The organism is Streptosporangium sp. LJ11 (assembly GCF_051918945.1).
GTDB lineage: Bacteria > Actinomycetota > Actinomycetes > Streptosporangiales > Streptosporangiaceae > Streptosporangium.
In genome coordinates this window covers 1-113,870 of record NZ_JBPXMB010000017.1, presented here as the reverse complement: position 1 = coordinate 113,870, position 113,870 = coordinate 1, and the positions used below count along the sequence as shown (strand labels likewise).

Below are 113,870 nucleotides of genomic sequence, written 5' to 3'. Positions count from 1 at the left end.
TGAACCTGAAAAGCAGGCATTCACGTCCTGCATGTTCCGGTGCTGGACGATCGCGGGATGTAATCGTCCATGGGTGTGGGTCACCGCGGATTGTGGCGGGAATCAGGCAGGCGTGGGATCGGGCAGGCGTGGGATCGGGCGGCATCCAGGCGCGGCCGGAATGATCGAGGTCAAACGCTGAAGGCGGCGCGTGGCCTCGGACTGCCGAAACCGCCGCCCGGCCTGGCCGCGTGGCGTCAGGCCGGTCGTGCGGTGTTGCCCGCGGTGGCCCGGCCGGTGGTGACACTGTGCTCGGCGCACACCCGGCACATGCCGGACTTCCTGACGCCGCAGCCCGCTGCCGGCTCGATGTCGTTCGAGGATGAACTCCACGCGGCGCTCGACGACCCATCCGTGCCGGTGCAGCAGGACATGGCCGCGTTCGCCAGCGTACTGGAGAGCGTTCCGGTGGTCGTCGACACGCTGCACCATCCCGACCGCGGTCGGCGAATGTTGAGACACGCTTTCACGGCGTTCCACCGAGCGGTGCTGGCCGCCGGTTGGCCACGGCTGCACGCCCAACTGGCGGCGGACTTGACCTATCGCGCACGGCTCGCGGCGCAGTCCCGGAATCACACCGGGTTCCCTCTTACGACTCCCGACACCAACACAACGCCGGGAGAACCAACCGCGCCACGAGCATATGCCAGACACGCCCCCCTCCAGCAGACCGGCCGGGCGGCAAAGGGACCTGCCCAGTCCACGGACGCGGACGACGCTCCCTCACGACTTCGCAGGGACGCATTCCAGTGATCCGGAAGTCGCGTTCACCCTTCCGCACCGGATTCGGAAAGGCGATCCAGGCCTGGCCGCATGACCGGCCACCTTCGGCGTCTTGCCGCCATTCTCGGGTTCTGACATTTTGTTCGTCGTGTCCACCGACCTACCGGACGAAACACCGAGCGCGTTCCGGGAACCTCCGCGGCCCCTCCCGCCCTTTCCGTCAGTTCCCGTCCAGTCGCGCCGAGCGGCCGGTCGCGTGTCCCGGACCGGCGGCTACATCCTTGCCTCGGTCGTCCACCTTCTGGCACCGGTCTTCCTGGTCACCGGCGTGTACCTGGTCACCCGCCTGACGATGGTCGGCATCCTGTTCGGCCTCGTGGCCCTGGACCTCGCCTGGCTGCTGCGTCCCCGCCCCGCCCCCTTCCCCGCCACGGCCATACCCCTCACCCGCTCGGATGCTCCCCACCTGTACGCCCTCGTCGACCGCATCGGCGAGGAGTTGCGGGCTCCCCGAGCGGACCTGATCGCCATCAGCGGTGCGGTCAACGCCTCGTTCCGTACCTACGGCTGGCGACGCAGCCGTCTGGTGGAGATCGGTTACCCGCTCTGGCTGATCCTCACCCCGCAGGAACGTGTCGCCCTCCTGGCCCACGAAATGGCCCATTCCAGGAACGGCGACGCCAGACACGGTCTCGTCGTCGGCAGTGCCCTGTACTCGCTCCACGAATTTCGCATCGTCACCGGCTTCGGGTGGCAACCCGGTGACGGCGTGTCCGCTCTCATCACCCAGTGCCTCCTCGCGATCCTGGGCGTTCCCGTCCGCGTCTTGATCTTCCTAATGGAACTCCTGCTGAACCGCTTTTCTCAACACGCCGAATACCGTGCCGACGAGATGCAGGCCCAGGTCGCCGGCTCCGCGGCCGCTGCCTCGCTTCTGGACGTCTTGATCACCCGGACGCAGCCGGTCGGCGGCTTCCTCGCATCCAGCGCGGTGGCCGTCGGAACCGGGAACCTGTGGACGGCTCTCCGGTCCCATGTGAACGCCGTTGCCGAAACCGAGCTCGAACGACACCGCGAGTTCGCCCGCGTCGAGAAGACAGGGGCCGACACGACCCATCCGCCGACGTACCTGCGCATGCAACGCGTGCTGGCACTGCCGTACCTGGCACCCATGGTGTCAGCCGCAAGCTCGGAGCAGATCGAGGCGGAACTCGACAAGGCCGCTGGGCGCGTGGCGCGGCGTCTGAGGGAGGATGCCCAGTCCGCCCGCTATCGGTAGGCCTGACGGATGGGAATCCACCGACCGTCGTCACGCGACCCCGAAGGTGGTGTCCGGCTTCACCTCCACAGCGCGCCCCCTCGTCGACGGCGAGACAGAGGCGGCGTCGGAAATTCCCGGCGGGGATCGCAACACCATTCACGTTCTGCTTCGCGCTCGGCGGACCGCGCCGCACTCGTGCCGACTAGATGATCCTCGGCCTGCTCGCCCCTGCCGAAGAGAGCACGCTCACCTTCTCCGAGTGGCGCTGCGCCGGCAGCGGCCACCGACACGGCGAACCCTTCCGGGCCGAGGTGGCTGGGCAACGCGTCGTGACTGCCCGCGAGATCGCCAAAGAACGTACTCATCGTGAAATGGAGTGATCTTATAAGGATGCGTTCCAGCCGTCCGAAAGCGTCTTCACTCTTCTGTGCCGGATCCGGGGAGTGATCTAGGCTTAGCCGCATGACTGACCACCTTCAGGTTTCCACCACAGTGGACAGCCGGGATGCGACGATGAATCTTCTCAGATCTGCCGTCCGTGCGGTTCCCGGAGAAACGTAGATCACTTTCCGTCAGGCCAGGAACGCAGCGAATTTACAAGCAGGGCGATCCCTCCGGCATCCATGGCGGCCGACGGACTTTTCTTGGAAAGCTGCCCTCACCTCCTGATACACCTCGCGTCGAAGGCAGCCCGTGAACGGCTCAGCCCACCTCCGGCGCAACGTCAATAATGCGCACCGAATGAACCTTTGGATTCTTTGTCAACGACTTGATCACTCCCGGATAGTTCATAATGGTGAACCCGTACACACGACCTTTGCCGGCATAGTCGCGAAGCTCCGCCAGGTCGAGCCCAAGCTCATCCAGTACAGGTTCGTCCTCCGGCCGAAGCAGAGACACCCAGCGTTGAAATTCACGAACCCTCGACACGCTTTTTTGCCCTGCATATGTGTCGAACCCACCGATCACACCCGGGTAGGGAAACGACCAGCCAATAGGTTTGCCTCCTTTCCCTGGCGAGAGAATGACAACCTCACCAATTCCAATGTCGTGCACTTTTCTGGCCTCTTCCTCGCTCAGCGGCTCCCGTAACTCAACCAGGGCATGAACGATATGCTTCAGTGGGCGCAAACCCTTGACAAGGTCGATCGTCTGACGATTTTCGGTGCCCGGGTCCCCACCGCCGAAGAAATTGAGAAGTTCCGTCAAGTACCACGATCCGGGGTGCGGTGTGCGGATTTCTCCCGATGGTTCCTGTCGAAACTCGATATCCATTCCAGGAAAATCGGAAGGCCAACCGCTCACAACTCGAGGACCCACCTTCACCATCAGGGAACCACTGAACGACGGCGGCTTGTTATCAGGTGGCGAGTCGCGCCTGCACTCATCAGCAGGCGTCAATTTGTATTCCATACGGTAGTCAGGGTTCGCAACAGAAAAACCCATCAATACGACACGACTGAAGTGCACACAGTCCATTGCCTCGATATCGGACCCCGGCGACTTCTCTCCTGCTGTGCAGGACGCCACAAGCAGCATCGCGCAGGCGGCGATTCCAGCAATTACCAGTCTTTTCAAGGCCATCCCCACCCCAATCATCGACCAATCATCTTGATCGACCCTTCAGTACGTGGTCCACACCTCCATATCTTCTACGGGCTAATGTCACGATTTCGTGACCTATCCCAGTCGTGAGATCACCATCCACCCACAGTTCTCTGCAGGGTGGTCATTTTCTCGTCGAGCAGACTCCGCCATGCTGGACCGGATGTCCGACGACACGGCGAACCCTTCCGGGCCGAGGTGGCTCGGCATCGCATCACCACCGCTCACAGGATTACGAAAGAACGGGCGGCGCCATGAGACCCGTGGTCATGTGGCAGGACCGCGAGGCAGTGGTCGGTGGAAGCACTGGTGTCCGGCACGGCGGTCGGATCAAGGAAAGTGGTCAGGATCGGCCGGGTTGTGAGGCCGGGCTCTGCGGTCAGGACGATCACCAGCGTGGTATCTCCGACGGGAGCCGGCCGTATCGAGAGCCGCATCCCCCCGGTGCACCTCCCGCTCTGCTCGGGCCGCCTAACGTGGCGGACCTGGTGGAACGGGGCCGCGATACGGTTCGGCGGCCAGCCGGCCATGTCCTGGAGTTCGACCCGGGCGGGAAGAGTTCGCAATCGTTTCGTCACCCAGTGGATCACCGAACCAGGCCGTCCAGGTTTACAGTGCGTCCAGTCAAGGGGGTGCGATGAAATTCGGGATATTAGGTCCGCTGACGGTGTGGCGAGAGGGTGAGCAGCTCGATCTCGGCACACCCAAGGCGCGGGTGCTGCTGGCGGTTCTGCTGTGCCAAGCGGGTAATCCCGTTTCGGAGGATCAACTGGCTGTGGCGCTGTGGGGGAACACCCCTCCGAAGAGCGCCATCAAGAACATGCAGACCTACGTCCACCGGCTCCGGCGGCACCTGGGGGACCCGGCTCGCGTCGTGCGGCACGGCTCCGGCTATCTGGTGCTGGTGGTCCGGGACGAGCTGGATGCGGCGAGGTTCGAGAACCTCGCCGGCTCAGGGCAGGAGGTGGAGGCCGCCGGTGAGCCGGAGGAGGCGACCCACCACCTGCACGAGGCGCTGAGTCTCTGGCGCGGGCCCGCGTTCGTCGGCATGACCGATGTCCCGGTGCTGGCCGCGGAGGCCGCGCGGCTGGACGAGGTCCGCCTGTCGGTCCTGCAGTCGCGGATCACCCTGGACCTGAGGCTGGGACGCCACGCCGGGCTGCTGGGCGAGCTGACCGCGCTCACCAACGAGTACCCACTGCGGGAGCGGCTGCGCGCGCAGCTGATGCTGGCGCTGTACCGCTGTGGCCGGCGGGCGGACGCGCTCGCCGAATACACGCGTGCCCGCAAGACCCTGATCGAGGAGACCGGTCTGGACCCGGCCGAAGAGCTGCACGACATGCATCGGAGAATCCTCACCCAGGACCCCTCACTCGACCTCGTTCCTCGCCTCATGACGACGATCACGGGCTCCCCTGCGGGGCCGGGCCCGTACAGGCCGGCCTACCGTGACACTGCCGCGGGCCTGTCGGACGAACCGGGCATCGAGCCGGGCGGGGACACGCGTACCCTGTCCGCCGACCGTCCCGTCCGTGCCACGGCCCCGATGCCCGAACCTCAAGCGGCCCCCACTCCGGCCCCCGCCGAGTTGCCGCCGGACATCGCGGATTTCACGGGCAGGGACGGCGAGGTGACAGACCTCACCGAGGTCCTCACCAAGCCGCGGCCGGGCACCGTCGCCATGGCCAGCATCGCGGGCCTGGGGGGCCTGGGCAAGACCACGCTCGCCGTGCACGTCGCGCACCGGATCGCGGGCCGCTTTCCCGACGGCCAGCTCTACGCGGACCTGCGCGGCGCCTCCGCCGACCCTGCCCGCCCGGAGGACGTGCTCAGCCGGTTCCTGTTCGCACTGGGCATCAGCGCCACCGGCATACCCGAATCGCTGGAGGAACGCGTGGCGTTCTACCGGAGCTGCCTGGCCGGACGCAGAATTCTCGTCCTGCTCGACAACGTCGCCGGAGAGGAGCAGGTGCGGCCGCTCCTGCCCGGGGCCCCCGGCACGGCCGTGCTCCTCACCGGACGTGTCCGGCTGGTCGGTCTCGAGGGCACGAGCCTGCTGGAACTCGACGTCCTGCCGTCGGCCCAGGCCATGGACCTGCTGAGAAGGATCATCGGCGACGAACGCGTCCAGGACGACCCGGACGCGGCTCTGGAGATCATCCGGCTGTGCGGCCGGGTCCCGCTGGCCGTCCGCATCTCGGCGGCCAGGCTCCTCGGCAGAAGGCAGTGGAGTCTCTCCCACCTCGCCGGCGTCCTCGGGGAGGAACGGCACCGGCTGGACGAACTCGTGGCGGGCGACCTCGACATCCGCGCGGGATTCGAGATGAGCTACCGGACGCTTCCCCCGGGTGCGCAGCGGGCCTTCCGGCTGGCCGGACTGCTCGACGCGCCCGATTTCGCCCCCTGGGCGGTGGCGGCCCTCCTGGACGTGCCGGTACGGCAGGCGGAACACGAGATCGAAACCCTGATCGACGCTCATCTGCTGAACCTCACCGGGACGGACGAGACGGGCGGGCTCAGGTATCGGTTCCACGACCTGATCCGGTTGTACGCGCGTGAGCGGGCGCAACGCGAGGACCCCGAACCCGAGCGCCGGGCCGCGCTCGAGCGGGCCCTGGGAGCGTGGCTGGCGCTGGCGGAGGTCGCGGCGGAGCGCGTCCCGGGCCCCTGCCACGCACTCATGCACAGCCGTGCGCCGCGCTGGCGGCTGCCTGCGGCGGTTGCCGGCCCGCTGCTGGCCGATCCGATGGCCTGGTTCGGCGCGGAGCACGCCGCGCTGATGGCGGGGGTCGCCCAAGCCTGCGAGGCTCGCCTGACCCAACTCGCATGGGATCTCGCGGGGTCCACCGAGACGTACCTCAACGTGCGTGGCTTGTATGACGGCTGGCAGCGCATGCACGAGCAGGCGCTCGCGCTCTGCCGGGAGGCCGGCGACAAGCGCGGCGAGGCCGTGCTGATGCGCGGCCTCCTGGAGGTCACCACCTGGAGCTCACCGGCGGGCCCCGGACCGGCGATGACACGGATGCGGACCGGTGCTTCGCAGCTCCTCGACCTGTTCACCATGCTGGACGATCCGGTCGGAACGGCCGACGCCCTGGCGACCCTGGCCTGGAGCATGACGGCCGACGGGAACGGTGGTGCACAAGCGCTCGCCCTGGCGGAGCGCGCTCTGCGGACGGCCGCCGACGCGAACTACCTCGGCGGCCAGGCGCGGGCCTATCACGTGATGGCGATCATCCACGGCGAGGACGACCCTCAAGGGGCGCTCAAGGTCCTGGAGCAGGCGACGAAGGTCGCCGAGGCGCTCGGCAACGCTCACTACACCACGACGATCACCCAGTTCCTCGGTGCGGCGAAATCGTTCTGCGGTGACATCACGGGCGGCCGGGAACTGCTGGAGAGCTCCTTGGGAATGGCACGGCGGTTGAACTACCGCTATCTGGAGACGTTCTCGCTGCTCTACCTCTCGAAGCTGTTCGCCGCGGTCGGGGACGAGCGGGCCAGGGCGACCGCCGAACTGACGCTGGCCCACAGCGAGGACGGCAACTTCGGCCATTATCTCGCCGACGCGCTCAGCGTGCTCGGGCAGTTGAACCTGGCCGAAGGAGACCTGCCCGCCGCCGTCGCCACCCTCGAACGCTCGGTCCGGGTGTGGCGAACCCGCGGCTCGATCCCCTACCTGGCGCGGACGCTCCGCGCCCTCGGCGACGCCCACGCCGCCGCCGGCGACCACCGCACGGCCAGAGCCGTCTGGGAGGAGGCCCGTGAACTGTTCCGCGGGATCTCGCACGAGAACGGCGTGAGAACGCTGGACTCCCGGCTCGGGTGAAGGGCGGCCAGGCTCTCGGCGACACTCGCCGTGGGCGACCGCCATCAGACGGCCGGCGGTCGCAGAGAGCCGGGTGCCGCCTGCCGAGGATCAGTATCCGACGATGTCCGCGCCCTCTTCGGGGCCGTCACACTCCATCGCGGGCAGGGCGGGGACCCGGGGTTTCGAACCGGCGGTGACGTCGAGCTCAAGTGACCAGGCGTATTCCGCGCGTATTCCACAGTGCTACCGACGGGTGCAACGATCACTCCAACGAACTCCGGCCCGTCAGAGTGATTCGAGCATGACGAATCCTCGTTAGAGGCCATATTTCGCCCTTTAATACCAGGCGCCCCGGAGGGCTGATCTCCGTCCGAGAAGGAGGAACGATGAACCCGCTCAAAACGGTCACCGTCGGCGTCGCTGTCGCGGTGGCGAGCGTCATCCTCGCACAGCCGGCCTTGGCGGCGAGCTTTCAACGGGATGTCGGAGACGGAATCGTCCGCTACGCCGACCCCACCAACGAGTTGTGCGTCCGGGCGGATGACACCACAGGAACGGCCTGGGTGGAGGTGACCCTGACCCGCCCGGGTGTGATCGGAAGACCCATCGTCATCAGAGACGACAACATCCGGCACCCGGGCGCCACCTGTGCGGTACTCACCGCCTTCGAGGACGTCACCTACCGGGCCGATTACGAGAGCTACTGGAGCGGGCGGGGCACCGTCCTGCGCGGGACGTTCCAATTCGGGATCTGACGCTCGGACAGGGCCCTCCACGCCGTCAATTGCAGTTCTCATCTCGATTCACCAGGAGGCGACATCTCGCCCGTCCTCCGATCGCGAAGGGTTTTCCATGAACAAATGCATGAGGGTCGCCCTCGTGGCAACGATCGCCGCGGGATCCCTGCTCGTCGGAGCACTGCCGGCACAGGCCGCCAACCGTGACAACTGCCGCGGGCAGGTCTCCGGCATCTCCACGAGCGGCTCTGCCGTCGTCGCCTCGTACGTCGTCGTATGCGACCGGGTCCAGAACCGCATCATCGTCTCGGCGGACGTCAACCGCCACAACAACCCGATGAGAACCGCGCGCAAGACGAAGGTCTGTAACAACGCCACCAGGTGTAGCGTCCATCCACGGATCTCCAATCCCTCCGGCAGGCAGTTGTTCTCCGGAGCGGTCTTCGCCGCGATCGCCGCGCGAGGTAGCTACATAGCAGGATGTGGGTATGTGGAAGGGGTGCTGGACGGGGGCCTGGCCCTGGACGCGATCATGACCTGCAGAGCCTCGGACGAGTTTCACTGACCGGCCCACTCATTGACGTCGCGCTGAGGGGCCGCGACGTGTTGTGCCGTCCAAGGCCGGTAAGTCGGGGTGGCGGATCCTGCGTCGCCGGCCGGTCGCCGCACGACCGCTGGTCGTGGTGTTCTTCTACATGCCGCCGAAGATGGCGCTCCCCCGCACGTGCGACCCCACCTCGGCGTGGTCGTGTTCGGCCTGGGCGGCCTGGTGTGGGCGCCGTTCACGCCTTTGCCCACGGCTTCCTGCAGTCGTGTGTCGAGCCGGAGGAGCAGCAGGTCGTCACGCTCTGGACGACCGGCTCGACGCCGGCCGGGAGCACCGGAGAGCCGGTGCTCTCCGGTGCTCCCGATCATGCCGCTCCCGATCGCGACTCTCGCCGTACTCGGAAAAGGTCAGGCTGAGGAGTGAGCTCAGCGCTTCGCGATGTTGTACTGGATGGTGTACTGCCGCGCTCCGCAGCAGCCGGGGTGACTCGGGTTGGGAGTCCGGATCCAGAGCTGCCCGAGGTTGCTGCCGCTGCGTGCTCTGACCGTCCGCATGACCGAATATGCCTTGGAACCGCCATCGCAGATCTTGCCGTATCTACCCCGCTGGGCCTCCCAGTCGTTCGCGTTGGCGAAGTAAAGGTCCGGAAAGATGCATCCGCCCCTGGGGAAGCCGTTCTCGCGGATCACGATGGACCGCAGCTGCGCGGACTTGGAGGACTTGTAGGCCCAGGTGGTGGTCACCTTGATCGGGTACTGCCGGCCACGGTGGTCCTTGATCGCGACATGGGTGATCACGGACTGGATCGGCTTGACTCGCTTGACGTAGCTGATTCTTTGGTCGGGCGCGGCGTGCGCAGCGGGCGCCGCGAACAGCCCGGCTCCGAGGGTGGCGGTGAGAGCCACTCCGATCGTGGGAAGCCGGAGTCGCGTGAGGGGTCGCACTGGTTCTCCTTCATCATGCAAGGCATTCATGGACAGACGATCATCTGACCGGTCGGAAGATACTTTTGAGGAGCGCGGTCAAGCCGAAGAGTGAGCGTCGAGCCGGGTGAAGGTGGAGCCGGCCGGCTGCGCGGGTGCCGAGCATGTGGCCCCCACACATCCGCGTCTCGGTGCTGCCCCTATAACGACGCCAGTCGAAACACCGAGAACGGACACAACGCCTACATCCCCTTCCGCTTGCCGGTCATTAAAATTACTTTCCTTCCAGGCGTTTCTCGAGTTTTGCGCCGACCAAAACCCTATACGACCTCGATATATTCAGAGAATACGGCCGGCATACGGGCGCTGGATTCCGCCGGGTCCTGCGCACCAGGTAATGACGGCGCGGACATGGCCGGGATCGCGCCTGGATCAACGAGTGGTGGGCCACTTCAGGAACCACACTCGGACGAGGGTAACGCCAGCCAAGATTAAAGTGTTTTATACGAGTGGTTCCGAGTTGAGGACGACCGCCACTCAGGATGAAAAACACTCCCGGTACGACGGGCCGAGCCGGCACGCAGGACTCTGTCAGAGATGTGCTTTCCGCGTGGCCTGCCGTGGCCGGTGATGCTCTTTTCTTGTCTGAGACTGTTCACATGGTGGCGTTGGCGCGCGGCCAGCGACCGCCCGACGCGCGGCGGGCCGCAGAGCGGACCACCTTTGACCATGTGATGAGAATCCTCGCGATCGACCCCTGACGACTCCCGCCACACCCCCTGCCGCAACCCTGCGGCCGTCTCCTGCAAGCCGACGGCATCGACCCGCCCGACCCAGTAATCCTCCGTCGCCCGCTTCAACTCGTGACGACTCCCGACGCGGGGACGATCGCCTGGCATCTCGCCCTTGAGAGTGGAAAAGAACGATTCGGCCAGTGCGTCGTCCCAGCACTGTCCGGCGCGGTGAGCTTCCCTCCGCAGGACGGACACCTCGGGCACATATCATGGGATGACTCCCGATGGCCATGGCGCGCCCGCGGATGAATGAAGACGAAGGAAGTAACCGACGTAGGCACACACCTCGTGGTCACCGTCCTGGCTCCCGGCCTTCCTGCTGATGAAAGTTACACCGAAATCCTGAGAGAGTCGTCGGCCATCCTGGAAACCGGGATCAGAGGTTACGCGGCGTTCACAATTGTTCTTGACGTAAGACATAGGACGTCATACGTTGCACGAGCGCTATTCATGGGATGTCTCTCAGACAAACCACATGATGTGCTTGCCTTCGGAAGCACTTTTTGACCGAGTGCTCTACCGCAGGGTGTCCCGTCGAATGGCGGCTGTATCGCGGCGGTGGACCAGCCGTGGCGGCACAGGCGGCACCCGGCCGCAACGATCACTCCAATCTCGTCACCGGGAGTTTCGATGAACATGCCGATGAATCGTCGACGCTTCATCGCCACCACGGTGGCGACCGCAGGCGCTGCCACGCTGCCTTCGGCGATCTTCGCTGACCGGGCGGCCGCCGCCGTGCCACCGCAGCTGACGCTGCCGCAACGCGGCATCTACGACACGGCAGCCGCGGCGAATTGGGCCGATGCCTTCCTGACCGGCAACGGTGAGTACGGGGCCATGCTCTACGGCGCGCCCACCCTGGAAAAGGTGATCTTCACGCATCATCGGTTCGTTTTGCCCAACGGCACCCGTAACGTAACTCCGCCGGTGCTGTCGGGCCGGTTGGCGGGGGTCAGGGACAAGGCGCTCGCCGGTGACTTCAACGGTGCCACCGGCGACTTCACCTCCGGCTGGTCGCTGCGCTGGACTCAGACCTTCCATCCAGGCTATGAGCTGCAGATCAACACCCCGGGGATGACGACGGCCAGCGATTACGCCCGGATCACCGATTTCAGGACCGGTGAGGTCACCTCGACGTGGACCGACGGTTACGGCGCGTGGACCCGGCGGGCTTTCGCCTCCCGAGCCGACCGGGTGATCGTCCACGAACTCACTCCCGCGCCGGGCCGGACGATCGACACCACGCTCAGCGTCAACACGGCCCTGAGCGGTGTGCCGGGGTCCGTCGGTTTCACCACTTTGGCCACGGTCGGCAACGGTGACGGCTACCTGAACCTGCGGGGCAGATACCCCGCCGGGCAGGGGGCGTTCGGCTATGAGGGCGTCACCCGGGTAGTCGCGACCGGCGGTTCGATACGGGTGAGCGGGTCGGCCATTGTTGTGGCCGCGGCGACCAAACTCGTGCTGCTGACCAAACTCGATCGCTATGAGTCGTCCACGGCGTGGGACGCGAAACCGTTGCACACGGCGCTGGCCGTGCTGAGCGCCGACTACGCGACGTCGCTCACGCGGCATACCGCCCTGCACACCGAGCTGTACGACCGTTCACGCCTCGACCTGAACGTCAGCGCCGCCGATCGGCAATTGTCGACCAGTGAGCTGATCGCGCGGCAAAACTCCAACCGCAATGTCATCGACCTCGCGTTACTGGAGCGGATGTACGACTCCGGCCGTTACCTGTTCCTCAGTTCCAGCGGCGTCCTGCCGCCGCGGCTGACCGGCCTGTGGACGGGCGCCTGGGACGCGGCGTGGGCCGGCGACTTCACCACGGACGCCAACGTCAACTTCCAGGTCGCCGGCGGCAACATCCTGTCCCTCACCGAAGCCATGGACGGCTACTTCAACCTGATCCTCGGCCAGATCAACGACTGGCGCACCAACGCCAGAAACCTCTACGGCACTCGCGGCCTGCTCGCTCCCTCCCGGACCGACGGCGAGTACGGCAAGATGCTGCATTTCGACGGCGGGTTTCCCGGCCACACCTGGATCGGCGGCGCCGACTGGCTGCTCTATCCGCTGCTCGAGTACTACCAGGTCACCGGTGACGCCACCTTCTACCGCACCAAGCTCGCTCCGGTCCTGATCGAGCTCGCGTTGTTCTACGAGGACTTTCTCACCCGCACCGACGCCAACGGCAAGGTCATCTTCGTGCCGTGCTTCTCCATGGAGAACAGCCCCGGCAACACGGGCAGGCAGCTGTCGATCAATGCGACCGGCGAGATCGCCGCAGGCAAGCATGCGCTGCAGGCCGCCGTCGACGCCGCGAACTTCCTCGGCACCGAGCAGGGCTCAGGCCAAGGCGTGCAACGCTGGACCGCCTTGCTGACCAAAATGCCCGATTATCGAATCAACGGCGACGGGGCGCTCGCGGAATGGTCGTGGCCCAGCCTGACCGACCGGTACAACCACCGTCACGCACAGCACATGTACCCACTCTGGCCGCTGCACGAGATCAACCCCGAGGACAAGCCCGACCTGATCCGCTACGCGAGCCGCGCACTGGATCTGCGAGGAGACGAGGCAGGAGAGGCCCACGGCGCCATCCACCGCAGCCTCGCCCGAGCCCGGCTCAAGGACGGCGCCGGCGTGTACGGCAACCTGCGGAAGATCCTGGGCAACAACATGATCTTCCGGTCGCTGATGACCTCGCACAACCCGAACCTGGCGATCTACAACGCCGATGCCGCCAATTCGCTGCCCGCGATCCTCGCCGAGGCATTGATCTACACGAGGCCCGGCATCCTGGAGTTGCTGCCCGCGCTGCCCGACCAGTTCGCCAAGGGCACGATCAACGGCGTGCGCGGCCGCAACCGCATCCGGATCGAGTCGCTCACCTGGGACATCAGCGCCCGGACCGTCACCGCCAGCGTCATCTCCGACATCGCCCAGACCGTAACGCTCATTTGCCGGCGCGGGATCGTTTCCGTCACCACCAGCGCGGGCGTCGCCACCTCGCCGTTGGGCAGCCACGCCCGCCAGGTGTCACTCACCGCAGGTACGACGACCCAGATCACCGTCGGCCTGGGGGCCGGCGGCCCGTCCACCGGCGTCGTCCGCCTGGTCAACCGCAACAGCGGCAAGGTGCTGGACGTCTCCGGCGGCTCCACCGCCGACGGCGCCGCCATAGTCCAGTGGCCCTGGAGCGGCGGGACCAACCAGCGCTGGCAGATGTCGCAGAACTCCGACGGCTCGTTCCGGCTGTCCGGTGTCGGCAGCGGCAAGGTCCTCAGCAGCCCGAACGCCAACCAGGGCACCGCCCTCGTTCAGACGACCGACAACAACGGCGCGAACCAGCGGTGGAAACTCGTCCCCGCGGCCACAAGCGGCTACTACCGACTGATCAACATCGGCAACGGATTGTGCGCGGACGTCGAAGCGGGCTCCACAGCCGACGGCGCCCGAGTCATCCAATGGGCCACCAACAGCGGCGCCAACCAGGAATGGCAGGTCGTCGCCGTATGACGCCGGGGATCCAGCCGCGTTCCGTCGCACTACCCCGCTAGAGACTTCGAAGGCTGAAGTTACAGGGGTTTAGTGGCGAGGCCTGTCTGGCGATGAAGCCGCTGATCAGCCGAGGTCGGTACTGTATCTTCTTCAGCCGGATCTTGATCAACCGGGTGAGTTCGTTCAGGGTCTCCTCGGCCAGGTTGGCCAAGGAGTGTTTCAGGTGGGCCCGGACGGCCTCGACCGGGTTGAGTTCGGGGGCGTAGGAGGGCAGCTGGATGACCGTCAGCTGAGCTTCCCCCAACGCCGCCACATCCCCGCTCATCGGCACACCTCTCCTCTTTGGCAGGCGACGTCCCCCAGTGATGCGACCGTCACATCCCGTCGATGAACAATCGGACCCCCAGGCTCCGCAGGCACCGCCGATTCACCGGTTGCGCCCCTTTAGCGAACAGCTCACCACGCGCATCACCCGGGACTAATCAGCAAAGCTTCACCATTGCCTGCCAGTGGCAATGCTCGACGAAGGAGGGCCGCGGCACTTTGTCGTTGAGCTAGTGGTGGTTGGTGTCGAACCACTTGGTCATCTCCAGCGGCGCCGCCCCCGCCAGCGCGATCGCGTCCAGCACGTGGTCGTACAGGGAGAAGGTGTTGGACGGCACCGCGCCCAGCCCCGCCCCCTGACGGCTTCCGCCACACCCCTTGCCGCAGACCGGCGGCTGTCTCCCCAGACCGGCGGCATCGACCCGCCCGGCCCGGTGATCCTCCGTCGCCCGCTTCGACCCGCGACGGCCCCGATACGGGGATGGCCCAAAACGGTCGTGGTGACCTGACTCAAGCCCAGCCCTTCCCTCGGCTCATGCCATGCCGACCCACGACCACGCGGAGGAACACCCGGGAAGGACACATCCCAGGCCCTCCCACGAAACCAGGGATCACCGCACGCCGGACGGCGCACGGACGGCCGGCAGGTCTTCGGGCTCACGGGCACCGCGCTCACTCCTACTGACCGTCGCTTCCCAGATGCCACGCACCCAGGGCCTACCGGTGCTCCCACTTGCGTGTCTCCGGATTCCACCGAAGCGCACCAGGAGGGCCGCTGAGGTCTACATCACGCAGCGCGGCCAACGCTTCGTCCGTCGCGTCGGTACGCATGTGCAGGCGCAGGTGAGAGCCGGGATCATTGACCACGATCAACGTGCTCTCAGCAGGTTCGCCGTTCCTGGCAAGCTTGCGGGCCAGCTTGCGCAGCTTGCCACGGACCCCGTCGTAGGCGCCGTCAGCCAGTCGGCCGATCAGTGCCTCCACGAACGGGACCAGTGCACAGGTCGTCACGACAGTGGCGACGGTCGTCACCCACTCCTGTTCCTCGGGGCCCTCGAATCTGCGCCGCCGGATCCTGTCCCGCATCTCGGCGGCCTCACCAGGCTCACCATGACGTTCGAGGAACGCGGCGAAGCGCTCGCTGTCGCCCTCGCCCTCGAGCGTCGACCTGGCCTCGGCCACGCGGCCCTGCCGCTCGAGAAACTCGACCAGCGGCCTGATGAATCGGGCCTCACGATAGAGCCGCTCAGCTCCCGCCAGGTCGCCGTCGCGCTCCCGCACCCCGCCGAAATACGCCGCCGCCGCCCCTGATCCGAGGTCGAACGCGTCACGCATCCACCGGTCGGCCGCCTCCCGCGAACCCTCCTCCGACAGCGTCATGGCAAGCTCATAGAGCTCATGGCCTGGATCATCGGCCTGCAGGCATACCTCCCACGCCTCGTCGTCGGCGCCGCGCCGCGCCAGGAGAAGTGCGAGCTTCGGACTCAGCGACCAGTCGAAGCCGCTTTCCGTGGCACGGCGCAGCCAGTGCTCCGCCTCAGCCCACCGCTCCTGCTCGTAGTAGCCGAGCGCAAGCAGTGAGAACGCGGTGCGGTCACCGGCCTCCGCGGCACGGAGATAGAGCCGCTCCTGCTCGGCGGGATCGTGACGGCCCTGCCACGCACCGAGCATGCGCATGGCGTCGGTGGAACCGGCCTCCACCGCCCGCCGCACCCACGCGGCGCCCTCTTCGGCTCGCGGACCGTGGCGCAGCGCGAGCCACAGGTCGATCATCGCCTTCGGGTCGTCGGCTTCGGCCTGTACGCGCAATGTCTCCTCATCGGCTGACCCCATGAGACCATCATTGTCGCGAATCGCTCGTCGCGGGTGGGCTTTGTGACGCGCCCGCCGACCGCGCCGGGGTAGACGCGCGCGAACGCCCGGCGGCCCGGACGGCTCTCGAATCCCACATACGCGCCCTCGACACGCAAGGCGAGGCCGCGCCAGGCCGCGTCGAGTGCCTCGGCGCCCCCGGGCGGAACATGTTGCCGATGAGAAGGGCACCGTGGCGCCGGTGCGTGAAGGCGGTGGCGTCGGGCGGCACGTCGCTCACCGCTCCGCCCATGGAGCGCAGCTGGATCAGGGGGCGGTGCGGCCCCGCCGCGGCCCGCGTGATCGCCGCCCCGTCCTCGTCGGTCACGGTGGGAAGGAACCCGCTGGTCGTGATGACGGGCTGCTGACCGACGTTCGCGTGTAGGTGCGCCGTGGAGACCAGGGCCGGGTACGGGATGACCTGCGCGCTCCGATCCAGCAGGTTGAGGCCGATGCCGAGCAGCGGTTCCACGGCCGCCCGTATGCGGCGGGAGCTTTCCGAGGCGACCACGGCGGTGATCGAGAAGGCGAGTGAATTCCCGTACGGCATCAGCATGGTCGCGGTGGTGAGCTCCCTTGGAGCCGAGGCCATGAGGTCGGCCCACTGCCGCAGCGTGCGGCCGTCGCGGTCGACCTTCACGACGATCTGCGCGTACCCGACGTTGCGCAGTTCCATCGCCTCGATCTCGAACGCCACGAGAATGCCGGCCCCGGCGCCGGCGCCCCGGACCGCCCAGAACAGGTCCGGCTCGTTGTGCTCGTCGGCCCGCACGACCCTTCCGTCCGCCAGCACCATCTCGACGGCGCGGATGTGGTCGATGGTCAGGCCGTACTGTCGCACCATCCAGCCGATGCCGCCGCCGGTGGCCAGGCCGCCGACGCCGACGTTGCCGTGGTCGCCCGAACTGACCGCCAGCCCGTACGGCGCGAGGGCCGCCGCGACCTGCGCCCAGCGGGCCCCGGCCTGGACACGGACCATCTTGGTGCGCCGGTCGAGCACCTCGATGCCGTTCATGGCCGACAGGTCGATGACGAGGCCGCCGTCGTTGGAGGCGCGTCCGGAAAGACCGTGCCCCCCGCTTCGCACGGCAAGGGGCAGGCCCTGCTCGCGGACGAAGCGGAGCGCGGCGACCACCTCCTCGGTGGTCTCGGGCACCAGGACGGCCGCCGGCCAGGAGACCTTGGCGTACGTCGACCTGAGCATGCCGTACCGGCGGTCCCCCGGAGTGACGATCTTGTCGCGCAGCTCGCGGGGAAGCGTGGAGAGGTCCGGTTTCATCGCCGTCCCCTGATCACGCTCACGCGCTCGCGCACGGCGGGGACGACCTCGGCGGCGAACACGTCGAGCTGCGCCCGGGCCTGGGTCAGCGGCCAGAACACGAACGTGTCGAAGCCGAGCTCGACCGCCCACTCGGTGAGCGTGTCGACCCACACCTCCGCCTCGCCGACCAGGCCCTGCCCACTCCGGAAGGGGCCGATCGCGCCGATGACGTTGTAGACCCGGCGGACCGACCGGGGATCGCGCCCAGCCTCCTGGGCCGCCTCGTCGATGATCTGCTGCCGGGCCGGCACCGTGTCCGGAGGCACGTAAATGTTGAGGGGGGAGATCCAGCCGTCGCTGTGGCGTCCGGTGACGGCGAGCATGCGGCGTCCCTGGCTGCCGAGCCAGACCGGGACCGGCGCCGGGGGGACCGGCCCTGCGAGGTATCCGCCGATCTTGTTCTGGTCACCGTGGAAGCTCACCGCACCGCCCGCCAGCGCCCGGTGCATGATCTGCAAGGCCTCCTCGGTGAAGGAGACCATCTCAGGGCCGTTCCTGCGCACGCCGCCCATCGAGGCGATGCCGTCGGCGGTCGCGCCGCCGCCGACGCCGAGGACGAACCTGCCCTCGGTGAGCGTGCTGAGCGAGGCGGCGGCCTTGGCCAGGATGGTCGGCGGGCGCAGCTGCACATCGGCGACGTCGGTGAAGAAGGAGATGCGTTCGGTCACCGCGGACAGGTGGCTGACCAGCGTCCAGGTGTCGAGGTGGCCCGGCTGGTAGGGATGGTCCTGGACGGCCAGGTAATCCAGTTCGGCGTCGGCCGCGGCGCGGGCGAGCGATCTGGTCTCGGCGAGCCGGTCGAGACCGGGATCGAGGCTCAGTCCGAAGGTTATGGGGTGTCCGTAATCGGTCATGCGTCAATCTTCCGGGGGCCCTCCTCACCTTGGCAATTTGCTCATTAGCTACTAACTTTGGGTAAGTGGTTAATCAAGCGCCGTCGAGGCATCTGGATATCGATGAGGCCGGCTGCCGGACCTTCCCGGAAGCACTCGAACTGGTCGGCCGCCGGTGGACGGGGGCGATCCTGCTCGCCGCGCTACGGGGCGCCCGCCGGTTCGGCGAATACCGGACGACGGTGGTCGGGATCTCCGACCGGCTGCTCTCCCAGCGGCTCAAGGAACTCGAGGCGGACGGGTTCATCGACCGCACGGTCATCCCGAGCACGCCGGTGCAGATCCTCTACACGTTGTCGCCGGACGGCGAGGAACTCATGTCCGTCCTGCAGCCGCTGGTGGACTGGGGCGCCCGCCGCCAGGCGAAGAGCCACAGGTAGCCCAGGTAGGACGGCGTGGACCACGTCGGGCCGTACCCCTGGACGGCGAGGACATCGCGGTCGTGAGCGGTGGCACCCCACTAACGGTCTGTCGTTCGCCTCGCGGCATAGGCCTGCCGCCACTGCTCGGCCGCCTGGGTCATGTGGCGACCGACGTGTTCGAAGAACTCCCCCACGTCCTGCAGCCGGGTGCCGGCGGGTGTGGTGGCGCCGAGGGTCCGGGCTCCTCGGCGGGCGAAATCCGCCAGCATGGTGTTCTGCCTGGCGCTGGCCAGCCAGCCGCGGAACCAGGCGTCGTCGTCGATGACGTACCGGTCACGCCGCCGGCGGGGGTCGCGTTCCCGCCGGATCAGCTCCTGCTGTTCGAGTTCGCCGATGGCCTTGGAGATGGAGGCGGGACTGACCCGGAGGCGCCGGACGAGCTCGGCGGCGGTGAGGCTGCCGCTGTCGGTGAGGTACAGGCAGGTGAGCACCCGGGCGGTCATACGCGGTAGCCCCGTCCCGATCACCATCGCGGTGAACTGTTCCTCCAGGTCGCGGACCGCCTCGGGGTCGCGCCCGTGTGCGTCGGTGGCTGCCGGTGGCGCCGAGGCCGGGGCCGGGGCCGGCTTGCGCCGGCGAGCACGACCTTCGGTCGCCTGGTGTGCCCGGTCGGCCTGGTAGCCGCCGGTTCCGCCATTGCGGATCACCTCCCGGCTGATGGTCGAGATCGGCCGGCCCAGGCGGCCGGCGATCTCGGTGTAGGTGAGTCCTTCGGCCAGCCCTTCGGCGATGTGCCGGCGGTCCTGGTACGTCAGCCTGCCTCCCGGCATCGGGTGCTCGCCTCCTGTCGCTCTGTCGTCCCAGCTCGTTCGACGCGCCCGCGGGGCGGATGGACAGTATTGCGTTCGCGAGCATCTCATTGCAAGAAGCGATGACCACATTTGCATTCAATCACAGACTCATTGCAAATGATATCGCTCTTACCTGCCTAAATGTAGAAAATTGGGAGTTAAGTTTGACATTTTCATGAATGCAAATTAGCTTTTTCCACGTGCCGAACAAGCACTATCGCGAGTGGGACGGTCAGTTTCGCGCTGATGTCCCGCGTCTGGAAGGAGCCGACATGACCGAACCCCTCCCCGCTACGGCAGGGCCGCCCATCGCCGCGTCGGCGGCGTCTGCTCCCGGCCATGCCGAGGTGCGGCGTGCTCTTGATCACGCCGTGGCCGGCGGCGCTCCCGGCATCATCGCCGAGATCCACGACGGCAGCGGCAAGTGGTTCGGCTCGGCGGGCGTGGCCGACACCGAGACCGGCCGCGAGCGCCGGCAGCACGAGCAGTTCCGCATCGGGAGCGCCACCAAGGCGTTCACGGCCACCGTGGTCCTGGAACTGGTGGCCGAACGCAGGCTGAGCCTCGACGACACGGTGGACAGGTGGCTGCCCGGCCTGGTCGAGGGCAACGGCTACGACGGCCGTGAGATCACCGTCCGGCAGTTGCTCAACCACACCAGCGGGATCTTCAACTACGGAAACGACAAGGAGTTCTTCGCCAAGGGACAGGGAGCCGCATGGTTCGAGTACCGCCACGACACCTACACCCCCGGGCAACTGGTGAAGGTCGCCCTGGCCAACCCGCCCTACTTCGAGCCGGGCAGGGGCTTCGGTTACTCCAACACCAACTACTTCCTGGCCGCGATGATCGTCGAAAAGTCCACGGGCAGGACGTACAGCGAGGAGCTCACCCGGCGGATCCTCCGTCCGCTGGGGTTGGCCGGGACATACCTTCCGGGCGGCGAGGCGAAGATCCGCGGGTCGCACCCCGTGCATTACTCCACGCTGTTCTCCCCCGACGCCAACCCCAAGATCTACGACGCGACCGAGATGAACCAGTCCTTCGCCTGGGCGGCCGGCGGCATCGTCTCGACCACCTCCGATCTCGACCGGTTCTTCGGCGCGCTGCTGGGCGGACGCCTGCTGCCGCCCGCCCAGCAGCGGGAGATGTTCACCACCGTCGCGACCCGGAACTGGATTCCCGACACCCGGTACGGCCTCGGCGTCTTCTCGCAGAAGCTGTCATGCGGCGTCACGGTCTGGGGCAACGCCGGCGCGACCTACGGTTCGTGGACGTACGCCATGGGGTCCCGTGACGGCGAGCACATGGTCATCAGCCAGGTCAACGGGGACTGGAGCGGCCTGAGCGTCTTCAACGACGTGCTCGCGGCGGAGTTCTGCCCAGCCGAGTCCTGATGCGTTGCGGTGGCGCGCTCGCGGCGCAGCTGGAGCAGGCCATCGAGGAGCGCTTCGGCTTCGGCGTCGATGTCCTGGTGCGTGATCACGCGTATCTGAAGGCGGTGGCCGACGCCTGCCCGTTTCCCGCGGCTTCGCTCGAGGGCAGGCAACTGCACGTCACGTACTTCTCCGAGCCGGTCACCGCGTCGCGCTTGGCATCCCTCGACGCGGCGAGCCACCTCCCCGAAGAGTTCCGGCTCGGCGACCGTGCGCTCTACCTCTACACCCCGGATGGCCTGGGCCGCTCCAAGCTCGCGGAAGCCCTGGCGAAATTCGCGCCTGCCGATGGTGCCATCGCCACCACCCGCAACTGGAACACCGTCACCAAGCTGATAGAGCTGACTCGGGCCCATCCCGCCTGACTGTCGCCGTGAAGGGCGGGCCGTCATCGTCGACGCCCGCCGCGACCTCGCCGCCGAAGGCCGGCGCGGAGGCCGCACCGTCGGCGTTCGCCGACCAGGAGGATCGCGACATGGTGAACCGGGTCCCGGGAGACGTCGAGCATGGCTCGACGGGCGGCCGCGTGGAGTTTCCGATCGAGGAGCTCGTAGTGACGCCTACGGCAGATCGTTGAGGAAGCAGGAGTGAAAGTTTCAGGCCATCCGGCCGCCGAGAGACACGGCTGCCGGGGCCGAATGTCCACCTCCACCAAGGCGTACACGGTCGGAAAGGAGCCGAGAACCATCAGGGGCTCTTGACGGCTTTCGGCGCCCTTTCCACACTGAGTCCCTCGGAACGGTTCTCTCGACTCGGCGGTGGTACGCGACGGAGGATCACCTTCTTCGACGTCTGGTGGTGTGCGTCCTTCTGACCGGACGCGGCGTCGTGCACGCGGACGCTCCGCGCCTTCTCGCATCGTCGGTCCGGCTATGGAGGCTCAAGCATGAGCTCGCGCGCCTTTCCCCCCTCTCGCACCCGCGGACGTCTCAGTGACCTGCGACGCGCGCTGCTGGCCACAGCGGCCGGAGTTCTCGGCCTGGTCTCCGCGCAGACGATGCCGCTGCCGGCCGATGCGGCCGCGTCCACGCTGGCCGCGGCGGCGCAGCAGAGCGGGCGCTACTTCGGCACCGCGATCAGCGCCGGCAAGCTCGGCGACTCGGCGTACACGACCATCGCGAACCGCGAGTTCGACATGATCACGGCCGAGAACGAGATGAAGATCGACGCCACCGAGCCCCAGCGAGGCCGGTTCACCTTCACCAGCGGTGACCGGATCTACGACTGGGCGGTGCAGAACGGCAAGCGGGTGCGCGGCCACACCCTGCTCTGGCACCCCGGCCAGCCGGCCTGGATGCAGTCGCTGTCTGGTGGCAGCCTGCGCCAGGCGATGATCGACCACATCAACGGCGTGATGGACCACTACAAGGGCAAGATCTACGCCTGGGACGTGGTCAACGAGGCCTTCGCCGACGGCAACTCCGGCGGCCGGCGCGACTCCAACCTGCAGCGCACCGGCAACGACTGGATCGAGGTCGCCTTCCGCACCGCGCGCGCCGCCGACCCGGCCGCCAAGCTCTGCTACAACGACTACAACATCGACAACTGGAGCTGGGCCAAGACCCAGGGCGTCTACAACATGGTCCGCGACTTCAAACAGCGCGGCGTGCCCATCGACTGCGTCGGCCTGCAAGCCCACTTCAACAGCGGCAGCCCCTACAACAGCAACTTCCGCACCACCATCTCCAGCTTCGCCGCCCTCGGCGTGGACGTGCAGATCACCGAGCTGGACATCCAGGGCGCCTCCCCCACCACCTATGCCGCGGTGACCAACGACTGCCTGGCCGTCCCGCGCTGCACCGGCATCACCGTGTGGGGCGTGCGCGACCAGGACTCCTGGCGCTCGGGCGACACCCCGCTGCTGTTCAGCGGCAGCACCAAGAAGCCGGCCTACACCGCCGTGCTGAACGCCCTCAACGCCGCCGCCCCGAGCCCCACTCCCACAGCGACTCCCACGCTGACACCGAAATCCACACCGACCCCGCGGACCGGCCAGTGCTCGGCGACGACGCAGACGAACAGCACCTGGCCCGGTGGCTTCCAGACGACGGTGACCGTCCGCGCGGACAGCTCGCCGGTCAACGGGTGGACGGTGCGGTGGACCTGGCCCGGCGGGCAGAGCATCAGCAGCCTGTGGAGCGGCCGGCACACCGTGTCCGGCTCCAGCGTGAGCGTCCGCAACGCCGCGTACAACGGCTCCATCGCGGCGGGTCGGTCGACCACCTTCGGCTTCACCGCCAACGGCACCGCGGTTGTCCCGTCGGTCACCTGCGACGGAAGCGGAACGACGGGATGAACCTCGGCCTCTCCTGGCGTGACACCTGATCGGCCAGCGGTCGGTGCTCGACCTCTTCGATCACACGCCTGCATCGGGGACACAGATGATGTTAACGCTAACGGATCAAGTGCGCGCTCGGATGAAGCACTCCCCCGCACTCATGCGATCAGCATCCCCTCGAAATGCCCGACGGATGATGGAACGATTCAATCAGACCATGAGGAGCGGCACGCTTTGGGCATTTGATGTAGTTATGGGCTGTATGCGACATAAGCAAGTCCGTCGAGCCGCCTTCATCCGCAAGTCATGATCATTGACGTCGTCCATCAGGTGATTCCTGTAAGCGGCGAACCGATTGATAACAGGCTAGAGTTGGACGACGTCGCGTTCCGTATCGACGGCCGCGTCAATACAGGCACGTCTTCAAGGAGCACCAATGGTCGATTCCGTTAACCGATCAAATGCGCGGTCAGCCGACGCCAGTGCGCCCGGCGCGCGAATCGACCCGACGATCCCTCATCCGGCACGCATATACGACTACCTCTTGGGGGGCAAAGACCATTTCGCCGCCGACCGCGAGGCGGCGGAACAACTTGCCGAACTTTCACCTGGCACGCGGGAAGGGGTGCGCGCCCATCGGGCATTTCTCGGCCGAGCCGTACGTCATCTCGCCGAGAACGCCGGAATCACCCAGTTCCTGGACATCGGCACCGGCATCCCCACCCAGGGGAACACCCACGAGATCGCTCAACAGGTCAATCCAGCAGCTCGCGTGGCGTATGTGGACAACGATCCCATCGTCCTGGTTCACGGGCGTGCCCTGCTGGCGAGCAGCGAAGAGGGCATGACCACGGTGATCGAGGCCGATCTACGGGATCCGGATCGGATCCTGTCGCATCCGGAGGTCACCAAAGTCATCGACTTCACCCGGCCGGTGGCGCTCATCATGGCCGGCGTCCTGCACTTCATCACCGATGAAGAAAAACCCTACGAGTTGGTCGAGCGATACAAAGCGGCCGTCCCCTCGGGCAGCCGGCTGCTGTTGTCGCACATCACGCTCGACTTCGCACCGCAGGTTCCCAAAGAGAGATTCACCAAGCCCTATGACAAGGGTTCCGCGCCAATGGTTCCGCGAAGTCATGCGGAGGTGACGAAATTCTTCCAGGACTGGACGATGGTGCCTCCCGGGCTCGTCGAAGTGGTCACCTGGCGGCCGGACGAGAACGAATACCAAGAATCGATTCCCGGCGGCGGTCACGCCTGGGCCTACGGTGGCGTGGCCGTAAAGCCGTAAGGCTTCGCGGGCGGCCATGTCGAATGGCCGCCCGCGCATCCACCCGCGTCGCCATCCGCCGGCGGTCGTCTCGGACGTCTTCTGCCGCAGGGTCGTCGGTCGAGCGACAGCCGGGCACATGCGCACCGAACCGGTCACCGACGCGGACCGTGGCGCACAGCGCACGGGCCTGACCACGCGGACCGCGGCGCCCGGCGCACAGGCCTGATGGCCGGGGTCGCCGTAGCGACCCCGGCCATCAGGCCGTCATGGATGGTGCGGTGTCAGGACTGCCCGGCGAAGGTCCACCTCTGGTTGTTGCCGCCGTGGCAGGTGTAGAGCTGGGTCAGGGTGCCGTTGGCGGTGCCGTTGCCGGCGGCGTCCAGGCACAGTCCGGACTGCACGCCGGTGATGGTGCCGTTGGTGTTCAGGCGCCACTTCTGGTTGTTGCCGCCGTGGCAGGCGTAGATCTGGGCCTTGACGCCGTTGGCGGTGCCGGCGGCGTCCAGGCACTTGTTGCCGTAGACCCGCAGCTCCTGCGCTGAGGTGTAGGTCCACTGCTGGTTGGGGTTGGTGTGACAGTCCCACAGCTGGACCTGGGTGCCGTCAGTGGTGCTGGAGTTGGGCACGTCCACACAGCGGCCGGAGGCTACGCCCTTGATCTGCCCGTTCCCGGAGGGCACCGTCGGGGTGACGGTGGGTGTGGGGGTCGGGTCCGGGTCGGGGTTGGGGTCGGCGGCGTTGAGGGCGTTCAGGACCGAGGTGTAGGCCGGCTTCTTGTTGCCCGAGGTGTCGAACAGCAGGGGGCTGGTGTTGGCGCCGAGCCAGGAGTCGCTGTCGCGCACGCCCCACACGGTGATGCCGGTGCAGCGCGGGACGGCCAGGCAGTCGTTGGTCACCGCGGCGTAGGTCTGGGCGGAGCCGCCCTGGATGTCCAGCTCGGTGATCTGCACGTCCACGCCGAGGGCGGCGAAGCTGGAGATGGTGGTGCGGTAGTTGCTGTTGTAGGCGCTTTGGCTGTTGAAGTGCGACTGCAGGCCGACGCAGTCGATGGGCACGCCGCGCTGTTTGAAGTCGCGGACCATGTTGTAGACGCCCTGGGTCTTGGCCCAGCTCCAGTTGTCGATGTTGTAGTCGTTGTAGCAGAGCTTGGCGGCCGGGTCGGCGGCGCGCGCGGTGCGGAAGGCGACCTCGATCCAGTCGTTGCCGGTGCGCTGCAGGTTGGAGTCGCGCCGGCCGCCGGAGTTGCCGTCGGCGAAGGCCTCGTTGACCACGTCCCAGGCGTAGATCTTGCCCTTGTAGTGGTTCATCACGCCGTTGATGTGGTTGATCATCGCCTGGCGCAGCGCGTTGCCCGACATGGCCTCCATCCAGCCCGGCTGCTGGGAGTGCCAGGCCAGCGTGTGGCCGCGCACCCGCTTGCCGTTCTGCACGGCCCAGTTGTAGACCCGGTCACCGCTGGAGAAGTTGAACTGGTTCTGGTTGGGCTCGGTGGCGTTGATCTTCATCTCGTTCTCGGCGGTGATCATGTCGAACTCGCGGTTCGCGATGGTCGTGTACTGCGAGTCGCCGAGCTTGCCGGCGCTGATCGCGGTGCCGAAGTAGCGCCCGCTCTGCTGGGCCGCCGCGCCGAGCGTGGTGGCCGCGGCACCGGCAGAAGCGGCACCGGCGGAGACCGGGCCGGTCACCGCCGTGAGCGTGCCGAGCACGAGAGTGCCGAGGGCGCCGGCGACCAGGGCCCGGCGAAGGCCGCCGAGAGGTCGCCGGGTACGGGGCGGGGGTATGGCGTTCGTGCCCATGTCTGAGCCTCCATAACTGCGTCACGGGTGAAGGGGAATGCGGGGATGTCCCCCGTGGACTCGACACCGCGCCCGCCCTCGGGCGCACACCACCAAGGCATCAAGGACGCGGCTCCCCGCCGAACCGTGTGGCAGAGGGGGCCGCCTCGGAGACTCAGTGTGGAAACACGTCCGAAACTTGTCAAGGCTTAAGCGAAACTTTCGGTTAACACATTCGCTCCCGGCGCCGAATTGCGTGGAGGGGAGCGGAATTGGCATCCCGAAAATTTCGCCATGGCCCCGTTCCAGGCCAAGGCCTGTATGAACGTTTCATCATGGGGCCTCATCAGCCGGATGAGCCATCGCGATAAGACCAGGTGAATCCACGATCAGCTCCGTGCCACCGATGTGAAGACGTCTCCGGTCCTTGACAGGGGCTTCACCGCTCGTGTGTGATCCCCACCACCACCACCTCCATCCACTCAACGGAGAGGGGCCCGGCCAAGCGGACATCTGATGTGAGTGCTGACAAGCGTGGCGTCCCGCAGCCGTGACTGTCCTGATCACAAGAGAGCGACTCCACTGTCGACGATGTCCGAATCTTGGTTCGGGCACATATCCCGTGCTCTCCCCGCGGCGGGGCCGACGGCCTGGTGATCATGGTGAATGCCGGTTTCGGAATCGCTCGCAGTCTTCTTTCCCATCTGCCGCACGGTCCGACCGGTCCTCAACAGGTTCAGGACCTTCCGGCGGAATTCAGGGGAATGTCTCCTTCCCATGCCGTCCCATGCCGTCCCATGCCGTCCCATGCCGCTCTCCTCTCAACGAGTGGCACAGGGATCCAGGAACCCGCCTCCACGAAAGCCGGGGTCCATCGAGTGCGAGTCCGGTCTCGGCTGGACTCTCCCACTGTGGGAGGCCTCATGCTGCTCCCGGCGGTCCCCAGCGGTTGACCCTGAAGGTGTTCAGGGGTGGGGACGGTGTGACCGTTCGCCGCGTCGGCATGAGGCATGAGGAGAGCGACGCATGACCATCGTGAAGGACATCGAGGCCCGCGGCATGCGTCACTGCGAGACGACGGCGCTGGGAGTGCTGTTGCGGCACGAGGGACTTGATCTGTCCGAGCCCATGCTGTTCGGGCTGGGCGCGGGCCTGTCCTTCATCTACTGGGACAGCAAGGGCATGGCGTTCCCCTTTCTCGGAGGCCGTGTCAAGCCTTTCGACCTCACCAGGAACCTGACCGCCAGGCTGGGGCTGACGTTGACGGCCAAGGAGACCACCTCACCGCGCAAGGCGTGGGAGAACGTGACCGCCCCCATCGACGCCGGTCGGCCGGTCGGTCTTCAACTCGACTGCTACCACCTGGACTATTTCCACTCCAAGGTGCACTTCGGCGGCCATGTCGTCGCCATGTACGGCTACGACGAGCACGACGCCTACCTGGTGGACACCGACCAGCAGGGAGGAGCCGTGCGCACCAGCCGGGCCGGCCTCGCCACGGCGCGCGCCGAACGCGGCCCGATGACCGCCAGGAACCGGTCCTTCACCGTCACCCTGCCTGCTCACCCGCCCTCCTGGCAGGACCAGATCATCCCCGCCATCAGAGACTGCGCCGACGCCTTCCTCGCCGCTCCCATCGCGAACCTGGGCCACCGCGGCATCGAGAAAGCCGGCAAGAAGGTGCCCGGATGGCTGCTGCGCGCCGGCGAGCCGCGGCGGGACCTGCCGCAGGCCGCTCTCCTCATGGAGAAGGGCGGCACCGGCGGCGCCCTGTTTCGCGCCCTCTACCGTGACTTCCTCGGCGAGTGCGCCCGGCTGATCGACGACGGCGACCTCCGTACCGGTCACCGGCTGTACGCCGAGGCCGCCGTCCTGTGGACGGACGTGTCCACTCTGATCGAGAAAGCCGGAGAGAGCGGCGACGCGGGGTACCTCGAGCAGGCCGGCGTCATCCTCCACGATCTTTCGCGCATCGAGAGGGACGCCATGCGGGTGCTGCGTCGGCTGTAGCTCAAAGGAATCCCGGACCGCGGTGAGTTGCGGCTCCTGACCGTGCGTACTATTTTTTGACCATGCGGCCAGAAAACAAGCCGAGCGACCAGAAGCAGTCGTCGTTCATTCAGGAGGCCCGGCGCGCGCAGATCATCGAGAGCGCCATCGAGACCTTCACGGAGCTGGGCTACGCCAACACCTCTCTGGCGCACATCGCCGAGCGCGCCGGCATCAGCAAGGGCGTGATCTCGTACCACTTCGCTGGTAAGACCGAGCTGATGGAGCAGATCGTCGAGCAGGTCTACCGCGACATCGCCCAGTTCGTCGTACCGCGGACGGAGAGGGAGACCACGGCGGCCCGCGCGCTGCGGGCGAACATCCGCGCGGTCGCCGAGTACATGCGGGGTCACCGCTCCCAGCTGCTCGCCCTCGGAGAGATCTTCAACAATTTCCGCGCCCCCGACGGCAGGAAGCGCTACGGCGTCGCCTTCAACGAGCCGATCTACCGGGACCGGGAGACGTTGTTCCGCCTCGGCCAGCAGAACGGCGAGTTCCGCTCCTTCGACCCCCGCGTGATGTCCGTCACCGTGCAGGCCGCGATCGACGCCATGTTCGCCTACTGGGTGACCCATCCCGACCACGACCTGGAAGCGCACGCGGACGAGCTGGCGGACCTGTTCGAGCACGCCGCCCGGGCCGACCCCCCTGGACAAGCCGACCCCCCCGAAGAAACGGCGAACCGATGACACAGCCCGTCAACCGGCCGACCGCGCAGGCCACGCCCTCCACCCCCTCCCCGCGCTCCCCGAGGCTTCTCCATGTCGACAACCTGCGCACCGCCCTGATGGCACTCGTGGTGATCCACCACTCCGTGATCGCCTACAGCAACGTCCCGCGCTGGTACTACACGGAACCGCCGTCCGACCCCTCGGGAACGCTCCTGGACCTCGTGATCGTGCTCAACCAGGCGTTCTTCATGGGCGCCTTCTTCCTCATCTCCGCGCTCTTCGTGCCCGGCTCCTACGACCGCAAGGGGACCGGGCGGTTCCTGAGGGAGCGGCTGCTGCGCCTGGGGGTCCCGCTGCTGCTCTGGCTGCTGGTGCTCCGCCCCCTGGCGACCGCCGGCAGATACGCCGCCGCGAGAGACGCCGCCCTCCAGCAGGGGACCGAGCTGCCCTACTGGCAGTTCTATCTGCGCTCGTTCACCCCCGGGCCGATGTGGTTCGTGGAGGTGCTGCTGGTGTTCAGCGCGCTCTACGTCCTCTGGCGGCAGCTGGCCGTCAGGGACCGGCACGCGTCCGAACCGGCTCCGGCCACGGGCCGGGCGCCCGGTGCCGCCACGATCGCCGGGTTCACCGTCGGGCTGGCCCTGGTGACCTACCTGTGGCGCATCGTGGTGCCGATGGATGTCTCGATCCTGGGACTGCCCACCCCCGCCTACCTGCCGCAGTACGTGGCGCTGTTCACCGTCGGGCTGATCGCGGCCCGGCGCGGCCGGCTGGAGGGCCTGTCCAGAACGGCCGGCCGGGTCGGGTTCGCCGTCGCGGCCGTCGCCGCGGTCGCGCTCCTCCTCGTCCTGATCTCCGCCGGAGAGGCGATCCTGGGCGGGGGGACCCTGCCGTCCCTGATAGCGGCGACCTGCGAGTCCGCGCTCGCCGTCGGCGTCATCCTCGGCCTTCTGGTGCTGTTCCGGGAGCGCTTCGGCCACCAGGGACGCCGCCGCCGGTTCCTGTCGGCGCACGCCTACACCGTCTACGTCATCCACCCGGTCGTGCTGGTCGCCCTGGGCCACGCCCTTCGCGACGTGCAGGCGCCCGCGGTCGCGAAGGGCGCGCTGCTCGCCGTCCTCGCGCTGCCGCTGTGCTGGGCGACGGCGTACCTGGTACGCGCCCTGCCGGGCGCCAGGAAAGTGCTCTAGACCGTATCCGTGCCGCGCGCGGGGCTGCGGGGATCGGTTCTCAGGGAGTTTTCAGGCGGAGTTTGTAGCACTTTCAACTGAAATTTATGAGTATGGGGCGATGGAGCGCGTGCCGCACGAGGCCGATGCGGCCGGGGCTCGGGGAGCCGTGGCCGGCAGGGTTCGGCGGTCCGTCGTCGGGGGCGGTGCACTCGTCGTCGTGGCGCTGCTCGCGTACTGGCTGGGAAGCGGCGGCGGGAGCGGTGAGGAGGCCGCGCCCGGGCCGAGCGCGACGCCGACGCCCGGTGCGACGCTCACGGTGCCCGACGTCTTCAAGAGGGTCGGGCCGTCGGTGGTGGTCGTCCAGGCCGGGAAGTCGCTCGGAACCGGGGTGATCGCGGCCGAGGACGGGACGATTCTCACGGCGCACCACGTCGTCCAGGGCACCTCGGGCAAAGGCGCGAACAAGGATGCCGAGGACGTCACCGTGACGTTCGCCGACGGCACCAGGACGAAGGCCGCTGTCGCGTCGTCGAATCCCAAGCTCGACGTCGCGACCCTCAAGCCGGCGAAGCTGCCGGAGATCGTCGTCCCTGCGACGCTCGGCGGCGCCGCGACCGTGGGCGCGCCCGTCGTGGCGATCGGCAATCCGCTGGGCCTGACCTACAGCGTCTCCACCGGCGTCGTGTCGGGCCTGAACCGGACCGCCGACCGGACCGCCAAGGACGGCGGCCTGAACGGGCTCATCCAGTTCGACGCCTCCGCGAACCCTGGCAGCTCCGGGGGTCCCCTCCTGGACGCTCGCGGCCTGGTCATCGGGATCGTCGTCTCGATCGCCGACCCGGGAGGCGACGAGGCGTTCGCCGGCATCGCGTTCGCGGTGCCGATCGGTGCGGCCCTGGGCGGCGGCGAGGGCGACGGGCCGCCGGGCGACGGGCCCCAGATCTGACCGAAGCGTCACGAGGAGAGAAGCAGCACATGACCTCGACCAAGTCCTCCGAGTCGGCCCATCCGCTCGAACATGTGCTGTTCGAGGTCAAACGCACGATCGTCGGGCAGGACGTCCTGCTGGAGCGCATGGCCGTCGCGTTGGTCGCCGACGGCCACCTGCTCGTCGAGGGCGTGCCGGGCCTGGCCAAGACGCTCGCGGTGAGGTCGCTGGCCGCCGCGATCGCCGGGAGTTTCCAGCGCGTCCAGTTCACCCCCGACCTGGTGCCGGCCGACCTCGTGGGCACGCGGGTCTACCACCAGCACTCCGGGGAGTTCAGAACCGAGCTCGGCCCGGTGTTCGCGAACCTGCTGCTGGCCGACGAGATCAACCGCGCTCCCGCCAAGGTGCAGAGCGCCCTGCTGGAGGTGATGCAGGAGCACCAGGTGACGATCGGCCGTGAGACGTTCCGGGTGCCCGAGCCGTTCCTGGTCATGGCGACGGAGAACCCGATCGAGTCGGAGGGCACCTACCCGCTGCCCGAGGCGCAGGTCGACCGTTTCATGATGAAGGTGGTCGTCGACTATCCGACGCAGGCCGAGGAGCAGGCGATCGTCAGGCGAGCGCTGCGCCCGCCCGAACCCCCGCAGCCGATGGTGACGGCCGAGGACCTGATCGCGATGCGGGCCCGCGCCCGGCAGGTGTACGTCGATCCGGCGATCGTCGACTACGCGGTACGGCTGGTCTCCGTGACGCGTTCCCCCGCGACGGCCGGGCTCGGCGAGCTGGAACGGTATGTCACCTACGGGGCGAGCCCGCGGGCGTCCATCGCGCTCGTCACGGGCGCCCGGGCGCTGGCGTTCCTGCGCGGCCGCGACTACGTCCTGCCGCACGACCTGTCCGAGCTCGCGCTCGACGTGCTGCGCCACCGCCTCGTGCTGTCCTACGAGGCCCTCGCGGACGACGTCGACGCCGACACGATCGTCACCAGGGTGCTCGGGGCCGTCCGGGCGCCCGACGTCGTCCTGCAGAATCGCTGAACCGCCATGGCCACCGCCTCCGAGAGGCTCCTGCTCCGCCTGGAGTGGAAGGTCGTCCGCAGGCTCGACGGCCGGCTCCAGGGCGCCCACCGCACCGCGCACCGCGGCTCCGGGATCGACTTCACCGGGTTACGCGCCTACGGCGACGGCGACGACGCCCGGCACATCGACTGGAACGTGACCGCACGGCTGGACGAGCCGCACCTGCGCGTGTTCACCGAGGACCGCGAGCTGACGGTGTGGCTCGTCCTCGACCGGTCGGCGTCGATGGCGGCCGGCCGGCCGGGGCGCGGCAAGCACGACGTGCTCGCCGAGCTCGCGCTCGTCCTTGCCCGGCTGTTCGGCCGGGGCGGCAACCGCGTCGGCGCCCTGCTGTTCGACACCGGGACGCCGCGCGTCGTGCCGCCCGGCACCTCCCGGCGGCACGCGCTGCGGATCGGCGCCGAGCTGGAACGCACCTCCACGGCGCGCGGCGGCGCCACCACCGACCTGGCGGAGATGCTCGACGCGGCCGGACGGCTCGCGCGCCGCCGCGCGCTCGTCGTCGTGCTGTCGGACTTCATCGGCGACGGCGACTGGGAGCGCTCACTCCAGCGCCTGGCCCGGCGGCACGAGGTGGTCGCCCTGCGGATCGTGGACACGGCCGACGACGTGCTGCCCGAAGCCGGGCTGATCGTGGTCGAGGACGCCGAGACCGGCGAGCAGCTCGTCGTCGACTCCGCCGACCCGCTGTTGCGGGTCCGCCTCCGCGCCGCCGTCGACGCCCGCGACGCCCGGTTGGAGGCGGGCATGCGCCGGGCCGGGGTGCCCGTCCACCGCGTCGACACCGACCGCGATCTGGCCGAGGCGCTCGTCGAGGTCGTCGCCCGAACCGGAAACCGGTCGCCGTGACCGGGCTCGTCGAGGTCGTCAACGGACACCCGAGACCGGCGAAGGAGGCCTCATGACCCTGTCCTCCTGGCTGCCGGCGGTCGTCGGACTGCTCGTCACGGCGGCGCTCGCCTGGGCGGCCGTCGTCTCGGCGCGCCGCCGGACGGCCGCCCTCGCCGCGGCCGGGGTCGCCGTGCCGGGTGGCCACCGGGCGTACCTCGGAACCGGCCTGACGATCGCCGGCGTCGGGGTGCTCGCGATCGCCGCCGCCGGACCGGCGGCCATGGTGCCGGTCCCGCGGGCCGCGGGCACCGTCATCCTCGCCGTCGACGTCTCCAACAGCATGGGTGCCGACGACGTCGCCCCCACCCGGCTGGCGGCCGCGCAGCGGGCGGCCCGCGCGTTCGTGGCGGCGCAGCCCGACAGCGTCGACATCGGAGTCGTCGCGTTCGAGCGGGGTGCGCTCACCACCGCACGGCCCGACGCCGACCACTCCGTCGCGCTCAAGGCCATCGACCGGCTGAAGATCACCGGCGGCACCTCGCTGGGGACGGCCATCACGGCCTCCCTGTCGGCGATCACCGGCAGGCAGGTGGCCGTCGGCCGCGACGGCACCGCGCCCGACATCGGCTACTGGCCGTCCGCGACGATCGTGATGTTCTCCGACGGCCAGAACCAGGGCGCGGACGTCGAACGGGCCGCCACCGTGGCCCAGCGGGCGGGCGTCCACGTCCACACCGTCGGGGTCGGCACCACGGCCGGGGCGACGGTGAAGGTCGACGGCTACCACCTGCAGACCTCGCTCGACGAGGACACCCTCACCTCGATCGCGCGGACCACCGGCGGCGCCTACCACCCCGCCTCCGACACCGCGCGGCTCGACGGGATCGCCGACACGATCGACCTGCGGCTCACCGTCTCCGACGAGCCGCTGCCCCTCGCCGGCGGGCTGATCGGGCTCGCCCTCGCGCTGCTCACCGCGGGCGCGGCGCTCAACGTGCTCCGGTCTGGACGGGTGATCTGAATGTCGTTCTCATGGCCGTGGGCGCTGCTGTCCATCCTGGTCATCCCGCTGATCCTCGCCATCCGCGAGTGGGCGCGGCGCCGCCGCCGGCGGGCCGCCGTGCGCGTCACCTCGATCGCGCTCGTACGCGGCGCCCTGCCCGGCCGTACGCGCTGGACGCGGAAGATCCCCGCGGCACTGTTCGTGGCCGGACTCGCGCTGCTCGCGGTCGGGGCCGCGCGGCCGCAGGCGTCGGTCCCGGTGCCGCAGACGTCGGTGACGATCCTGCTCGCGCTCGACACCTCCGGCTCCATGTGCTCCACGGACGTCGACCCCAACCGCATCACCGCCGCGAGGAAAGCCGCCGCCGAGTTCATCGAGTCGCAGCGGGGCGGGCCGCGCATCGGCCTGGTCACCTTCGCGGGCAGCGCGGGTCTGCTCGTCCCGCCCACCGACGACACCGACTCGCTGATCGAGGCGCTGGACGGCCTCACCGTGTCCCGCGGCACCGCGATCGGGCAGGCCATGCTCACCTCGATCGACGCGATCGCGGAGGTCGACCCGTCGGTCGCCTCCACCGGGGCGAACCCCGGCGGCGGCGGGCCGGGTTACGCCGGTGCCGCGATCATCGTGCTCACCGACGGCGCCAACACCCAGGGCGTCGACCCGCAGATCGCCGCCCAGGAGGCGGCCCTGCGCCGCGTCCGCGTCTTCCCCATCGGCTTCGGCACCACGAACCCGGCCCCGATGGTCTGCGACAACTCACAGTTCGACGGCCGCGGCTACGGCGGCTGGGGCGGCGGCTCCGGCGGCCGCGGCGGATTCGACAGGGGCCGCAACCCCCGCGTCATCGACGAGCCCGCGCTCAAGCGGATAGCCCAAACCACCGGCGGCTCCTACCACCGCGCCGAGAACGCCGGCCAGCTCCAGAGCGCCCTCGACGCCCTCCCCCGCAGCTTCACCGTCGTCCACCAGCGGGTCGACACGGCCGCCGCCTTCGCCGCCGGCGGCGCCGTCCTCGTCACCGCGGCCCTGTCCCTCTCCCTGTGGTGGAACCGCCCCCGGACCCCGGCCCGCTGACGTACCCGTGGCCGGCACGGGTCGCCGGTCAGCCGCGGGTGTCGAGCGAGACGTGCAACGAGAGGTGCGAGGACAGGGCGCGGAGGAAGTCCGGGGCGTCGAAGACCGCGCCCGCGGAGGCGACGCCGGTGGTCCTGGTCCGGCCGGTGAGGATGCGGTCGACGGCCTCCACCGCGAGCGGCGCGCTGACGGCGTAGATGTCCTGACCGGCGGCGGCCACGCGGCGTTCCGCGCCGCCGGAGCGGACGAGGACGTCGACGACGAAGGTCTGCGCGGAGCGGCCGCGCTCGTCGACGGCGGCCGGTGCCGGGGCACCGGGAGCGGACAGGTCCGCGGCCGCCTTGGCGGTCATGTAGGTGCGCACCTCCGGGACGGCCAGGTGGCTGGGAACGGTGACGACGTCGGCCATGGTGAACTCTCCGATGACGCTCTGGGGGCCGAGCGGAGCCGGGAAGGGCCACTCCAGGGTCGGCAGGGCGTCATCGTGGTACTCCAGCCGTCCGCCGGTGAAGCGAACACGGCGGCCACCCCGTCGCCGACTCGAGACCACGCCCGCAGCGAGCGTTCCACCGGTGGGGTGCCAGCTGCTCAGGCCGTAGGCGATGTGCGCCTCGTCCGCCGCCGTCCAGTCGCCCATCGCGGTGGTGACCAGGAGGTCGCCGAGGCCGCCGTAGAAGGCCATCGCCGGGACCACCACGGTGCCCGCGGCGCGGGTGCGCTCCGCGAAGTGCGCGAACGTGTCGACGTTCGCCTCGATCTCGGCCGCCACGTCGACATACGGGATGCCGGCGCGCAGCGCCGCCTCGACCAGCGGCGCGGCGGTCGAGGCGAAGGGCCCGGCGCAGTTGATCACGGCGGCCGCGCCGTTCAGCGCGCGGTCGAGCGAGGCCGGGTCGTCGGCCGACGCCTGCCGCGCCTCAAGCCCGGGGTGGGCCTCCGCCAGCGCCGCCAGCTTGTCCCGGTCGCGGCCGAGGAGCAGCGGGACGTGTCCGCGCTCGCACGACTCCGCGACCACGAACCGCCCGGTGTGCCCGTAGGCGCCGAACACCGCCACGATCGAACCCGATCCCATGTCTGCTCCCACGTGCTCGAAGTGCTTCATCGGGTAGATCCTGTCTTCGCCGGCCCACCGGTGCCCAGTGTCCGGAACGACACGACCCGTACAATTTCCGACATGAGTTCTTTCCCGCGCTCCGTCGCGGTCGCCGCCACCGACGGGATGCTGCACTTCGAGCTGGCCCTGGCCTGCGAGGTCTTCGGCTCCGCCCCTGACGCCGTGCCAGGCCCCTGGTACGACGTCAGGGTGTGCGGCACGCACGCCGTCCGGGTCGGCCGGTTCCTGATGGAGCCGGACCACGGGTTCGACTGGCTGGCGCGCGCCGGCACCGTGATCGTCCCCGCCCTGGCGGACGTCGACGAGGAACCGCCGGCCGAGCTGGTCGAGGCGGTGCGCGCGGCTCACGAGTCGGGCGCGCGGGTGGTCTCCCTGTGCACGGGCGTGTTCGTGCTCGCCGCCGCGGGCCTGTTGGACGGGCTGCGCGCGACCACGCACTGGGCTCACACCGAGGAACTGGCCGCGCGCCATCCCCGGGTGGAGGTCGACCCGGACGTGCTCTACGTCGACAACGGCAGCGTGCTCACCTCCGCGGGCAAGGCCGCGGCGATGGACCTGTGCCTGCATCTGGTCCGCCGCGACCACGGCTCGGCGATCGCCAACGTGGTCGCCCGCCGCCTGGTCGTGCCGCCCCACCGGGCCGGCGGCCAGGCCCAGTTCGTCACCACGCCGGTGCCCGCCCAGGACGGCCACCCCCTGGCCGAGCTGCTCACCTGGGCGATGCGGCGGCTGGACCAGCCGCTCACCGTGGAAGACCTGGCTCGTCAGGCGAACATGAGCTCGCGCCACCTGGCCCGCCACTTCCGCTCGGTGGCCGGCACCACCCCGCTGCAGTGGCTGTTGACGCAGCGGATCCGCCGCGCGCAGGAACTGCTGGAGACCACGGACGACAGCGTCGACACCATCGCCTCGGCCGCGGGCATGGGCACGGCGACGACGCTGCGCCGCCATTTCCACCGCACGGTCGGCGTGCCGCCGGACGCCTACCGCCGCACGTTCCGGCCGTGAGATGGACGACATGGCGCTGGGGGCGCTCGCACAGCGGCTGGCGCGGATCCCCGGGGTGGTCGCGGTGGTGCTCGGCGGCAGCCGTGCCCGTGGCACGCACCGTCCGGATTCGGACATCGATCTGGGGCTGTACTACCGAGGCGACCTGGACGTGACGGCGCTGCGGGCGCTGGCCGAGCAGGAGACCGGGGAGCAGACCGAGCTGACCGCGCCGGGCGGCTGGGGCCCCTGGGTCGACGGCGGCGGATCGAGCGGGTCGTGGCCGACGCGGCCGCTCTGACAGACGAGGTCAGGGCGGCCGTGTCACCTGACACGCCCCGGGTCCGGTGGAGCCGGTTCGGCTGACCCTCATACCGGCATCTCGATGGCCTCGGACGGACTCCGAGGCCATCGAGATGCCGGAGTCACGAGAGTCCGGGAAGGGGTCAGTAGCGTTCGCTGAGGTTGAGGTTGATCTCGATCAGCAGGGTCTTCGCCTCTCCGTACTTGAGCAGGTTGGCGAGGTTGTCGGGGAGCCTGAGGGTCGCATGCGCGTGGCGTACGGCCTGGCCCACGGAGTGCAGGTCCAGCCTGGCCGCCACCAGCGAGACGATCCTCGTGCCGGCGTTGACGCGCCGGTCGGCGAGGTTGAGGTAGGTCGTCAGCAGCTGGGCCCGGAGAAGCTGCGACTGGCTGAGCGAGAGGCCGAAGACATCCCTCACCTCGGCACGGGTGAGGACGCCGTCGGGGGTCGAGCCGTCGGCTCCGTCGAACCGGGTGTCGGTCGCCTGGACGCGGGCCAGGAGCTCGGCGCTCTGCCGGTCGCCGTGCAACTGCCAGGTGAGCTGCGGCCAGGGATTCCGGGTCGGGGTGACCTCGGTGATCTCGGTTGAGGCCGTGGCGCTCACCGGGGTGTAGACGCACCCGTTCGCGTTCTGGTACGCGGTGACGGCGGTGCCGGAGATCACGCTGCCGCCGGCGAAGAGCAGGCCGGGCCGCGCGGTGAACTGGATCTTACGGCTCTGGCCGCCGTCGAGCGTGCCGAGGGACCAGTTCAGCGTGGTCGTGCCGTCGGGGTTGGCGGTCACGGACGAGGGTTCGGGTCCGGCTCCCCGGTCGAGGGCCTGGTTGTAGTGGACCTCGGCCGGGAGGGTGTCGGTGAGGGTCACGCCGGTGGCGGCCCCGCTGCCGGAGTTGGTCACCGCCAGGTCGATCGTCATGGCCTCTCCGGCGTTGACGGTCCGCGGCGCGCTCCTGGTCAGGGTGAGTTCGGGGGCGTGCACGGTGGTCGTGGCCGTCGCGGTGTTGTTCGCCGTGTTCACCTCGGGATCGCCGCCGGCGTCCTTCGCGGTCACCGCCGCCCTGTTGGCCAGGACGGTCCCGTCGGCGACGTCGCACGGAACGCGGTGGTCGAAGGTCTCGGTCGTCGAGCTGGCCGCGTCGAGGTACGGGGTCGTCCTGGTCGCCGTGGTGCCGCCGGGCAAGGTGTCGGTCAGCTCGATCGAAGTGGCGGCGCCCGTGCCGACGTTGTCCGTCTTCACGTGGTAGGTGAGCGTGTCGCCGGGCAGGGCGTCGACCCGGTCGACCGATTTGGCGACGGCCAGGTCGGGGTCGTAGAAGCGGAAGAACTCGATCTCCCGCCGCATGACCCCGGTGAAGTCGATCTCGGGTCCGTGGTCGGTGTTCGCCGTGCCGTCGGACAGGGCGCCGGCGCGGTACTTGAGGTTGTTCCAGTCACGGAAGCCGAGGAGCGTGGTCTCGCGCGGGGCCGGTGCGTCGTCGTCGGCGTTGATGTCGACGCTCACCGTGCCGGTGTCGAAGATCGGCGCTCCCGCCGGGGTGAGGTTCCAGTTCCAGTTGAGCGGCCCGTTGCCCCGACCGACGCGGTAGCGGCCGGCCGGGTCCGTCCAGAACGTGAAGTCGGTGCCGTCGCCGATCCCGGTTGACTCGTCCAGGCGTGTCTTGTCCAGGGCGGGCAGCGAGACGTTGGAGTAGTCGAGGCGGCGCTGCGCGCCGGTGATGTTGATGTTGTCCCTGAGCAGGGCGGCGGGCGGCGCGATGGGGATGCCGCCGGGATCGAAGTTGTAGTTCATCACGCTGAGGTAGTTCGGTTTGTTGTTCGTCTTCTCGTCGCCGCCGTGCTCCAGGCCCAGCGCGTGCCCCAGCTCGTGCATGATCGTGCCCGACTGGTCGCGTACCGTCCCGACCTGGGCGTACTCCGCACCGGTCCCGAGGTCGTAGAGCTGCTCGTCGTCGGCCGGGGACGTGTTGTTCGCCGTGGTGTCGATGTCGCGGTCGGGGCCCACCTCGACGGTCATGCCGAGTTCCACGTCGTCACCCGCGCGGACCGTTTCCAGTACGCCGCCGCGCCCGGGGAAGATCGACGTGCCGGTCATCACGTCGTTGCCCGCCAGGACGGAGTCGAGCCTTCCGTCGACGCCCGCGGTGATCTCGGTGCCGCGGCCGAGCACGTCGTCGCCGGCGGGCGTCGTCTCCAGGACGCGGTTCGCCCCGGCCGACACGCCGGCCAGCCGCCAGGACCCGAGCGTGACGACGAAGTCCTTCACCTCGGAGCAGCAGCGGCCCGAGCTCCGGTTGGCGTTCCCCAGGTCGTGCGCGAGGATCGCGTAGTGGGCGTAGGGGCGCAGCCGGTGGTGCAGGTTGTCCCGTCGCGCCGCCGCGAACGCGGCGTCGTCCTGGGTCATGGTCGCCTGCTCGGCGACCGGCCTGCCGGGCACGTGGACGAAGTCGATGCCCTCGGGCTTGTGCACGCCCGGATAGGGGCAGGACTGCGCGGCCGTGTTCGGCAGGTCCGCCGCGTCGAAGGCGTTCACGACCTCGTCGACGGCGGCCTGCTTGGGCTGGTGCGAGTGGCCGTTCGCGGCCCCGGTCATGTAGTCGAGCTGCACGACGACCGACCTGCGGCAGGGGTCAGCGCCGAGCCGGGCAAGGTCGGCGATCATCGCGCCGTTCACGTCCTTGACGCCGAAACGCTCGATCAGGTCGGGGATGCCGTCCTGGTCCCGATCGGGGAGAGGCAGATGTTCGAGGCTGAAGCCGATCCTGACCTCCTTGCCGTCACCGAACTCGGGGAAGTTCGAATCCCCGTCACCCTTCGCGCAGGTCTGTCCCAGCTCGCGATCGTTGTCACACGGCGCGGCCGGCTCGACCCCGTCACCCGACCAACCGCCGGTGATCAGGTCATACTCGACGTTGAGCTCGACGTCACGATTGGCCGGCGAGACGTCCATCCTGTCGTCGCCGAGGCCGGCGGTGTCGTCGTCGTCCCAGATGCGGACGAGGACCGGGATCCTCGTCTGGTCGTCCTGCAGGGTGACGTTCTGGGTGAACACCCACTTCTGGTCGCCGAAGTGCGCCTGGCTCGGCCGGAACTCATCGTCCGACACGTACGCTCTGCGCTGGGTCCCGGCGGCGTCCCCGATCCTGACCTCGGGCAGGAACTCCCCTTCCTCGTCGATCCCGTCGTCGGGGACCTCGAACCGCTCGAAGTAGTCGATGCTGAACGTCACCGAAACGGTCGTGGCGGCTGCGGCGGGCAGGGCGGTCAGGATCGGTAACAGCGCGGCCAGCAACACTCCGGCGAACGAGAAGGCGACTAACCGCCGTCTCGTCGTGGTGATGGTCATGGGACACCTCTGCATATTCGGGAAAGTTGCCTCAGCGTCCGCCATGACCCGACAAAAGCCATGAGTATCCCCCTACTCAACGCGAGCGCGGCCTCGGCCGTCGGTGATGGGCCGCGGGGCGAGGACGCAGACGGCTTCGAGCGGGTCGGGCGGGCGATGTCCCGCCGGAGGACGGCGCTTACCGGCGGCGGGGGCGCCCCCCGCCTCCACGCCTCCACGCCTCCACGCCTCCACGCCTCCACGCCTCCACGCCTCCACGCCTCCACCGGACGGTAGGATCATCCGCGTGGATCTGGACGCCACCGCCGCCCGGCTCGGAGTACCCGTCGAGGACGTCGACCGCGTGCACCGGCTCGCCGGCGACCGGCCGTCGGCTCCGCTGCCCGCCAAGGCCGACGCCCCCGCGATCCTCGCCCGGCTCGCGGTGCGGCCGGACGACGCCGCCGAGATCATGGCGGGCTGGCCCGACCCCGGCTCTCCACTGTGGACTCCGGAGCTGCGCTGGCTGCTCGACCGTTCGATCGCCCTGGTCCGCGCCGATCTCGGGGGCCACGGCTGGCTGTCGCCCGGTCCTGAGCTGCCGCGCGAACGGGGCTCCGCCTGGCGGCATCTCTACGTGTACGCGTACCTGGCCCTGGTCGACGTCGTCACGGGGTACCACCGCGACCACGGCATCGCCGATGCCGTGTCGTGGGTGAGCCTCGCGGACCTGGGCCGCAACCTCGCGATCGACCGGCGGATGAACCGCGAGGGCTGGCCGGTCATGCAGAGCTGGCTGACGCTGCACGCGCGCGGCGCCATCTACGAGCTGGGCCGGCTGCAGTACCACCGCGGCGGCACCGTCATCGACCTGCACATCCCCGAGTCGGGGCCGATGACCCCGGAGGCGGTCGCGGCGTCGCTCGACGAGGCCCGCGCGTTCTTCCCGCGTCACTTTCCCGACGAGCGCTACACGGCGTTCTCCTGCGGCTCGTGGCTGCTCGACCCGCAGCTGCTGGAGTACCTGCCCGAGGACTCCAACATCGTCCGGTTCCAGCGGAGGTTCGAGCTGGAGCCCTACGAGGAGCCGGAAGGGCTGGACGCCGACGTCGAGGTGCTGCGGTTCGTGTTCCGCACCCTGACCACGCCGCTCGACCGGCTGCCGCGCCGCACCGTGCTCCAGCGCGCGATCGTCGACCACCTGAAGGCCGGCCGCCACTGGCGCATCCGCCGCGGCCACCTCCCGATCTAGCCACACCCCTGGCGCTTGACCGTCTCGGAGCCGTCGTCGTCCGTCACGGTGCGCTGCGGGGTGATCGTGCCGCCCGGTGCGGGTGGCCGGCCGCCCGCCGTCAGCACGCCGGTCGGTTTCATGGGCTCGTCAACGGTGCCGGACACCGGCCCGTCCAGGGTGAGGGCGGAGCTGTGCCTGGAGGAAGCCGTTGCCGGCGACCGTCTGAGCGCGCGTTCGAGGGGCGGGGCCCGCTACTTGCCGTGCGGGCCGAACCGGATGACGCGTACGGCACCAAACTGCGCGCGACCGCTCATGGACATCGATAATCTTGGCCGTCATGTCCTCGTTGATGATGAACAGGCGAGTTGTCGGACTGCTTGCAATGGCCGTTCTGACCCTTGCCGCCTGTGGCGGCACTGACAAGGCGGCGTCCACGTCACCCCCCGCCGCGACTTCCCCGTCGAGCCAGTCGCCCACGCGATCCTCCGCGCCCCAGATGAAGACTTACGAGGTCACTCTGGAGGTGAACGGCAAAGGCAGGATCTACCAGCCGATCGCGTATTTCGCCGACACCAACGGCAGCGAGTCGAATGTCACCCTCCCGTGGAAGAAGACCGTGACAGTCGAACTCACCCAGGCCGAACAGAAGGTCGGCTACCCGGTCTCCGTCATCCCCGGCGCGGTCCGTGACTCCAACCGCATGCTCAAACCGGCCAGGTGCCGCATTCTCGTCAACGGCAAGGAGGTCGCCACCAACGACGGCGGCGAGGATACGTGTAAGTACACCTTGAAGTGAACCGAGCTCGTTCCGCTCCGACCCGCCGCCTCGCACGGCAGGACACCCCGCCCGCCCTGGTCAGGGACATCCCCGCCGCCCGGGCGCCCGCCGGAGGAACGGCGGGAGACCGGGGGCCCTGGTCGGGCGGGCGCGGGCGAGCGGGACGAACGAGGGCACGACGTCCGGGACGATGTCCGTTGTCGAGGTGGCTCACACCGTTCGTCGCGCGGCCTCGTACGATGTCCCGTCAGCTCGGCCAGGGCGAGCCGACGATACGCTCGACCGTCGTCGTGCGCCGGAAACCGGGGACGAAGTGCTCGAGCACGTCGGAGTTCACGGTGCCGTTCGTGGTCTCGGGGCGGTTCTTGAGCCCGTCGACGTAGGCTCGCAGGAACTCGGTCTTGAAGTCTCCTCGCGGGTGGACGGCGAGGATTTCGCCCAGCTGATCGTGTTCCAGTTCGTCCAGGCCGAAGCCGAGCACGTCGGTCAAGACGCCAAGGTACGTGGTCGCGATTTCCGGGGCCATCCGGTCGGGGATGCCCGGCGTGGTGTGCAGTGCGATCGCCGTCCAGACGGTCTCGGCGGCGGCCGTGGAGAAACCCCGGTCCAGGAGGAACTCGCGCGCGTGGTCGGCGCCGTCGACTTCGAAGCGCTGCTCGACATCGGAAAAGGGAGTCAGGAGGCCGGTGTCGTGGAACATGGCCGCCACGTAGAGCAGCTCCGGGTCCGGTTTCACGCCGAGCCTGCGAGCGTGAACCAGGCCGAAGAAGAAGACCCGCCGGGAGTGGTGGTAGATGAGGGGACTGGTCGTCTCCCGGATGAGCCCGGTCGCCTCGGCGACCGCCGCTGTCTCAGGAATCTCCAACCCCGCGATGACCTCTGGCATGACCTCTGACTTTCCAGGAAGTGCGTCGACGGTGGGAGTGTTCGTCCGATTTCCATGCTGCCCACCGATCGGCGTGCGGCGCCGCCTTCGTTCGGCCAGGAATCCCCTATATCTGGACAAGGCAAAATCGCACCCGGTTGCCGGTGAAACTGGACGCGCGAGACCGGGTGCAACTGGTCATCATCGCGTACGAGACCGGGCTGGTGCCGTGAGTCAGCCACCGTGAAAGGCGAAGGCCGCCCAGTGAACGGGGTGGGCGAAGGGGATGGCGTCGGGGTCCTCGAAGGCCAGGAGACGGCGCAGGGAGGGGACCTCGGCCGGGTACCAGTCGGTGAAGCGGGTGAGGATGTCCGTGGTGGTGGCGGCGCGGAGCCACGACTGGGCGGCGCGCAGGGCCTCGGCGGGTGGCAGGCCATCGGTGAGCCACCGCCGGAGCGTCGCCAGGACGACGATCATCGACGGGCCGTCAGAGATCTTCCACGCGGTGGCGAGGACGGAACCGGCTCCCGCCTGGAGGAGACCGGTCGAGAGGCTGATCACCTCGTCGAGGGCGGAGACGTCGGGGAAGGCGGTCTGGCAGCCCGAGGCGATGACGAGGTCAGCGGTCAGCGGCAGGGCGAGGAGGTCGCGCAGGCTGAGGACCTCGTCGTGGGCGAGCAGGAAGCCGTTGTCGGCGACGGTGCGCACGTCCGTGGTCGCGTGGCAGGAGAACAGGACGAGCCGGGCCGACGGCAGGTGGGCACGGACGGCGTCCTTCCCGGCGGCCGGACCGTGGAGGGTCACCGTGTGTGGCAGGAGGGCGGCCAGGCCCCTGCCCTCCAGCTCGGAGTAGGGCAGGCGGTCGGCCGTTACGGGTTGTGGATCCGCCACGCTCAGGGCCGAGCTCGGCGGGCGAGAAGTCGCGGGCCGTAGCGCGGCGTTCGGGGCGTAGCGGATCGTGGTGGTGTCGAGGGCGTATCGGCGGACGCCGGGAGCGTCCGGGTCGGCCGTCCACGCGGCGTGCAGGGGAAGGAGCGTCAGGCCACCGGTGGGGACGAGCGTCAGAGCGGCGGGTGTTCCGACGGTGTCAAGAACCGGACCCATGATCGTTTCACCGAGCCAGCCGGTGGTGTCGTCGAGGACCCGCGCCCAGCGGTCGTCGTCCTCGGAGACCAGGGCCGTGGTGTACTCCAGCGCCCGGTCGAGGAGGGCCGACCCGCCCCAGGGGAGGTGGAGCGCGCATCTCTCTCCCTCCGGGGGCGTGATCACGGCCAGGCACTCCTCGCCCGAGGGAATCAGGTGCACCAGCGGCAGCCTCGGTTCTCCGTTACGGGGGGACCCGGCGAGGGCCTGGGCGAGCAGCCGGGTCCGACCGGTCTCGAGGACGTCGATCGCGGCGTCCAGGTCACCCGCCTTGACGAACGCCGACGCGGCCGCGCCGGGCACGCCGGAGAGCTCCCGTAGCCACGCCTCCTGGTGGTGGCGGGTGTGCTGGATCGCGAACACGTCGTTGAAGCCCGCGACGCAGGCCGCGTACGCCTCGGCGGCAGGCCGCCAGGACTCCCGCGCGCTCAGCAGGTCGCCCCGTTTGCGGTTGGCGCGTGCCCGGACGGCGGGATCGGCGAACAGCGCCGCGGCGGCCAGCTCGGCCCCGGCCTCCTCGTCGTCGCCCCGGGCGGACAGCAGATCGGCCAGCGCGAGCCGCAGGCGTGCCCTGACCTCGTCCGATGGGGCGACCGACAGACTCGCCCTGGCCGAAGTGACGGCGGCGTCGAGAACACCCGCGTCGCGGTCCTGGGCGGCGAGCAGACCGGCCAGGTTGGCCAGGTACTGCGCCCGGTAGGGGGCGGTCGCGGGCAGGAGGTCGACCGCCTGGCGGATCGCGGTGATGGCGGCGGCCAGCAGTTCCGGACGCTCCTCCGTCTCGGCCTGCAGGCGCAGCGCACTGCCCAGCGCGTTCAACATGACCGCTTTGGGGGTTCGCGGCAGCTCTCGGGCAGTCGCCTCCCGGAGCAGGGCGGCCGCGCGATCGAGGTCGACCCGGCGGCCGAGAAGCTCGTACCGGGTGATGAGCGCGGTGCACAGGCCACCGATGTACTGGGAATCGGCCCGGCCCGACGATCTGATCGCGTCCTCGTCGAAGCGCACGCATTCGTCGAGGGCCGCGGCGTCGCCGGTGGCCGTGTACACCTCGTGCAGGACCCCGGCCAGCTCGAAGCCGAGCCGGGCGGCCGGTCCGGGGATCGTGGTGGTCGCGAGCCGGTTCCGCAGCAGGGACTCGGCCTCGTGGAGGTCCTTCAGCCGGGTGGAGCCGGTCGCCCGCAGGCGCAGGGCGCCGCCGAGCCGGGCGGTCCGATACACCGCCTCGATGTCGTCGCCGGTCCCGGCGAGCGCCCCCCGGAGCAGGACGATCGCGTTGTCGAGGTCTGCCGGGAGCCCGTACCGCAGATAGCGGTCGACGAGCCGGTCGCCGAAGCCGGCCAGCGCCGCCGGGTCGGGGCCCACCTCGGCGACGAGGCCGCGCAGATCCGCGTCGGTGGTGGCCGGGTCGTGCGCGGCCAGCTCGTACCGGTCGACGGCGAGTTTCAGCAGCACCGAGGGCCTTTCGGGGTGGTCCACCGTGAGCTGGCCAAGAGCTTCGGTCCGAAGGTGCGCTGCTTCCCGGAGCAGGGTCACGTCGTCGGTGGCGCGGTAGAGCATACTGAGCGCGTCGCCGAGTTCCTGGGCGTACTCCCAGCGGTCCGGTTCGTCGGGCGGAGACGCGGTGAGAGCCTGCCGGTAGACGTCGACGGCCTCGCGCAACGTCTCGACGTCAGGCACCTCCCGGTAGCGGTCGCAGAGCCGCGCGGCCCATCGGATCAGCCGCTCGGACGTCGCCTCGTCCCGGACCAGTGCGGCGTTGATGTCGATGACCTGGTCGAGGTCCTCGAGCCGGTCGAACTCCAGATACCGCGTGTGGAACGCCGACGCCAGCCGGTCGAGGAGCTCGATCCGCTCCTGATGCGAGTTAGCGCTGGAGACCGCGACAAGGAGCGCGTCGACGATCCGGTCGAGCGCGGCGCGGCGGTCGGCGGCGGAGGAGTCCTCCGCCAGCGCGACGGCGACGACGCGCTGAGCCTCCGCCATCGGATCGTCGGGCCGCACGCCCGGATCGCGGACCTCCCGCAGAGTCCGGCGGACCGCGCGGTAGTGCTCGCGGATGGCCGCCCCGGACGGGACCCGTGCGAGCGCCTCCTCGATCATCACGCGGGCGGCGCCGTACTGGCCCGTGTCGATCAGCATCTCGGCGAGTCGTCCTCGGACGTAGTGACCTTCCGGGTCGAGGCGTACCGCCTCGCGGCCGGTTCCGATCGCGGCGGTCAGGTCGGCGGGGTCGCGACGACGGCGGTACCGGGCCAGCAACGTCAGGCTCAGGTTCGCGACGTAGGTCGGGTAGAGGGCGTCGGGGCGCGCCTCCTCGGACGCCGCCAGGCGGCAGGCGGCGATCGCCCAGTCGAGGGTCACGTCGTCGTCGCGGAGCTCCGACAGGTCGCGGAGGGCGTTGCCGAGGCTGTTGAGGAACAGGAACCGGTGGGGCGAGCGCGGTCCGGCGGTTTTGACGGCCGTGCGCAGAATCGGGACGGCCTCCTCGATCCGGCCGAGGACGTGCAGGGACTTGCCGAGATTGGCCAGGTAGCCGGGCCGTTCCGGATGGTCGAGCGGGGTGTGGTCGCCGAGGGTCCGGTTGAGCGTCACGCCGCGTTCGGCGTCGCTCGTCCGTCCGGTGCGCTCGAACCGGTCGGTGTAGGCGTTCGCGAGTTCGTGCAGGTGCAAGATACGGACCTCGTCGTGGAGGCCCGGCCACTGCGGGTGGAGGAGCAGCCGCTCGCCGTCGTCGATCGCGGCGTCGGCCACCGCGGGTTCATGAGCCGTCCGGCACAACCGGCCGAACCGCTCCGACAGTTCGCGGACTCGGCGCAGGGCGGCTTCGGGAGGGATGAACTCGTCGGGATGGAACACGCCGCCCGCCCGCAACCCGGCCAGGTAACGCCGGACGCGGTGTGCCTCCCCGAACCTGCGATAGACCTCGAGCGCGGACGCGAACTCGGTGAGGGCCGCGTCGACCTCCGGTCCGAGAATCTCGGGATGGGCCGCCAGGATCGCGGCCGCGCGGTCGGCGTCGGAGGCGTTGAGGAGTTCCTCCAGCGGCCCGTACAGATGGGACACCGTGGTCGGGACGCCCAGCGGCAGCCCGTCGATCGGCAGGCGGGGCGTCTCACGCGAACCCCTCAGGCGCAGCGTCTGAACCACCCAGGACAGGTCCGTCATCCAGGTGACGGCCCTGGGGTCCTGGCCGGGCTGGGCGCGCGTCTGGCGCAGCGCCACCAGCAGGAGCCTTTCCAGCCGCTCAAGGACGTCGGCGGGCTCGTCGGCAAGGAGCCGCCCCACCTCCGGCCAGGACGGCACCGGACCGCGGATCAGCCGCCAGGCGATCCGGCTCGCCCGCGTCCACCCCCGCACGTCCACGTCTAGCCCTTCCGGGCGACGGTGAGCGCCGTACCACGGGTGAGGAAAGCGGTGATGCGCTGCCCGTCCTCCGGCTCCGCCCGGGTCTCCCAGGGCAAATCCACCGCCTCGTAGAGCATTCTGCGGTGCACGTCGAAACAGGACTGAAGCATGATCGCGTAGTCGGCCGCCGCGGATCGCAGGAGCCGGTGGGCCACGGCTGCGACGACGGCCGCGGCGAGCAGTGCCCACCAGGTGAGGATCGTGAATCCGGCCAGGGAGACCCCGACGGCCCACAGCCTCGCCATCTCGTCGAGCCTCGCGCGTGCCTGGCCGATGTCGGCGCGTGCCTGTTCCGGCAGCAGGATCCAGAGCCTCGGCCAGCACGCGACGACGTCGAGCCCGTAGCGGAGGCGGATCCTGAGCTCGGCCGCCCGCAGGAGATCCCCGAGCGCGGTCGGCATTCGCAGATGGGGCACCGCCGGGACGGCCGCCCGGCCCGCGTCGATCCGCGAGAAACGCAGGCGTTCCCTCGCGGTGAGTTCGTCGCGGCGCAGCGCGAGGTCGCGCCACCGCCGCGCCGCCCGCTCGATCCGGCGCCCGCGCATCCATGTCAGCGCCGCGCTGATCGGCCACGCCCACCGGGGCCAGTACCCTTCGAGCAGGCGCACCACCGGCAATGTGAGACTCTCCAGCAGCCGGGCCGATGCCAGGACGACCAGCAACGCCCCGATGAGCAGGGCGACCTGCGCGGCGGGCTCGGGGAACGCCGTCCGCCACTGCCGTTCCAGTTCCTTCCAGCCCGAGGTGGTTCCGGTCAGGCCGCCGTGCCCGTGCACCCAGGCCAGCAGCCCACCGCCCCACAGGACCATCACCGGCGAGGTGAGCAGCCCGGCCCACCTGTCGGCGACCTTGCCTCCGAGCGGCGTCCACACCGACGTGAACACCGTCACTCCACCCTGACCAGCGGGCCGTGTCCCTCTTCGCACGACGCGGGCACCGGCTCACCCACCTCGAACACGGGATAGGTGTACCCGCACTCTCCGCACCGGTAGACGATCGGCGCGGCGGGGTCGCCGAACCCGGGCGCCGCTGCGAATTCGGGCGGCCCGTCCTTCGGTACGGACCGCACCTGGGCCAGTTCCTCCCGCATCGCCGCCCGGGTCTCCTCCCGCCGCCCCAGGAGTTCGATGATCGCGTCCACGTTGACGATCGCCTGCGTCAGCAGGGCGGACAGCTGTTCCTCCACTCCGGCCGCATCCTCGCCCAAAAGGACGCCGAGCCGGGCACGGATCACCTGTGCCGCGGCCACGATCTCCTCGTCCCGCACGGAGGCCCCCTTCCTTGCGTTGATATCGGTTCGGGTGCGCCGCTCGTTTCAACTGGACCTTCACACCTGGCGGGCCGCTTCCTCCTCCGTGGGGTGATCTTGGCCGTGGCGATCCGCAGGACGGGCGGGGCCGTCAGGATGAGGATCGTGTACATCTCGGCCGTGAGCACGCCAGACGCAGCCCCACCATCGCGATCACGACCTCGATGTCTCCCCCGCGCGTTCATGCACGCCCCCAGCGCCACTCCATCCCACGACGACAGGCGGCCCGCTCGGACGCCGACGTAGGCGCCGGCGAACTTCCCGGCGACGGCGACCGCCACGACCGGCAGGGCCGCGCCCATGTCAAAAACGAGCTGGATCTCCTGCCGCACACGCGCGTCCTGCCATCTCTGCAAGGGCCCCAGACATTTCGGATGTCTGGCGTCGCCGAACATGGCAGCGAGGCTTGGGGCTGACCCGGGCACCGTCATTTTGATCAGCATCTGATCAGGTCGCCCGAACGACGTTCAAAGTGACAGTGCGATCCGAGCATGGTTCGGAAGGTCTCTGTGGCGAGGTGAGGGCATCGCTGCGTCGCCACCGCTTCTGGCCGTTTCGACGCTGGGGCGGGTCAGAAACAGGCGCCGGGAATGGCGGCGCCGAGGACGGGGCGGTGAAGGTGCTGCGGGGTGATCGTGACGCCGGTGACGCGGGTGGCGAGCGCCAAGGCCGCCGAGACGGGATTGTCGAGGGAGTCGTCGGCGGCCAGATCTACAGCAGATGGACGTCACGTGACGAGCACGGCGGTGAGCATCGAGAGATACGACTCATGGGCGAGACGCAGACTGTCAAGGTCGGACGTCTCGAACCACGCCACAGCGTCGTGCTCGTCCGGCGCGACGTTGACGGGTGTCCCGGTCCACCTGTCGACCAACCAGATCTGCATGTCGAACGTCGCGGTCCGGATCTCATGCATCGGCGGGCCGGACGGCTCCGATGCCGTGATTCCCAACTCCTCCCGAAGCTCGCGGACAAGGCTCTCTTTTGGATCCTCCCCCTCCTCGACATGACCGCCCGGCAGGTCCCACACGTCGGGATACCAACGGCGTCCGGCGCTTCGATGACACAGCAACACCCGATCGCCGTCGCGAAGAACGGCCGTCACGATCCGGACCGGACCGGAGTCGTCAGCGGATGTCGTCATCGGCACATTCTGACCCATGCGGATCTGCCGCAGACAAGGTCTGGGGACAGGTGTACGGGCGATCGCACGGTCCCGGAAGCGTCTGGTGAGGAACCCGTTCAGCTCCGCGACGTCAGCTTGACGCGCACGGTCCGTTACCACCGAAAGTGAGCCAGAGCCGAAAACCGTACAGTCCCGGCTCGCGGCGGAGATGCGTGCCAGGTCGCTCTTGCGGTGGGTGATGGCCGGCACCGGCGGATGCGCCTGCCGTGTCGGATCCGTCAGGACGCCGGAGCGAGCATGGCGCGGGCGGTCCGCTCCGCCTCGGGGGGCGCGGTGGCGATGACCGCGTCCAGGGTGGTGCGGGCGGTCTCCAGTTCGTGGATGGCGGCCTGGAGGCGGGCGCGTTCGCGGTGGAGGTCGAGCAGGAGTTCGGGGCAGTCGGCGATGAGTGCGTCGCCGTCCTTGCCCATGCAGGGCAGCAGGCCGGCGATGGTGGCGGTGGACAGTCCGGCGGCGAGCAGGTTGCGGATGTGGGGAGCGGCGGCGTTCGGCCTGGCGTCGGTGGCCGCCGCGTACGCTCCCAGCGCGGAGGCGCTGATCGCCGCTCGGGCGCTGCTCGGGATCGCGGGGGCGACGCTGATGCCCTCCACGCTGGCGCTGATCGGCAACATGTTCCGAAACGCACGCCAGCGGGGGACCGCCATCGGCATCTGGGCGGCGAGCCTGTCCGGCGGAGTCGCCCCGGGGCCGGTGGTCGGCGGGGCGTTGCTGGAATCGTTCGGGTGGGGGGCGGCGTTCCTGATCGCCGTGCCGGTGATGGCGCTGCTGCTGGTGGGCGGGCCACTGCTGCTCCCGGAGTACCGCGACACCACCGCGGGGCGGCCCGACCTGGTCAGCGTCGCGCTCTCCCTGGTCGCCATGCTGACGATCGTGTACGGCGTCAAGCTGCTGTCCCACGGGGGCGACCCGGTCCTGAGCGGCGGGATCGTTCTGGCTGGGCTTGTCGCCGGAGCGGTGTTCTGGCGGCGACAGCGCGGGCTCGCCGCCCCGGTGCTCGACGTGACGCTCTTCCGCAACCGCGCCCTCACCGGCGCCCTGCTCCTGCTGCTTTTGGGCCTGGCCGCCACCGCCGGCACCTACCTGTTCGTCACGCGGTTCCTCCAGGGAGTCCAGGGCCTGTCCCCGCTCGCGGCGGGCCTGTGGCTGGTGCCCTCGTCGGTCGCCATGATTCTCACCTCCCTGGCCGCCCCCATCCTGGTACGGCGGCTACCCGAGCGGGTCGTGGTCGCTGCCTCCCTGACGGTGTCGGCGGCCGGCTTCCTCCTGCTGGCCCTGCTCGACCAGGCGGCCGGGCTCCCCCTCCTGATCGCCGGCATCGTCGTCGTCTACGTCGGCCAGGGCCCGATCATGGCGCTGGGCACCGACCTTGTCGTCGGCTCCGCCCCGCCCGAGAGGGCCGGCTCCGCCGCGGCCATGTCCGAGACGAGCACCGAACTCGGCCTGGCCCTGGGCGTGGCCGTCCTGGGCAGCGCCGGAGCCGCCGTCTACCGCCAGACCGTGCCCGCCGCGCTTCCCGCCGGCCTCCCGCCGGAGGCGGCCTCCGCCGCCCGCGACTCGATCGAGGCCGCGGTCACCGCCGTCGCACATCTTCCGCCCGTTCAGGCGCAAGCCGTACTCGTCCCCGCCCGGGAGGCGTTCACCGCGGGCCTCAACCTCGTCGCCGGGATCGGCGCGGTCGCCTCCCTGGTCCTGGCCGTACTCGCCTCGGTGACTCTCCGCGGACAACCACCGGCCGCCGAACCCGAACCCGCGTCCGCCGAGACGGCGGAGGTTTCCGGCCAGGCCTGAGCCCGGTCGCGGCCGAGGCGAACGACTCACCCGGCTGCGGCTCAACCACCAACGTCGAACGCCGGGAGATGCGGCCAGATGCCACGGGCTGAACCTCCTGTCGTACACGCGTCCACTGCCATCCCCGATGACCCACTGCCAAGTCCACTGACAACTCGTGTGCCGTACTGACATCTGCAGGGGCTCCGGACAATTGTCTGGACCCACCGAAGATGACAGGAGGACCTGCTCCTGACCTGGACACTGTCACTTCGATGGGTGTCGAAATGTTAGTGCTCGCGTCATCGAAGTCGGCAGTGCGCAGCCGAAGATCAAGTGCCATGAATGTACGTCGGTTGGGCACTGGGGCTTCAGGGCTCGAACCTGTCTAGTCTTGGAGCCGTGGGGGCCGTGGAGGAGGAATCGTCCCTTGCCGCGTTCCTGAGGATCGTGAACGTCGGCGATGTCCTCATCGGAACCGTCGCAGAGATCACGCGATCGGGAACGACCGTGCTTCTCGACGCTTTCGCCGGCGCTCCGGTCGGTGTCATCGGCCCGCTCGATCTTTCCTGGGGGTCCTTCGGGGGCTCGGCCGCCGACATCCTTGAAGTTGGCGGCCGGGTCTCTGCCGAGGTGATCGCCGTTGATCTCCCCGAACGACAGGTTCGGCTCTCGCGGTCTGCGACCGAGAACCTCCAACTATGGGCATATCTGAAGTCACTGCGTCCGGGACAGCGGCTGTCCGGCACCGTGGCGGCCATCGAACGCTTCGGCGTCTTTGTCGATCTGGACGACGGACCCGGCCACCCCGTCTTCCCCGGCGTCGGCTTCATCACCATGCCCGAGCTGTCCTGGCACCGCTTCGAGGACCCATCCGAGGTCGTTTCCGTGGGAGAGCACATCACCTGCGAGGTCCTCGTCTTCGACACCCATGACGGCGAAGCCCGCCTATCGCTGCGCGCCACCCGGCCTGACCCGTTCCAGCAGTTCGCGCGCCACGTTCACGTGGGGCAGATCCTGCACGGCCCGGTCACCAAAGTGGTGCCCTTCGGTGCCTTCATCCGTGTGGCAGACGGCATTGAAGGCCTGATTCACCTCAGCGATCTCACCGCCCCGACCCCAGAGGTGTCAGGCGACGCGGTTCGGGTCGGCGACGAGGTCACCGTGATCATTATCGAGATCGACACGCTGCGGCGTCGGCTCACCCTGTCCCGCCCGACGGTCTAGGAACCACGGGTGTCCGACACCTCCCGGGCAGTGAGGAATTCATCCAGCAGCGTGAACAGGACCTGGATGACCTTGGCCTCCTCTTCACCGGTCAGTCCCCACTGCTCCCACCCGTCGGGGAGAGCGATATGGCGCACCTGCCCCTGCCAGCCATGGTTGCAGTCCTGACCCCGTCGAGCGACCAGCCACTCCCGCCAGCCGCTCAGACCAGGACCTCCATGACGCAGCGCGTGCTGGTCATAACCGTCCAGGAAGCCCTCGACCCCAGTAAGCCTCGATCCCACCACGAACATGCCCAACCGCTTGGCCACGTGGGCGAAGTACTCACGTTCACTCATCCCCTCCAGATTCGCCGTCACCAATCCGCCTCCTGACACGTCGCCACCTCGATTTTGATGGCAGGTATCGCCGGGATGTGGGCACTGTCCCCGAAGGTCTCACGCATTCGGATGGGCTGCGTCGCCCAACCATGTGGCTTCGCCGGCAGAACGGCCGGGCCACCACCTATCTTCTGTACGAACAGGCGACCGGCCTCAACTGAGTGGTCACCCTGTCGAAGAACGTCATCCCGGGCACCATCAACGTGGGCGCCCTGCTGCGCGTGCAGAAGGGCGCCCACGGTAACGGCTGGGGCCGCTACACCGTCTACGCCGGCCCGATCCGCCTCCTAGCGAAGAAGAAGCGCGTCGTCTGGGGCGGCGATTTCGCCAAGGCGGCGTGGCAGAGCGGCTGGACCCACTGCAACTAGACCCGCTTCTCGTGCCAGGTGTAGTAGAGGTAGGTGCTGCCGGGCCCGGTCAGCGTGCCGTAGACCTGCCAGAAGCTGTTCGGGGCGAGCGAGAAGCGGAAGACCTTGTCACCGGGCCGGTCGTCCACGAAGGCGGTCTGTGTGCCGTTGTTCCAGATCCGCACTTCGATCGTGAACGTTGAGGTGTCTGGGATGTCGAGGCAGATCTCGTATTCGTACGAAAGCGAGCCGCCGATGTTGTAGCTGCGACCGTCGATGGCCCCTCGCTCCATGTTGGAGGGGATATAGCTGTTGTACGCCCGCGTGTACCCGCCAGTGGAACAGTCGACCGCGGAGGTGGCCGCGGACGCTGGATTGATGCCGGTGAGCATGGCGCCGATGACGCCGATGAGAACGAAGATGGTGCGCTTCATGCCTCTCCTCATCCGTGCAAGTGAGCCTCCGACCAATTAGTTGAAGGCTGAACTGATTCTGATGAGGTTGCCGTAGCCGGACAAGGTCGGGCAGGGATTCCCATAGATTCGAGTCAAACAGGCCACGTTGAGCTGCACCGATGAATCCGCCCTGCTTCCTTCGGCTGAAATTAAGGTGAAAACCGCATGCCAGAGGATTCGGAGGTGGCCGTTGCCTCCCCAACGTCTGGTGGTTACGGTCGCCCGCCGGAAACCGACAAGCCCACAGGCGTGCCGTCACATGGCGGGCTCGCTGGGGGCGTGGCGGCTCTGACCCCCTCACACATCTCCGGGGTCGCGACGACGCCGTACGCCAGTGAGCGGACATCGCCAGACAGTCCCCGCACATCGAGCCCTGGCGACTCGACGAGTGTCCGTTCCGCACCGCCATCCGATCAACCCAAGAGGAGAACCACTCGTCAGGCTGCGGCTCAACCACCAACGCCAGGCGCCGAGGGAGGAACCCAACTCTCATCTTCGATTCCTCACTCTCAAGTCGACTCTCAAGATCCACACCGAACTCTCAAGTTCGACGGCGCCAGACACGGAATGAGGACTCCCGACGCTGTTGACATATCAAATGAACGTTCTTTTAATTGGCGCATGGGGCGTATCGCGGGCGTCACCGCCACCGAGACCCGGGAGCGCCTGCTGCGCGCGGCGGCCGAGGCCTTCGCCCAGCGCGGCTACGACGGCACGCGCGTGGCCGACATCGCCGCGGCCGCGGGGGTGAGCAACGGCGCCCTGTACGCCCACTTCGACTCGAAGGCCGAGCTGCTGGTGGCCGCGCTGCGCGCACACGGGCCGCAGCTGCTGGCCAAGTTGTTCGCCGCCGACCCGGACCGGCCGATCACGGAGTTGCTGGCCGTCGTCGGACGCGGGCTCCCGCGCCGGCGCGCCGCCCACGGCTACCTCATCGTCGAGGCGCTCGTGGCGGCGCGCCGCGACGAGGACGTCGCCCGGCCGATGCGCGACTACGTCGGCGAACGCACCGACTGGCTCGCCGGGCTCGTCCGTGCCGCCCAGAACGACGGCGAGCTGGACGGCGCGCTGTCGCCGGACGCGCTGTCGCACTTCTGCCTGCTGCTCGCGATGGGCAGCGCGCTCGTCACACCCGACCTGCACCCGGTCGACGACGGGGAGTGGGCCGCGTTGCTCGCCCGCGTCGTCGCCGCCCTGGCCCCTGCCGGCACCACGGCACAGACCTCGGTCCCCGCCGGCACCACAGCACAGAGGGGAGCGCCACAGTGAAAGTAAAGATCAACTCCGAGCGATGCCAGGGACACGGTCGCTGCTACGACCTCGCCCCCGGCCTGTTCGGCGAGGACGACGAGGGCTACGGGCTGGTCGTCGGCGACGGCGTCGTACCCCCGGGCGAGGAGCGGACGGCGCGCCTGGCCATGGCGAACTGCCCGGAAAGAACGATCGAGATCCTCCAGGAGGCGCGACATGACCGTCGATGACCGCTTCGACCAGCGGGAATTCGAGGAGAGGCTGCGAGAGCGCCCTGACGGCGTGCGCAACGAGGTCATCACCGGGCCGGTCTCCGACTGGGCGACCGACTTCTCCCACACCGAGCCGGAGTGGGCGGCCGACCCGTACCCGATCCAGGACGACCTGCGGCAGCGCTGCCCGATCGCGCACACCGACCGGTTCGGCGGCGCGTGGCTGCCGACCCGCTACGAGGACGTCGCGGCCATCGCCTACGACACCGAGCACTTCTCCTCCCGGTCGATCGTCATGAGCAACTTCCGGCCGCCGCGCGAGGTGGCACCGGTGGGCGGCACGCCGCCGATCTCCTCCGACCCGCCCTTCCACCACGACGCGCGCAAGCTGCTGCTGCCGATGTTCACCAAGACGGTGGTCGCCAGGCAGGAGCCGGCGACGCGGGCGTTCTGCCATTCGCTCCTCGACGCGCTGGAGGGACAGGACGTCATCGACGCCGCCCGTGACTACGCCCAGCACATCCCGATGCGCGTCATCGCCGACATGCTGGGCTTCCCGCCCGAGGACGGGCCGCAGTTCCGCGAGTTCGTCGAGAACGCGCTGGAGGGCATCAACCTGCCCCCGGAAGAGCGCATCCCCCGGATGGAGAAGCTGTTCAACTACCTGCTGGCGCAGATCCGCGACCACGTCGACAACCCGCGGGACGACCTCACGACCTACCTCGTCAACGCGGAGCTGTACGGCAGGAAGCTGGAGTCGCTCCACGTGGCGGGCACGATGGCGCTGCTCCTCATCGCCGGCATCGACACGACGTGGAGCGCGATCGGCGCCTCGCTGTGGCACCTGGCCAAGACGCCGGCCGACCGCGAGCGCCTGGTCGCCGAACCCGCCCTGCTGCCGACCGCGATGGAGGAGTTCCTGCGGGCCTACGCGCCGGTCACGATGGCGCGGCTGGTCAAGGAGGACATGCACTGGCGCGGCGTCGACATGAAGGCCGACGACTGGGTCCTGCTGTCGTTCCCCGCGGCCAACCGCGACCGGGCCCAGTTCGACCGGGCGGACGAGGTCGTCATCGACCGCGAGGTCAACCGGCACGCCGCGTTCGGCCTGGGCATCCACCGCTGCGTGGGCTCGCACCTGGCCCGCATGGAACTGCAGGTCGCCCTCGAGGTCTGGCTGGAGCGGATCCCGGCCTTCAGCCTCGACGACCCGGCGGCGGTGACCTGGGCGACGGGTCAGGTCCGCGGGCCACGCACGCTCCCGCTCCGCATCGGCTGACCGGACCAGGGACGGGCCTCGCCCCGACCGGCCCCGGGCGTGGGAGGCCCGGGGCACGGGCGGCCCCACCGAGGCGACGGCCGGCCTGGCAGGCGCGGACCGTGGAGCGGGTCCACGGCTCAGCCGTCCAGCGGGAGTGTTTCGGCCAGGCGACGCCACGCGGCGCGCGGCAGGTCGTGGAAGGGGTCGTCGGTCACGACCTGGATCGCGAGATGATCGGCTCCCGCGTCCAGGAAGTCCGCGGCCCTCCCGGCGACGGCGTCGGCGTCCCCGAGCGCGAACACCGCGTTCACCAGCCGGTCGCTACCGCCGTCGCGGAAGTCGTCCTCCTCGAAACCCAGCCGGCGCAGGTTGTTGGTGTAGTTGGGCAGCTTCAGGTAGAAGCGGAGATAGCCGCGCGCGGTGGCGCGGGCGCTTTCGAGGTCGGGATCGAGGACGACCTTCAGCTCGGGGGCGAGCAGGGCGTGCTCTCCGAGGATCTCGCGGGCCTGGGCGGTGTGCTCGACGGTGACGAGATACGGGTGCGCGCCCGCGGCCCTGTCCCGGGCCAGCTCCAGCATCCTGGGGCCGAGAGCGGCCAGAACACGCGCCTGCGCGGGCACCGGATCGGCGGCGGAGTCCAGCGCGTCCAGATACTCCCGCATCGCGGAGTACGGGCGCGCGTACCGCTCGGTGAGGCCCTCGTGGCTCACGCCGAGCCCCAGGACGAAGCGCCCGGGATACTCTCGCTCGAGCGCGGCCCGCCGGGCGGCGACCTCGGCGGCCTCGTACTCCCAGATGCTGAGGATGCCGGTGGCCACGGTGATGCGCGGGGCCGCCTCGAGGAGCGGTACGGCGTGGTCGACGGCCGGGCTCCCGCCGAGCCAGAGGGTGCCGTACCCCAGCGCGTCCAACTCGGCCACCGCGTCGTCGAACGCGCCCGTGTCGGCCGGGCCGTCGCCGCGCGACGCGTTGCTCCAGGCCCCGCTCCAGATGCCGAACCTGCCCAACCGGCTGTCTCGCGGCATGACGACCTCCCTGACCATAGGCGAACATGTCTACTGCCCTCGGTTCTGCTCGCGGGAGCGAGGCGCGGCCACCGGCCCTCCCGCCTGCCCCTTCATCTCCACCATGTCCCGCGGTCAAACCGAGCGTTCGCGCACGCTCCCGGGCGATGCCCGATACTCCCCCCGATGCGAGGAAGTTCGCGAACGCCGCCGGCAACCGGTGAAGTGCCCGATCGGAGCCGGCCGTCGCGGGCGCGGGGAGCGCGACCGGCGGCCTTGACCTGGGCGTACCGGTCCGCCGGCCGGGATCATCCGTCCCGCGTGGCGCCCGGCCTTACCGGCGGGAACCGGCTACGGCTGGATTAAGGTGGCGGTGCCCCTGTCGCGCGACCGGCCCGCGACGCGGGATGGCCTCCCCCCTCACGCTTCGAAAGCCGAGGTCGAGGAGAGACTCACATGTCCCGCAGCCACATCGCCGCCACGGGGTGCGTCCTGGTGATCACCGCGCTCACCCTGACAGCCCTTCCGGCCGTCGTCGCGCACCGGGCGGCGGGCGCCGCCCCTGTCCCTGCGCCTGCTCTGATACCTTCTCCCGCCGTCACCACGCCCAGGCCCTCGGGCGGTGCCGCACTCACCCCGGCGGCTCCCACCCCGACGGCCTTCGCCCCGACGGTCCTCACCCCGGTGGCCCCGCCTCAGACGGCGGCGAGCTCTCCCCCCGCGATAAACCTGCCGCCTGGCGTCATCGAGGCGCTCCAGCGCGACCTCGGTCTCACCAGGAGGCAGGCCGAGACCCGGCTGCTCAACGAGATCCGGCTGGCACCGGTCGAGGCTCGGCTGCGCGAGGAGCTCGGCGGCCGCTTCGGCGGCTCCTGGTTCACGGGAATGCTGGCGCAGACCCTCGTGGTCGCCACCACCAGCGCCGCCGACATTCCGAGGATCATCTCCGCGGGCGCCAGGGCCGAGGTCGTCCGCGTGTCGCTGGGGACGCTCAAGGCGGTCAAGCGGAAACTCGACGAGGCCCTGTCCACCCGCCCGATCGGGGAAAGCGTCCGGTACATCGACGTGCGGAGCAACAAGGTCGTCGTCCTGTCCAGGCACGTCTCGGTGACCCAGAACGTTCTCAAGTCCATCGGGGTGAACACGGACCTGGTGGTCGTGCTGGCCTCCCAGGAGGACCCGCGTCCCGTGCACCTTGTGGAGCGTCCCCGGTACGGCCCCAAGGGGGCGGCGCCTACCACATCGGGGAGAACCGCTGCTCCGTCGGCTTCCCGGTGACCCACTGGACCCGCTGGACCCGCGGGACCCACGGGTAGGAGGGCCGATCGGTGGCAGGGCGGGGCCGGTCAGCCCGCGAAGAGGAGAAGCAGGCCCACCACCGTGTAGACCACCATCAGCAGCAGGAGGGGAATCTGCCCGAGGACGGCGGTGCGCCGCGGGAACAGGGCCAGCGCGCGGTCGTGGGCGAGCACGGTGCCGACCACGTGACCGACGACGATGACCGTCACCTGGAGCATGGCGATCCCGGCCGGGGAGGTACCGGCCGCCTGCACGGTCCACCCCGCGGTGCCCAGCCAGTCAGCGCCGGTGACCAGCGGATCGGAGAGCAGGGCGAGGGTCCGCTGCCCCTCCAGGAGGAGAAGCGTGTAGTAGTGGGCGACCACGTACCCGACGGCGATCGGAACCACCGCGTGGGCGAGCTCGCCCGCCGTCGTCCCCGGCTCCGCCGCGCCCCACCGGCCGGCCAGCGAGGTCGCGCCGCGGTACGCCGCGAGCACCAGGCCGATGACGGTGAGCAGGCCCACCGACCCCATGACCGGAGCCGGCACCGAACTCTCCTGCACGAAGCGCACCCAGACCGGGGCGTTGGAGAGACTGTCGTACATGGTGGAGCCGAGGAGCACCACCACCAGCACCGTCAGCCCCGGCACCGGCCGGAGCCCGGCCATGCCGTCCAGCGAGTTACGCCAGGTCACGACGCCGTCGGGGCGTCTTGCGATCGGGGCGAGCCGGCCGACGAGGGTGCTGTAGACCTCGAACGCGTCCGCGTGGTCGAACCAGCGCGACCCGAAGAGCACCGCTCCCCCGAGCATGAACACGACGTAGGCGGCGAGCCAGGCCCCGATGACGGGCAGGGTGGCCCGCTCGGGGGCGACCAGTTCCAGCCAGACGAAAGCGAGGAGACCGCCCGCGGCGGGCCAGTAACCCAGCCCGCCCGGCAGCGGGCGCAGCCCGGTGGCGGGGTCGCGCCCGAGCCCCTTGCAGGCCAGCAGGTGCAGCGTCCGCAGCGGGTTGAGGACCGGCCACACCGGCCCGAACAGCAGCGAGAGCGGCACCAGGCCGACCCAGAACAGGACGTAGAACACCCCCGCCGTGGGGTTCTCGACCTGGTCCGGGCCGAAGAGCAGGCCCACGCAGAAGTACGCCGCGGCGACGAGCCCGGCGGCACGCCAGAACCACGGCCACGCCCGCGCGGACACCACCCCCTGGACGACGGAGGCCAGCGGGCGGGGACGGCGGACGTCGGCGCCCAGCCGCGGCTCGGTCCACAGGGCGCCCAAGGCCACGAACGACACCAGCAGGGCGAGGATCGCGCCGGTCAGCGCGGCCTCGAAGGGGATCGGCAGGTCCTGGCGACCGCCGATGCCGTGAGCCAGGAACATCACGCCGGCCTAGCGCACCACGAGCTGGAAGAGCTGCAGCTTCGAGTCGTGGGTCTCGACCTCGAACAGCCCGTCCCGGTCCGCGACGAACTCGATCGTCGCGGGGACGCCCGGCTTCAGGTCCGCCGCCTTGTCGTAGCCGTGGACGTGCGCCTCGTCGGCCGCGTCACCGGTCACCGTGATCCGTACCGTCTGCCCCTTGGTCACGTCGATCCGTCCGGGCGGGGGCGTCACCTGCCGTCCGGCGATGGTCACCGCGATCTCCTTGACCGTCGAGGCGCCGGGGGCCGCGCTGGGCGAGCCGCAGGCCGTGGCCATCGGCAGGGCCATCAGCAGGGCCACGCCGAGCATGAGCGCGGCGAGCAGCGGGCGGCGGCGGGCAGGGGGTGACGTCATGGCTGTTCTCCTGGGGGGTGGGGGTGTCAGGCCGGCGCGGAGGCGGCGAGCCGGCACGGCGGCGGGGGCGGGCCGGTCAGCGTCGCTTGGCGCTCTTGACCGCCTTGGCGCCCTTGGCGCTCTTGGCCGCCTTGCGCGACGCGGTCGCGGACCGGCCAGGAGGCGTTCGCGCGGGTGGCCCGGTGGGACGCCGCCGGACCTCCGCGCCGCGGGGCGACGGCCTCCGTGCCGCCCGGACCACCATGAACGCCACTCCGACGACGAGGACGGCGGGCAGCAGCCACACCGACAGATCGAAACCCGAGGCGGCCTGGGGCGCGTTCGAAGCCGCCGCCTGCGGCGTGGTCTGGGGGGTGGCGGGGGCGGCCGCTCCGGCCGACGGTACGGCGCTGGGTTCCGCCGGGTTGAGCAGCGCGGGGTCGGGCTCGTTCGTGGGGGCCTTCCAGCCCTTGGGCGCCTTCGACATCTTGCCCTTGTAGGTGAACTTGACCTCTCCGGTGACCTTCTCGCCGTCCGAGGCGACCGACATGTAACGGGCGACGTACAGGCCCTGCTCCGGCCAGTACGCGACCGGGACCATCGCCGGGAACCCGGTGTGGTAGAGGTTCGGCTGCCAGGTGCCGTCCACGAGGTTGTACTCCGTGACCGGCTCGTCGAGGCGCTTGGGCTGCCCGTGCGACCACGGCTGGTCGACGCGGGCACCGCTGGGGGTGGTGACGGTGAAGTACGCGTTCGGGGCGGGCTTCTCGGTGAAGTAGAGCGCGAGCGACTCCATCGGCTCGGTCACCGTGCTGTCCTTGGCCGGCGTCGACATCGCGAGCTGGCCGTGCGCGGACGCGGGCGTCGCGAGGGCGGTCAGCGCGACGCCGGCGACGACGGCCAGCACGAGCAGCTGACCCAACCAGCGCGCCATCGCCACCTCTGCTCTCCACCGGGAAGGCCCACTGGCCCTGGAAACCGCGGGCGATTCCGACCGCTCAAGGTCAATTCCCGTCGAGAGTAGCCGCTTTTGTCCCATATGAACAGAACTTGGGTGCGCATCCGACCAAAGAGCGTCCGGGACTGTGAACCACGCCGTCCCGCACCCGTTCCGCGACGCGCGGCGGCTTCGAGTGGGACCGCGCCGTCACCCCGAACCAGTCGCGCCGGTACGTCGACGGGCACGTCGCCGGAGCCACCACCGACAGCGGCGGGCAGAACCCGGATCGCGCCCACCGCGATCCGGGTCACCGGAAGGCGCGCCGGCCGGCCTCAGTCGTCGACCCAGCCGTGGGACCGGGCGAACGCCAGGAAACGATGCCTGACCTGCCCGATCTGCGCGCCCGTCAGCGTGGGCGCGTGCTCGATGAGCAGCTCGGTCACCGCACCGCTGAAGGACTTCGCCGACAACACGTCGCACACACCGTCGTCGTCACCGAGCTGCTGCGGGGCGGCGGTGGCGACCGGGGACGCCGCCGCGACCGGCCGCCGGACCGGCGGCGGGTCCAGAAGGGTGACGGTCGAGACCTTCAGGCCGCGCTCGCCCTCCATGACCTCGTACTCCACCCGCAGACCGGGCTGGACGGCGTGCCGGCTCTCACCGAAGTCGTTGGCGTGGAAGAACACATCCTCGCCCCCGCCGACGGCGGCGATGAAACCGTACCCGCGCACCTCATCGAAACGAAGAATCGTACCGACTGCCACAACAACACCACCTGCACAGAGAATCGCACCGCTTCACTGTCACTTTCCGGAACTGTCCGGACAGTGAGTCCGCCTGCCTGTCACACCGGACGACCCGATGCTAGACCGGACGGCGCGCCATGTCCGAGCCGATTCCATGACACCGCCCGGTACACCGGCTGCCCGGCGGGGATGGCAGGCTTCGGGTCCGTAGCCGTGCCCCGAGAAGAAGAGGTAGCCGATGTCCCCGTCACCGGCGTCACCGACCTATGACGACGTCCTGAGCGCCGCCGCCCACATCGCGCCGCGGGCCCATCGCACCCCCGTGCTGCGCTCACGCCGCATCAACGAGAGCGTCGGCACCGACGTGGTGTTCAAGTGCGAGAACTTCCAGCGGATGGGCGCCTTCAAGTTCCGCGGCGCGTTCAACGCGCTGTCGCGGTTCACCCCCGACCAGCGACGCTCGGGCGTGGTCGCCTACTCCTCGGGCAACCACGCCCAGGCGATCGCCCTCGCCGCCCGGCTGCTCGACATCCCGGCCACGATCGTCATGCCGCACGACGCGCCGGCCTCGAAGGTGGCCGCCACCGAGGGGTACGGCGGGCAGGTCGTCCGCTACGACCGCTACACCGAGGACCGCGAGGAGATCGGCCGCGCGCTGGCCGCCGACCGCGGCCTCACGCTGATCCCGCCGTACGACCACCCCCACGTGATCGCCGGTCAGGGCACCGCCGCCAAGGAGCTGTTCGAGGAGGTCGGCGACCTCGACGCGCTCTTCGTCCCCCTGGGCGGGGGCGGCCTGCTCTCCGGTACGGCGCTGTCGGCCCGGGCGCTGTCGCCCGGCTGCGCGCTGTACGGGGTCGAGCCGGAAGCGGGCGACGACGGGCGGCGGTCGCTGCGCGAGGGCTCCATCGTCCACATCGACACGCCGAAGACCATCGCCGACGGCGCGCAGACCCAGCACCTCGGCGCCCACCCCTTCGAGATCATCCGCCGCGAGGTCGACGACATCGTCACCGCCACCGACGCCGAACTCGTCGACGCCATGAGGCTCTTCGGATCCGTCATGAAGATCGTCGTCGAGCCCACCGGCTGCCTCGGCCTGGCCGCCGTCCGCAACCTCGCCGCCGAGCTGAGGGGGAAACGGGTCGGTGTGATCGTCAGCGGGGGCAACGTCGACCTGGAGCGCTACGCGTCACTGCTGGCCTAGTGACCGGGCCCCGGAGGACGTCGGCGATCGCGGGGCCGGAGGGTGCCGGCCCGTCGTCGTCGTACGGCCTGGACGCCGGCACCCGGATCTCCGGTTTCCCGTCGTCGTGACGGGAACCCGTCGCCGGCACGGTCGACGGCTGTGGCCGGCCGGTCAGGCCGACGGGCCGACGATGCGGTAGCCGCTCTCGGCCAAGGTGCGGGCCATGTGCTCGGCGTACCACTGCGGCCAGTCCTCGTCGTGCCGTCCGCCGAGGACTTCCGCCTCATGGACACCGTGGGCGGTCGCCGCCCGCTTGAGGACGTCAAGGATGATCTCCGTCGTCGTGAGGTCTCGCACAGGACCCGCGTTCGGGTCTGTCGTGGGTTCCATCGTCTGCTCCTTGTCCGTTCGACCGGTTCAGCGGCCGGGGGCGCGGGTGACGACTTCCTGGAGGATCCATTCGTTGCCGTCGGGATCGTCGAACGAGGCGAAGGAGCCGTAGTCGGCGCGATCGGGATGCGGTCCGGCGACGCGGTTCGCCGTGCCGGCGTGGTGGAAGACGCCGTCGGCGTCGTGCCAGACCTCGCTGACCTCGGCGCCGCGGGCGAGCAGTTCGGCACGGGCGGCTTCGATGTCGGTGACGATCAGGTGCAGGCCCTGTGCCGATCCGGGGGCGGCCGCGGAGACGCCGGTCCCGAAGATGATCGACGCTTCCGACCCGGGCGGGGTGACCTGCACGACCCGGAAGTCGCCGCCGCCGGGGAAGTCGGCGTCCAGACGGAAACCAAGCTTCTCGTAGAAGGCCTTGGCGCGGTCGACGTCGGAGACGGGAATGACCAGAACTTCGAGTTTCAGATCCATGATGTCGTTCTCCTTGATGCGGTGATCGGGGAATGCGGTGAGCCTTGGTGAAGTTGTCGTCCCGGCCGGGACGCGAGGGGGGGTCGTTCCCGGTACTGGAATCCACCGGAGTCACAGCCGCCGGGATCGACTGTTAATTAGATGATAAGCGTCATATCATGACGCCATACGGAAGGCGCGATGACACATGAGCAGGGCCTCGCGGGCGGACGCCGCCAAGCACCGGGAAGAGATAGTGGCGGCGACGGCACGACTGCTCCGCGAGCGCGGCGTCGGCGGCGTGAGCGTGCAGGACGTCATGTCGGCCGCGGGCCTGACGCACGGCGGCTTCTACAAGCACTTCGGCTCGAAGGACGAGCTGATGGGGATCGCGACGGACTCCGCGTTCGGCGAACTGGCCTCCTTGCTGCGACAACTGCGCCAGGACCACTCCGACGGCGCGGAGGCGAGGTCGGAACTGATCTCCAGCTATCTGTCGTCGAAGCACCGTGATTCACCCGGGACCGGCTGCGCCAACGCCGGCATCGCCGCCGACGCCGCCCGGGCCGGGAGCGGAAGCCCGCTGCGCGTCTCCTACACGACCGGACTGCGAAACACGATCGAGCTCCTGGCGGAGCTTCAGGACCCGCAGGTCGCCGACGACGGCACGGCACGCGAGCGGGCGATCGTGTGCCTCGCCACCATGGTCGGCGCGATGACACTCGCGCGGGCGGCAGCCGATGATCCCGTGTCGGACGAGATACTTCAGGTCGTCCAGGACACCCTTCTGCGGCGCGGTGGCGCCCACTCCCGGTGAGGCCTCTCGGCCCTGTCGCGCGACCTGCTTCATGACGGGCGAGGGCGATCCGGGTCGCCGCCCGGTCACCTGCTCGTGGCCGCGATCGCCGCGCGGACCTCGCCGGCGAAGCCGGCGACCGTGAAGCCCGCGGGGAGGCTGTCGACGAAGACGAGATCGGAGATCGAGTTCATGGTCCGAAGGGGCAGGATCTCCTGGTAGGCGGAGGAGTTGTACCAGTCCGTCGCGGCCGCGCGGTCGGGGAACTCGATGAGCACGACGGAGCCGGGCCAGGCGCCCTCGATCACGTCGGCACCGCCCTGGGCGAGCCACCTGCCCCCGAAGGGTTCCACGGTGGCCTCCACCTGCTCCAGGTACGCCAGCCCCTGCTCGTTGGGGACGTCACCCGGGATTCGGAGGTGATTGATGAGATAGGTGCTCATGAGAGATCTTCCTGTCCGTATTAGATGTTGTACATAATCTAAATTATGCCGAGGGAATCTGCGAATTACGTGATGAACGTCATATATCGGTCAGGCGTGGGCCGTGACCGTCCCCGTGGCACGGCCTATCACGGGGCGAGTCGTCCGAAAGACCCGAGACAGGTCATCCGCGAGAGCACTGCGGCGGGCACGACCGTGCCGAGCGTCACGGTCCGAGGGATCGCGACGTCGTCGATCGTCACCACGTCGGAACGACCCCGCGGCCGAGTACTGTCGGCCCGCCGTTCGACGATGATCACCGTTTGACGTCGTATACGCGGTTGGTGAGGGTCTCCGTGACGAGTCTCCACCTGTGCAGGCCCGCCTCATCGGCGATCTCCCTCATGATCTCCTCGCCCGCGTGGTTCCCCAGCGCGTACGGACCCTTCTGAGCTGTCGCCGCCGGCAGGCAGAGCGTGGCGGAGGTGGACGCGAAGGACCGGCCGATCGGGTTGATGCTGTCCAGCGGATTGTCCGAGGTGTTCGGTTCGACGACCATGCAGCTGCCGTCAGGGGCCAGCGTCTGCCTGACACGGCGGAAAGCGCCGCCGGGATCACCGAGATCGTGCAGGCAGTCGAAGAAGGTGATCAGGTCGTACTCACCGCCGGGGAAATCCTGAGCGGTCGCGACCGAGAAGCTCACCCGGTCGCCGAGTCCCTGCTCCGCCGCCGTGCGCCGGGCGGCCTCGATCGACGGGCCGTGGAAGTCGAAACCGTGGAACCGGGACTTCGGGAACGCCTGAGCCATGAGCAGCGTGGTGTGGCCGAAGCCGCACCCGACGTCCGCGACCGACCCGCCCCACTGCAACATGTCCACGACACCGTCCAGAGCCGGCAGCCACTCCCGCACCAACGAGGCCGCGTAGCCCGGACGGAAGAACGCAGCGACCCCTTCGTACAGCTCCGGCCCATGCTCCTGCCAGCCCACGCCCTCGCCCGTGCGGTAGGCGTCCACCAACGCGTCCTCGGTGGCGTAGAGGGAGGCGAGCATCGTGAAGGCGCCGACCGCGTACGTGGGCGCCGCCGGGTCCGCGAGGACGGCGGCATGCTCGTCCGGCAGCAGATAGGTACTCGTCCCGGGTTCGTAGAGCACGTACTCGCCGGCCACCTGCGCCGCCAGCCACTCCCTCACGTAACGCTCGACCAGCCCGGTGCGCTCGGCCAGTTGCCGCGATGTGAGAGGTCCGGCTCCGGCCATCGCCGTGTACAGACCGAGGCGGGCGCCGATCGACGTGGCCAGCCCCGCGAACGCGGCACCGCTGTCGACCACCACGCGTCCCAGGAACTCCGCGAGGCGGTCCTGATCAAGCTCTTTCCTGGTGTCCGTCACTGTCTTCACCTGTCCTTGGTCGTGCCGGGCTCGCCGTCCGCGGGTGAGGAGGTCGTTGTCCCGTGGCGCTTCCGGCTGTTCATGAAAACGTGCGGCTCGGGGTCGGCGGCATCGGGAGGCACGACGATCGCACCGCGCCCGGCTTCGCTCCCGGCCGCGAACCGCGCGCGGTTCGGTCCCGGTGTACGGACACTCCGGCGCCCGCCCCAGTCTCACCTCGACGTGGAGCGGCCGGTCCTCCGGGTCCGCGACTTCGACGTACGGCGTCCCCCTGTGGTCGACACGTGTCACCGGCGCGCGAGCGGGGCGTCCCACAAGGTGCCGGAGCCCGTCCCCGCCGGAGCGAGGGCCACCGGGCGATCAGGCTCCGGCGGCGTCGAGGATGAGATCGGTGACGGCGTCGGGGTGGGAGAGCGGGGAGACATGGTTGGAGTCGATCTCCACGGTGTGGGAGTGGGCGCGTTTGGCCTCGAAGCGCTGGAGGGCGGCGGGGATGGCCTTGTCCTGCCTGGAGACCAGGACCCAGGAGGGGATGGTCCTCCAGGCTGCCACCGTGGCCTTCTCCGTGAACGCTGAGGCGACGATGGGGCGCTGGGAGGCCGCCCCCACGGCCAGGTCCTGCGCGGGGAAGTCGGGCGCGACGATCCCTGCGAACCTGTCGGGCCGGAGGTAGAGTTCGGTGCCCTTGGTGCCGTCGGCGTTCTGGAACGACACGGACTTGAGTGCCGCGTCGAGCTCGCTGCCCGGGAACCTCGTCACCAGTTCGCCGAGTGTCTCACCCTTGTCGGGCATGAACGCGGAGACGTAGACCAGCGACTTCACCTGGGGGTTGCGGGCGGCCGCGTTGGTGATCACCGCTCCACCGTAGGAATGACCGACCAGCACGATCGGGCCCTTGATGCTCTTCAGGATGCTTGAGGTGTAGGCACCGTCGGAGACCGGCCCCCGCAGGGGATTGGCGGTGGCGACGACGGTGTAACCGTCCTTCTGCAGGAGTTGCGTAACGCTGTTCCAGGTGGAGGCGTCGGCGAACGACCCGTGCACCAGAACCACGGTGGGCTTCTTCGCCGTCGCGCGGTGGATTTCCCCGGCCGCGCCCGCCGGAGTGGCGACCACGGCGGTGAGGGCGGCGACGGCGCCGAGCAGGGCGAGCGGGCGGGCGGGCTTCATGGTGACTCTTCTCTGAGATTCATACGGCCGGTCACACGCGAGGGCCGCACGCGAGCCGGGGAGGTGCCGACAGCGGGCGTGGAGTGGCCCCCTCGGCGCCTCGGGCGCCGGATCGGGATGTCGGGCCGGGAGGTCCCACCAGTGGTGGGCGCACTTCTCCGGAGGCCCGTTAGGTGATGAATGTAATCTATCCCTTGAAGATGGCCGCGGCAATTTAACTGTCAGCCATCATCTAAAAATGGGACGACGGCAGACGCCGAACGCGTCGCCGACGACGGAACCCGGGTCGGCCGTCGGCGCGTCGCCACTCCGCCGCCCGTGCCGATGCCGGGCCACCGCGTGCTCAGCGGGCGGAGCGGTAGGCCGGGATCGTGACCATCGGGGGGCGTTCGGCGACGGCGACGTCCCGGACGCTCACCTGGTGGCCGTCCGCGCCCCGGCGGAACTGGGCGAGGCTGGGAGAGGGCCGGTGCAGGGAGACCATCATGTTCTGGCGTTCCAGGCGTGACCACGAGGTCTGCAGGATCTGGGCGGCCATCCCGCCGAGCGCCTCCGTCGACTGGTGGGAGTGCACCCGGCGGCCCAGGTCGACCTGGGCCAGGGCGTCGAGACCGGCGAGGTCGAGCAGGTCGATCAGCAGGGCGAGTTCCACCCCGTAGCCGGTGACGAACGGGACGCTCTCCAGTACGGACCTGCGCCCGGCGTACTCCCCCGCGAGGGGTTGCACGAACCCGGCCAGCCGCGGCCAGTGCAGGTTGAGCAGGGGGCGCGCGACCAGCTCGGTGACCCGCCCGCCGCCGCTCTGCACGTTCCGCAGGGGCCGGTCGTAGCAGCCCTTGACGTAGACCACCGCCGGGTCGGCGAGCAGCGGGCCGAGCAGCCCGGTCACGAAGGACGTGCGGAACTCGCGCAGGTCGGCGTCGACGAAGACCAGCAGGTCGCCGGAGGTCGCGGCGAGGGACTTCCAGAGCGCCTCACCCTTGCCGTCCAGCGGTTTGAGATCGGGCAGGACCTCGTCCTGGGCGATCACCGTCGCCCCGGCCCGCGCGGCGCGCGCGGCGGTGTCGTCGACGGAGCGGGAGTCGATGACCACGAGCTCGTCGACGAGCGGCACGGCCTCCATGAGATCGCGGCGGATCGCGGCGACGATCTCCCCGACCGTCTCCTCCTCGTCGCGGGCGGGCAGCACGACGCTGATCGTCGTCTCCCCCTTGGCCCTCAGCAGCTCCGGCAGCGCCCAGTCGGCCGAGGATGAGGTGCGCCCGCGTAGCCACGCCTCGACCTCAGGCAGCACGACCCGTCCTTTCCATCACCTCGGTGGTTAGGGGTATCACCTTATGTGGCGCCGATTCCGCACACCTACCGGCTCCCGTCCCCATCGCGCAGGTGGGAAGATCAGTCCAGTCCGGAACGAGGGGGGACGGCATGAACCCGGTAGCCGTGATGCGGGCGGCGCGCGGCGTCCGCGACGAGCTCGACAGCTTGATGGGCGGCGCCTCCGGCGAGCTTCGCGACCGGCTGGATCCGCTGCTCGCCGAGGCGGGCAGCCGGCCTCCCGGGCAGCTGGCCGACGCGGTCATCATGCTCATCGCCGAGTACGGCCCCGCCTGGGAACGGCTCACCACGCTGCTGAGCCTGGACCGGGGCATCACCGCCGAACAGGTGCTTCCCCTGCTGTCCCAGGGAGCGGGCGCCGAGTCCGGCCCGCACGGGGGCGGCGGGAGCAGCCTCAGCCCTCCGACGCCGGGCGGCGCGGGTCCCACGCCGCCCTCCTGGGGCGCGGCGCCGCCGACCGGTACGGACCCCTCCGGCCGGGATCCGGCCGACGCTCCGCAGACCGCCGCCTACACCCCGGACTGGACGCTTCCCGGCGCGGAAGGGCAGGGGCATCCGGCGCCGGGTCCCGGGCGGGCACCGCGGGACCGGGGCGGGGACCCGCGCGACACCGAGCGCGACAACGGGTACGGCGACATGCCGTCCACCGGCGCCATGAGCGCCGACTGGCTGCGTCCCGACCAGGTGTCGGACCCCGCACCCCCCGTGCCCCCCGTGTCCCCCCAGTCCCCGCCGTTCCCGTCGCCGTCGTCGTGGCTGTCGCAGGAACCGTCGCAGGAACCGCCGTTCCCCCGGCCGTCGCCGTCCCGGGAACCGCAGGCCCCCCAGACCCCATCCCCATCCCCGCTCCCGGGGACACCACAGGCCCCCCAAGGGTCACCGTCACCGCCACCGTCGCCGCCGGCACCGGCCGAACCGCCCGCCGTGGCGCCGGCTCCCACCGAGGGGCGGGGCCCCTCGGTCCTCGACCGGCTGACCGGCGCCTTCCGCAGGCGGCGCAAGGAGACGCCCGCCGTGGCGCCGGGATCGGAGTGGAAGGGGATCCCGCTGATCGAGTCCCCCGCCGAGGCGGTCGCGGGCTGGGGTGCCGAGGTGGCGATCGGCGTCGCCCCCGGCCAGGGGCAGGACGGCACCGCGACACCGCGCGAGCCGCTCGACCTGGACATCCAGATCGTCGCCGAGGGCTTCGACGCGCCCGGCGGGTGGCGGGTGCGGCTGCGCGCCGACGAGACGGCACCGTACCCGCGCGCCGCGGTCAACCTGATCGCCCTCGCCCAGGAGGAGCCCGAGGTCTCCCGGCAGATCCAGGCGACCTACACGGTACGCGGCCAGGTGATCGGGTTCGGCCTGCGCGCGATCACGGTCCACGGCTCGCCCGGCAGCCTGAGCGGGCACGAGGCGCTGGAGCCGGTCTCGGGTACCCGCATCCGCCCGGCCCTGATGGGCGAGCCCGCGGACGTCACGGCGATCATCGTGCACGGCGACAGGCCGGGACGGCTGTGGTGGACCTACCAGTCGCCGCACTTCGTCACCCCCGACCGCGCCGAGCTCTGCGACCTCGGCACGCGGGCCTCGGAGTTCGGCGGGCGTCTGACGGGGCGGGGCCGTCTCTCCGAGGAGCTGGGACGGGAGGTCGGCTCGCGCGTGCCGTGGGGTTTCTGGGAGTTGCTGAACGCGGTGGCCGGCCGGGTGGCGCCGCGCCGCCCGAGCGTGCTGATCCTCTCCCAGGAGCCGCACGTCCCCTGGGAGCTGGCCGTGCTGGAGCATCCCTACGACCCCTCGCTCCCCGGTTACCTGAACTGCCAGACGGTGACCGGCCGCTGGCCCCTCGGCGGGCGGCGTCCCGAGCTGCCCCCTCCCTCGGACGCGCGTGCCGACCGCGTCGCGGTGGTGCACGGCGAGGCGCAGGCGCACCCGCTGGTGACGGAGTACGGCGCCACGCAGGTCTCCCCCGCGCTCGGCGACGTCCTGGGCGTGCTCGGCCAGGGTCCCGAGGTCGTCCACTTCACGGACGGCGGGGCCGCGTCCGAGGTGCTGGGCCACGATCTGGCCGGGAGCCCGTTCGTCTTCCTGGAGGAGCCGGGGGACGCCCGGGCGTTCCTGCTCGCGGGCGCGAGCGGGGTCGTCGTCCCGCTCTGGTCCACCGGTGGCGGGCCGGCGCCGGAGTTCTACCGGCGCTGCTTCGCCGGTGAGCCGCCGGCCGAGGTGCTGCGGTCCATGCGCGCGCAGGCCCCCGACAGCGCGGGCGCCTACCAGTTCCACGGCCACCCGTCCCTGACGTTGCACCGGACCGCCCCGCCCGCGGGGTGAGGCCGGGACCCGCGCGTTCAGCCCGCGGCGTGGCGCTCCAGGAAGGTGTAGACGTCGGCCTCGTCCACCCCGGGGAAGGACCCGGGCGGCAGCGCGGCCAGGATGTGGGAGTTGCCGCGGGCCGAGGGCCAGGCGTACCCCTCCCAGCGCTGGGTCAGCTCGGCGGGCGGGCGGCGGCAGCAGTCGCCGGTGGGGCAGCCGGACTTGGTGCGGGTGGTGACCTCCCGGCCGCGGAACCAGCGCGACTCCCGGTACGGGACGCCCAGGGTGATGGCGAAGTCGCGCTCACGTGAGATGTCGACGTGGGCGAGACAGAAGTAGGTGCCGGTGGGCGAGTCGGAGTACTGGTAGTGGACGGAGAAGCGGTCGGGTGACAGGAAGACCTGGCGTCCCGACCACTGCAGGCACATGCGCTGGCCCTCGATCGCGCCCTGCTCGTCGGCGGGGAAGACGATGCCGTCGTTCTCGTACGCCTTGTAGATGATCCCGTCGGCGTTGTTGCGGACGAAGTGGCAGACCAGGTCCAGGAAATGGGTGGCCAGGTTGGTGAAGCGGTGCGCGGCCATCTCGTAGGAGACGGCGAACACGTCGCGCAGGTCCTCCACGCTCAGCGCGCGGTCCTTCTTGGCCTCCCGCAGGTACGGCACGGCGGCGGCCTCGGGCACCAGGACGGCGGCGGCGAAGTAGTTGGCCTCGGTCCGCTGGCGCAGGAAGTCGGCGAAGTCGCGGGGCCGGTGGTGGCCGAGGGAGAGGTGGCCGAGGGTCTGCAGCAGGATCGTCCGCGGGGTGTGCATGCCGACCTGCTCGTGCTTGACGTAGATGCGCCGGTTGCGCAGGTCGGAGATGGAGCGCACGGTGCGCGGCAGGTCCTGGACCGTCTGGACGGTGTAGCCGAAGTGGCCGACCAGCGCCTGGACCGTGCTCTGCGACAGCGCGCCCGAGCGGTAGCCGACCGCGGCGAGCGCCTCGGCGGCGGCCTGCTCGATCTCCGCGAAGTAGTTGCCCTGCTCACGCTGCTTGCGGCGGAGCTCGGCGTTGGCGGCGCGGGCCTCCTCGGGGGTGGCGGTCCCCCTGGCCTGGCGTGAGCGCAGCTCGCCGTAGAGGCCGAGGATGTGTTCGAGCACGTCGTTGGGGACCCGCGCGGAGATCTTCAGCCTGGCCAGGCCGAGCCCGGCGTACAGGGGGTCGCGCTGGGCCTCCTCCAGGGCCATCTCCAGCTGGGCCCGCCGGTTGGGGGCCTGCCTGCGGAGCAGCTCCTCGATCGGCACGTTGAGCGCGGCGGCCAGGGACTTCAGCAGCGACAGCTTCGGCTCGCGCTTGCCGTTCTCCAGCAGGGAGAGCTGGCTGGGCGCGCGGTTCACGCGTTCGCCCAGGTCGGAAAGGGTGAGGCCGCGCTGCTTGCGCAGGTGTCTCAGCCGCTGGCCGAACGCGATGAGATCGAGCTCCTGCGTCAAGGAAAGCGGTTCTTCACCCACCAAAGATGCCATGACCCGATGCTAAACGAAATTTCCGAGGAAATTTCATCTCCTTGCGGGTCACCCGGACGGATGTCGCCGCACTCGTCCTGGAGCGTCCGCCGCGCTCGCCGCCGGAGCCCGCCGGGCGCGCCCGCGCGGGGGCTCCCATGACGAGGTAGCGGTAGGCGGGGGTGTCGCCCCGCCGGGCGCGCCCGCGCGGGGGCCCCGGTCCACCGGTGGCGATCACCGCGCCGGCCCGCCGGAGATCTCCGCCAACCCGAAACCGGTGCGCACCCCCGGTGCCGGCCTGCGAACACCTGATCCCCGCACAAGAATTGGTCTAGTCCTTAGAGAAAACTATTAACTTCTTCCCCTCCAAATACCGATGAGTATTGATCCTAGGAGAATAATCTTCATTATTTCGTCCGAGTCGACCTTGTTTGACCGTTTCGCCGAGGCACACACTCGAACTAGGCACCCAGGGGACGAAAAGGAGTCGCATCATGAATGATCGCCTCAAGGGAGCCGCAGACGAGCTGCGGCGCGAGTGGGAGACCAACCCTCGCTGGAAGGGGACGACGCGGACCTACACGGCCGAGGACGTGGTTCGGCTCCGGGGCTCCGTCCAGGAGGAGCACACCCTCGCCCGGCTCGGCGCCGAGCGGCTGTGGGACCTGCTGAACACCGAGGAATACGTGCACGCCCTGGGCGCGCTGACCGGCAACCAGGCCGTGCAGCAGGTCAAGGCCGGGCTCAAGGCCATCTACCTGTCCGGCTGGCAGGTCGCCGCCGACGCCAACCTCGGCGGCCAGACCTACCCCGACCAGAGCCTCTACCCGGCCAACTCGGTCCCGGCCGTCGTGCGGCGCATCAACAACGCGCTGCTCCGCGCCGACCAGATCACCTGGTCGGAGGACGACCGGGACGCGCCGCACTGGCTGGCGCCGATCGTGGCCGACGCCGAGGCCGGCTTCGGCGGCGTGCTGAACGCCTTCGAGCTGATGAAGGGCATGATCGCCGCGGGCGCGGCCGGGGTGCACTGGGAGGACCAGCTCGCCTCGGAGAAGAAGTGCGGCCACCTGGGCGGCAAGGTGCTCATCCCCACCGGCCAGCACATCAAGACCCTCAGCGCCGCCCGCCTCGCCGCGGACGTGCTGGGCGTGCCGACCCTGGTCATCGCGCGGACCGACGCTCAGGCCGCGACCCTGCTGACCACCGACGTCGACCCCCGCGACCAGGCGTTCACCACCGGCGACCGTACCGCGGAGGGCTTCTACCGGGTCCGCAACGGCGTGGACGCCTGTATCGCCCGCGGCCTGGCCTACGCGCCCCACTCCGACCTGCTCTGGATGGAGACCTCCACCCCGGACCTGGACGTGGCCCGCGAGTTCGCCGAGGCCATCAAGGCCGAGCACCCCGACCAGATGCTGTCCTACAACTGCTCGCCCTCGTTCAACTGGAAGAAGCACCTGGACGACTCCACCATCGCCAAGTTCCAGCGCGAGCTCGGCCACATGGGCTACAAGTTCCAGTTCATCACGCTGGCGGGCTTCCACTCACTGAACCACTCGATGTTCGACCTCGCCCGCGGCTACGCCGAGGACGGCATGACCTCCTACGTCGAGCTCCAGGAGGCCGAGTTCGCCTCCGAGGCGCGCGGCTACACCGCCACCCGCCACCAGCGCGAGGTCGGCACCGGATACTTCGACCTGGTCAGCACGGCCATCGCGCCGGACTCCTCCACCACGGCCCTGAAGGGGTCGACGGAGGAGCAGCAGTTCGCAGAGGCTCACTGACTCTCCGGACCGGGCTCGACCGGACGCTCCCAGGGCATGGGACGGTTCCCCGGACGAGCCCGACGGCCAGGTCGAGGGGCCCCGCCGCGCGGATCTCCCCCGAGTCCGCGCGGCGGGGCCTCCCCGCCTCGGCCCCTTCCCGCGCCTCGCGCTCAGCGCACCGGCCACGGCGGCCCCTCCCGTACCCGTTCCCCACGGCCCGCGTCCCCGGGAGCCTCTCCCCCGGGGACGCGGGCGGCGGACGGCGGGCGGCATCTCAGCGGCCGACGGCCTCGATGAGCTTGCGGCGCTGCTGGGTACCGAGGCCTCCCAGACGGCGCGCCTCGTCCACGTCGGCCTGCGCCATCAACTGCGCGGCCTTGACGGTCCCGACTCCGGGCAGGGCCCGCAGAGCCTGCGACACCTTGATGCGCTTGGCGATGTCGTCCTCACGGCCAAGCAGTTGCTCCAGGCTGAGCGCGCCGGTCTTGACCTCGGCGAGAAGCTTGGCGCGAGCTGTACGGATCTCGGCGGCCTTGACCAGGGCGGCCTGACGCTGTTCGGGGGTGAGCTTGGGCAAAGCCATGGTGTTTTCTCCCTGATGACGGTAATTCCAGCGTCCTGCTACCCAAAGCCACCAGGTTAATCATCAGAGGGCATACATATAGATCCACAGCCTCCATGCCGTGTAGCACGATATGCCCGTTTGGTTACCCCGCCCTTACCCGGTTCTCCGTAGCCTCGAGCTCATGGGTATCTGGCGAAGCCCCCAGGGCATCGAGGTTGAGGCGATCGTGGTCCACGACGGCCCCTGTCTGCTGGTCACCCGCCGGATCGACGGTCGGCGGGTCCTGGTGGCGTACTGCATGAACATCCGCGAGGTCGGAGAGCACGTCGACCTGGCCGAACTGGTCCCCGCGTAGCGAGCCCCCGCGTATGCGAACGATCAACAGTGGATCATGTCCGAGTCTTGTTCGGTACGCGTGTCAACTTCCGCGACCTCTGAGGCGTCGAGTAGTCAGGGAGGCTCGATGGATGTTCTGATCGGCCTCGTTGACGAAGATCTCCTTCTGGAGCTCATCCTCGTCGAGGCACTGCACACGGAGGCGGAACGGCTGGCCGCCCAGCCCGACCGCTGAACGAGGCCGGGTGCCCGCCACCCGAAACGGCGGGCACCCGCGCGGCGAGCGCAAGACGGGCGGCCGCGCGAGGACCCGGTCACCGCGGGGACGTCACACCCGCGCGACGAGTGGGGAACGGGGCTCGATTCACCGGGTGGTGATGGCGTTAACTGTTCCCATGAACAAGCGCGAGCTGATCGAGAAGGCCGCCGCCGAGGCCGGGCTCACCCGGAGGCAGACGGCCGCGGCTCTCGACGCGATCCTGGGGACGATCCAGACGGCCGTGGCGGCCGAGGACAAGGTGGCGATTCCCGGATTCGGTTCCTTCGAGATGGTGCACAGGCCCGCGCGGAGCGGGCGCAACCCGCAGACCGGGGAACCGCTGGAGATCGCGGAGACCTGGACGGCGAGGTTCAAGCCCAGCCCGGGGTTCATGGGCCTGATCCGCCAGCGCAAGAAGGACTGACCCCCTCGGCCGGAGACCGGCGGCGGGAAGGCGACGGCCCCCGGGGAAGTATCCATTCCCCGAGGGCCTGGAGTGCCGCCATATCGCGGCACCGGCACGTTTAAGGATCCGGGTCACTCATGATGAGGTCGCACTCTGCCGTTAAGTTATAGACGCACGTGGAGCGTCCAGCGGGACTCGAACCCGCACTCGACCATCGTCGCCCGCATCCGTTCGATCCGGCGCCCGGCGGCGAATGCTGAATCTGGAGCGAGAGCCTGAGCTTGAGCGGTTGCCTCTACCGGTTGGGCTACCCCGGCAGGTGGTGCCGGGGGAGGGATTCGAACCCCCACTGTGGCCGCGTGTCAGTCTGACGGTTTCAGTTTCAGCTTTCGCGCTTTCGCGCATCCCCGCGCTCCGACGGGGAGTCCTGTGATCTTACCCGAGCAGGTAGCCCATCACCTTCTCACCGACGCGCTGGTAGGTGATCTCGGTGCCGTTGGCCTCCTCCCGGGCGAACTTCACCGCGTTCTGGAGCCTGCCGACCCGCTCCAGGAGCTCGTTGACCCGCTTCTGCGGCACGGCCCCGGAGAAGGTGACCTTGGTCCAGAAGCCGACGACGATGTCCTCGTGGTAGACCTCGACCTGGGCGGGGTGCTTGTCGGTGGCCTCCGCCTTGACGTGGTTGCGGGGCACCTTCTTGGTCCGGGTCGTCTTGACCGGCTCGGTCCGCCAGCAGTCGGTCGACTGGTCCAGTGTCCAGGCCTCGGCGGCGTCCAGGACGGGCAGCTTGGCGATGAAGGTGTGCAGGTCGACCAGCTGCTTCTCCAGGAACAGGAGATAGGTGACGGGCACGTCCTCCAGGAGGGTGGAACCGTCGACCTTCACGTCGGCCCGCGCCGAGCAGTTGGCCCAGTCCTTGGTGGCGGTGACGTCGAACAGCCGGGTGAGCGCGGCGCCGACCTGCTTGAGCAGGTCCTCGCCCTGCACCTGGACCCGGGTCGACTCCGGGGGCAGCCGCTCGCCCTCGTCGTCGATGGGCTGGTAGGTCCGCGAGAGGCCCGACAGCAGGGCGTTCTTCTGGATCGTGTGGTAAGCGTCGGTCACCTTGCGCTGGGTGTCGGACTTGACGCCCTTCTCCACGGCGAGGATCTGGTTCAGCTTGGTCGCCATGCGTGACACCGTACCGGGAAGATCACCCGCATAACACCGCTTTTTCCGCAGATAGCCCCGCGTTCCGGTCGCTCCGTCGCCGGCATGGCCCGCCCGCCTCACGGCCGGCCGGCGCCCCGCCCGCCGCGGGACCTTCAGCCGCGCACCGCGCGGGCGGACCAGCGGCCGTCGAGGTGGTCGACGCGCAGCGGACGCCCGAAGCACTCCGACAGGTTCTCCGCGGTCAGGATCTCCTCCACCGGCCCGCCCGCCTGGACGCGGGCGTCGCGCATCAGCAGGGCGTGGGTCGTGGTGGCCGGGACCTCCTCCAGGTGGTGGGTGACGGTGACCGTGGTCAGCGCCGGGCGGGTCGCCGCCAGGTCCTCCACCGCGGTGATCAGGTCCTCGCGGGCGGGCAGGTCGAGGCCGGCGAACGGCTCGTCCAGCAGCAGGATCACCGGATCGGCCATCAGCGCCCTGGCGACGCGGACACGGGCCCGCTCACCCTGGGAGCAGACGCGGAAAAGCCGGTCGGCGAGGTCCTTGCAGCCCATGTCGGCCAGCAGGTGGTGGGCACGCTCGTGCTCGGCGGGGCCGTAGCGGTCCCAGAGCGGGGCGCTGGTCCCGGTGTGGCCGGTCAGGACGACGGTGTGCGCGGTGGCGCCCTCCTCCTCCAGCAGCTCCTCGTCGACGAGCCGCTGGCTGGCCGCGACGAGGCCGATGTGGCGGCGCAGCTCCCGCAGGTCGACCCGGCCCAGCCGCTGGCCGAGCACGGTGACGGCCCCCTCGGTGGGATGGCGTACGGCGGCGGCCAGCGAGAGCAGCGTGGTCTTCCCGGCCCCGTTGGGGCCGAGGACCACCCAGTGCTCCCCGTATCCGACCCGCCAGCCGATGCCGTCCAGCAGGGTACGGCCGACCACCCGGACCCCGACGCCGCTCAGTTCCACCGCACCGGCCACAGGCCCGCCCATCGGTATCCCCCTCCGCCTCGATTCGCGGCGCTCACTTTAACCGATGCACCGATATCTCCTTGTAAATCGTCCTAAAAGGATGACTCAGCCCATCTGCATGGAGGGGCCGGGGGTGGGCTGCGGGGTGATGGTCGTCCCCGAGGGGGCCGGGGCGGTGGGTGTCGGGGACGGGCTCTCCCCGTCGCCGGTCTGCGGGATCTGGGTGAAGGAGGGCTTGGGATCGCTCGAGGCCGTCGGGCAGTCCCTGGCCCGGCCCTTGCCCTTGCCCTTGGCGGTCGTGTCCGCGCAGTTCCGCGGGTCGTCGCCGTCGTCCGGCGAGCCGCCCGAGCCACGAGGTCCCCGGGGGCGCTCCGGCAGCGGGTCCTCCCGGCCGTCGTGGCCGTCATGGCCCGCGGTGGGCAGCGAGACGGTCCTGGTGGTGGTGATCTGGACGGTGGAGGGGGTGGTCGGCGCCGGCACCCGCGGCCTGCCGGTGGGCGGGCGGGTGCCGGCGCCGAAGACGGAGGCGGAGGGCGTGCCGTCGGCGGGAAGGACCAGCGGAACGGGCTCGGGAACGCCGGGGTCGCCGACGGGACCGGGCCCGCCGCCACCGGTCGCGGCGGCCACGGTGACCGCCGCCATGGAGACCGTGGCCAGCGCCGCGAACCCGGCCTGCGACAGGTGCGCCCCCTTACGCGGCCCGGCCCTGCGGGACCCCCTGCCGGGGATCCTCACCGGTACCGAGGGCTCGTCGTGGAGCGACGAGGGCGACGAGGGCAGGGACGACGAGTACGGCGAGGGTGGCGAAGGTGCTGCCGCGAGCCGGACCCTCCCGGCTCCCGGGGTGCAGGGCACCGGCGTCCAGATCGCCGCCAGCACCTCGGCGACCGCCTCGCGCAGGTCCCACGGGTCGCCCACGCCGCCCGCGGCGAGCAGCGCGCCGAGCAGGTCGGCGGCCCTGGGCCGCTCGGCGGGGTTCTTGGCCAGGGACGCCTCGACCGCCGGGCGCAGCAGCGCGGGCACCGAGGCCACCCTCGGCGGCTCGACCAGGATGCGCCGGGTCAGCACGTCCGCCTCCCCCGCGCCGAAGGGGTGGTGGCCGGCGGCCGCGTAGGCGATCAGGCAGCCCCAGGCGAAGACGTCGGAGGCGGGCAGCGCGAGCCCGCCGGTGAGCCGCTCGGGGGCGACCCAGCCGGGGCTGCCCATGACCTGTCCCGCCTGCGTGTGGGCGGCGAGCACGTCGACGTCCCTGGCGATACCGAAGTCGATCACCCGGGGGCCGGTGTCGGACAAAAGCACGTTGCCGGGTTTGAGGTCGCGGTGGACCAGCCCCGCCTCGTGCACCGCCACCAGCGCGGCGGCCACCCCCAGGGCGACGCCGTACGCCAGGTCGGGGGTGAGGGGGCCGTGCGCGGAGACCACCTGGGACAGCGCGGGGCCCGGGACGTACTCCGACACCAGGTAGGGACGGTCCTTGTCGGTGCCGTCCTCGATCACCGCGGCGGTGCAGAAAGGCACCACTCTCCGGGAGAATCGCACTTCTTCGGCGAAACGGGCGCGGAGCGTGGCATCGTTGAGATGCATCGGGTGCGGCGTCTTGAGTGCCACCACCCCACCCTGCGGGTGTTCGGCCAGGTAGACGATGCCCATCCCACCTACTCCGAGGCGGCCGAGCAGAAGGTAGCGGCCGATGATGACCGGGTCCCCGACGGTCAGCGGCCGCACACCGGTCGGCATGCCGTTCACGGGACCTGCTCCCCCACGTGCCATCCTCGTTGAGCCTCTCGTGCGCGGGCTACGGCAAGCACACTGTGGCGGGATTCGAGCGTCCTTCGCTCCCGACCGGTCAGAAGGGATATGAGAGGTAAGGCGAATGATCCCCCGGGGTAAGGAATCCGTGGTGTACGGGATGCCCCTGGGACGGGGCGGGACGGTGTGACCAGCGGCAAGGGCGCGCGCCGGCTCTCGGGCGCACGCCCGGGAACGCCTCAGGCGGCGGTGGAGGCGGAGCGCGCGGACGGGTTCCGCGGAGCCGGGGCGGAGGTCTCCTCGGGGGAGGCGACCGGCTGGGCGAGACCGGGGACGGCGAGGCCCGGCAGGAGAAGGTCCGGGACGGGCAGGTCCGACACGGAAAGGTCCGAGGCCGAGAGGTCGGGCACCTCCAGGGCGGCCGGAGCGCGGCTCCCCTTCGAGGTGGCGTGGCCGGGCATGAGGTCCTGGGTCGCGACGAGGAAGCGGGCGATGTGCGGGTACACCTCGCGGGCCTCGGGGACGACGTCGGCGAGGATGGCGAAGACGTGCGGCATGCGGGGCCACTCCTCGTACATGACCGGCACCCCCGCGGCACGGGCCCGCTCGGCCACCCGGCGGCCCTCGTCGCGCAGGACCTCGGTGGAGCCCGTGACGATCATCAGCGGGGGCAGGCCGGTGTAGTCGCCGAGGACCGGGGAGAGCAGGGGGTCCTGGGGGTCGAGCCCCGCGGTCCAGCGGCGGGCGAGCCAGTCGACACGGCCGGCCGGGATCATCGGGTCGAGCAGCCGGTTGACCCTGCGGGGCGCGCCGGTCAGGTCCGCCCACGGGGACAGGCACACGGCGGCGGCCGGCAGCGGCATGTCCTGGTCACGGAGCGCCAGAAGGGCGGCCAGGGTGAGGTGACCCCCGGCGGAGTCCCCGCCGAAGACGACGTCGCCGGGGCCGTAGCCGTGCTCCAGGAGACATCGGTAGGCGGCGATCGCGTCCTCGAGGGCCTCGGCCGGCCGGTGGACGGGGCCCTGGCGGTAGTCGACCGCCAGCACCGGGCGCCGGGTCGCGGCCGACAGACGCCAGGTGATCGGCCGGTGGGTCGCCGGGGAGCAGGAGAAGTAGCCTCCGCCGTGGAAGTAGAGCAGCACCTTGCCCTCGTCGAGTTCCTCCCCCGCGCGGATCCACTCCCCCGGGCACGCCCCCGCCTCGTCGGGGGTCACGCGCACGTGGACGGGCAGGCGAAACGGCACCCTGCCGGCCAGCGCGACGATGCGGGAGGCCGCGGCGAAGCCGACGTCGTTCCTCAGCAGCAGGTCGGAGATGGGCTTGAACGTGCCGCGCATGATCGCGTTGAGGGTCGCGGCCTGCCAGCTGAAGGGGTAGACCGGACTGACATCCATATCGATCTCGTCGCGCATGGGGGACCTCCAAAAAAGGACATTCCCCTCAGAATGGTCTTTTATCGGCGATTGAACATATCGGAGAGATTACAACTAAGTATCACGCATGTATACATCACTCTCAAGACACGCCCGCACACCGAACGTCACCATCCCTCCAAACCCGGAAACAGACCACATCGACGACCGGTCCCGCCGCGCCCCGCCCCCGCGCGCCACCGAAAATCCATTGCCTCCCCCAGAAGCGCCAAGGAGGATAGGAGGGTTGTCCTGACACCCTCCAGGAGGCAGCCTTCCTGCTCTACGCGCGCATCGCCGGGTACGGCTTCCGCCGCCACTCCACCTACCGCGCCGCCGCCGTCGCCGGAGCATTCACCAACACCGTCTTCGGCATCCTCCGCGCCTACGTCCTGATCGCCCTCTGGCAGGCCCGTCCCGGTCTCGCCGGGTACGACCTCGCCGACGCCGTGACCTTCTGCTTCCTCAGCCAGGCCTTCATCGGCCCCATGCAGGTCTTCGGCGGCGGCCTGGAGCTATCCGAACGCGTGCGCAGCGGGGACGTGGCCCTCGACCTGCTCCGCCCCGCGTCCCTGCAGATGTGGAATCTCGCCGACGACCTCGGCCGGGCCTGCTACCTCTTCCTCGGCCGCAGCCTGCCGCCCACGGTCGTCGGCGCCGCCCTGTTCGGCCTCGTCGTACCGGGCGACCCGCTGACCTGGCTGTCCTTCATGGCCGGCCTCATCCTCGGGATAATCGTCAGCTTCGCCCTGCGCTACCTGGTCGCGCTGTCCGCCTGCTGGATCATCGACGACCGGGGGGTGCACACCATCTCGCTGGTGATGACCTTCTTCTTCAGCGGCATGGTCCTGCCCCTCAACCTCTTCCCCGGCTGGCTCGGCACCCTCGCCGAGGCACTCCCCTGGTCGGCCATGGTCCAGGTCCCCGCCGACCTCTACCTCGGCAAGCGCGACGCCCTCGAGGCCCTGGGGTTCCAGGCCATGTGGGCGGTGGCGCTGCTGGCCCTGGGAGCCCTGGTCACGAACGCGGCCCGCAGGAAGGTCGTGATCCAGGGTGGGTGACGACAACGGCCGGGACCCCCGGGACCACGCATGGGAGACGGCCGGGGGAGGCGCCCGATGGTGAGGACGTACCTCCTGCTGGCCTGGACCTGGCTGAGGGCCTCCGCACAGTACCCGGGACCGCTGATCATGATGACGCTGGGCTCGTTCGCGGTCAACGCGCTGGACGTGGCGGCGATCTGGGTGATCTTCGAGCACACCGGATCGCTCGGCGGCTTCACCCTGGCCGAGGTGATGTTCCTGTACGGTACCGCCGGCCTGTCCTTCGCACTGGCCGACATGCTCTTCGGCAACGTCGACCGGCTCAGCCAGCACATCAGAAGCGGCAGCTTCGACACCATGCTGATCCGCCCGGCGAGCGCGTTCACGCAGATGGCCGTCGACCGCTTCGGGGTGCACCGCTTCGGCAGACTGGCCCAGGCGGCCGTCGTGCTCGCCGTCGCCCTGCCCCAGCTCGGCCTCAGCTGGGGCAGGGCCTGGATGATCCCGCTGATGGTCGTGTGCGGGCTCGTCATCTTCACCTCGGTCTTCGCCCTCGGCGGGGCCGTGCAGTTCCTGCTGACCGACGCGCCCGAGGTGGCCAACGCCTTCACCTACGGAGGCGGCACCCTCACCCAGTACCCCCTGAGCGTCTACGGCTCCGAACTCGTCAAGGGCGTCACCTTCGTCGTGCCGCTGGCGTTCGTGAACTGGCAGCCCGCGCTGTTCGTGCTCGACCGCGACGATCCCCTCGGCCTGCCGTACTGGCTCCGCTTCGCCTCGCCCCTGGCGGCCGTCCTGCTGGCCGCCGTCGCCGCCCTCGCCTGGCGGGCGGGCATCCGCCGCTACCGCTCGACGGGAAGTTGACACATGATCGAACTCGACCGGGTCGGCCGCTCGTTCACCGTGGGCCGCCGCAGGGCCAGGAAGACCGTGCACGCCGTACGGGACCTGTCGTTCACCGTGGAGGCCGGGGAGTTCGTCGGCTACCTCGGCCCCAACGGCGCGGGCAAGTCCACCACGATCAAGATGCTCACCGGCATCCTGGCGCCGACCTCGGGCAGCATCCGGGTCGCCGGGCTCGATCCGACCCGCCGCCGCGTGGCCCTGGCGCGCAGGATCGGGGTGGTGTTCGGCCAGCGCACGACCCTGTGGTGGGATCTTCCGCTGCGGGACAGTTTCGAGCTGATCCGGCACCTTTACAAAGTAGATCAGCCGGATTTCCGGCGGAGGCTGGCCGAGCTGACCGAGATCCTCGGCCTCGCCCCCTTCATGGCCACCCCGGTCCGCCAGCTCAGCCTCGGCCAGCGCATGCGCGGCGACATCACCGCCGCCCTCCTGCACGACCCCGCCGTGCTGGTGCTCGACGAGCCCACGATCGGCCTGGACGTGGTGAGCAAGGCCGCCATGCGCGACTTCCTGCGGCATCTCAACGCCGACCGGGGCACCACCGTCCTGCTCACCACCCACGACATGGGCGACATCGAGAAGCTCTGCCACCGCGTGATGCTGATCGACCACGGCAGCCTGGCCTTCGACGGCACCCTCGACGACCTGCGCGCCACCGCCCCCGAGGGGGATTCCATCGAGGAGGTGGTCACCCGCCTCTACTCCGGCTGACCGCCGGACGTCCGGGGGCGGCACCCCGGGGCGCGTCACCGCGAGCGGCCGGGGCCGGGGCCGGGGCCGGACGGAGCGAACGACCTTGTACGCCACCCGCCGGCAGAAGGTCAAGATGCCCACCCGACAATCTCTGGCGAAGCAAGAGTGACGTTAATCACATTTCCATGATCCCGATGGCGTGGGGCCATCCTTCACTCGCGCTTGGAACCCTCTTGACCCCCCGGCTCCCCTCCATGCGAAAACCCGCTTTCCGGTGACCGTTTCCCGTCGCCCTTTACCACTGGAATCCCCCGCGCGTAGCCGCAAATGGCATCGGAGGGACAAAGGTAAAACGCGATCGGACAAGGCTCGACGATCATCGGCCCGGAGGGGGAAACGATCGGAAAGAAACCTTAGAAAAAGCTCCCACCAGGGCGTTCGTCAAGACTGGGGAGCGTTCGTGGGAGTAATACTGCCACCTTGTCAAATGGGTTCTGACATACCGTAACGCTATGGACAGCGACAATCTCCTGGGTGAGTTCCTGCGCGCTCGGCGTGAACTCACCACCCCCGAACAGGTGGGGCTCCTGCCTGCCGGTTCCCGGCGCACACCGGGGCTGCGCCGGGAAGAGGTGGCGATGCTGGCCGGAGTCAGCACCGACTACTACATTCGCTTGGAGCAGGGACGGGAACGTCACCCGTCCGAGCGAGTGCTCGGCGCCCTCATGCAGGTCCTCGACCTCACCGCCGACGCCGCGGCTCACATGCACCAGCTGGCGCACCCCGGGCCGCGGCGGTCCAGAACCGCCGACCAGCCGGCCCAGGTCAAACCGGCACTGGTACGGTTGATACGGAGTTGGCCCTACACCCCGGCGATCGTGACCAGCCGCTGGATGGACGTGCTGGCCTCGAACCAGATGGCCGACGCGCTCTACGACGGGCTGGACCACCGGGACAACCTGCTCCGGCTGATCTTCCTGAACCCCGCCTCCCGCCGGTTCTACCGCGACTGGGAGGAGTCCGCCCGCTCCAAGGTGGCCCAGCTGCGCGCCATCGCGGGCGCGGACCTCGACGATCCCTGCCTGACCGAGCTGGTCGGCGAACTCTCGCTCAAGAGCACGGACTTCCGGCGGATGTGGGCGCGCCACGAGGTCTCCGGCGAGAACGTCGCGACCAAACGCTTCCGCCATCATGACGTCGGCGACCTGACGCTCACGTACGAGGTGTTCAACATCAACGGCTCTTCCGGCCAGAAACTGATCGTCTTCCAGGCCGAGCCCGGAAGCCCTTCCGCGCACGCCCTGAACCTGCTGGGCAGCCTCTCGGCGCTGACGTCACCATGAGGGGGCGGCGCATGCGCTCGATCCAAGCGCGCTACACGATCATCACGACGATGCTGTTGCTGGTCATCCTCGCCCTGGTGGGAACGAGCATCGACATGGCGATCCGCTACCGGATCCAGGAGGACGGCTTCGGCAACGCCGAGCGGGTCGCCAGCCAGTGGAGCGCGCTGGTGCGGATCGGCAACATCCCCGACCCGATCCCCGCCACCGCCCCGGTCGACCTCGTCCAGCTGGTGAACGCCCACGGCGTGGTCGTCAACTCCAGCAGGCAGGCCACGGGCCTGCCGCCGATCAGCACGAGCCGCCCCCCCGCCGACGACCGGTTCCAGCAGCTGACCGAGGGATCCGTCATGGTCATGGCCATCCGGGTCTCTCCGGCGGCCGACTCCCCGGTGGTCTACGCGGGCCTCGAGGAGCCCGCCATCCTGCACGAGCACCACCTGGAGTACTTCATCGCCGCGGGCGTTCTCATCCTCCTGGCCCTCGCGGCCTGGATGACCTGGTGCGTCGTGGGGCGGACGCTACGCCCGGTGGCGGCGATCCGCGCGCGGATGTCCGAGATCACGGTGAGCGACCTGAGCCTGCGGGTGCCCATCCCCTCGGGCGAGGACGAGATCGCGCTGCTCGCCCGCACCGCCAACCAGACCCTGGCCCGCCTGGAGGAGGCCGTGGAGCAGCAGCGCCGTTTCGCCTCCACCGCCTCCCACGAGCTCAGGACCCCGATCGCGGGCCTGCGCGTGCAGTTGGAGGAGGCCCTGCTCTACCCCGACGACGTCGATCCGCGCGACACCATCCGGAGCGCGCTGACGGCCAGCGGCCGGCTCGAGGCGATCGTCAACGACCTGCTGCAACTGGCCCGGCTGCGCGCCCCCGAACCGGCGCCGAAGGAGCTGATCGATCTCGGCGCCCTCGTGACGGAGGAGGCGGCCCAGGGCACCGGTATGCCCGTACGGGTCCAGGTGACCGCCCGCGTAACGGTCCGGGGCTCCCGGATCCAGCTGATCCGGGTGGTGAACAACCTGCTGAGCAACGCGCGGCGGCACGCCGACAGCCGCGTCGAGGTCTCCGTCGGCTTCGCGGACGGCAAGGCCGTCGTGGCCGTGGTCGACGACGGCGCGGGCATCGCGCCGGCCGACCGCGAGCGCGTCTTCGAACGCTTCACCCGCCTGGACGACGGACGTCTGCGCGACTCCGGCGGCAGCGGGCTCGGCCTCGCCATCTCCCGCGACATCGCCCACGCCCACGAGGGAACCCTGCTGATCGAGGACTCGCCGCGAGGGGCCCGGTTCGTCCTCCGGCTCCCCCTGGAGGAGGCGCAGCCGCTCGGGGCCGACCCGGAGGGCCGGCACGCCGGCGTGGGGAAGGCCGCCCCGCCCTCCGGGAGGGCGAGCGGTAGGGAGCCCGCCCGCGAGGAGGCCGCTCGCAAGGAGAAGACCCCCCGGGATGAGGGGGACCGCGAGGAGGACACCGGCGCGGAGGGCTCGGTCAGCTCGGCCGGTCACCGCCGGCGGTGACCGGGGGGACGGCGCGGGCCCTGCGGACGCGCGGCGACGGGTGCGGCCCCGGCGATCCAGGGCTCAGCGGTAACCCTGTGCGTCGGACTCCTCGTACTCCTCCTCGTCGCCCCGGAACCGCGGCGCCCAGCGGGAGGGCATCAGCACCGGCAGGAACAGCAGGATGCCGAGGAGCGCGTAGACGCCGGTGGTCAGCAGCAGGCCCATGCCACGACCGGCCTGCAGGAGCACCTCGTGGAAGGTCGGATCGTCGGGGACCAGGCCCATGGCTCGCCTGACGTCCAGGGCGTAGACCACGGTCCAGGCGAGCAGGACCATCGACGGGACGAAGGTCGCCAGCGGGGAGACGCGACCGGCGACCACCAGGCCGACCAGGAGACCGATCCCGGCCATCACCCCGAGGGCGACCCAGGTCTTCGAACCGCTCTCCGCGGGGAGGGGCACCAGACTCGCCCCCGCCTCCTGCACGGCCCAGCCCGCGCCGAAGAGAAGCACGGCTGTCACGACCAGCCCGACAAGCACCCCAACGACGTGCCGCATCGCCACCACCTCGGCTCGAAGGACCGGTCACGGTCGCGGCAACCATAGCGACAAAAACTCCAGAACGGCAGACATCCCAGGGCGTGAGAACATATGGGGCACCATGCGCGCCCGCCTCCCGTTACGCCTCATGCGCGCGGCCACCTTCTCGGCCGTCTGCCTGGCACTCGCCGTCCTCGGCCACGTGGCCGCGGGCGGTTCCTGGCCGCGGCCGTGGGTGGTGGCCGCGGCGGGAGCGGCGGTCATGGCGACGGCCGTGCTGCTCGCCGGGCGTGAGCGGTCGATGATGACGATCAACGCCGGGCTCGCCACCCTGCAGCTGTCGCTGCACGAGCTGTTCGCGCTCGGTGGCGTCGCGGGGATACCGCCCCCGCATCCACACGTCAGGGGGCTGGGCGAGAGCCTCGGCATGCTCGTCGCGCACCTCACCGCGACCTTGATCACCGGATGGTGGCTGGCCCGTGGCGAGAGCGCCCTGTGGGTGCTGCTCCGCTCGGCCGGCCGCCGCCTCGGCGCCATGTTCCCGCGGCTGCGGTCCGCCGCCGCCGTCGCCCGCCCGCCGGGTCCCGCATACGTCCCGGCCGCGCCCGTTCCCGCGCGCGCCGTCCTCCGTCACTCCGTCAGCCGGCGCGGTCCTCCGCTTCCCGCCGCCTGACCCGACCCCGGAAAACCCGAAATCCCGACATCCCGAAGTGGAGAACCCCGTGTCGCTCACGCACGCCTGCCGCCGTCTGGCCGCCGTCACCGCCGGTGCCGCCGCCATCACCCTCGGTCTCGCCCTTCCCGCCCTCGCGCACGTCACCATCAATCCCGGCAGCGCCCAGCAGGGCGGCTTCACCAAGGTCGCCTTCCGGGTCCCGAACGAGCGCGACGACGCCTCGACGACCAAGCTGGAGGTGACCTTCCCCACCGACCACCCGCTGGCCTTCGTCTCGGTCAAGCCGGTGCCGGGCTGGGACGTCAAGGTGGTCGAGGGCAAGCTGCCCAAGCCGATCACCACCGAGTACGGCGAGCTCACCGAGGCGGTCACGAAGGTCACCTGGTCGGGCGGGAAGATCGATCCCGGCCAGTTCCAGGAATTCGAGGTGTCCATGGGCGCGCTGCCCACCGACACCGACCAGCTCGTCTTCCCCGCCACCCAGACCTACAGCGGCGGCGAGGTCGTCAAGTGGGCGGACGAGCCCAAGGCCGACGGCTCCGAGCCCGAGCGCCCGGCCCCGACGTTGAAGCTCACCCCCGCCCCCGCCGGGGGAGACGGCCACGGCGCCTCCGCCACCCCCTCGGCCACGGCCCCGGCGGCGTCGGCGCCGTCGGTGGCCCCCGTCGCCGCCTCGGAGAGCTCGGACGGCACCGCCCGCCTGCTCGGCGGGGCCGGGCTGGTGCTCGGGCTCGCCGGGCTCGTGGTCGCGGCGTTCGGCCTGCGCCGGGGCCGCGCCTCCTGATCGCCTCCTGATCGCCTCCTGATCGCCTCCTGATCGCCTTCCGACCGTCTTCCGGTCTCCTTCCGAGCGCGCGGGGCGGCCCTGGGGAACCTCCTTTCCCGGGGCCGCCCCGCGTTTTCCGTCACCGGCCGCCCGCCTCGCGGGAGGGTGCCGCGTCACGCACCTCCCGGTCTTTCACGGCGGCGCCGGCCCGTCACCGTGCCGTAAAACGGGGCGGCGGGCCGCACGTTTCGGAAATGTTTGCAGCTCAGGGCAGCGTTCTACCGTTATGCCCGTCACATCACCTCCCTTATGCCGGCCCATCGCCTCCCCCTCCCGCGGCACAGCCTGTTCCGTCGGCCGAAGCCGCCGGGCAACGTTCTCCCGCCCCTCATGGAGGTCCTCGTCATGCGGCACAGCACGCGCGCCACAGCGCTCGCCGCGCTCTCCATCGTCCTGCTCGCCCTGGCGGCCTGCGGCGTGCCGCCCCACCACCCCTCGCAGTCTCCGCCACCCGAGATCAGAGCCGCCGACATCGAGAGGGCCCTGCGGACCGAGACCACGCTGACGTTCTGGTCGTGGGTGCCCAACCTCCGAAGGACGGTGGCGCTGTTCCAGCGGAAGTACCCCAAGGTCAAGATCAATCTGGTCAACGCCGGCCGATCCAGAGGCGAGTACGCCAGGCTCCGGATGGCGCTGAAGACCGGCATCGGCATTCCCGACGTGGCGCAGATCGAGTACTTCGCGCTGCCCCGCTTCGCGTTCTCCGGAGTCGTGACCGATCTCAACCCTTACGGCGCCGAAGAACTGGTGAAGGAGTTCAGTCCCTCGGCCTGGGACCAGGTGGACCTCAACGGCAGCGTCTACGCGATCCCCCAGGACACCGGCCCGATGACCATGATCTACCGAAAGGACGTCTTCGATCGGCTCGGCCTGACGCCGCCGAAAACCTGGGGGGAGTTCGTGACGGTCGCCGAGAAGATCAGGAAGAAGGACCCCCGCGTCTTCGTCACCAGCGTCGACCCGACCGACTCCGGCATCACCGACAGCCTGATCTGGCAGGCGGGCGGGCGGCCGTTCGGCATCGAGAACGCCATGACCCTCCGGATCGACCTGCAGGACAGAGGGACCAGGCGGTGGGCGAGGCTGTGGACCGGACTGACGCGGAAAAAGCTCGTCGAACCTGCCGTGACCTGGAGCGACGCGTGGTGGAAGAACATGGCGAGCGGCAGGTACGCGCTGTGGATAACGGGCGCCTGGGCACCCGGCGTCATCGAGGGCGCGATCCCGCAGACCAAAGGCCAGTGGCGCGCCGCGCCCATCCCGCGCTGGGACGCCGGGAAACCGGTCAACGCGGAGAACGGCGGCTCCGGCGTGTCCGTGCTCTCGACGAGCAAGCACCGGCTCGCCGCCTTCGGGTTCGCCCGGTGGCTGAACTCCGATCCCGAGGCTGTCAGGTCGCTGAACACCGTCTCCGGGGTGTTCCCCGCGACGACCGGCCTGCTGAGGAACAAGAGGTTCCTCGACGTCGAGATCCCGATCCTGGGGGGTCAGCGGGCCAACAGGCTGTTCAGCAAGGGCTCCACGCAGGTGGCGAGGGGCTGGCAGTACCTGCCGTTCCAGCTCTACGCCAACAGTCTCTTCGGCGACAGCGTGGGACGGTCGCTCTCGAACGCCACCGACCTCGACATCGGCCTGAGGGCCTGGCAGCTGCAGCTCAGCGCCTACGCGCGGCGGCAGGGCTTCGAGGTCTCCACCGGAAAATGAGTTTCCCGTCACCTCTTTCCCGGTCTTTCCCTGTCTTTCCCTGTCTTTCCCGACCGGAGACGGCGCGAGAAGCAGGGGCGGCGGTCCGGAACCCCGGCGTCGCGCGATTCCGGACCGCAGGGCACGGAAAGCCGGCCGTTCCGCTCCCCGGACCCGGCACTCCCTCCGCATGACTCGGCGCGACCTCCCGCACGGCCTCCGGACGCCCGCGCCTCAGGGGACGCGGGGACCGGCGAAGGACGAGATCCGGGACAGGACGGAGAAGGCGTGCGGTGGGGTCAGGCGGTGATGTCCTTGCCGGTGAAGCGCGCCCAGGCGATGGAGCCGAAGACGGTGACGTAGGCGGCGAAGACCAGCAGCCCCTGCCCCATCTCGCCGGTCGCGACCGGATCCCGCAGGACCCCGTCGAAGCCGTTCCACCAGTCGGTGAGCAGGTACGGCCGGATCACCGACAGCTGAGGGATGACTCCCAGCACCTGGGCCACGATGACGACGACCACGGTCGAGGCGATGGCCCCGACGGACACCTCGGTCAGGGTCGACAGGGCCAGCGCGATGGCGGCCAGCGCGGCCATGCCCGCGGTGACGTACAGCACGACGACGCCGATTCGCAGCACGCCGTCGAGGAAGGGGATCGTCCCTCCCGACAGCAGCGTGATCGGGCCGGCGGGGAACAGCAGCAGGCCGGTGAGCAGCGCGGACAGCGCCACGGCGGTGACGGCGGCCAGACAGAAGAAGATCACGCCGACGTACTTGACGGCCAGCAGGCGGGTCCGGCCGGCCGGGGCCGCGAGCAGGTAGCGCAACGTGCCGATGCCCGCCTCCCCGGCGATCGAGTCTCCGGCGACGACGGCGACGGTGACCGGCAGCAGCAACTGCACCAGGACCGAGAGCGCGGCGAAGGTGAGGAACAGCCCGTTGCCGGTGACCCGCTCGAAGATCGCCGACCCGCCACCGGGCCCACCGGGCCCGTCGCCCATGGATCCGCTGAAGGTCAGCAGCGTGATCCCGATCAGCGCCGGGATCACGGCGAGCACCGCGAGCATGGCGAGGTTCCTCGGCCGCCGGAAGATCAGGCCGACCTCCGAGCCGAGCAGCCGCAGCCACGCCCGGGGGGCGCCCACCGCCCGCCCGGCGGGGGCCGGGCCCCCGGAGACGTGCCCGCCCGCGAGGCCCGTTCCCGGCGTAAGGGCCGTTTCCGGGGTAAGGGCCGTTTCCGGGGTAAGGGCCGTTTCCGGCGCGAGGCCCGCCCCCGTGGCGGGCTCCCCGCCGGGAGTGGTGCGTGTGGCGTTCTCGGTGGACACGGCTTCCTTCCCGCTAACCGTCGACATCGAATCCCTCCCCGGTCAGGCCCACGAACATGTCCTCAAGGCTGGGCCGCTGGACGGCCAGGCCGCGGACGGCGACGCCGCCTGCGACCAGGGCGGCGCACACCCGCTCCGGCGCGTCGGTGCCCAGCGCGGCGCTGACGTCGCCGTCGCCGAGACGGATCTCCGGCAGGCCGAGCCCGGCCAGCACGGCCGCCGCCTCGACGGTGTCGGGGGTCTCCACCCGGATCCTGACCGTCTCCCCCGCGCGCAGTTCGGCGATGGATCCCTGGGCGACGAGCCGCCCGGTCCGCATGACGGCGATGTGGGAGCACATCTGCTCCACCTCGGCCAGCAGGTGGGAGGAGACGAACACCGTCGTCCCCTCGGCGGCGATCTCCTTGACCAGGCCGCGCACCTCGCGGGTGCCCTGCGGGTCCAGGCCGTTGGTCGGCTCGTCGAGGATCAGCAGCTCCCTCGGGCCGAGCAGCGCGGCGGCGATGGCCAGCCGCTGGCGCATGCCGAGCGAGTAGGCCCGGTAGCGCTTGCGGGCCGCGGCGGCCAGGCCCACCCGCTCCAGCGCGTACCCGATCCTGGCCGAGACGGTGCGCGGGTCGGCCGAGGGGTCGGCGGCGTCGTAGCGGCGCAGGTTGGTCTCGCCCGACAGGTAGGGGTAGAAGGCCGGCCCCTCGACCAGGGCACCCACCCTGGGCAGCACGCCGCCCGCCCCGCCGGGCATCGGCGTGCCGAGCAGTCGCCAGTCCCCGGCCGTCGGGGTCACCAGGCCGAGCAGCATGCGGATCGTGGTGGTCTTGCCCGAGCCGTTGGGACCGAGGAAGCCGAACACCGACCCGCCGGGGACGGCCAGGTCGAGGGTGTCCACGGCCACCTGGCCGCCTCCGAAGCGCTTGGTCAGCCCGCTGGTGACGATGGCGAACTCCCCGCCGGAGGGGCTCGGGACCGGTCTCTCGCCGGTCAGCACGGCGCTCCCTCCCGCCGGGTCCTCCCGGACCTCGCCGGCCGGGTTCTCCCCGCTCCCGCTGTTCCTCACGTTCTGGACGATCGGCACTTCTTCTCCACTGCTCGTCGGTTCCGGGACGGCCGCGCGGCCGTCCCGGTCAGGGTTCGTGCCCTGGACGTTCACGAGCGCCCCCGAGCACCCATGAAGCGGCTGATACGTCGTATGCGCTGATTTCCGGAACGTCGTACGCGGCCCGGACGGCGTCCCCGATTCACGCCACCGGACCCTGGCCGTGGACCCTGGCCGTGGACCCTGGCCGTGGACCCTGGCCGTGGACCCTGGCCGTGGACCCTGGCCGTGGACCCTGACGCCCCGTGCGGGGACGTCAGGGTCCCGGCGCCGGGCTCACTTCTGACCGGCCGCCTCGGACAGCTTCTCCGGGGTGACGGCGCCGACCAGCAGGCGGCCGTCGTCGGTCAGCAGCGCGGAGACCAGCTTGGTCTGGATGACCTTGCCACTGCCCCACGTGCCGCTGATCGGCTTGGCCGACTTCAGCAGGGTGTCGGTGATCGCAGCGGCGTCCTGTCCCGCGCCCTGCCCCGCGGGTCCCTCACCCCGGGGCGCCGAGGCCAGCTTCGCCATCTCCGAGGCGGGGATCACCGCGACCGTGGTCCAGCCCGTACCGACGGTCCTGGCCTTCTCCCTGATCTCCTCGCCCTGCCTGAGCTTCTCGCCCTGCCGCGCGCCTCGCTTCTCGGCGAGTTCGCCGATCGACGCCTCCTCGATCTTGGCCCCCGCGGGCGGGGTGAAGGTGAAGTTCTCCGCGGCGGGCGGGGTGAAGGTGACCGAGGTGAAGCCGACCTCGAAGGCGGGCTCGGCCGCGCTCCTGGCGTACACCTGGATCCGCAGCGGGACGAAGGTCTCCCCGTCCAGCGCCAGCTTGACCTCCTTGACCAGGGACGAGGCGTCCTTGGGCGCGAGGACGAGCTGGTAGGCCGCGCGGTCGGCGACCTTCTCGGTGTTGGTCACGCTGACCACGGTGTCGGCGCCGATCCGCCCCAGCAGCTCCTGGGCGAGCTGCTGCGGTGTGGCCGCCGTGGGCAGCGCCCTGTGCGCGTCGACGGCACCGGGCTTCCCTTCTCCGAGGCCCTCGGCGCCTCCCGCCTTGACGCGGGTGGCCTTGTTGACGTCGCTCTGCCACAGCCATACCTGGTCACCGTTGGCGATCAGGTCGGTCTCGCTCATCCGCCCGGGGAGGGCGAAGCGGAACCTGTCCTCCCCGCCGTACCAGACCTTGAGCTCGTGCGAGCCCGCCAGCAGGGCGGCGGGCGAGGATCCCCCCATGCCCGGCACGCCGGGCAGTGCGGGCAGCCCGAGCGAGGCGGTCTGCATGACGGTGCCCGACATGGGCTTCAGCCCGCTCCGGCTCGCCTGGGCGGCGCTCGCCAGCAGTTGCTCCGCGGTGCGCTCGGGCAGCGTGGGATCCCCCTGTACGGCGGCGATGACCGGTCCGGCTCCGATGGCTCCGGCGACCAGCGCGATCGCGGCGGCCGGCACGGCCCACCTCACCGCGCGGCCCCGTCTCGCTTGCTCAGACATCTCATTCCTCCACGGTATGCCGTCAATCCCTGTCGACAGCAGACTGCGTGACAGGTCCTGTGCCGAAGCTGAGACAGACTGAGAGTGCTCACAGGCTTCTCAGCCGCCTCTCAGGCGGGGTGGTCGAGGATGGGCACGTCCAGGTGGCGGCGGGTGGCGAAAGGGGCGTTCACATGCGGGTTCTCGTCGTGGAGGACGAGCGGAGGATGGCGGCCGCCCTGCAGCGCGGCCTGCAGGCCGAGGGGTTCGCGGTCGACCTCGCGCACGACGGGGAGGACGGCCTGCACCAGGCCAGGCACGGCGAGTACGACGTCGTGGTCCTGGACATCATGCTGCCCAGGATCTCCGGCTACAACGTCTGCAAGCAGCTGCGGGCCGAGGAGAACTGGGTGCCGATCCTGATGCTGTCGGCCAAGGACGGCGAGTACGACATGGCCGACGGGCTCGACCTCGGCGCCGACGACTACCTGACCAAGCCGTTCTCGTACGTGGTGCTGGTGGCCAGGCTGAGGGCGTTGCTGAGGCGCGGGGCGAACCGGCGCCCGTCCGTGCTGAGGGCCGGGGACCTGGCGCTCGACCCGGCGCGGCGGCGGGTCACCAGGGGCGAGACGCCGATCGAGCTGACGCCCAGGGAGTTCGCGCTGCTGGAGTTCCTGATCCGCCACCACGACGAGGTGGTCTCCAAGACGGAGATCCTGGAGCACGTCTGGGACACCTTCGACACCGACCCCAACGTGGTCGAGGTCTACGTCGGCTACCTGCGACGCAAGATCGACGTGCCGTTCTCCCGGAACGCGCTGCAGACGGTGCGGGGAGCGGGATACCGGCTGGCCGGCGATGGCGGCTGATCCGGCCTCCCCGGCCCGCAGGGACCCCCGTGCCCGCCAGGACCGGCCCGCCGCCGGAGCGGACGCGGGACGCCCCGCCGGCACGGCCTCCCCGGCCGGCGCGGTCGCGCACGGGGGAGGGCGCGCGGTCGGCCGGTGGCGGCGCAAGAGCCTGCGCTTCCGGCTGACGGCGGTCGCCTCGGCCGTGCTGGCGGTGGCGCTGGTGGTCTCGGCCTACGTGATGATCACCGTGCTCGGCAACGCGCTGCTGGCCACCATCGACGACTCGATCTACCAGCGGGCCAGGGACACGGTCTCGCTGGCCGACGCGGGACGGCTGCCCGACGAGATGACCTCGCCTGACGGCACGCTCCTGCAGGTGATCGACGGCACGGGACGGATCACCCACACGACCACCGGCACCGACAGGCTGGTACCGCTGCTGGGCGCCGGGGAGCGGGCGGCGGCCATCGGCATGGGCGAGGCGCGCTTCCTGGACGGGAAGCCGTACGGCATCCCGCACATGCTCCGAGTCCGGGTGCTCAGCGCCGACCGGGGGCAGACGGTGATCGCGGCGCGCCCCTTCAGCGAGGTGCAGACCAGCATCTCCACGGCCGGGCACGTGCTGATCGTCGGCACGCCGCTGCTGCTGATCCTGCTCGCGGGAGCCAGCTGGGTGATCATCGGCCGGACCCTGCGGCCGATCGCGGCGCTGCGCCGGGGCGCGGACGAGATCACCGACACCGCCCGCTCGCGCCGCCTGCCGGTGCCCGAGGCGCGCGACGAGGTGCACAGCCTGGCCACGACGCTGAACGCGATGCTGGCCCGGCTGGAGAAGGCCGGTGTCCGGCAGCGGGCCCTGGTCTCGGACGCGGCGCACGAGCTGCGCAGCCCGCTGGCGAGCATCCGGCTCCAGCTGGAGGTGGCGCTCGGCCACCCCGAGGGGCAGGACTGGCGGGAGACGGCGGAGGGCGTGCTGGAGGACACCATGCGCCTGTCCAGGCTGGCCGAGGACCTGCTCTCGCTGGCCCGGCTGGACGAGCGCGGCGGCACGCCCGCGCGGGGGGAGCCGGTGGAGCTGGACCAGCTGGTCGCGCAGACCGTCGAGCGGTACGGCGAGGCCGTCACGGTGCGGATCGCGGGCGAACCGGAGAGGGAACCGGGGAACGCACCCGGCGCGGCCGGCGACAGGCCGGAAAGCGGACCCCGAACGGCAGGCGCACCGAGGAACGGACCCGGCAGGGCCGACGGACCAAGGAACGGACCGGGGAGCGCACCCGGCGCGGCCGACGGGCCGGGGAGCGGGCCGGTCAGGGTCACCGGGGACGCGCTGGACCTGAGCCGGGTGCTGGTCAACCTGGTCGACAACGCGCTGCGGCACACCTCCGCCCCCGTGGTGGTCGAGCTGCGGGCCGAGGGAGCCGACGCCGTGCTGACCGTCACCGACGACGGGCCGGGCATCCCCGAGGCCGACCGGGAGCGGGTGTTCGACCGGTTCACCCGGCTGGACAGCGCGCGCAGCCGCGACGAGGGCGGAGCCGGGCTGGGCCTGGCCATCGTGCGCGAGACGGTCCACGCCCACGGCGGCGCCGTCCACCTGGAGGACGCCTCCCCGGGCCTCCGGGCGGTCGTACGGCTTCCGCTATCTTGACCGAGGCTTGTGAGTCATCCGCTTGGCCGGGCGGTCGATCGGGACCTAGCGTCACACTCATGACTTCCGTTGACGGCAGCCGGCGGGAGCTCATCCTGCGGGTCGCCACCGGCCTGTTCGCCGCGCTGGGGTACGACAGCACGTCCGCGAGCCAGGTCGCCGAGGCCGCCGGGCTGAGCGTCGAGGCCCTCGGCGAGGAGTTCGACGGCAAGCGTGAGCTCTACCTGGAGATCATGGAGCGCGGGTACCGGGCCGAGCGGGCGTCCCTGGTGCGGGCGCTGGAGGGGATGCCCGCGACGACCCCCGAGCAGACGGCGGTGGTGATCCACCGGATCGTCGACCACTACCTCGACTTCTGCCTCGCCCATCCCGAGTTCCCCTCCCTCTGGATGCACCGGTGGCTCGCGGACGCCGGTGACGTCACCGAGCTGGAACGGAGATACGTCCAGCCGCAGATCGACCTCGTCTCCAGCGTGATCGATCCCGCGGTGGAGGCCGGGCACGTGGACGCCGACGTCGACATGAAGTACGCCTTCTGGTCGGTGGTGTGGTGCGTGCACGGCTTCTGCCAGGGCGGGGTGCTGGGCCGGGAGGGCAACCGCCAGGACGCTGAGGATCCCGCCGTTCTACGGCGGTTCCGCACCCACCTGCACCGGATGGTCCACCGCGTCGCCGCCCTGCCCGGCTCCCCGCCCCCGCCCTGACCTCCGCCCGGCTCCCCGCCTCCATCCCGGCCTCCATCCCGGCCTCCGCCCGGTTTCCCGGCTCCGTCGCGTATGCCGGGCCGGTGCGCGCCACCGGATCTCCGTACGGCACGATTCCGTGTGATTTCGTGTGATGCTGGCATTTCCCCGGCGGCCCCTGCGGGCCGCGTCCTTCCGGCCCGCGCGAGCCGTATCCCCGAGGAGACCGATGAGCCTGCCTGACAAGGGCCGCAACACCGATGAACTGCTGGCCGAGATCGCCCGCCTCAAGCAGGACGACCTGCCGGTACGCGGCGGCAAGGTGACCGCGTACGTCTACGACACCGGACGGCCCGAGGTGCACGAGGCCGCCGCCAGGGCCTACTTCGAGATGCTGGAGGTCAACACCCTCGACCCGACGGCCTTCCCCAGCGTGGTGGAGATGGAGAAGCAGGTCGTCGGCGCGGTCGCCGAGCTGCTCGGCGGGGGGTCGGGCATCTTCACCAGCGGAGGCACCGAGTCGATCATGCTGGCGGTGAAGGCCGCGCGGGACTCCCGCGAGACGGCGGGCCGCCCCCGGATGGCGGTGCCGGTGACCGCGCACCCCGCCTTCCACAAGGCCGGGCACTACCTGGGGGTCGTGGTGGACGCCGTACCGGTGGACCCGGTGACGTTCCGGGCCTCCCCCGCGGACGTCGAGGCCGTGATCACCGAGGACACCGTCCTGGTGGTCGCCTCGGCGCCGTCCTACCCACAGGGCGTGATCGACCCGATCGCCGAGATCGCCGGGATCGCCGCCGCGCGCGGCGTGCTCTGCCACGTGGACGCCTGCGTGGGCGGGTGGCTGCTGCCCTGGCTGCGCGAGGCCGGGGCGGACGTCCCGCCCTTCGACCTGTCGGTTCCCGGGGTCACGTCGCTCTCCTGCGATCTGCACAAGTTCGGGTACGCGCCCAAGGGCGCCTCGGTCGTGCTGTTCGCCGACCCCGCGCTGCGGCGCAGGGCGTACTTCGCCTCGGCGTCGTGGCCCGGCTACACGGTGATCAACGCCACCGTGCAGAGCTCGAAGTCCGCGGGCCCGCTGGGCGGGGCGTGGGCCACCTTCCAGGCCCTGGGCCGGGAGGGCTACCTGGAGCTCGGCCGCACCACCCTGGCGGCGGCCCGCGAGCTCCGAGAGGGGATCGCGAAGATCCCCGGACTGCGGGTGCTCGGCGACCCGGAGTCGGCACTGGTCGCCTTCGGCTCCACGGACGACGTGGACGGGGTGGACGTGTTCGTGCTGTCGGACGAGGCCAGGAAGCGCGGGTGGTTCCTGCAGCCGCAGCTGTCCTACGCGGGCATCCCGGCCAACATCCACATCACGGTGACCGGGGTGACCCTGCGGGGCGTCGAGGCGATGCTGGAGGTGATCGCGGAGGCCGTGGAGGCGGCCCGCGAGCGGGGTCCCGCGGAGCTGCCGGAGGGGCTGGTGGAGCTGGTGGCGGGCCTGGACCTGGACGCGCTCGACGACGCCGCGTTCGGCGAGCTGGCGGCGGCGGTCGGGGTGGACCTGGGCGGCTCGGGGCAGCCGGAGATGGCCGTGGTCAACGCGGTTCTCGACGCCCTGCCCGCCGACCGGCGAGAGGCGATCCTGATCCGCTTCCTTTCGGTCATCTACTCCTGATCGTCAGCTCTCCACTCCCGATCGCCCGAGGACAACTACATAACAAATTGGTTTACCTCTGTCACGATATTGCAGTAAATATCAGGCTGGCCGACGATGGGGACGCTCCACCGCCGCCCGGGATCCCCGACCGGGATGCCGGGCCCACCCCCCTCCAGGAGGTCCGCGAACATGAGCAAGACCCCCGCCCTCCGATTAGCGGGCTTGGTCACCGCCGCACTCCTGCTCGCCCTCGGGCCGGTCACCCCGGCCTCGGCGCTGCAGCACACGGATCCCGCCGGTTCCACGGGTTCCACCGGTTCCATCGTCAAGGCGGACAGCGCGACCGCGCTCGCCGACAGCTACATCGTGGTCCTCAAGGGCCGCTTCAGCCTCGTCGACCGCGACCGCAGGGCGCGCGAGGTCGCAGAAGGCGAGGGCGCGCAGGTCGGCACCGTCTACCAGCGTGCCATCAACGGCTTCGCCATCCGGGCGAGCGAGGAGCAGGCCCGGCGGATCGCCGCGCGGCCCGACGTCGCCTACGTCGAGCAGGACCAGGAGTTCACCCTGGTCAACCAGGCCGTGTCCTCGTGGGGCCTGGACCGGGTCGACCAGCGAAACCTGCCGCTCGACGGCACCTACACCGCGCCGAACACCGGTTCCGGCGTGCGGGCCTACATCATCGACACCGGCATCCGGGTCACCCACTCCGACTTCGGCGGGCGGGCGCAGGCCGGACGCGACGTCTACGACGACGACAACGACGTGGCCGACTGCAACGGTCACGGCACCCACGTCTCGGGAACGGTCGGCGGCGGCCAGTACGGCATCGCCAAGGCCGTCACGCTGGTCGGCGTGCGGGTGTTCGGCTGCGGCAACAGCACCTCCACCTCGATCATCATCGAGGGCGTGGACTGGGTCACCGCCAACGCGGTCAAGCCCGCCGTGGCCAACATGAGCCTGGGCGGCAGCGCGAGCACCGCGCTCGACACCGCGGTCTCCAACTCCATCGCCTCCGGCGTCGTGTACGCGCTCGCCGCGGGCAACGAGAGCACCAACGCGTGCACCCGCTCCCCCGCGCGGCTTCCCGCCGCGATCACGGTGGGCGCCACCACCAGTACCGACGCCCGCGCGTCCTACTCCAACTTCGGCACCTGCCTGGACCTGTTCGCCCCCGGTTCGGCCATCACCTCGGCCTGGAACACGAACGACACCGCCGCCAACACGATCAACGGCACCTCGATGGCCTCCCCGCACGTCGCGGGCGCGGCGGCGCTGGTCCTGAGCGGCAGCCCCGCCGCCACCCCGGCGCAGGTGCGCGACACGATCGTCACCAATGCCACGCCCGGCGTGGTGACCAACCCCGGCACCGGATCGCCGAACCTGCTGCTGCACGTCGGGGGAGGCGGCCCCGGCCCCGAGCCCACGGTGGTCTACTCCGACGACTTCGAGGCCGAGCGCGGCTGGACGGTCAACCCCGGCGGCACCGACACCGCGACCACGGGCCGTTTCGAGCGCGGCGACCCGGGACAGACGTCGAGCGGCGGCGTGACCACCCAGCCCGGCACCACCCCCAGTGGCACGTACGGGCTGGTCAGCGGTGCGGCGGCCGGGTCGAGCGCGGGTGACGGCGACATCGACGGCGGCGTGACGAGCGCGCAGTCGCCGGCGATCACGCTGCCCGCGAGCGGGACGCTCACCCTGTCCTTCTCCTGGTACCTCGGCCACCTGAACAACGCGAGCAGCGCGGACTACGTCCGGGTCCGCGTGGTCGGCACGACCACCACGACCGTGCTGAACCAGACCGGTGCCGCGTCCAACCGCGCCGCCGCCTGGGCCACCGCCACGGCCAACGTCTCCGGCCACGCCGGGCAGGTCGTCCGTGTCGTCGTGGAGGCGGCCGACGCCTCCGGGGCGAGCCTGGTGGAGGCCGGGGTCGACGACGTCAAGATCACCTCGCAGTAGACCCTCCTGGAATGCGAGGCGCGCCCCCGCCTCGTGATCGGGCCACCCTTCCCCCCGAGGGTGGCCCGGTCCTTCTCTCCCTCGGGACGACGCTCTAAAAGAGCGTGACCCCGCCGATCACGGCCACCAGGCGGGGTTCGTCACCGGCGGCCACCTCCAGCTCGGCCCCGAGCGCGGCCAGGTCCGCGGCGACGGCCGCGGGGTCGGGGTGGCTGGCGGTGAGGGAGGTCAGCTCCACCACGGGCAGGCCGCGCTCGGCGGGGTGCGCCGTCGTCCCCCAGTCGATCAGGAACGGGACCAGGCCGTCGCCGGTGTCGTCGGGCGAGGACGTGAGCCGCCACTCCAGCAGCTCACCCTCCGGGGTGCGGCGCGACATCGGGTGGATCTCGCCCGGCTCGTACCCGCGCTCGCGGGCCCGCGCGACGGTCGCGTCGAGGTCGGCCGGGTGGATCGCCCAGGTGACCAGACGCGGGCCGGGCAGCAGGTCGAGGCCGAACGGCCGGGCGAGGCCGGGATCGGGCTGGTCGGGATCCGGGCCGATGATCTCCAGGTAACGGCGCCCGCCCAGGCCCAGCAGGTGGTTGCGGGTGCCCAGGCCCACGTGGCGCCCGCCTTCCACGGGCTCGACGCCGAGCAGGCCGGTGATCTCCCGTACGGTCGCGTACAGGTCGGGGGTGGCGTAGACGAGGTGGTCGAGTCGTTCTTCCGGCATGGGTGGGGCTCCCGTCCGTGTTCGCGGCGGGCGCGGCGCCCGCGGGAGAGGTGTGCCCGCGAGGCGGGCGTCATCAGCGGTGGCGGCACTGGAACGGTCATCGGCGCAGCCTCGCGACGGTGGCCAGGGCGGCGCGGGCGGACGCGGCGTCGTGGACCCGGAAGACCCGGGCCCCCTGCCAGGCGGAGACCGCCAGCGTGGCCATGGTCCCGGCGTGGCGCTCGTCCACCGGCAGGCCGCCGAGGGCCTCGCCGACGAAGTCCTTGTTGGAGACCGCGACCAGCACCGGCCAGCCGGTGGCGACCATCTCGTCCAGACGGCGGCTGACCTCCAGGGAGTGCCAGGTGTTCTTGCCGAAGTCGTGCGCCGGGTCGATGAGGATCGACTCCCTGGGCACCCCCGTGGCGACGGCGCGCTCGGCGAGGTCGACGGTGTAGCCGATGACGTCGGCGACCACGTCGGCGTAGGCGATACGGTGCGGGCGGGTGCGCGGGGTCACGCGACCGGCGTGCGCGCAGACCAGGCCGATGCCGTGCTTGGCGGCGACCCCGGCCAGTTCGGGGTCGACCCCGCCCCAGGTGTCGTTGAGAAGGTCCGCGCCCGCCTCGGCGACGACCTCGGCGACCTCCGCGCGCCAGGTGTCGACGCTGACGATGAGCCGGGGGTGACGACGCCTCACCTCCGCGACCAGGTCGGCCACCCGGCGGATCTCCTCCGCGGGATCGACCTCGTCGCCGGGACCCGCCTTGACGCCGCCGATGTCGACGATGTCCGCGCCTCCCGCGACGGCACCGTCCACCGCCTCCAGGGCCGCCGCGAAGCCGTACGTCCTTCCCCTGTCGAAGAAGGAGTCGGGGGTGCGGTTGACCACCGCCATGATCGCGAACTCGCCGGGCCGGAACTCACGGCCGCGCAGGCGCAAGATAGTCATCGAGACCGAGCCTATAGCCCGGTGTCGGAGAGGACGGCGCTCCCACCTGCGCCGCCTCTGGGGGAAAACTGGAAGAACTGACGAGCCTCGGGGCTCCTACGCGGCCGACCCACTTTCGGCCACGGACAGGAACTCCTGGGCGATGGCGGGCAGCCGCCGTCGCGCGTGCACGATGGCGATCACCCGGCGGACCGAGGGATCGAGGGTGCGGACCACGAGCCCGGCGCGGGCGGCCTGCTCGGCCATCCCCCGGTACCAGAGCATCGAGGCCGTACCCGAACGGACGGTGCTCAGCCAGTTGCCGCGCTCGTCGAGCTGCGTCGCCACCACGGGGGCCACACCGTGTTTGGCGAAGAGCGCGTCGAACTCCCTGCGCCGGGAACTGCCGGGAACCGGCAGCACCAGCCGCATGCCGTTGAGTCTCCTCATCGGCACCGGGTCGGGCAGGTCCACTCCGGGCGGGGAGATCAGCACGATCTCCTGGCGCTCCAGCGGATGACTGATCAGATCGGTGGGGACGGGCAGGTCCGTCAGGCCGAGGTCGGCCCGCTGGTCCCTGATGGCGCTCACCACGCCGTCCCGCCCGTCACAGCGGACGATGTGAATGCGTACCCCGGGATGTTCGGCGGTGTACGCGGGGAGGAGGCGTCCTGCCAGCCCCGGTTCGAGGCTGGGTATCGAGGCGATGCGAAGCTCCGCCTCGGACGCGTGGCCGTGCGTGGACAGTGACTCGATCTCGCGGACGGCGTCGAGCGCCTCCCGGGCCAGTTTGACCACCCGGCGTCCCTGCGCCGTGACGACCACGCCACGTCCGGAACGTGCGAACAACGTCATCCCGAGCTCTCGTTCCAAATCCCTGATCGCACGGGAAAGGGCAGGTTGTGCGATGTACAGCGACCTGGCCGCGTCGGTCATGGTGCGATGCTCCGCCGTCGCGACCACATAGCGGAGCTGCTGCAGATTCATGATTTGAAGCTAGGTCACGAGCCCTGGATCGGTCCGGTACATCGCGGAGATCACCTCGGATGATTTCGGAATGTAATCGAATGCAGCGACATCCGTGACGGATGATAAATCAGTATGCTTACGCCCCAAATTCGGCAAAAGTCCGGACCTGTAGCTCACATCGGACGCTCGGGTCAACGGGGAGACAGCGTGACAGGCAACGGGCACTACCCCCCACCGCCCCCTCCACCTCGGGGGCGACCACCTCAGACACCACCCGGATGGACGGCTCAGGGCCATCCTCAACCGCCACCGCCGGGATATCCGCAACAGCCGCCACCACCGGGACAGGGATACCCGCACCTGCCCACGTATCCGGGGCAGGCACCCCCGCCGGGACAGGCCGGTCATCCACCGGCACCACCGAGACAGGGAAACCGTCCAGCGTCGCCGCCGGGGCACGGGAGCCACCCGGCGTCGCCGCCAGGACAGGGATTCCCGCCCGGATACGGGTACCCGCCCGCTCCCTCCCGGCAGCCGGTCGCACCCCCGCCACCGCCACCGCCACCGCCAGGCCGGGGGTACCCGCCGGGGCCGCCCCAGGGCCACCCCCAGCCGCCGCCCCCGGGGTATCCGCCGCACTTCCCGCCCCCGCCGGCGCCTCCGCAGCAGCCGCCGCCGGGACAGGGCCACCCGCATCCGCCGACGTGGCCCGGGGGCCCGGCGCCGTACGGGCAGCCGGCCCCGCCACCGCCGCCGGATCCCCGGCAGCGGCACGCCCACCCGCCGCCGCAGTGGCAGCCGCAGCGCCCTCGCTCCGGCGGTGCCGGGGCGATCGTCGGCGGGATCTTCGGCGTGTTCGCGCTGGTGTTCGTCGGGCTCGTGGTGATGGGCGCGGTGGCCAAGAACAGCCGCCGCCCGGATCCGGTCTCGCCGATCGCGATCCCCACCTTCTCGGACAGCAGGCCGTCGTACACGCCCACCGCGGAGCCCGCGCGTACCGCGTCCGCCGAGCCGCGACGGACGACGGCCTCCTCCGACATCTCGGAGGACACGATCACGCCCCCGGTCAAGGTGCGGACGCTCAACACCAGCCTGGAGAACAACACGCTCTACCGGGCCGGAGGGCTTCCCCGGGTGAACTGCCCGGCGGGGTCGGCCAGCATCTACAGCCACAGCCAGCTCAAGGCGCTGATCCTCAGGACGTCCAAGTGCATGGACCGGGGCTGGTCGCAGATCATGCGCAAGCAGGGCATGGACTGGCGCCCGCCCGGCTACGCCCTCACCGCGACGAAGGGCCGCGGCGCCTGTGGCGACTTCCCCTCGCCGGGCAGCATGGTGCCGTACTACTGCCCGCGCAACACCACCATCTACGCCTCGACCAGGGCGATGGCGCGGGGGGTCGGCAACTCCGGCGGGTACGGCTCCATCACCGAGTGGCACGGCGGGGTCATCAGCATGATGGCCCACGAGTACGGGCACCACGTGCAGCACCTGTCGGGACTGTCCGACACCTGGTGGCAGCGGTCGCTGCGGTCCAGCAGCCGGAGCGGGAGGCTCGCGCTGAGCCGCAGGTTCGAGCTCCAGGCGACCTGCTTCGGCGCGATGTTCATGCGCTCGGTCACGGCCAGCTACCCGGTGACCCCGGCCCGGCGCAACACCCTCTACTACTTCTACTCCCGCGTGGGCGACTGGCCCGGCTACCCCCGTGACCACGGCTCCCCGGCGAACAACAACCGGTGGTTCCGCCAGGGCTACGAGAAGAACAAGGCGTTCCAGTGCAACACCTGGTTGGCGCCCTCCTCGTCCACGTCTTAGGCGACATCACGACTTAAGGGATCATTAACCACAGATTGGCTATCTGTCTGTCATGTCCAGGTATGGGGACTAGAATCCTGGCAAATTCCGTTCAATCGGGGAACCTTGGCTGTTTTGCCAGGTAGACCGGGGCAAAACGTAGTAGGAAGCGGTGTGACGATGCGCCTTGGGCAAGACTCGGGGGATCTCGCCGGCGACAGTGGGAAACGGCGCCCCCGGCGCCGCAGCGGAGGCCCGGCCGCGGGCCGCGGCGGCGCGCAAGGTCCGGCCGAGACGCGAATCCCCCCTGGCCCACCCGGCACGCCACCGGCCCAGGACACTCCCGCCGGGGACGCGCACAACGGGATCCGGGCGGTTCCCGACCTGGTCCAGGGCGTACCGGACGGGCGGGGGACGCTCCCCCCGCAGCCTCGGCCCGGCGCACGGGGCGCCGCCAACGGGCAGGAGGCGCGCCCCCTCCCGGGCGCGCACAACGGGCAGGGAATCAACGGACAGGGGATCAACGGGCAGGAGACCCTTCCCCCGCGGGGCGTACCCAACGGGCAGCCGGCGCACAACGGGCACGACACCCTCCCGGCCCAGGGCGCGCCCGACGGGCGGATGGCCTCTCCCTCGCAGGCCGGAGCGGGCACGCGGCCCGGCCAGGCCGCCGGGCCGGGCCAAGGCGCCGGACCGGGCCCGGCGGCGGGGCAGACCGGAGGACCCGCCGGGTCTCCCCCCGGACCTCCCGGTCCGCCCGGGCCCCCCGGTCCGCCCGGTCCGCCCGCCCCTCCCGGGAAGCGGCCGCAGTTCGCCAGGCCGCTGACGGTCGGCGCGCTCATCGGCTGGACCGCGCTGTCGGCGGTCCTCCCCGGCGCGGCGCACCTGCGGTCGGGACACCGCCGCACCGGGTACATCCTGCTCACGATCTTCGGCGCGCTGCTGCTGGCCGCCCTGGTCGGCTGGTTCGCCCTCGGCGGTACGGAGAACGCGGGCTTCGTGGCCCGCGACGGCATTCTGACGACCGCGGTGGTCCTGGCCGTCGTCGGCGCGATCACCTGGTTCCTGCTGGTGCTCTTCTCCTACATCTCCCTCGGGCCCCACCGGCTCAGCGGCAGGGGGCAGATCGTGTCGGGCATCGCGGTCGGCGTGCTGTGCGTGTCGGTGATGGCGCCGTTCGCGCTGACCGCGAGCACCGTGATGACCGGCAAGGAGACGGCCAACGCCATCTTCCAATCCTCCGCGGGCAACCCCACGGCCGTCCCCGTCAAGGACGAGGATCCGTGGGGCGGGCGCAAGCGGGTGAACTTCCTGCTCGTCGGCGGCGACGGCGCCGGGAACCGGGAGGGTGTGCGGACCGACAGCATGACCATGGCCAGCGTGCACGTCGCGACCGGCAACACCGCCATGTTCAGCCTCCCCCGCAACCTCCAGCACGTCCGCTTCCCGCCCGGCAGCGCGCTCGGCAAGCGGTTCCCCGACGGTTTCATGCGCGAGCTGCCCAACGGCGGCCTGCTCAACGAGGTCTGGCAGTACGCCGAGGACCACCCCGAGCTGATGCCCGGGGTCAAGGACGGGCATCGGGGCCCCCGGGCGCTCATGGACGCCATCGGCTACACGCTCAACCTGAAGATCGACTACTACGCCCTGGTCAACATGTTCGGCTTCGCCCACCTGGTGGACGCCATCGGCGGCCTCAGGATCAGGGTGGAGCGCGACGTCCCGTGGGGCGGCCTCTACGGCACCGCCGGAACCATCAAGGCCGGATACCGGAAGCTCTCCGGCGAGGAGGCGCTCTGGTACGGGCGCTCCCGCGTCGGCAGCGACGACTTCTCCCGGATGGCCCGCCAGCGCTGCGTCATCGGCGCCTTTGCCCAGCAGGCCACCCCGTCGGTCGTGCTCACCAACTTCGCCAAGATCGCGGGCGTGGCCAAGAAGATGGCCAAGACCGACATCCCCCGCGAGCTGCTGGAGCACATCATCGAGCTGGGACTGAAGGTCAAGGACGCCAGGATCGTCAGCCTCCAGTTCGTGCCGCCGGAGTTCTACACCGGCTCGCCCGACTGGCAGAAGATCCGTACGGCGACCGCCAGGACGCTGCGCCAGTCGCTGCAGCCCGCCCGCCGCCCCCTGGCCGCGACGGCCTCGCCCGGCACGAGCGGCGCGACGCCCGCCGCCACGCCCAAGCCCTCCAGGTCGGCGGTGGCCAAGCCGAGCCAGACGCCCACCCAGAACGGCAAGGCCGAGGCCCAGTCCCTGGACGAGCTCTGCGGGTTCTGACCGCCCCGCGCGAGCGGCGCCGCCGCTGACGGCCCCGCGCGATCGCCACACGCGTGTGGCCCGCCCTCCTTCGCGGGAGGACGGGCCACAACGCTTTTCCGGGCCCCGGGATGCGGGCCTTCGAAACCCCGGGTTCGAAACCCCGGGTTCAGGACCCCCGAGCCTTCAGGGCCCCCGGAACTTCGGGCCCCCGGGACTCCGGTGGGCTCCGGGCTCCCCGCCCGGAGCCCACCGGCTCAGCCGACCTTGACCGCGCCGCCGCCCCCGGCTCCCCCGCCGCCCGCGACGGCCCCGGAGGTCCTGGGCAGCAGGGCGAAGGCGCCCAGATAGACCAGGCCCGCCACGATCAGCAGCGCCTGGTAGCCGATGACCAGCGCCAGATACTCCAGGCAGCCGCCGACCATCGCGCCCAGCAGGTTGGCGCCGAAGGACACCGTGGCGTCCGCGGAGTCGGCGAAGCGCTTGGCGAACACCACGTTGGCCGCGAAGATCGGCAGGAACGCCACGACCACGGCGGTCACCGCGCGCAGCGGCAGCGGCAGGCTCAGCAGCCAGGAGTTGGGCACCAGCCAGGCCAGGACGAGCCCGGCGAGCAGCACCCCGTACATCACCGGCAGGGACGGCACCCTGAAGCGGCGTGTCACCTCCACCGCGGCGAGCACGGCGACCAGCACCCCGCCGAACACGATCGCGTTCACCACCCAGGTGGTGCCGAACAGCAGCGCGAACCCGGTGACGCTCTTCGTCTCCAGCAGCAGGAACGCCACCCCGAGCAGGAAGAGGTCGGCGTACGGGCGCATCCGCCGGTACGGACCGGCGACGGCGCGCACGGCGAGCAGGCTGACGATGAGGATCAGGCCGAGGGTGATGATGTAGATCTGCGGGATCGTCCGGTCCTTCAGGTAAAGGAAGGGCCGGTCGTCACTGGCCGGCGGCGGGGTGTCGGCCTTCACCCCCGCCCACTCGGACTCACACCGCTGCGCCTCTGCGGTGAGCCCCGCGGTGATCACCGCCTGCTGGCCGGTCTCGCTGACGATGTCGACGCAGGGCTTGTGGCCGAAGGCGGCCTGCATGGTGGAGCCGAGGCGGTCCACCAGCCAGGTCTCGCGGTAGTAGTTGTACATCGAGAAGGCGCCGCCGGGCTTGAGGTGGTCCCTGGCCGCCTCCATCGCCTGCCGGGTGAACAGGTAGCTCTCCAGCCGCAGCGAGCTCGCCCCGGACACCAGGGTGAGCGAGTCGGGCAGCGCGAAGAGGATCAGGTCGTACTTGTCGGAGGTCCGTTCCAGGAAGGCGCGGCCGTCGGTGACGTGGGTGGTGACCCGGGGGTCGGAGTAGGGCTTGTCCGGGTGGTAGGAGCGGCCGAGTTCGAGCAGCTTGGGGTCGATCTCCACGGCGTCCACGTGCTTGGCGCCCTTCGACAGCGCGATGGACACGTCGGTGCCGCTGCCCGCGCCCACGATGAGCACGTTGTCCAGCTTGCCGGAGGCCGCCCGCTCGTACGGCAGGGCGTACTGGCGCTCCCACTCCAGGCGGTTCTTGGCCGGGGTGGCCTGCTGGTGCGGGATGCCGTTGACGTCGATGTTCATCAGCGGCACACCCTCCCAGTAGCCGCGCACGTAGGTCACCTTGTAGTAGGGCGACCACAGCGCCCCGGCCGTCAGCGTCTCCGTCGCGAGGACGCCGACGACGATCAGCGACGGCACGAGCAGCGCCGCGCGGGCCCAGACCTTGCGAGGCCAGAGCAGCACCGCGTAGGCGATCGCGGCGATCGTGCCCCACACCACCGGGGGCGCGCTGAGGAACGACAGCGCGGTGAACAGCGCGATGCCGCTGAGGCTGCCGATCAGGTCGTAGCGGTAGGCCTCCAGCCGTTCGAGCTCGGGGAAGCACCGCCCGACCAGCTCGGCCGGGCCCATCAGCACGATCGCCGCCGCGGCGAAGATCACCGGCAGGATCAGCCAGGGGGGCGGCCCGCTCGCGCTCAGGCTCGTCCAGTACAGGACCCCCTCGGTCTGGCGGTCCACGGTGACCGGGAAGAGCCACACGACCACGACCAGGACGGCCAGCACGATCGGCGAGTAGTACGGCTGCCGGGTGCTGCGTCCCACCCGCAGGAAGCCGAGTCCGATGCCGAGGAAGGACCCCAGCAGGACGAAGTTCGTGAAGTAACTCAGATGAACGATGTTCGACCCGGTCCACCGGATCAGGGCCAGCTCCAGGAAGAGCATGAAGCCACTGGCCACTATCAGTCTGGGCCGCGTGCTCAGCCAGTGTGTGTGCCGGACATCGGGGCTGGGGGGTGGAGTCGTCTCCGCCGCTGCGGTCATGACGCCCAACGCTAGTGATCGGCACCCGCGCAGGGAAGGAAATCCACGCCCATCGTTTGCACGGGTTACATGCCATGAGTCCGGATAGGGAGTGGTTTCAACGGCTGGACGTGATCCAGGCGGATGCAGGAACGTGGTGGGACCCGATCCCCTCGAGCCCCGGTGGTGCACATGCGGGTCCTGCTCCAGCTCCGTCCCTCCCCCGACGTCGTCGCGGCCGTGGCCGACCCCACGGTGAGCACGGCGGCCGCCGACGTCGTCGACGCGCTGCCCGGGGTCGTCGTGGACCCCTCCTTCACCCCGGTCGTCGCGCCCCGGCCGGTTCCCGTCGCCGGGGGCGACCCCCTCTCGCTCAACCAGCCGCTGACGTTCTCCTTCGCCGACGACGAGGCCTCCGTCCTGGTCCGCGGGGAGATCTCCGACGACGAGGTCTCCACCCGGATCACCCTGCTGCCCTCGCTCCGTCCGGACGTCGTGGGAGTCTTCGCCGACCCGGTGATCGAGCGGGGTCTCACCTGCGGCGGAACGGCCCCGGTGGGCGACTGGCGCGACGTGGGGCGACTGCTGAACGTCGCCGAGCTGGCCCGCGAGGGTCTCGACGGCGCGGGCGTCGCGCTCGCGGTGCTCGACACCGGCATCAACGCCGCGCACGTGGCCCGGCGCCTCGACCGCGCCGTGGCCCTCGACGCGCAGCACAGCTGGAAGCCCTCGGGGGTACGGGGCACGGCGGGCGAGTTCCCCGTCGACCACGGCACGATGTGCGCCTTCGACGCGCTCATCGCCGCCCCCGGGGCGTCACTGATCGACGTGCCCGTGCTGCTGTCCCGGCGCCCCGGAGGCAGCGCGCTGGACGGCCTGCTGTCGGACGCGGTGGCGGCCTTCGCCCACCTGCGCACCGTCCTCGAGGCCCAGCCCGCCGCCTCGCGCTCCCTGGTCGTCAGCAACAGCTGGGGTTCCTTCTCTCCCGACTGGGACTTCCCCGCGGGCCATCCCGGCAACTACTCCGACAACCCGGCCCACCCGTTCAACCTGATCGTCTCCAGCCTGGAGCGGGCGGGCGCCGACGTGCTGTTCGCCGCGGGAAACTGCGGGCGTGACTGTCCCGACGGCCGGTGCGCGTACCCCGACCGGCCGATCACGGGCGCCAACTCCCACCCGCGTGTCCTGTCGATCGGCGGCGTCGACATCCGGGGCCAGCGGGTCGGCTACTCCTCACAGGGTCCGGGCCGCCTCACCGCCCGCAAGCCCGACCTCTGCGCCTACACCCACTTCTCCGGCTCGGGGGCCTTCGGCGACGACGAGGCCGACTCGGGCACCTCGGCCGCGTGTCCCGTCGCCGCCGGGCTGGTCGCGGCCGTGCGCACCCTGTGGCCCTCCTCGCGCCTGTCACCCGCCCAGCTGCGCACCCTGCTCCGGCGTACCGCCGACGACCACGGCGCCGTCGGGTTCGACCACGACTACGGCTACGGCGTCGTCGACACCGCCGGAATGCTCGCCTCGTTGCGCCGCCGCGCCAAACGCGTAGCGTGAGTGCATGCTCCTGATCACCGTACGGCTCCCGCCCGACGCGACGCTCGCGCAGGCCATGCGGCGCCTGGAGTTACCCGAGGAGGACGTCGACACCGACTACGGCCTGGTGCTCATCGACCCCGACCAGGGCCTGTACGGCCTGCGGGTGAGCGAGTCCGCCGCCCGCCGGGTCGCCCCGGGGGCGGACGGGGGCCCCTACTCCGACCCGAGGATCGAGCCGTACGGCCCCCCGGGCTGAACACCGCGCTCGCCGGGTGGGGCCCTTTGTTCCGGGCCGGCCCCTGTTCCGGCCCGGCGGCGGCGCGGCCGCGAGAGCCGATCGGCGAGAAGGGTGGTCAGGCGTTCTCGCGGTTGAAGACGCGGGTTCCCACGACGACGCAGAGCACCGACAGGGTCACGGTCACCGCGACGCCGAGGCCGACGGTGCCGCTCGCGTAGTCGCCGTTGAACAGCTCGCGCATGGCCTCCAGCACGTAGCGGAACGGCTTGACATCCTCCCCCGTCTGAAGGCGGGGGATTCCAACAGCAACTACCCCACAAGGAGGAGGTCGCGTTGAGGTTCACGGTTCACAGGCTCCGG

100 protein-coding genes are annotated in these 113,870 nt (G+C 70.2%); 53 read left to right on the top strand and 47 right to left on the bottom strand.

Annotation, left to right across the window (positions count from 1 at the left end; genetic code table 11):
• Positions 1–102 precede the first annotated feature (102 nt).
• Positions 103–615: a hypothetical protein gene (locus ACTOQ3_RS24870; protein ID WP_440085746.1), complete on the bottom strand. Its 513-nt coding sequence runs from the start codon at positions 613–615 to the stop codon at positions 103–105.
• A gap of 475 nt (positions 616–1,090) precedes the next feature.
• On the opposite strand from ACTOQ3_RS24870, the gene ACTOQ3_RS24865 reads away from it, so the two are divergent.
• Complete coding sequence (locus ACTOQ3_RS24865; protein ID WP_440085745.1) at positions 1,091–2,041, top strand: M48 family metallopeptidase; 951 nt, start codon at positions 1,091–1,093, stop codon at positions 2,039–2,041.
• A gap of 188 nt (positions 2,042–2,229) precedes the next feature.
• Positions 2,230–2,403, top strand: a complete 174-nt coding sequence (locus ACTOQ3_RS24860; RefSeq protein WP_440085744.1) for a hypothetical protein — start codon at positions 2,230–2,232, stop codon at positions 2,401–2,403.
• 322 nt (positions 2,404–2,725) lie between these two features.
• Here the strand turns inward: ACTOQ3_RS24860 and ACTOQ3_RS24855 are convergent, their stop codons facing one another.
• A complete protein-coding gene (locus tag ACTOQ3_RS24855; protein WP_440085743.1) occupies positions 2,726–3,622 on the bottom strand; it encodes a hypothetical protein in 897 nt (298 codons plus the stop codon).
• A 643-nt stretch (positions 3,623–4,265) separates the two neighbouring features.
• On the opposite strand from ACTOQ3_RS24855, the gene ACTOQ3_RS24850 reads away from it, so the two are divergent.
• The 3 genes from ACTOQ3_RS24850 (at position 4,266) to ACTOQ3_RS24840 (ending at position 8,741) form a co-directional block, all read left to right on the top strand.
• Positions 4,266–7,457 (top strand): AfsR/SARP family transcriptional regulator, encoded by a 3,192-nt coding sequence (locus tag ACTOQ3_RS24850; RefSeq protein WP_440085742.1) that lies wholly within the window; start codon positions 4,266–4,268, stop codon positions 7,455–7,457.
• Positions 7,458–7,825: 368 nt separating this feature from the next.
• A complete protein-coding gene (locus ACTOQ3_RS24845) occupies positions 7,826–8,194 on the top strand; it encodes a hypothetical protein (protein ID WP_440085741.1) in 369 nt (122 codons plus the stop codon).
• A gap of 97 nt (positions 8,195–8,291) precedes the next feature.
• Positions 8,292–8,741, top strand: coding sequence for a hypothetical protein (locus ACTOQ3_RS24840; protein ID WP_440085740.1), 450 nt, complete (start codon positions 8,292–8,294; stop codon positions 8,739–8,741).
• Between the two features lie 407 nt (positions 8,742–9,148).
• Here the strand turns inward: ACTOQ3_RS24840 and ACTOQ3_RS24835 are convergent, their stop codons facing one another.
• Complete coding sequence (locus ACTOQ3_RS24835) at positions 9,149–9,667, bottom strand: hypothetical protein (RefSeq protein WP_440085739.1); 519 nt, start codon at positions 9,665–9,667, stop codon at positions 9,149–9,151.
• 470 nt (positions 9,668–10,137) lie between these two features.
• Positions 10,138–10,545, bottom strand: coding sequence for a hypothetical protein (locus ACTOQ3_RS24830; protein ID WP_440085841.1), 408 nt, complete (start codon positions 10,543–10,545; stop codon positions 10,138–10,140).
• A 525-nt stretch (positions 10,546–11,070) separates the two neighbouring features.
• Here ACTOQ3_RS24830 and ACTOQ3_RS24825 point away from each other — a divergent pair.
• Positions 11,071–13,962, top strand: coding sequence for a glycosyl hydrolase family 95 catalytic domain-containing protein (locus ACTOQ3_RS24825; protein ID WP_440085738.1), 2,892 nt, complete (start codon positions 11,071–11,073; stop codon positions 13,960–13,962).
• A 37-nt stretch (positions 13,963–13,999) separates the two neighbouring features.
• Here the strand turns inward: ACTOQ3_RS24825 and ACTOQ3_RS24820 are convergent, their stop codons facing one another.
• The 4 genes from ACTOQ3_RS24820 to ACTOQ3_RS24805 all read right to left on the bottom strand — a co-directional run bounded on the left by ACTOQ3_RS24820 (position 14,000) and on the right by ACTOQ3_RS24805 (position 18,294).
• Positions 14,000–14,269: a hypothetical protein gene (locus tag ACTOQ3_RS24820; protein ID WP_440085737.1), complete on the bottom strand. Its 270-nt coding sequence runs from the start codon at positions 14,267–14,269 to the stop codon at positions 14,000–14,002.
• 716 nt (positions 14,270–14,985) lie between these two features.
• Positions 14,986–16,101, bottom strand: coding sequence for a tetratricopeptide repeat protein (locus ACTOQ3_RS24815; RefSeq protein ID WP_440085736.1), 1,116 nt, complete (start codon positions 16,099–16,101; stop codon positions 14,986–14,988).
• Positions 16,102–16,108: 7 nt separating this feature from the next.
• Entirely contained in the window at positions 16,109–17,398 is a 1,290-nt protein-coding gene (locus tag ACTOQ3_RS24810) for an FAD-binding oxidoreductase (RefSeq protein ID WP_440085735.1), read from the bottom strand.
• A complete protein-coding gene (locus ACTOQ3_RS24805) occupies positions 17,395–18,294 on the bottom strand; it encodes an LLM class flavin-dependent oxidoreductase (RefSeq protein ID WP_440085734.1) in 900 nt (299 codons plus the stop codon). The genes ACTOQ3_RS24810 and ACTOQ3_RS24805 overlap by 4 nt, the downstream gene beginning before the upstream one ends.
• Positions 18,295–18,359: 65 nt before the next feature.
• Here ACTOQ3_RS24805 and ACTOQ3_RS24800 point away from each other — a divergent pair, with 65 nt between their 5' ends.
• Positions 18,360–18,713 carry a winged helix-turn-helix transcriptional regulator gene (locus ACTOQ3_RS24800; protein WP_440085733.1) on the top strand — a complete coding sequence of 118 codons (354 nt, stop codon included), beginning with the start codon at positions 18,360–18,362 and terminating at the stop codon, positions 18,711–18,713.
• Positions 18,714–18,793: 80 nt separating this feature from the next.
• Here ACTOQ3_RS24800 and ACTOQ3_RS24795 read toward each other — a convergent pair whose 3' ends face one another.
• Positions 18,794–19,525, bottom strand: coding sequence for a MarR family transcriptional regulator (locus ACTOQ3_RS24795; RefSeq protein ID WP_440085732.1), 732 nt, complete (start codon positions 19,523–19,525; stop codon positions 18,794–18,796).
• Positions 19,526–19,818: 293 nt separating this feature from the next.
• Between ACTOQ3_RS24795 and ACTOQ3_RS24790 the strand changes: the two genes are divergently transcribed.
• The 4 genes from ACTOQ3_RS24790 (at position 19,819) to ACTOQ3_RS24775 (ending at position 24,554) form a co-directional block, all read left to right on the top strand.
• A complete protein-coding gene (locus tag ACTOQ3_RS24790) occupies positions 19,819–20,943 on the top strand; it encodes a serine hydrolase domain-containing protein (RefSeq protein WP_440085731.1) in 1,125 nt (374 codons plus the stop codon).
• Positions 20,943–21,347 carry a DUF1697 domain-containing protein gene (locus tag ACTOQ3_RS24785; protein WP_440085730.1) on the top strand — a complete coding sequence of 135 codons (405 nt, stop codon included), beginning with the start codon at positions 20,943–20,945 and terminating at the stop codon, positions 21,345–21,347. Before ACTOQ3_RS24790 ends, ACTOQ3_RS24785 begins: the two co-directional genes overlap by 1 nt.
• 521 nt (positions 21,348–21,868) lie before the next feature.
• Entirely contained in the window at positions 21,869–23,278 is a 1,410-nt protein-coding gene (locus ACTOQ3_RS24780) for an endo-1,4-beta-xylanase (protein ID WP_440085729.1), read from the top strand.
• A 418-nt stretch (positions 23,279–23,696) separates the two neighbouring features.
• The gene (locus tag ACTOQ3_RS24775; RefSeq protein WP_440085728.1) at positions 23,697–24,554 is read left to right on the top strand and encodes an SAM-dependent methyltransferase; all 858 of its coding nucleotides are present in this window, start codon (positions 23,697–23,699) and stop codon (positions 24,552–24,554) included.
• A gap of 263 nt (positions 24,555–24,817) precedes the next feature.
• Here the strand turns inward: ACTOQ3_RS24775 and ACTOQ3_RS24770 are convergent, their stop codons facing one another.
• Positions 24,818–26,332, bottom strand: coding sequence for an endo-1,4-beta-xylanase (locus ACTOQ3_RS24770; RefSeq protein WP_440085727.1), 1,515 nt, complete (start codon positions 26,330–26,332; stop codon positions 24,818–24,820).
• Between the two features lie 1,005 nt (positions 26,333–27,337).
• Here ACTOQ3_RS24770 and ACTOQ3_RS24765 point away from each other — a divergent pair.
• From ACTOQ3_RS24765 to ACTOQ3_RS24730, 8 genes are all read left to right on the top strand, one after another.
• The gene (locus ACTOQ3_RS24765) at positions 27,338–28,321 is read left to right on the top strand and encodes a BtrH N-terminal domain-containing protein (RefSeq protein ID WP_440085726.1); all 984 of its coding nucleotides are present in this window, start codon (positions 27,338–27,340) and stop codon (positions 28,319–28,321) included.
• Between the two features lie 62 nt (positions 28,322–28,383).
• Positions 28,384–29,049, top strand: a complete 666-nt coding sequence (locus ACTOQ3_RS24760; protein WP_440085725.1) for a TetR/AcrR family transcriptional regulator — start codon at positions 28,384–28,386, stop codon at positions 29,047–29,049.
• Entirely contained in the window at positions 29,046–30,221 is a 1,176-nt protein-coding gene (locus ACTOQ3_RS24755; RefSeq protein WP_440085724.1) for an acyltransferase family protein, read from the top strand. The genes ACTOQ3_RS24760 and ACTOQ3_RS24755 overlap by 4 nt, the downstream gene beginning before the upstream one ends.
• A 100-nt stretch (positions 30,222–30,321) precedes the next feature.
• Positions 30,322–31,149 (top strand): S1C family serine protease, encoded by an 828-nt coding sequence (locus ACTOQ3_RS24750; protein WP_440085723.1) that lies wholly within the window; start codon positions 30,322–30,324, stop codon positions 31,147–31,149.
• A gap of 29 nt (positions 31,150–31,178) precedes the next feature.
• Complete coding sequence (locus ACTOQ3_RS24745) at positions 31,179–32,168, top strand: AAA family ATPase (protein WP_440085722.1); 990 nt, start codon at positions 31,179–31,181, stop codon at positions 32,166–32,168.
• Between the two features lie 6 nt (positions 32,169–32,174).
• Positions 32,175–33,059 (top strand): DUF58 domain-containing protein, encoded by an 885-nt coding sequence (locus ACTOQ3_RS24740; RefSeq protein WP_440085721.1) that lies wholly within the window; start codon positions 32,175–32,177, stop codon positions 33,057–33,059.
• A gap of 52 nt (positions 33,060–33,111) precedes the next feature.
• Positions 33,112–34,062, top strand: coding sequence for a vWA domain-containing protein (locus ACTOQ3_RS24735; RefSeq protein ID WP_440085720.1), 951 nt, complete (start codon positions 33,112–33,114; stop codon positions 34,060–34,062).
• Positions 34,063–35,121 carry a VWA domain-containing protein gene (locus ACTOQ3_RS24730; RefSeq protein WP_440085719.1) on the top strand — a complete coding sequence of 353 codons (1,059 nt, stop codon included), beginning with the start codon at positions 34,063–34,065 and terminating at the stop codon, positions 35,119–35,121.
• 28 nt (positions 35,122–35,149) lie between these two features.
• Here the strand turns inward: ACTOQ3_RS24730 and ACTOQ3_RS24725 are convergent, their stop codons facing one another.
• A complete protein-coding gene (locus ACTOQ3_RS24725; protein ID WP_440085718.1) occupies positions 35,150–36,223 on the bottom strand; it encodes a saccharopine dehydrogenase family protein in 1,074 nt (357 codons plus the stop codon).
• 72 nt (positions 36,224–36,295) lie between these two features.
• Between ACTOQ3_RS24725 and ACTOQ3_RS24720 the strand changes: the two genes are divergently transcribed.
• Complete coding sequence (locus ACTOQ3_RS24720) at positions 36,296–37,243, top strand: helix-turn-helix domain-containing protein (protein ID WP_440085717.1); 948 nt, start codon at positions 36,296–36,298, stop codon at positions 37,241–37,243.
• A gap of 1 nt (position 37,244) precedes the next feature.
• Complete coding sequence (locus ACTOQ3_RS24715; RefSeq protein ID WP_440085716.1) at positions 37,245–37,523, top strand: nucleotidyltransferase domain-containing protein; 279 nt, start codon at positions 37,245–37,247, stop codon at positions 37,521–37,523.
• Between the two features lie 145 nt (positions 37,524–37,668).
• Here the strand turns inward: ACTOQ3_RS24715 and ACTOQ3_RS24710 are convergent, their stop codons facing one another.
• On the bottom strand, positions 37,669–40,869 hold the full coding sequence (locus ACTOQ3_RS24710; protein ID WP_440085715.1) for a CARDB domain-containing protein: 3,201 nt from the start codon (positions 40,867–40,869) through the stop codon (positions 37,669–37,671).
• A gap of 286 nt (positions 40,870–41,155) precedes the next feature.
• Here ACTOQ3_RS24710 and ACTOQ3_RS24705 point away from each other — a divergent pair, with 286 nt between their 5' ends.
• A complete protein-coding gene (locus tag ACTOQ3_RS24705) occupies positions 41,156–42,100 on the top strand; it encodes an acyltransferase domain-containing protein (RefSeq protein WP_440085714.1) in 945 nt (314 codons plus the stop codon).
• On the opposite strand, the gene ACTOQ3_RS24700 is transcribed toward ACTOQ3_RS24705, so the two are convergent.
• Positions 42,097–42,222, bottom strand: coding sequence for a hypothetical protein (locus ACTOQ3_RS24700; RefSeq protein WP_440085713.1), 126 nt, complete (start codon positions 42,220–42,222; stop codon positions 42,097–42,099). The two genes, ACTOQ3_RS24705 and ACTOQ3_RS24700, sit on opposite strands and share 4 nt — an antisense overlap.
• 197 nt (positions 42,223–42,419) lie before the next feature.
• Here ACTOQ3_RS24700 and ACTOQ3_RS24695 point away from each other — a divergent pair, with 197 nt between their 5' ends.
• Positions 42,420–42,878 carry a hypothetical protein gene (locus ACTOQ3_RS24695; protein ID WP_440085712.1) on the top strand — a complete coding sequence of 153 codons (459 nt, stop codon included), beginning with the start codon at positions 42,420–42,422 and terminating at the stop codon, positions 42,876–42,878.
• 229 nt (positions 42,879–43,107) lie between these two features.
• On the opposite strand, the gene ACTOQ3_RS24690 is transcribed toward ACTOQ3_RS24695, so the two are convergent.
• The 6 genes from ACTOQ3_RS24690 to ACTOQ3_RS24665 all read right to left on the bottom strand — a co-directional run bounded on the left by ACTOQ3_RS24690 (position 43,108) and on the right by ACTOQ3_RS24665 (position 51,379).
• Complete coding sequence (locus tag ACTOQ3_RS24690; RefSeq protein ID WP_440085711.1) at positions 43,108–43,746, bottom strand: HD domain-containing protein; 639 nt, start codon at positions 43,744–43,746, stop codon at positions 43,108–43,110.
• Between the two features lie 213 nt (positions 43,747–43,959).
• On the bottom strand, positions 43,960–48,231 hold the full coding sequence (locus ACTOQ3_RS24685; protein ID WP_440085710.1) for a CHAT domain-containing protein: 4,272 nt from the start codon (positions 48,229–48,231) through the stop codon (positions 43,960–43,962).
• Positions 48,232–48,233: 2 nt separating this feature from the next.
• Positions 48,234–49,157 carry a hypothetical protein gene (locus tag ACTOQ3_RS24680; protein ID WP_440085709.1) on the bottom strand — a complete coding sequence of 308 codons (924 nt, stop codon included), beginning with the start codon at positions 49,155–49,157 and terminating at the stop codon, positions 48,234–48,236.
• Positions 49,158–49,159: 2 nt separating this feature from the next.
• A complete protein-coding gene (locus tag ACTOQ3_RS24675) occupies positions 49,160–49,540 on the bottom strand; it encodes a hypothetical protein (RefSeq protein WP_440085708.1) in 381 nt (126 codons plus the stop codon).
• Between the two features lie 769 nt (positions 49,541–50,309).
• Positions 50,310–50,957, bottom strand: coding sequence for an NUDIX domain-containing protein (locus tag ACTOQ3_RS24670; protein WP_440085707.1), 648 nt, complete (start codon positions 50,955–50,957; stop codon positions 50,310–50,312).
• A 29-nt stretch (positions 50,958–50,986) separates the two neighbouring features.
• Positions 50,987–51,379: a hypothetical protein gene (locus ACTOQ3_RS24665; RefSeq protein ID WP_440085706.1), complete on the bottom strand. Its 393-nt coding sequence runs from the start codon at positions 51,377–51,379 to the stop codon at positions 50,987–50,989.
• Between ACTOQ3_RS24665 and ACTOQ3_RS24660 the strand changes: the two genes are divergently transcribed.
• Together ACTOQ3_RS24660 and ACTOQ3_RS24655 are read left to right on the top strand one after the other, a co-directional pair.
• Entirely contained in the window at positions 51,270–52,556 is a 1,287-nt protein-coding gene (locus ACTOQ3_RS24660) for an MFS transporter (protein WP_440085705.1), read from the top strand. The two genes, ACTOQ3_RS24665 and ACTOQ3_RS24660, sit on opposite strands and share 110 nt — an antisense overlap.
• Positions 52,557–52,937: 381 nt before the next feature.
• The gene (locus ACTOQ3_RS24655) at positions 52,938–53,762 is read left to right on the top strand and encodes a S1 RNA-binding domain-containing protein (RefSeq protein WP_440085704.1); all 825 of its coding nucleotides are present in this window, start codon (positions 52,938–52,940) and stop codon (positions 53,760–53,762) included.
• Here the strand turns inward: ACTOQ3_RS24655 and ACTOQ3_RS24650 are convergent.
• Positions 53,759–54,121 (bottom strand): hypothetical protein, encoded by a 363-nt coding sequence (locus ACTOQ3_RS24650; RefSeq protein ID WP_440085702.1) that lies wholly within the window; start codon positions 54,119–54,121, stop codon positions 53,759–53,761. The genes ACTOQ3_RS24655 and ACTOQ3_RS24650 overlap by 4 nt on opposite strands.
• Before the next feature lie 182 nt (positions 54,122–54,303).
• Here ACTOQ3_RS24650 and ACTOQ3_RS24645 point away from each other — a divergent pair, with 182 nt between their 5' ends.
• A complete protein-coding gene (locus ACTOQ3_RS24645; protein WP_440085701.1) occupies positions 54,304–54,510 on the top strand; it encodes a hypothetical protein in 207 nt (68 codons plus the stop codon).
• On the opposite strand, the gene ACTOQ3_RS24640 is transcribed toward ACTOQ3_RS24645, so the two are convergent.
• On the bottom strand, positions 54,507–54,923 hold the full coding sequence (locus ACTOQ3_RS24640; protein WP_440085700.1) for a hypothetical protein: 417 nt from the start codon (positions 54,921–54,923) through the stop codon (positions 54,507–54,509). The genes ACTOQ3_RS24645 and ACTOQ3_RS24640 overlap by 4 nt on opposite strands.
• Positions 54,924–55,565: 642 nt before the next feature.
• Here ACTOQ3_RS24640 and ACTOQ3_RS24635 point away from each other — a divergent pair.
• Genes ACTOQ3_RS24635 through ACTOQ3_RS24625 form a run of 3 tightly spaced genes read left to right on the top strand, consistent with a single transcriptional unit; the run spans position 55,566 to position 57,686 of the window.
• The gene (locus ACTOQ3_RS24635) at positions 55,566–56,213 is read left to right on the top strand and encodes a TetR/AcrR family transcriptional regulator (protein ID WP_440085699.1); all 648 of its coding nucleotides are present in this window, start codon (positions 55,566–55,568) and stop codon (positions 56,211–56,213) included.
• The gene (locus ACTOQ3_RS24630) at positions 56,210–56,425 is read left to right on the top strand and encodes a ferredoxin (RefSeq protein ID WP_440085698.1); all 216 of its coding nucleotides are present in this window, start codon (positions 56,210–56,212) and stop codon (positions 56,423–56,425) included. Before ACTOQ3_RS24635 ends, ACTOQ3_RS24630 begins: the two co-directional genes overlap by 4 nt.
• Positions 56,412–57,686 (top strand): cytochrome P450, encoded by a 1,275-nt coding sequence (locus tag ACTOQ3_RS24625; RefSeq protein ID WP_440085697.1) that lies wholly within the window; start codon positions 56,412–56,414, stop codon positions 57,684–57,686. The genes ACTOQ3_RS24630 and ACTOQ3_RS24625 overlap by 14 nt, the downstream gene beginning before the upstream one ends.
• Before the next feature lie 119 nt (positions 57,687–57,805).
• On the opposite strand, the gene ACTOQ3_RS24620 is transcribed toward ACTOQ3_RS24625, so the two are convergent.
• Positions 57,806–58,693: an LLM class F420-dependent oxidoreductase gene (locus tag ACTOQ3_RS24620; protein ID WP_440085695.1), complete on the bottom strand. Its 888-nt coding sequence runs from the start codon at positions 58,691–58,693 to the stop codon at positions 57,806–57,808.
• Between the two features lie 435 nt (positions 58,694–59,128).
• Between ACTOQ3_RS24620 and ACTOQ3_RS24615 the strand changes: the two genes are divergently transcribed.
• On the top strand, positions 59,129–59,950 hold the full coding sequence (locus ACTOQ3_RS24615) for an alpha-lytic protease prodomain-containing protein (protein WP_440085694.1): 822 nt from the start codon (positions 59,129–59,131) through the stop codon (positions 59,948–59,950).
• A gap of 68 nt (positions 59,951–60,018) precedes the next feature.
• Here the strand turns inward: ACTOQ3_RS24615 and ACTOQ3_RS24610 are convergent, their stop codons facing one another.
• The 4 genes from ACTOQ3_RS24610 to ACTOQ3_RS24595 form a co-directional block, all read right to left on the bottom strand.
• A complete protein-coding gene (locus tag ACTOQ3_RS24610; RefSeq protein WP_440085693.1) occupies positions 60,019–61,335 on the bottom strand; it encodes a hypothetical protein in 1,317 nt (438 codons plus the stop codon).
• Between the two features lie 9 nt (positions 61,336–61,344).
• Positions 61,345–61,731, bottom strand: a complete 387-nt coding sequence (locus ACTOQ3_RS24605; RefSeq protein WP_440085692.1) for a hypothetical protein — start codon at positions 61,729–61,731, stop codon at positions 61,345–61,347.
• Positions 61,732–61,807: 76 nt separating this feature from the next.
• Positions 61,808–62,644 carry a copper resistance CopC family protein gene (locus ACTOQ3_RS24600; RefSeq protein ID WP_440085691.1) on the bottom strand — a complete coding sequence of 279 codons (837 nt, stop codon included), beginning with the start codon at positions 62,642–62,644 and terminating at the stop codon, positions 61,808–61,810.
• Positions 62,645–62,982: 338 nt separating this feature from the next.
• Positions 62,983–63,414, bottom strand: a complete 432-nt coding sequence (locus ACTOQ3_RS24595; RefSeq protein WP_440085690.1) for a cold-shock protein — start codon at positions 63,412–63,414, stop codon at positions 62,983–62,985.
• A 220-nt stretch (positions 63,415–63,634) separates the two neighbouring features.
• On the opposite strand from ACTOQ3_RS24595, the gene ACTOQ3_RS24590 reads away from it, so the two are divergent.
• Positions 63,635–64,603: a threo-3-hydroxy-L-aspartate ammonia-lyase gene (locus ACTOQ3_RS24590; protein WP_440085689.1), complete on the top strand. Its 969-nt coding sequence runs from the start codon at positions 63,635–63,637 to the stop codon at positions 64,601–64,603.
• A gap of 153 nt (positions 64,604–64,756) precedes the next feature.
• Here the strand turns inward: ACTOQ3_RS24590 and ACTOQ3_RS24585 are convergent, their stop codons facing one another.
• Complete coding sequence (locus ACTOQ3_RS24585; protein WP_440085688.1) at positions 64,757–64,975, bottom strand: hypothetical protein; 219 nt, start codon at positions 64,973–64,975, stop codon at positions 64,757–64,759.
• 27 nt (positions 64,976–65,002) lie between these two features.
• The gene (locus ACTOQ3_RS24580) at positions 65,003–65,446 is read right to left on the bottom strand and encodes a VOC family protein (protein WP_440085686.1); all 444 of its coding nucleotides are present in this window, start codon (positions 65,444–65,446) and stop codon (positions 65,003–65,005) included.
• 187 nt (positions 65,447–65,633) lie between these two features.
• Here ACTOQ3_RS24580 and ACTOQ3_RS24575 point away from each other — a divergent pair, with 187 nt between their 5' ends.
• Entirely contained in the window at positions 65,634–66,242 is a 609-nt protein-coding gene (locus ACTOQ3_RS24575) for a TetR/AcrR family transcriptional regulator (RefSeq protein WP_440085685.1), read from the top strand.
• A gap of 65 nt (positions 66,243–66,307) precedes the next feature.
• Here the strand turns inward: ACTOQ3_RS24575 and ACTOQ3_RS24570 are convergent, their stop codons facing one another.
• The 4 genes from ACTOQ3_RS24570 to ACTOQ3_RS24555 form a co-directional block, all read right to left on the bottom strand.
• Positions 66,308–66,664 carry a DUF1330 domain-containing protein gene (locus ACTOQ3_RS24570; protein ID WP_440085684.1) on the bottom strand — a complete coding sequence of 119 codons (357 nt, stop codon included), beginning with the start codon at positions 66,662–66,664 and terminating at the stop codon, positions 66,308–66,310.
• A 295-nt stretch (positions 66,665–66,959) separates the two neighbouring features.
• On the bottom strand, positions 66,960–68,042 hold the full coding sequence (locus ACTOQ3_RS24565) for a class I SAM-dependent methyltransferase (protein ID WP_440085683.1): 1,083 nt from the start codon (positions 68,040–68,042) through the stop codon (positions 66,960–66,962).
• 351 nt (positions 68,043–68,393) lie between these two features.
• Positions 68,394–69,203, bottom strand: a complete 810-nt coding sequence (locus tag ACTOQ3_RS24560; RefSeq protein WP_440085682.1) for an alpha/beta fold hydrolase — start codon at positions 69,201–69,203, stop codon at positions 68,394–68,396.
• A gap of 343 nt (positions 69,204–69,546) precedes the next feature.
• Positions 69,547–70,497 carry a glucosyl-3-phosphoglycerate synthase gene (locus ACTOQ3_RS24555; RefSeq protein ID WP_440085681.1) on the bottom strand — a complete coding sequence of 317 codons (951 nt, stop codon included), beginning with the start codon at positions 70,495–70,497 and terminating at the stop codon, positions 69,547–69,549.
• Between the two features lie 131 nt (positions 70,498–70,628).
• Here ACTOQ3_RS24555 and ACTOQ3_RS24550 point away from each other — a divergent pair, with 131 nt between their 5' ends.
• Positions 70,629–72,848 (top strand): hypothetical protein, encoded by a 2,220-nt coding sequence (locus ACTOQ3_RS24550; RefSeq protein ID WP_440085680.1) that lies wholly within the window; start codon positions 70,629–70,631, stop codon positions 72,846–72,848.
• Positions 72,849–72,865: 17 nt separating this feature from the next.
• On the opposite strand, the gene ACTOQ3_RS24545 is transcribed toward ACTOQ3_RS24550, so the two are convergent.
• Positions 72,866–74,335, bottom strand: a complete 1,470-nt coding sequence (locus ACTOQ3_RS24545) for a helix-turn-helix domain-containing protein (protein WP_440085679.1) — start codon at positions 74,333–74,335, stop codon at positions 72,866–72,868.
• 473 nt (positions 74,336–74,808) lie between these two features.
• Here ACTOQ3_RS24545 and aceA point away from each other — a divergent pair, with 473 nt between their 5' ends.
• Positions 74,809–76,101, top strand: coding sequence for an isocitrate lyase (gene aceA / locus ACTOQ3_RS24540; RefSeq protein WP_440085678.1), 1,293 nt, complete (start codon positions 74,809–74,811; stop codon positions 76,099–76,101).
• Positions 76,102–76,357: 256 nt separating this feature from the next.
• Here the strand turns inward: aceA and mihF are convergent, their stop codons facing one another.
• Positions 76,358–76,666, bottom strand: a complete 309-nt coding sequence (gene mihF / locus ACTOQ3_RS24535) for an integration host factor, actinobacterial type (RefSeq protein WP_440085677.1) — start codon at positions 76,664–76,666, stop codon at positions 76,358–76,360.
• 163 nt (positions 76,667–76,829) lie between these two features.
• Here mihF and ACTOQ3_RS24530 point away from each other — a divergent pair, with 163 nt between their 5' ends.
• Positions 76,830–77,003, top strand: a complete 174-nt coding sequence (locus tag ACTOQ3_RS24530; protein WP_350920360.1) for a hypothetical protein — start codon at positions 76,830–76,832, stop codon at positions 77,001–77,003.
• A 376-nt stretch (positions 77,004–77,379) separates the two neighbouring features.
• Positions 77,380–77,667 (top strand): HU family DNA-binding protein, encoded by a 288-nt coding sequence (locus tag ACTOQ3_RS24525; protein WP_344750228.1) that lies wholly within the window; start codon positions 77,380–77,382, stop codon positions 77,665–77,667.
• A 417-nt stretch (positions 77,668–78,084) separates the two neighbouring features.
• On the opposite strand, the gene ACTOQ3_RS24520 is transcribed toward ACTOQ3_RS24525, so the two are convergent.
• The 4 genes from ACTOQ3_RS24520 to ACTOQ3_RS24505 all read right to left on the bottom strand — a co-directional run bounded on the left by ACTOQ3_RS24520 (position 78,085) and on the right by ACTOQ3_RS24505 (position 82,891).
• Complete coding sequence (locus ACTOQ3_RS24520; protein ID WP_440085676.1) at positions 78,085–78,819, bottom strand: DUF7873 family protein; 735 nt, start codon at positions 78,817–78,819, stop codon at positions 78,085–78,087.
• 134 nt (positions 78,820–78,953) lie between these two features.
• Positions 78,954–79,769 (bottom strand): ABC transporter ATP-binding protein, encoded by an 816-nt coding sequence (locus tag ACTOQ3_RS24515; RefSeq protein ID WP_440085675.1) that lies wholly within the window; start codon positions 79,767–79,769, stop codon positions 78,954–78,956.
• A gap of 84 nt (positions 79,770–79,853) precedes the next feature.
• The gene (locus tag ACTOQ3_RS24510) at positions 79,854–81,485 is read right to left on the bottom strand and encodes a serine/threonine-protein kinase (RefSeq protein WP_440085840.1); all 1,632 of its coding nucleotides are present in this window, start codon (positions 81,483–81,485) and stop codon (positions 79,854–79,856) included.
• 251 nt (positions 81,486–81,736) lie between these two features.
• Positions 81,737–82,891 carry an alpha/beta hydrolase gene (locus tag ACTOQ3_RS24505; protein WP_440085674.1) on the bottom strand — a complete coding sequence of 385 codons (1,155 nt, stop codon included), beginning with the start codon at positions 82,889–82,891 and terminating at the stop codon, positions 81,737–81,739.
• Between the two features lie 296 nt (positions 82,892–83,187).
• Between ACTOQ3_RS24505 and ACTOQ3_RS24500 the strand changes: the two genes are divergently transcribed.
• The 5 genes from ACTOQ3_RS24500 (at position 83,188) to ACTOQ3_RS24480 (ending at position 88,408) form a co-directional block, all read left to right on the top strand.
• Entirely contained in the window at positions 83,188–83,970 is a 783-nt protein-coding gene (locus ACTOQ3_RS24500; RefSeq protein WP_440085839.1) for an ABC transporter permease, read from the top strand.
• A gap of 57 nt (positions 83,971–84,027) precedes the next feature.
• Positions 84,028–84,816 (top strand): ABC transporter permease, encoded by a 789-nt coding sequence (locus tag ACTOQ3_RS24495; protein WP_440085673.1) that lies wholly within the window; start codon positions 84,028–84,030, stop codon positions 84,814–84,816.
• A 3-nt stretch (positions 84,817–84,819) separates the two neighbouring features.
• Complete coding sequence (locus tag ACTOQ3_RS24490) at positions 84,820–85,569, top strand: ABC transporter ATP-binding protein (protein ID WP_440085672.1); 750 nt, start codon at positions 84,820–84,822, stop codon at positions 85,567–85,569.
• Positions 85,570–86,063: 494 nt separating this feature from the next.
• Positions 86,064–86,894 (top strand): helix-turn-helix transcriptional regulator, encoded by an 831-nt coding sequence (locus ACTOQ3_RS24485; protein WP_440085671.1) that lies wholly within the window; start codon positions 86,064–86,066, stop codon positions 86,892–86,894.
• An 11-nt stretch (positions 86,895–86,905) separates the two neighbouring features.
• The gene (locus tag ACTOQ3_RS24480) at positions 86,906–88,408 is read left to right on the top strand and encodes a sensor histidine kinase (RefSeq protein ID WP_440085670.1); all 1,503 of its coding nucleotides are present in this window, start codon (positions 86,906–86,908) and stop codon (positions 88,406–88,408) included.
• A gap of 63 nt (positions 88,409–88,471) precedes the next feature.
• Here the strand turns inward: ACTOQ3_RS24480 and ACTOQ3_RS24475 are convergent, their stop codons facing one another.
• Positions 88,472–88,948 (bottom strand): hypothetical protein, encoded by a 477-nt coding sequence (locus tag ACTOQ3_RS24475; protein WP_440085669.1) that lies wholly within the window; start codon positions 88,946–88,948, stop codon positions 88,472–88,474.
• Positions 88,949–89,051: 103 nt separating this feature from the next.
• On the opposite strand from ACTOQ3_RS24475, the gene ACTOQ3_RS24470 reads away from it, so the two are divergent.
• The 3 genes from ACTOQ3_RS24470 (at position 89,052) to ACTOQ3_RS24460 (ending at position 92,136) form a co-directional block, all read left to right on the top strand.
• Entirely contained in the window at positions 89,052–89,603 is a 552-nt protein-coding gene (locus tag ACTOQ3_RS24470) for an MFS transporter (protein WP_440085668.1), read from the top strand.
• A 49-nt stretch (positions 89,604–89,652) separates the two neighbouring features.
• Positions 89,653–90,390 carry a YcnI family copper-binding membrane protein gene (locus tag ACTOQ3_RS24465; protein ID WP_440085667.1) on the top strand — a complete coding sequence of 246 codons (738 nt, stop codon included), beginning with the start codon at positions 89,653–89,655 and terminating at the stop codon, positions 90,388–90,390.
• 387 nt (positions 90,391–90,777) lie between these two features.
• Positions 90,778–92,136, top strand: coding sequence for an ABC transporter substrate-binding protein (locus ACTOQ3_RS24460; RefSeq protein ID WP_440085666.1), 1,359 nt, complete (start codon positions 90,778–90,780; stop codon positions 92,134–92,136).
• Positions 92,137–92,414: 278 nt separating this feature from the next.
• Here ACTOQ3_RS24460 and ACTOQ3_RS24455 read toward each other — a convergent pair whose 3' ends face one another.
• The 3 genes from ACTOQ3_RS24455 to ACTOQ3_RS24445 form a co-directional block, all read right to left on the bottom strand.
• Positions 92,415–93,467: an ABC transporter permease gene (locus ACTOQ3_RS24455; RefSeq protein WP_440085665.1), complete on the bottom strand. Its 1,053-nt coding sequence runs from the start codon at positions 93,465–93,467 to the stop codon at positions 92,415–92,417.
• A complete protein-coding gene (locus tag ACTOQ3_RS24450; RefSeq protein WP_440085664.1) occupies positions 93,454–94,512 on the bottom strand; it encodes an ATP-binding cassette domain-containing protein in 1,059 nt (352 codons plus the stop codon). The genes ACTOQ3_RS24455 and ACTOQ3_RS24450 overlap by 14 nt, the downstream gene beginning before the upstream one ends.
• Before the next feature lie 297 nt (positions 94,513–94,809).
• Complete coding sequence (locus tag ACTOQ3_RS24445) at positions 94,810–96,003, bottom strand: LolA family protein (RefSeq protein ID WP_440085663.1); 1,194 nt, start codon at positions 96,001–96,003, stop codon at positions 94,810–94,812.
• Positions 96,004–96,176: 173 nt separating this feature from the next.
• Between ACTOQ3_RS24445 and ACTOQ3_RS24440 the strand changes: the two genes are divergently transcribed.
• The 5 genes from ACTOQ3_RS24440 (at position 96,177) to ACTOQ3_RS24420 (ending at position 102,768) form a co-directional block, all read left to right on the top strand.
• Complete coding sequence (locus ACTOQ3_RS24440) at positions 96,177–96,851, top strand: response regulator transcription factor (protein ID WP_362682642.1); 675 nt, start codon at positions 96,177–96,179, stop codon at positions 96,849–96,851.
• The gene (locus tag ACTOQ3_RS24435) at positions 96,841–98,481 is read left to right on the top strand and encodes a sensor histidine kinase (protein ID WP_440085662.1); all 1,641 of its coding nucleotides are present in this window, start codon (positions 96,841–96,843) and stop codon (positions 98,479–98,481) included. The genes ACTOQ3_RS24440 and ACTOQ3_RS24435 overlap by 11 nt, the downstream gene beginning before the upstream one ends.
• Positions 98,482–98,540: 59 nt before the next feature.
• Positions 98,541–99,185, top strand: coding sequence for a TetR/AcrR family transcriptional regulator (locus ACTOQ3_RS24430; protein WP_440085661.1), 645 nt, complete (start codon positions 98,541–98,543; stop codon positions 99,183–99,185).
• 208 nt (positions 99,186–99,393) lie between these two features.
• Positions 99,394–100,824 carry a pyridoxal phosphate-dependent decarboxylase family protein gene (locus ACTOQ3_RS24425; RefSeq protein ID WP_440085660.1) on the top strand — a complete coding sequence of 477 codons (1,431 nt, stop codon included), beginning with the start codon at positions 99,394–99,396 and terminating at the stop codon, positions 100,822–100,824.
• Positions 100,825–100,995: 171 nt separating this feature from the next.
• Entirely contained in the window at positions 100,996–102,768 is a 1,773-nt protein-coding gene (locus ACTOQ3_RS24420) for a S8 family peptidase (RefSeq protein WP_440085659.1), read from the top strand.
• A 94-nt stretch (positions 102,769–102,862) separates the two neighbouring features.
• On the opposite strand, the gene ACTOQ3_RS24415 is transcribed toward ACTOQ3_RS24420, so the two are convergent.
• The 3 genes from ACTOQ3_RS24415 to ACTOQ3_RS24405 all read right to left on the bottom strand — a co-directional run bounded on the left by ACTOQ3_RS24415 (position 102,863) and on the right by ACTOQ3_RS24405 (position 105,377).
• A complete protein-coding gene (locus ACTOQ3_RS24415; RefSeq protein WP_440085658.1) occupies positions 102,863–103,480 on the bottom strand; it encodes a VOC family protein in 618 nt (205 codons plus the stop codon).
• A 97-nt stretch (positions 103,481–103,577) separates the two neighbouring features.
• Entirely contained in the window at positions 103,578–104,411 is an 834-nt protein-coding gene (gene folP, locus ACTOQ3_RS24410; RefSeq protein WP_440085657.1) for a dihydropteroate synthase, read from the bottom strand.
• Positions 104,412–104,507: 96 nt separating this feature from the next.
• A complete protein-coding gene (locus ACTOQ3_RS24405; RefSeq protein ID WP_350966547.1) occupies positions 104,508–105,377 on the bottom strand; it encodes a LysR family transcriptional regulator in 870 nt (289 codons plus the stop codon).
• Positions 105,378–106,211: 834 nt separating this feature from the next.
• Between ACTOQ3_RS24405 and ACTOQ3_RS24400 the strand changes: the two genes are divergently transcribed.
• A complete protein-coding gene (locus ACTOQ3_RS24400) occupies positions 106,212–107,174 on the top strand; it encodes a neutral zinc metallopeptidase (RefSeq protein ID WP_440085656.1) in 963 nt (320 codons plus the stop codon).
• Between the two features lie 159 nt (positions 107,175–107,333).
• Positions 107,334–109,433, top strand: coding sequence for an LCP family glycopolymer transferase (locus ACTOQ3_RS24395; RefSeq protein WP_440085838.1), 2,100 nt, complete (start codon positions 107,334–107,336; stop codon positions 109,431–109,433).
• Between the two features lie 236 nt (positions 109,434–109,669).
• Here the strand turns inward: ACTOQ3_RS24395 and ACTOQ3_RS24390 are convergent, their stop codons facing one another.
• Positions 109,670–111,661 (bottom strand): spermidine synthase, encoded by a 1,992-nt coding sequence (locus ACTOQ3_RS24390; protein ID WP_440085655.1) that lies wholly within the window; start codon positions 111,659–111,661, stop codon positions 109,670–109,672.
• 270 nt (positions 111,662–111,931) lie between these two features.
• On the opposite strand from ACTOQ3_RS24390, the gene ACTOQ3_RS24385 reads away from it, so the two are divergent.
• Positions 111,932–113,290 (top strand): S8 family serine peptidase, encoded by a 1,359-nt coding sequence (locus ACTOQ3_RS24385; RefSeq protein WP_440085654.1) that lies wholly within the window; start codon positions 111,932–111,934, stop codon positions 113,288–113,290.
• 4 nt (positions 113,291–113,294) lie between these two features.
• A complete protein-coding gene (locus ACTOQ3_RS24380; RefSeq protein WP_440085653.1) occupies positions 113,295–113,528 on the top strand; it encodes a hypothetical protein in 234 nt (77 codons plus the stop codon).
• 97 nt (positions 113,529–113,625) lie between these two features.
• Here ACTOQ3_RS24380 and ACTOQ3_RS24375 read toward each other — a convergent pair whose 3' ends face one another.
• Entirely contained in the window at positions 113,626–113,763 is a 138-nt protein-coding gene (locus ACTOQ3_RS24375; RefSeq protein ID WP_440085652.1) for a hypothetical protein, read from the bottom strand.
• Between the last annotated feature and the right edge of the window lie 107 nt (positions 113,764–113,870).

Bases quoted from the DNA above. Each gene is read 5' to 3' on its own strand.
- ACTOQ3_RS24750 (WP_440085723.1), top strand. From the start codon at position 30,322: ATGGAGCGCGTGCCGCACGAGGCCGATGCGGCCGGGGCTCGGGGAGCC.
- ACTOQ3_RS24810 (WP_440085735.1), bottom strand. From the start codon at position 17,398: ATGAAACCGGACCTCTCCACGCTTCCCCGCGAGCTGCGCGACAAGATC.
- ACTOQ3_RS24690 (WP_440085711.1), bottom strand. From the start codon at position 43,746: ATGCCAGAGGTCATCGCGGGGTTGGAGATTCCTGAGACAGCGGCGGTC.
- ACTOQ3_RS24530 (WP_350920360.1), top strand. From the start codon at position 76,830: ATGGGTATCTGGCGAAGCCCCCAGGGCATCGAGGTTGAGGCGATCGTG.
- ACTOQ3_RS24695 (WP_440085712.1), top strand. From the start codon at position 42,420: ATGTCCTCGTTGATGATGAACAGGCGAGTTGTCGGACTGCTTGCAATG.
- ACTOQ3_RS24550 (WP_440085680.1), top strand. From the start codon at position 70,629: ATGAACCCGGTAGCCGTGATGCGGGCGGCGCGCGGCGTCCGCGACGAG.
- ACTOQ3_RS24515 (WP_440085675.1), bottom strand. From the start codon at position 79,769: ATGGGCGGGCCTGTGGCCGGTGCGGTGGAACTGAGCGGCGTCGGGGTC.
- ACTOQ3_RS24405 (WP_350966547.1), bottom strand. From the start codon at position 105,377: ATGAATCTGCAGCAGCTCCGCTATGTGGTCGCGACGGCGGAGCATCGC.
- ACTOQ3_RS24725 (WP_440085718.1), bottom strand. From the start codon at position 36,223: ATGAAGCACTTCGAGCACGTGGGAGCAGACATGGGATCGGGTTCGATC.
- ACTOQ3_RS24560 (WP_440085682.1), bottom strand. From the start codon at position 69,203: ATGAAGCCCGCCCGCCCGCTCGCCCTGCTCGGCGCCGTCGCCGCCCTC.
- ACTOQ3_RS24460 (WP_440085666.1), top strand. From the start codon at position 90,778: ATGCGGCACAGCACGCGCGCCACAGCGCTCGCCGCGCTCTCCATCGTC.
- ACTOQ3_RS24470 (WP_440085668.1), top strand. From the start codon at position 89,052: ATGCGCGCCCGCCTCCCGTTACGCCTCATGCGCGCGGCCACCTTCTCG.
- ACTOQ3_RS24415 (WP_440085658.1), bottom strand. From the start codon at position 103,480: ATGCCGGAAGAACGACTCGACCACCTCGTCTACGCCACCCCCGACCTG.
- ACTOQ3_RS24745 (WP_440085722.1), top strand. From the start codon at position 31,179: ATGACCTCGACCAAGTCCTCCGAGTCGGCCCATCCGCTCGAACATGTG.
- ACTOQ3_RS24860 (WP_440085744.1), top strand. From the start codon at position 2,230: ATGATCCTCGGCCTGCTCGCCCCTGCCGAAGAGAGCACGCTCACCTTC.
- ACTOQ3_RS24480 (WP_440085670.1), top strand. From the start codon at position 86,906: ATGCGCTCGATCCAAGCGCGCTACACGATCATCACGACGATGCTGTTG.
- ACTOQ3_RS24475 (WP_440085669.1), bottom strand. From the start codon at position 88,948: ATGCGGCACGTCGTTGGGGTGCTTGTCGGGCTGGTCGTGACAGCCGTG.
- ACTOQ3_RS24845 (WP_440085741.1), top strand. From the start codon at position 7,826: ATGAACCCGCTCAAAACGGTCACCGTCGGCGTCGCTGTCGCGGTGGCG.
- ACTOQ3_RS24730 (WP_440085719.1), top strand. From the start codon at position 34,063: ATGTCGTTCTCATGGCCGTGGGCGCTGCTGTCCATCCTGGTCATCCCG.
- ACTOQ3_RS24850 (WP_440085742.1), top strand. From the start codon at position 4,266: ATGAAATTCGGGATATTAGGTCCGCTGACGGTGTGGCGAGAGGGTGAG.
- ACTOQ3_RS24580 (WP_440085686.1), bottom strand. From the start codon at position 65,446: ATGGATCTGAAACTCGAAGTTCTGGTCATTCCCGTCTCCGACGTCGAC.
- ACTOQ3_RS24435 (WP_440085662.1), top strand. From the start codon at position 96,841: ATGGCGGCTGATCCGGCCTCCCCGGCCCGCAGGGACCCCCGTGCCCGC.
- ACTOQ3_RS24720 (WP_440085717.1), top strand. From the start codon at position 36,296: ATGAGTTCTTTCCCGCGCTCCGTCGCGGTCGCCGCCACCGACGGGATG.
- ACTOQ3_RS24755 (WP_440085724.1), top strand. From the start codon at position 29,046: ATGACACAGCCCGTCAACCGGCCGACCGCGCAGGCCACGCCCTCCACC.
- ACTOQ3_RS24520 (WP_440085676.1), bottom strand. From the start codon at position 78,819: ATGGCGACCAAGCTGAACCAGATCCTCGCCGTGGAGAAGGGCGTCAAG.
- ACTOQ3_RS24760 (WP_440085725.1), top strand. From the start codon at position 28,384: ATGCGGCCAGAAAACAAGCCGAGCGACCAGAAGCAGTCGTCGTTCATT.
- ACTOQ3_RS24765 (WP_440085726.1), top strand. From the start codon at position 27,338: ATGACCATCGTGAAGGACATCGAGGCCCGCGGCATGCGTCACTGCGAG.
- ACTOQ3_RS24525 (WP_344750228.1), top strand. From the start codon at position 77,380: ATGAACAAGCGCGAGCTGATCGAGAAGGCCGCCGCCGAGGCCGGGCTC.
- ACTOQ3_RS24625 (WP_440085697.1), top strand. From the start codon at position 56,412: ATGACCGTCGATGACCGCTTCGACCAGCGGGAATTCGAGGAGAGGCTG.
- ACTOQ3_RS24700 (WP_440085713.1), bottom strand. From the start codon at position 42,222: ATGAAACCGACCGGCGTGCTGACGGCGGGCGGCCGGCCACCCGCACCG.
- ACTOQ3_RS24395 (WP_440085838.1), top strand. From the start codon at position 107,334: ATGCGCCTTGGGCAAGACTCGGGGGATCTCGCCGGCGACAGTGGGAAA.
- ACTOQ3_RS24855 (WP_440085743.1), bottom strand. From the start codon at position 3,622: ATGATTGGGGTGGGGATGGCCTTGAAAAGACTGGTAATTGCTGGAATC.
- ACTOQ3_RS24570 (WP_440085684.1), bottom strand. From the start codon at position 66,664: ATGAGCACCTATCTCATCAATCACCTCCGAATCCCGGGTGACGTCCCC.
- ACTOQ3_RS24430 (WP_440085661.1), top strand. From the start codon at position 98,541: ATGACTTCCGTTGACGGCAGCCGGCGGGAGCTCATCCTGCGGGTCGCC.
- ACTOQ3_RS24495 (WP_440085673.1), top strand. From the start codon at position 84,028: ATGGTGAGGACGTACCTCCTGCTGGCCTGGACCTGGCTGAGGGCCTCC.
- ACTOQ3_RS24815 (WP_440085736.1), bottom strand. From the start codon at position 16,101: ATGGGGTCAGCCGATGAGGAGACATTGCGCGTACAGGCCGAAGCCGAC.
- ACTOQ3_RS24485 (WP_440085671.1), top strand. From the start codon at position 86,064: ATGGACAGCGACAATCTCCTGGGTGAGTTCCTGCGCGCTCGGCGTGAA.
- ACTOQ3_RS24390 (WP_440085655.1), bottom strand. From the start codon at position 111,661: ATGCTCTTCCTGGAGCTGGCCCTGATCCGGTGGACCGGGTCGAACATC.
- ACTOQ3_RS24440 (WP_362682642.1), top strand. From the start codon at position 96,177: ATGCGGGTTCTCGTCGTGGAGGACGAGCGGAGGATGGCGGCCGCCCTG.
- ACTOQ3_RS24830 (WP_440085841.1), bottom strand. From the start codon at position 10,545: ATGCCAGGCGATCGTCCCCGCGTCGGGAGTCGTCACGAGTTGAAGCGG.
- ACTOQ3_RS24735 (WP_440085720.1), top strand. From the start codon at position 33,112: ATGACCCTGTCCTCCTGGCTGCCGGCGGTCGTCGGACTGCTCGTCACG.
- ACTOQ3_RS24825 (WP_440085738.1), top strand. From the start codon at position 11,071: ATGAACATGCCGATGAATCGTCGACGCTTCATCGCCACCACGGTGGCG.
- ACTOQ3_RS24610 (WP_440085693.1), bottom strand. From the start codon at position 61,335: ATGTTCCTGGCTCACGGCATCGGCGGTCGCCAGGACCTGCCGATCCCC.
- ACTOQ3_RS24770 (WP_440085727.1), bottom strand. From the start codon at position 26,332: ATGGGCACGAACGCCATACCCCCGCCCCGTACCCGGCGACCTCTCGGC.
- ACTOQ3_RS24575 (WP_440085685.1), top strand. From the start codon at position 65,634: ATGAGCAGGGCCTCGCGGGCGGACGCCGCCAAGCACCGGGAAGAGATA.
- ACTOQ3_RS24795 (WP_440085732.1), bottom strand. From the start codon at position 19,525: ATGCCGGGAGGCAGGCTGACGTACCAGGACCGCCGGCACATCGCCGAA.
- ACTOQ3_RS24590 (WP_440085689.1), top strand. From the start codon at position 63,635: ATGTCCCCGTCACCGGCGTCACCGACCTATGACGACGTCCTGAGCGCC.
- ACTOQ3_RS24380 (WP_440085653.1), top strand. From the start codon at position 113,295: ATGCTCCTGATCACCGTACGGCTCCCGCCCGACGCGACGCTCGCGCAG.
- ACTOQ3_RS24785 (WP_440085730.1), top strand. From the start codon at position 20,943: ATGCGTTGCGGTGGCGCGCTCGCGGCGCAGCTGGAGCAGGCCATCGAG.
- ACTOQ3_RS24780 (WP_440085729.1), top strand. From the start codon at position 21,869: ATGAGCTCGCGCGCCTTTCCCCCCTCTCGCACCCGCGGACGTCTCAGT.
- ACTOQ3_RS24665 (WP_440085706.1), bottom strand. From the start codon at position 51,379: ATGTTGCCGATCAGCGCCAGCGTGGAGGGCATCAGCGTCGCCCCCGCG.
- ACTOQ3_RS24740 (WP_440085721.1), top strand. From the start codon at position 32,175: ATGGCCACCGCCTCCGAGAGGCTCCTGCTCCGCCTGGAGTGGAAGGTC.
- ACTOQ3_RS24840 (WP_440085740.1), top strand. From the start codon at position 8,292: ATGAACAAATGCATGAGGGTCGCCCTCGTGGCAACGATCGCCGCGGGA.
- ACTOQ3_RS24585 (WP_440085688.1), bottom strand. From the start codon at position 64,975: ATGGAACCCACGACAGACCCGAACGCGGGTCCTGTGCGAGACCTCACG.
- aceA (WP_440085678.1), top strand. From the start codon at position 74,809: ATGAATGATCGCCTCAAGGGAGCCGCAGACGAGCTGCGGCGCGAGTGG.
- ACTOQ3_RS24510 (WP_440085840.1), bottom strand. From the start codon at position 81,485: ATGCCGACCGGTGTGCGGCCGCTGACCGTCGGGGACCCGGTCATCATC.
- ACTOQ3_RS24775 (WP_440085728.1), top strand. From the start codon at position 23,697: ATGGTCGATTCCGTTAACCGATCAAATGCGCGGTCAGCCGACGCCAGT.
- ACTOQ3_RS24605 (WP_440085692.1), bottom strand. From the start codon at position 61,731: ATGACGTCACCCCCTGCCCGCCGCCGCCCGCTGCTCGCCGCGCTCATG.
- ACTOQ3_RS24820 (WP_440085737.1), bottom strand. From the start codon at position 14,269: ATGAGCGGGGATGTGGCGGCGTTGGGGGAAGCTCAGCTGACGGTCATC.
- ACTOQ3_RS24600 (WP_440085691.1), bottom strand. From the start codon at position 62,644: ATGGCGCGCTGGTTGGGTCAGCTGCTCGTGCTGGCCGTCGTCGCCGGC.
- folP (WP_440085657.1), bottom strand. From the start codon at position 104,411: ATGACTATCTTGCGCCTGCGCGGCCGTGAGTTCCGGCCCGGCGAGTTC.
- ACTOQ3_RS24790 (WP_440085731.1), top strand. From the start codon at position 19,819: ATGACCGAACCCCTCCCCGCTACGGCAGGGCCGCCCATCGCCGCGTCG.
- ACTOQ3_RS24545 (WP_440085679.1), bottom strand. From the start codon at position 74,335: ATGGCATCTTTGGTGGGTGAAGAACCGCTTTCCTTGACGCAGGAGCTC.
- ACTOQ3_RS24715 (WP_440085716.1), top strand. From the start codon at position 37,245: ATGGACGACATGGCGCTGGGGGCGCTCGCACAGCGGCTGGCGCGGATC.
- ACTOQ3_RS24425 (WP_440085660.1), top strand. From the start codon at position 99,394: ATGAGCCTGCCTGACAAGGGCCGCAACACCGATGAACTGCTGGCCGAG.
- ACTOQ3_RS24620 (WP_440085695.1), bottom strand. From the start codon at position 58,693: ATGCCGCGAGACAGCCGGTTGGGCAGGTTCGGCATCTGGAGCGGGGCC.
- ACTOQ3_RS24635 (WP_440085699.1), top strand. From the start codon at position 55,566: ATGGGGCGTATCGCGGGCGTCACCGCCACCGAGACCCGGGAGCGCCTG.
- mihF (WP_440085677.1), bottom strand. From the start codon at position 76,666: ATGGCTTTGCCCAAGCTCACCCCCGAACAGCGTCAGGCCGCCCTGGTC.
- ACTOQ3_RS24710 (WP_440085715.1), bottom strand. From the start codon at position 40,869: ATGACCATCACCACGACGAGACGGCGGTTAGTCGCCTTCTCGTTCGCC.
- ACTOQ3_RS24615 (WP_440085694.1), top strand. From the start codon at position 59,129: ATGTCCCGCAGCCACATCGCCGCCACGGGGTGCGTCCTGGTGATCACC.
- ACTOQ3_RS24805 (WP_440085734.1), bottom strand. From the start codon at position 18,294: ATGACCGATTACGGACACCCCATAACCTTCGGACTGAGCCTCGATCCC.
- ACTOQ3_RS24445 (WP_440085663.1), bottom strand. From the start codon at position 96,003: ATGTCTGAGCAAGCGAGACGGGGCCGCGCGGTGAGGTGGGCCGTGCCG.
- ACTOQ3_RS24455 (WP_440085665.1), bottom strand. From the start codon at position 93,467: ATGTCGACGGTTAGCGGGAAGGAAGCCGTGTCCACCGAGAACGCCACA.
- ACTOQ3_RS24640 (WP_440085700.1), bottom strand. From the start codon at position 54,923: ATGAAGCGCACCATCTTCGTTCTCATCGGCGTCATCGGCGCCATGCTC.
- ACTOQ3_RS24385 (WP_440085654.1), top strand. From the start codon at position 111,932: ATGCGGGTCCTGCTCCAGCTCCGTCCCTCCCCCGACGTCGTCGCGGCC.
- ACTOQ3_RS24490 (WP_440085672.1), top strand. From the start codon at position 84,820: ATGATCGAACTCGACCGGGTCGGCCGCTCGTTCACCGTGGGCCGCCGC.
- ACTOQ3_RS24505 (WP_440085674.1), bottom strand. From the start codon at position 82,891: ATGGATGTCAGTCCGGTCTACCCCTTCAGCTGGCAGGCCGCGACCCTC.
- ACTOQ3_RS24420 (WP_440085659.1), top strand. From the start codon at position 100,996: ATGAGCAAGACCCCCGCCCTCCGATTAGCGGGCTTGGTCACCGCCGCA.